Raw genomic sequence first — 113,260 nt, forward strand, 5'->3', positions numbered from 1 at the left:
TCTCCCCGTTCAAGATGGTAAAGAGGCTGAGGTTAAGATCACTGTGGACAAGCCAATAAAGGTCCGAATGATGAAAAAGGAAATCAAGCAGGCAGGCGTTGAGTTAAAACTGGATAAAGACAAAACGGGTGAAGATGGCAAACTCCAGGCCCCTGTTGAAAAAGGAGAGAAAATTGGAGAGCTGGTGCTAAAGAATGAGAAAGAGGCAGAATATATTTTAGACGGGCTCCAACGAGATCAGAAGGTGAATGTGTACGCTTCTTCCACTGTTGAAAAAGCGAATTGGTTTGTAAGAAGTGCCAGAAATATTGGTGAATTTCTCAAAGATATATTCGGATAAGCTGAATCTAACAAGCATCTATGAAGAAAACAGTTGCTTTCTGCCGTGAATCATGACAAGCTTACTAGGTCAGTATTTTATAAAGAAGGTGAAATAATGATTGAAGTCAAGATTTCCTCACTGAGTGACGGGGACCTGAATAGAGGCGTTTTCGCCAAGCGGGATATAACAAAAGGTGAGCTCGTACATGAGGCACCGGTACTCCCTTACCCAAACGAAGAACATGAACATATCGAAAAAACGTTCTTAGCAGATTATGTGTTTGAATATGGCATAAATCACACGGCTCTGTTGTTGGGCTACGGAATGCTGTTTAACCATTCGTATACGCCTAACACGATCTATGAAATAAATTTTGATCAGCATACATTTGATTTTTACGCATACAAGGACATCAAAGCCGGAGAAGAACTTCTAATCAATTATAACGGTGAAGTCGAAAATGATACACCGCTTTGGTTTGATAAAGATGATCAGTCTGAAGACTGAGTACTTTTAAGGGTGGAAGGGCTTTGAAAAGCCCTTCCACCCTCTTTGATTTATACATGTGCTTCTAGCTTTTCGAGAATACGCCGTTTTCTATAGAGCATCCGCCCGGCTTCCCCTATATCATGCATCATTGATTTATTAATAAAAGCGCCAAAAAGGATTCCAGCTATCGGGATCATTTGAAATAGTTTTTTCCACCCGAAATTATCCCTGAAGCTGGCCATTACTTCCCTCCAGCCTTGAAGCTGTGAAATTGTCTGGTCTTTCTTATTTGGTGAAGCCTGGTTGAATTCCGACAGCTCCTGTAGAATGGCCTGTTTACCAACGATGTCGGATGATACGAATTGAAGGCATTTAATGATAAATACCCTCTCACTCTGTTCATTGGGGTCGTAGCCATAACTGAGGGCGATTTCCTGGAGTGTTTTTAACGAGATTCCCAGAATGAAGGGGATATCGATGCTTAAGGTAAGAAATCCCCCGATTCCGGTAGTTGCACCTTGAGTCATGGCAACTTTCTTACGGGATACGACTATCGCTTGACTGACCTCATCCATTACCTGCAGAGGCAGCTCTTTCACCTCAGATATTCCCATTTCTTCATTTCCAGTCTGTTTCTCTATTCTTTTCAACACCTCTTTTTCGTTGGTAAGATAGCTCCCGCCTTTTTGAATGTAGCTCCCGATTTCATCCAGCGCCTGTCCCAATTTTTTATGCACCATCTTCGGCGTTATCCGATCCAGGATCATGAACGGCAGCTTTCCGATCTTCTCCCAGAACCACAGCCCTTTATGATCTTTCTCCCATTTTGCCACTGTTTTTAGTTCTTGAAGTAAATATTCTTTTGTTTCGTATTGAGTCATTTGTGTCTCCTTACTTCTTAAATATTATTGATGTTTATTTCCCATTATTGTCGGTGAGTTCATATGTAAACTAATTAGTTTCAAAAAAAGACGCATGTCTATTAACACATGCATCTCCTGTATCCTTACTGGCCTCCCCCGAACCAGCTGCTTGCTTTTATTCGTGCCTCTTCCTGGATCTGCCTTTCATTGGCAGTCGGGTCGTCTTGGAAGGTCGATGTCCTGCGTTTTATTAGTGAGCTTAAGATGCCAACCAATATGGCGATACCGATGATGAACCAAAGCATGTGAATCCCTCCCTTGGAACATTTTAACTTTCTTATTATTTATATACGGATGGAGGGTGGGAAAGTTTCATTTTATATGTCTCTATAGATTTTGGAACTAAACTTAAAACCCCAAAAGCCGAACAGATTTCATAGTAGGTTCTCAATGCCGCTATTGATTTCCGTGCAAAACTTCGCTTTCCGCGGGCGGTTGGTGAGCCTCCTCGGCTTCGCCTGCGGGGTCTCACCTAACTCGCTTTTCCCGCAGGAGTCTACGTTTTGCACTCCAATCAATCGCTGGATAAACTAAAACATTGATATCAGTAAAACTTAAAAAACCTGAACTAATTTACAACTTAGAAAGCAAATTAGTTCAGGTTTCTATTAAAATTTTTATTCCAACCTCTTTAATTAGACTAACAACTTGTATCTCAGTTCATATGTTACTCCGTTGCTTCATTAGTTTCTACATCCGCATTTTCCATTGTACGGACTTCTCCTTCGATGGAAGTATCCAGCAGGCCTTTTTCTTCGGCTTCTTTTTTGAGTTCGAAGTACTGGTCCATGATTCGTTTGGCGATGGTTTTATTTACTACTGGATCAATTTTTTGATGGGACCATGGTACGACTACTGAATAAGCGATTTCTGGGTTATCAAAAGGGGCATAGCCTATTAGGGTGGTATTATAAGTGTCCTTACCATTATAAAAAGATTCAGCCGTACCTGATTTAGCTGCCGCATTGTATGGGGCATTTCTAAATTGATCTCTTGCCGTGCCTCGTGATCCATGAGCAACTTGGTAGAAACCATTCTGAACCTGTTGAAGCTCCTTTTCTGAGACGTTTATTCTGTTTAATACCTTTGGTTTGTTCTCATAGACGATTGGCCCAATTCTATTCTCGGAATGATTAGGGTCGCGTATTTCTTTCATGATATGCGGTTCTATACGATATCCCCCGTTTGCGATAGCAGAAACATATTGCGCCAGTTGCATTGGAGTATATAAATCATATTGCCCGATTGCTAAATCCAGAAGTAAACCAGGTTTTCTTTCCGGTCCCTTGAGACCATAGGTTTCACCAGGCAAATCAATCCCGGTGTTGACACCTAGCCCGAATTGACTGTAATGGTTTCGCATAATGTCAAAAGCTTTCTCATCATAGCTGACAGTTGGTTGGTTATGAGAAGTAGATGCATTTGCTATTTTTAATGCGGTTTTAAACATGTAAACATTTGATGATATCTCCAAAGCTTGAATGTCATTTAAATATTTACTTCCTTGTGAAGCATTGAACCATGAACTTTTCTTCTCTCCCCCGAAGTTCATGGGAGCATCAAACTGAGTTTCCCCGATACTCAATTTACCTGTCATGTAACCTGTCAAAACCGTTGCACCCTTAACTGCAGAACCAGCTTCATAAGCTGAAGTGAATGTTCCTAGAGCATAATCCTGCATCTCAGTTTGACCATCTGCATTCTCAGCATATCTCTTCCCTACCATAGACATAATTTCTCCAGTATGCGGGTCCATCATTACAACGAATGCCCGATCCAGAAAAGGGGATTCCCAATATTTAGCTGCCTGCTTCCCCAGCTCCTCCTCAACGATCTTCTCAACTTCCTTCTGCAGCTTCATGTCGATTGTCAGGACGACATCTTTTCCGCTGTGCCCTTCTTTGACCAACTGTTGTTCGAGGACACTTCCTTTTTTCGTGATGTATTCAATTTCTTCTTTTTGTCCTTTTAATACATCCTCGTATTGGGACTCAACATAGCTTGTGCCCACCCGGTCATTGAGGGCGTAGCCTTTGGCAGTATACGAGTTTACAAGTTCACTGGGAAGGCCTTCTTTGGAGGATGATACTTTTCCAAGAATCGACCGGAGGGTGTCTCCCACTGCATAGGTTCGTTTCCAGTCAGTTGTGACATTGACACCTGGCATTTTAGCGAGATTCTCACTTACCCTTGCCATTTCCTCGGTGGTAACACCCTCATTTTTAATAATTTGAGGGGAAAGTGCATAGCCCGTGTTGAATTCCCTGAAGATCGCCAATACTTCAAGTTCGGCTTTGTTAAACGATTTGATATTCTCCTCGGTGATTCGATCCAGCTGCATTTGATAGACTTTTCTATTCACTTCATCCTTGCCTAAATCTTTGTTATCTTCCAAACTCTTAATCTCTTCTTTTGATACCAGTTTTTCGGCTTCATCCGGGTGGGTAAGGAGCCAGAAATCCTGTCTGTCACGATCGGTGATTTTTTCAGTATCCATCTTTATGAGCTGTGCCAGCTTCCTTGCAACTTTCAGCATCTCATCCGGTTTCGTCGATTGAGTCCTTGTATAGGTAATCGCATTCATAGGAACGTTGTCGACGATGACATTTCGGTAGCGGTCGTATATTTTTCCCCGCGGCGGACTGCCGTTATTCGCTTTTACATTTTCAGTGCGCTGAACCTCTTTCAGATAATCATTGCCATTTACAATTTGTACGATCCCGAGTCGCAATATCAATAATGTAAATAACACAAACACAGCAAAGAACAAAATGTTCATTCTGAAAGGCAGTGGATTTTTCTTTTTATCTTTTTGATTTTTCCCCTTCAATATGCAATCTCCTCTATGTATGAAGTATATAAACCCCTGCCTTCATTGTATCGAAAATCCCGCTTTATTTCTACCTTGTTTTTCCATTAATGGATTAAATAAAGTATAGATGTAAGGATAAGTAAGTGGTTTATGCATTTTTTGATTATAAAAAATTATCATAAAAATTCTACTATAATAGTCCGCAAAATTTGTCGACAAAGGGGTATAGACAGCACGTTTTCTTTCTCTTACAATAGGATTTGAATTTGAATTGATACAGAGATTAATGACGCCAAAACTCTCCAGGCAGAATTGGTAACTAGATGATTGAGAGGTTGAATTGCATTTATGTTTAGTAAACTGATGTGCAGATTCGGTATCGGATCAACAAAATTTGATTTGGTTTTGACTAAAAGAGATTACCGTCCCGGTGAAGTGATCCAAGGAGAATATGAAATTATCGGGGGCAGGATCCAACAAAAGCTGAAGCGTATCGAAACAGAGCTATTGCAGTTTGACCACAACAGTGAACGCTCATCAGTCCTTCACTACAATACCATTTTAAGTTCTTCCACCATGAAAGCGAATGAACTTAAAAGAATCAGTTTTTCATGCAGATTAGCGGATTCATATCCGCCCAGCAGCGAAGCAATCTCTTACAAGCTTGTCACCCGATTCGTTTTTGATGATGGGATTAATAAAGTCGACCACGATGATTTTAGAATAATAGCTTAGCAGTTTCAATCCTGCAGAAAAACCGTTCAGCATGCTGAACGGTTTCTTCGTTTATAATCTCTTGAACAAAGCTGCCATTAAATCTGATAAACCAAACACTTGCGAAGAGTTATCCTGATCGATCATATTCCTTATTTCTACAGGTTCAAGACATGAAAATATACGTTCTAATCTAGCTTTGTCATATCCAAGCCCTCCTTGAAGCGAGCCTGACCTGTAGACCTCCCAATCCGAAATGACAGCACCTCCAAATTTGCCGCCGGGACAAAAAGTGGTAAGGCCAAAGTGTCCGCCTGGTTTCAATGCTTTGGTGATTAGCCCTGTATAACTCAGTCTTCTGTGAGGCGCAATATGATGAAAACACCCTGAATCATAAACAAGGTCATAGGCTCCTTCGGCAATTTCCAAGTTGAAGATGTTATTATGTATAAAGTTGATGTGTATTCCGTTTTCAGCTGCTCGTTCCTCTCCCCACTGAAGGGATGTGGACGAGAGATCGACAGCATCCACTTCCCAGCCCATTTTAGCAAGATAAAGAGCATTTCTTCCCGGGCCGCACCCCAGTTCGAGTACTTTACCGGGCTTTATCAGTCTTTGAGTATGATAGGAAACCAGATTCTCATCAGGTGCGTTCTTGAAAAATGGGATACTCTTTTCGCGGTCCTGATAGAAATCGGTCCAGAACCCTTCTGGCTCTCTTAATAATGAATCAAGCATTTCATATAATTCCTCTTGATTATAAACAGTTTCTTCCATCAAATTCCTCCTCGCCGGTATAATTCCATTTTATCTCTAATGTTACATATTATGGTTACCTTCATTTTACAAATAGATTAATTAGAGGCATTCAACTTCTATGATGGTTGTAAAATTGCTTGTGAGAAGGACTTTGGTTTAGGCAATGCGAGGTATGGAGATGGAATGAATACTAATCCTTGTCAGTCCCTTCAAACTTCCCGTGCACCCTTATCAGGACAACTAGAGGTAAGTCTCTGTCTAATGAAAAGCTGAAATATTACAAATGTTTCAAAAATGATACAGCGAGCAATCACTCAAAAAAATTTACGGCAAGCACACTGAAAATACACCCAATAAGGACAAGTACTGTTGTCACGGTGATCACCTCTCATTCAAACAATTTTACTCTTTTTTACGGGAATGCTTCCCTAATGAAAATCCTTCGAACAACCTGCCTCCATATGGCTTCAATACTGAATCTGCAAGTGATATGACATACTCTTTTTCTCCTGTTTGATAAAATCTGGAGAAGCTCTCAACAAATTCTTCCGCAAAATCACGATTGTAAGCAGCCAACGCCCGAACAATCCATTTTGATGAACCAATCCAATGCCTGTTTGTCCTTAACACAAATTCGTGCAGGGATTCGGAAAGTGTTCCGGCAATGAAAATCGTTTCACCATGATTGGTGCTGCCGATAAAGTCATCAAGCAGATCTGTAAGGAAATATCTTTTTACCCTGATCATTGATGAATCCCATGCAGGAGGTCCCTCATTTAACAATCTCTCAGCTTGTTTTTTCAGGAGGCTGCTATAACCATTATCTGTGATTACAACTGCTTCAGCTACCATTCTTGGCAGTGATGGTCTTGCTCTTTCGCAATCGCTCTTGAAGAATTCAACCAGTGTTTTTTTATTATGGACAAATACTTCTATCGGCCAGCCGTATGCATAAAGTGACTCACGATAAGCAGAATATATGGTTTCATCTATGATTACGATATCCAGGTCTGAAGTATCTGTCGCTTCCCCTCTGATGACACTTCCACCTAATAAGACGATTTCACTAGTAGGAAAGTTTTCATCACTGAACAATTTTGCAGCTTTACATGGATCCATTCGATTTTTTTTCATTTATTCATCCCCCTCTCGGTTTATTCGGGTTAACTAATAGTCATTTTCTCTCAATCTCAATATTGAGCCAAACTCCCTCGTTTGTTTTTTCTTTTAATGGGAAAAATGGATGTAAACAACAAAGGAGGTCCCGCGATGAAAATCATCAAGCTGTTCAGCAGTCTATTGATTGTTGGTCTGTTACTTGGAGGATGCGGCGGAAACGATAGTGCCGAAGAAGTGAAAGAGGTTACCCCTGACAAAGAAGAATCCACCTCTGGTGCCGGTGATGAAAAAACGAATGATGAGAATACAAAAAAACTGACCGCAGGTGTGGAGGATACAACGGGCTCCCTGGAAGAATTATCGATGACACTGACGAATACTCCTGATGATGCAAAGAAATTAAATGAACAAGGTTCTAAAATTGAAGAAAAGTGGGACCAAATCGAAAAGCAGGTAGAAGATAACTTTCCTGACGATTATGAGAACATTGAGAAAAGCCTCTACCCTTTAATTGAAGAAGCAAAAAAAGATACACCTGATGCCGAAAATCTAAAGAACTTGACAGACGATACAATGAATAAAATGAATGAGTTTCATGAAAAAGTTAAAAATCAGTAATTGAATCATGCCGCAGCAAGGAATAAGATAATCTTGCTGCGTTTTTTTATTTTAGACACTCGATATCAAGAACTCTTTTCACTATGTAAGCAGGGTTAAAATCCAAAGGAGGTTTCAATTCATCAGGGTTTATCCATAATGTATCCATGCCTGCACGATTAGCCCCGCACATATCAGTATAATAATTATCACCTATAAAAAGAGTTCTCTCAGGCGTAATCCTGAACAGTTCAAGAGCATGTCGGAATATTTGAGGCTGTGGTTTGCTGTACCCTATTTCTTCAGACACTATGATTTGATCGTCTTTAAAAAAGTTATTTAATTCAAGCCGCTGTACTTTTTTATAAGCATTATAGCTTGTACCATTCGTCACAATTCCTACTTTGAATGAACCTTTAATCTGTTCTATAAGCTGCTTAATCTGAAGATCGGGAACAATACTCTTAAGATAATTTCCATGATAGATTTCATTGATGGTTTCTATCTCTTCATTTTCAGCTTTAACAGAAAATTGATTGAAGGTCATTCTTAATCTTTTTAAACTTAATTCTCTAAAACTTATTTTGTGAGACTGAAAATCTTTCCAAAGCTCCTGATTGATTTTCAAGAAAGTACTAATAAATAATTCTTCATCAACATGACCCAGACCGTTATGGCTTTTCACAATCTCTTTGATGGCTTTCTTGTAACAGCATGAATGATTAAATAATGTATCATCAAGATCAAATAACAAGGCATCGTATTTTTCCTTCAGCAAATGAACGTTTTCCTTAAAGATTTTTTCATATATTAATAATCCTTCTGTAATTTCGCCTTCATCACAAACCTGTTGGTTTTCACTTCGAAAAAGCCTTCTGACTGAATTGTTTCATGTATGGAATAAAGGGAATCTTTATAACGTTCGATTGAAAAATCCGGAACTTGCCAAGGGATTGCTTTTAAGTAGTAAACGAGTGCACCGATATCATAAAATCGCTGATATGGTTGTTCTTCCTTACAGTCAAAGACTTCGAACCCTTCCCGTCTCAGCCCATCACTTGCATATTCAAGATTCCAGTGGAGAAATTCCTCATTCACCGGGGCACCCAGTGCTTCGTTGATTCGAACGCAGTCAATGCCTCCCACCTGCTGAGTGACAAAAATCCCGTCGGAAGTAAGTACCCGTCTTACTTCACCTGGTGAATATTCTTCGTGTTTATTAATGATAAGGTCAAATGCCCCATCTCCAAATGGAAGCAGATTATCTTCTTTAACTTCTTTTACTGCCACCCCCAATGGTTCAAGAAGCTGTTTCGCTATAGGTAAATTCGGAGCATATCCTTCAGTTGCACAAGTTACAGAAGGCAGCGGCTGGAATTTTGTGAGCAATTCCCCTCCCCCTGTTCCCATATCCAACATAGATTTTGCATTTCGTATGTATGGGATGACGATACTGCCATACGACCAGTTCAGCATCCCGTTATCCATCCTTCCTGATTCTGTAATATAAGAAAAATCCCAACCTGAAAAATGTTTTTCTATATCTTTTATCTGATCCTCGAATAATAAATCTTTCAAACTCCTTGACCTCCTAAATTCTTCTATATTACCAGTATATCAGTAACATCTAAATAATGGATGAAAATCCCTTTATTTCAAAGATGAAATTCTAGTAAAAATTACTAGATGCTGATAAATAAGAAGTTCTCAGGTCATGGTAACAACTACCTGTTTAAACGATGCAGGTATTATATTTCAATAGAACTATGAAAACAATTAAACTATTCTTTATTCTTATGTTGTCCGTTACTCTGGTCACTGGTTTTTGGAAACAATCTGAAGTATCTGCAGCAGGTACATACACTGTAAAATATGGAGATACTCTGTGGAAGATTGCGTTGAAACATCAGGTCGGAGTATCCGAACTGATTAATTCAAATCCACAATTAAAAAATCCGGATGTCATTTATCCCGGGCAAAGTATCTCTATACCTGGCGGAGATCAAACAGCACAAACTTATACATACGAAGTGGTTAAATTAGTAAATGCAGAACGGGCAAAAGCCGGACTGCATCCACTTAAAGAAAATTGGGAGCTGTCAAGGGTCGCCAGTTATAAGTCCGAGGATATGATCGACAAGAACTATTTCAGTCATACTTCCCCGACTTATGGATCCCCTTTCCAAATGATGAAGGACTTCGGTATTTCTTACCAGGCTGCAGGTGAGAACATAGCAGCTGGACAAAGAACACCGGCTGAAGTAGTCGAAGCATGGATGAACAGTGAAGGGCACAGAAAGAACATACTTTCTCCGACTTATACCGAAATAGGGGTCGGATATGTGAAAGGCGGTTCTTACGGCCATTACTGGACCCAGATGTTCATTAAGAAATAAAAAATATCATTGCTGTCAGGAGGTCATTAAAAAGGGACAAGTCACGATAAAAGTGATTTGTCCCTTTTTACCTTTATACGATTTTTCGGCCTGCCTGTGCCAGGGCATAATGAATGCCATGCTGCAGTGTTTTAAAACATTCGAATCGTGAAAAATCAATTCCAGTGTGTGCGATATGAGCGCCAAGTCGAGCGGATATTCCTACCAGAATCGTATTTGTTCCGATCAATGCTGCAGCTGCACCGATTTTTTCAATCAAGCTGGCTGAAAGATCATCAATGTCTTCGTCCAATGCCGTGAGGTCCAGGATTAAATAATTGGCTTTATGTGAAGGAAGGTTGTGCAAAGTCTTGGTCACCAGCTCCTCTGCACGTTCACCATCATATTTACCGAGAAGCGGCACAACGACCACCCCTTCAAGAACGGGAATGATTGGCGAGGAAAGAGCCTTTACCAGTTCTTTTAAGTCTCTCGTTTTATCTTCCACCAAGGCTTCTAATTGCCTAATTTGTTCTGTCTCTTTTTTCCGTGCAAGTTCATGGATATTGTTATTAATTGTAATGGGAGAGGGATAGTATTCCACCTTTGAGTATTCGTATCCATTCAGCTGGTACTGAATGACGTTATACCAAATATTCGCTTTGAACAACCCGGTAAAGATACCTGCAAAGTGGGCAGGAAGAAATTTACCTCCCTCATTCTTTTCCTGTGCGACATTTATTTTATGTTCCCAGCTGTCTTTCATAATGATTGTTGCTGTTTTGTTTTCGATATCCAGCTGTTCAGAGGATATTTGTCCCCACCCGGCAGAAGCGTAAGTATGTCCAATCAGTTTAGCGGCTTCCTCTGCCCCGACATGTTTCAAGTTCTCAAAATATTCCCCAACCAAAAGACCCTGGCGGTAACCGGTCGTCTCTAGTACCAGGTTGGCAGCCTCTTCTCCAGAAACCTCTTCTATCGTATCAAAAAACATTTTCATCGCACTTGATATCCAGAAGAGTATTGCATCCTGTCCTTCGTATGAGAATTGCCCCGTGTCCATATTCCAATCAAAACTGATTCCTTCTACCTTAAAATTGGTCTGAGTTTGCACGACAGCCCCTCCTAAATAATGAAATAGCTCTGTAATACTTTATGTAATTGTTTAGGTGTATGCATTGTTAATACTATTCAACGAAATGCTGCAGAGCAGAAGCGTTAAAATATGATCTTCTCTTACTTCATCTTAGCACAGTTTTATTGTATAAATTGTTAAATACAACTATTTTACAAAAAAATACCTTTATAATTTGAAAATAAATCCATAAAGTATGGATTTATTCAATTAATAAGGCGTGATGATTCAATCATCACGCCTATACACTATATTTCTTTTACTGCTTCTTCTATTGGATTGTTTCCAGAAATAAGATCGAATCCTCGATTATACGTCTTTTTTTCGGTTAGAGAAGCAAAGATGGCTCTTGCTACGTCTTCACGAGGTATGGATCCCCTAGATAAATTTTCTGCCGCTGACACTTTTCCTGTTCCGGCTTCATTCAATAAGCCGCCCGGGCGGATGATAGTATAAGTCAACCCGCTTCTTTCGAGTTCCTTATCTGCATAATGTTTTGCTGCATAATAAGGCAGTAATGAATCATTCCAATTTTCACGGTGGTGTGCCTGCAGTGCACTGACAATGATAAAGCGATCAATGTCAATCTGTTTTGCAGCTTCCATCGTCTTGACGGCACCGTCTAAATCGACAAGCAGTGTCTTATCCGATCCGGTAGATCCACCCGATCCTGCTGTAAATACAACTGCATCAGCATCTTTCAATCCTTCTGCGATTTGCTCCACGCTTCCTTCTAAATCCACGAGAGATGCAGCTATACCTTCATCCTTAAAAGATTGAACCTGTTCTTCTTTCCGTACAATGGCCATAGGCTTATAATCCTCACTGTTATGAAGCAAATCAATCAAATGTTTACCTATCTGACCATTCGCTCCTACTACTGCTACTTTCATATCTCTCATCTCCTTATCCGATTGTATTGGTATGAATTAATGATTACATGTTTGTTCTGCCTTTACAAATAATCTGCATGAAATCCAAACGTATAAAAAGATGTCTATCCCAATAAACTCTTTCTTATCTATATGAGTTTTTGTTATATTATCCTTCTTTTACAATACCAATCACAAATCCATCATAACCTTTTGTTCCGACTGTTTGTATCGCTGTAGAATCAATTAAATCGCTGTCCGATAAAATATCTATGAATGCCCGTACACCCTTAATATTTTCATCAGAACTTCTTGAATCTGTTACCTTCCCCCCGCGTACCACATTATCCGTGATAATAACCGTACCAGGGAATGAAAGCTCAATTGCCCATTTTATATAGTGTGGGTTATTTCTTTTGTCAGCATCAATAAAGATAAAATCGAATTTTCGCCCTTTTAAGGAAGGGAGAGTATCCAGTGCGGCACCTGTCAGGATTTTCACTTTATCTTCCAATCCTGCTTTTCGAATATTTCCACGTGCCACTTCAGCATGCTTTTCGCTGTATTCTAAAGTAATTAAAGAACCATCCTCTGGGAGTGCCCTGGCCATCCATATACTGCTGTACCCTCCAAGTGTGCCGATTTCAAGGATTCGTTTTGCACCTTTCATCTTAACCAGCATATGCAGCATCTTTCCTTGCGAGGGAGATACATCAATCAAAGGCATTTCAGCTTTTTCGTTTGCTGTCATTACTTCATCCATCATTTGGTCTTTTTTATGTAATTTTGCAGTGAAATACTGATCTACTTCTTCCCAGGTTTTTTCATTCATTTTTTTCGCTCCTTAATATAATGGAAATTAAGTTTCTGAATAATATTACCATAATTTGTTAAAGGAGTCATTGAAAAGGACCGGCATTTCGCCGGTCCTTCATAATTAGAATGTATGTGCAAGATCTTTCGCCCGTGCGATGCCGTCTTCTTTGATTTCCTGTGCTTTATCAGGCATGGCCGCATGACCTTCAATGAACAGCCCTTCGAATGAAGGAACACCATAGAATTCCATCATGATGTCCAGATAGCGGTGGCCCATTTCCATTTGAGCTGCAGGACCTTCTGAGTAGATGCCTCCACGCGCTTGGATGTGAAGTGCTTTTTTGTCAGTCAATAGACCGATTGGTCCGTGTTCAGTGTACTTGAATGTCTTTCCTGCAACTGAAACTGCATCGATATAAGCTTTCATTACTGGAGGGAATGAGAAATTCCAGAACGGAGTGACAAATACATATTTATCAGCATCTACAAATTGATCGACGAGTTCAGTTAAGCGGCCGACTTTTGCTTTCTCGCTGTCTGATAGCTCTTCAAATCCTTTACCTGTCTGCAGCTTCCCCCATCCGCTGAATACATCAGCATCAATTTGCGGAATATCTTCATTGTATAAATCGATCGCCACAACCTCGTGTGACGGATTTACTTCCTTGTATTTTTCAATAAATGCCTTTCCAGCAGCCATGCTGAAAGATTGTGTATCATCGTGCGGATGAGCCGTGATGTATAATACCTTTGTCATTTCTTAAATCTTCCTTTCTTTATGTTTAAGTAATATATCATGATCACAACATATCTCAATTAGATATATTCTTAATTCGAGATTATTGTAAGACATGCAATAGATTTTATCAAGGAATATGCTCACAATCTTGCATATCGTCCTGAATAGAAAAAAGCTTTTTTAGATTAACTGATTCTGTTTTGAAGTGCAAAATTGCAATTCACACCGCAAAATGTGGTAGTAATGCAGATGCATTTACAGATCATCTTACCCGACAAAGTAATCAAAAGCGGAACCCCTCGAGCCAAATAAAAGAATCAATAACATTGGATTATTAAATAAGGGGAGAAACTTCCCTTAATGAAGAAATGGAACTGAAAACAGTTAGAATAAAGGGAAGTTTTACTTCTATTTACTTGAAAAACATTAAAAACGGGGATCTGTGCAAGATTAGATGGAAATCTCCCCCTTATTTACCCCCATCTAAGCGAGCATCAGCAGATTAACGGGAAATTTTCCCTTTATTTATATCTTTAGTTACTATTGAAGCGTTTCAGAAAGTTCTGTAACGCTTCAATTTTAGTGCAGATTAGGTAACAAGTTAATATACAAATTAGAACCCGAATTCCTTAAAAAGCTTGTTATATCCAATAAAAAAAGGGGTGCAAAATCATTACGATTTGCTTCCCTTTTTCAATGTTTTTTTATAGTTTGTACCTTAAAACAGAACCCATTACATTTAGACGGGCTTTTTCGACTTAGCTTTTACGATGAGAAAATGCGGATGTGTCATGAGATATCGATAGGATTTTTCTTTAATTGATTTCATTTTTTCTGTTGGTTGGGGCTCGACAAACCGTTCAAGATGAAAATAATGGGTGGTGTCATTAATGACTCTGCCCAATGGCTTCCTGAAGAAAGTGACATCGATCGTAATATGTGGCTTTTTCCATGTTTCTGTGATGGTTTCTGAGGTAAAATAGTCTTCGCATTTATTTCGAGTAAAGTCCATAAAAGGATGATGAATGGAATACAGGAAGGTACCGCCCGGTTTCAATACACGGTTAAATTCCTTAAAAGTGTCATCCCAGTTATCAAAATAGTGAAGCGTTAGAGAACTAACGATAAAATCAAAAGAATCGGCTTCAAAAGGAAGCGGTTTTTGAAGGTCTTGGCATAATACCTGTGCCGAGTCCCCCACTCTTACTTTGGCTGCTTTAACCATTTCTGGACTTATATCAATTCCTGTGACCTTTGCTCCCTGCGAGGCGAAATACTGTGTGTACCAGCCTGCAGCACAACCTGCATCCAAAATGGAATTCCCTTCTAACTTTCCGGGCAGCTCCGCAATCATAGCAGGACGCTCATAGTAAGCATTGTATGGACTTGCTTTATCAATATCATGTTGATAGGTTTCAGCTAACCGGTCATATGTATGTTGAATGGAGTCAGACAATTGAATACCCTTCCTTTCACTAACTTCAATTATGATTGTAGTTTACCATTGATTCCTATAAACTAGTAGAGTTCCCGTTTAAGTAAAAAAATGAAAATCATACAGATAATTATTTCATGGACCTAATCATTTAAGTAATAGATGATAGTAAAGTTATGATGAAATAGAAAACAGGAGGGAAAAATGGAAACAAAAATCAATTCCAAAGCAATATTGATCACCTTTATGATCGGGGCATTTTTTGCAATTCTGAATGAAACATTGCTGAATATAGCATTGACTGAATTAATGGAAGTATTCGGGGTGAATGCCCCAACAGTCCAGTGGCTTGCAACTGGCTTTATGCTTGTAATGGGAGTATTGATGCCAATATCTGCATTACTGATTCAATGGTTCACGACCAGACAAATGTTTATCGGTGTCATGACGATATTCTTGCTTGGAACGACAATCGCTGCATGTGCAATGAATTTCCCGATGCTCTTGGCAGGACGGATGATTCAAGCAGTGGGTACCGGGTTATTGATACCGGTCATTATGAACGCATTGTTACTAATCTATAAGCCGGAAGTACGCGGAAAAATCATGGGTACCTTTGGGCTCGTAATCATGTTTGCGCCTGCGATCGGCCCGACATTATCCGGAGTAATCGTTGATATGCTCGGGTGGAGATGGTTGTTTATCACAGTTATACCATTTTCAATTTTTTCTATCCTTTTTGCATGGAAATACTTGCAAAACGTAGGTGAAGTGACACGTCCCGGGGTGGATGTATGGTCAATCGTCCTTTCTTCTGTCGGGATTGCCGGTATCGTTTATGGTTTCAGCTCTGCCGGGGAAAATGGGGAAGGTTTTACTTCTTCCAAAATCATTTTAATCATACTGATCAGTGCAGTCAGCCTTGTCTGGTTTGTTTTAAGACAGTTAAAATTGGATGAGCCGCTGCTGGATGTCCGCGTATTCAAATACAAGAGCTACGCCCGGGGTGTCATTCTATTCATCATTGTGATCATGGCCATGTTCGCCTCTGAAATTGTCATGCCTATGTACCTGCAGGGTCCTCTTGGTTATTCTGCCAAGATTGCCGGACTGCTTCTGCTGCCCGGTGCCTTGTTGAATGGATTGATGTCACCGGTCATGGGCTCATTATTCGATAAATTCGGGCCTAGAAAATTGATCATTCCGGGTACTATTGTACTGACCGGAGTCATCTTTTTCTTCAGTAATATTAACGAAGCCACTCCTATTTGGCTTTTCATCGTCGTATATGTATTGTTGATGCTGTCGATCTCTGCGATCATGATGCCTGCACAAACGAATGCATTGAATGAGCTACCTAAAAACTTGTACCCACATGGTACAGCTATCGCAAATACATTGCAGCCTGTATCGGGGGCTTTGGGTGTTTCGATATTTGTGAGCATCATGACCCAAAGCAGGGAAAGCTTCATTGAGGAATATAACGGAAAAGTAACCCAGGATGTAATGAATGATGCGATGACATATGGTGTCCACCATGCATACTGGTTCGCCCTCGTACTGGCAATATCAGCTGTTTTCATCTCCCTGTTCATTAGAAAAGCCACCGCCCCTGATTTTAATGAGTGAATGAATTAAAAAACCTCGTCAAGTTATGACGAGGTTTTCTATTCTATTAACAAGAGGCTGATTCCTTTAGAAAGGAACAGGATTTTCTATAAACTTGTAGTTTTTACTCGCTTAGGACTCCTATCCTTTACAAAAAATGCAAGGAAAAGACCGATGATTGCTGAAATACCTGCAACAATGAATGAGACATTGACCCCATGAACCAGACCCTCCACTCCTCTGGCAGGCTGTGCAGCGGTAGTCATGACCGTCACGAGTAAAGCAGTACCGACAGCACCGGAAACCTGCCTCATCGTATTATTCATAGCCGTACCGTGCGGGATCAAATGATTTGGAAGCTGATTTAAACCTGCGGTGGTGACGGGCATCATCACCATTGCCACCCCCAGCATCCTGAAAGCATTGACGACAGTCAGATACATGAAGGAAGTCTGAGGTGTAAGATTCGAGAACATGAATGTTGTAACTGAAATCAGGATCAATCCCGTAACAGCAAGCCACTTTGCCCCGAATTTATCAAATATCCTTCCCGTGATCGGATTCATGAAGCCCATTATGAGAGCTCCGGGAAGCAGCATCAGACCCGATTCAAAGGCTGAATAGCCAAGCATGTTCTGCATCAATATCGGCAGGATGGTCGCTCCGCCGATCATGGCGATAAATACGAGCATTCCAAGTATCGTGGTGATCGTGAATAATTTTATCTTGAATACCCTGAACTCAAGGATAGGCTGTTTTAATTTGAACTGCCTTAATATGAACAGGGTTAGTGTGATTGAACCTATAATCATCGACACAATCACGTGAACACTGCTCCACCCCTCTGTTCCTGCAGTACTGAAACCATATAACAGTCCCCCGAAACCGAACGAAGACAAAATGATGGATAGGATATCCACTTTAGGGAACGTCTGCTTCGTAACATTGACGAGAATGAAATAGGCGACAATCAGGTCAATGAGGACGATTGGAAGGATGACATAGAATAAGCTCCTCCATGGGAACTGATCCACCAGCCACCCTGACAGAGTCGGACCGATGGCCGGAGCAAAGGAAATGACCAGACCGAACATTCCCATGGCACTGCCCCGTTTTTCCACCGGGTAAATCAGAAACAGAATCGTCTGCATCAGCGGCATAATGATACCCGCGCCGGACGCCTGAACGACCCTTCCCACCATCAGGATGCCGAAATTAGGTGCAACCGCACAGATAAGAGTCCCTGCTGCAAAAAGTCCCAGGGCCGTCAAGAAAAGTGATCGTGTTGTAAATCGTTCAATCAAGAATGCTGTAATGGGGATCATGACCCCGTTCACCAGCATGAAAATGGATGTCAGCCATTGAGCAGTACTTGCTTCCAGGTGAAGGTCTTCCATAATATGCGGGAGAGCAGTTGCAAGCAGCGTCTGATTCAATATGGCCGCAAACGCCCCTGAAATTAATACCAGCAATAATGGAAATTTATTAATGGAATCGGTTGATTGCGATACATCGTGTGATTTCGGCTTCATTTTCTCCCTTCTTTCTTTATATTTAAGATCTTTTTAATTAGTTTGTTTTAGTCAGGCCAGTTTGAAGAAGCTGTATTTCAACTTTATACTTGGTCAATGCTTCTTCAAACGTCAAATCGTTTGAAATACTGTGGACAAGATTATGGAATGTAGCCGCAGATAATATCTGCAGGATATGATAAACCTGATTTTCGTCCGAGATATTAAGACTGTCCCAATCCACCAGGTGAAATACTTCATCATATCTTTTGATCAATTCTTCTTTACTGATGAATTTGGTGAATGCTTTTTCAATCTTATAGTTCATATTTAAAAGGACATTTTTTATGAAATTGCTCTGACCTTCACTATGTGACCGTTTTAAAGTGTGGGAGAATAGTTCAATGAATGCTTGAAAAAGATCTCCTTGATATTTCTTTAAGTTGAATAAGAATTCTTCATGTCTTTCCTGTGTATGTTCATTCAGCAGATAAAAAAATGCATCCTCTTTATCGTCAAAGTACTGATAAAAGCTTCCTCTCGGTATCCCTGCTGATTTCAAGATATTTGAAATAGACGCTTCATAAAGAGATACACGGGAGAACTCCTTTTTTGCCGCCTCAATCAGGATATGCCTTTTTTCTTCATTTAAATTGAAAAAAGTCGGCTTTGGCATACTCATATCCCCCTTTCTAAGTGACACAGTGTCATTTTCAGGACCTTACTTACTATAGATGACACGATGTCATATGTCAACGAATTAACATAGATCGATGTGTTTTCTGTACATAAGAAAAACGCCCGATATCGAGCGCTTTTCAACACCTTTGAAAGATTCTTTCATTTATTATTCGTTTTTTGCAATCAATCGACAATCTTGTATATCTAGTGACCACAACCCGGAATTCATGACAACACCGGATTTCAACAGCTCTATCCGCTTATTGAATATGGGTCCATCTGTCACGAATGTATGATATTCACCCGCCTCACCCATCACACAGATCGCTTTCTGCCGAACTTCTTCATAAAACTGTGAATCAAGGATCCTGCCCGGGCATGTTTGATCGAAGTGTTCGCTTGAGGCCCTGCAAATGTATGCGGTGAAGCCGAGAGACAAGAATTCCTGCATGAGTTCATTCGAGTTTTCCGGAGATATCCAAGTTGGGAATAAAGGTTCGACTCCGGCTTTATGTGAAATTTCCTCATTCCATTTCCTGTCTTCTTTTGCATACAAACTTCCAAACGCCACTTGTTCTATACCCAGCTCGGCATTTAAACCCTTGAGTGCTGTCACGAGCGACTCTTCATAATTTCCTGCTGAATCAATCAGTACCAAAGGTATTCCCAACGCCTCCGCCTGGTAATTGAGAATCTTTAATTTAATTCCGTGTGCATGATTGCGTTCGTCTTTCCTGGAAATCATCGAAACAAGACATACGACTTCTTCATTCTCCTTCATGAGGCGGTACAATGCGAGACTGCAATCCTTTCCGCTGCTCCAGCAGACTGCGGTCTTCCGTTTCTTCCTTGTATCCATATCGTTCCCTGCCTTCCAACATACTTTCCCCGTTCTCTTCTCAATAGTAGCACAATAAAATTCTATTTGGGCTTGAATGAAGGGAATAAGAAGGGAAATTCAACAGATGATAATACAAAAACAGGAGGATCTTTATTTTGAAAAAATTAATGATGTGTATGATCCTGATTCCAATGATGACAATGCACGAGCCGGTAAGCGTTGCAAAGTACTTGGAAAGCATAGGCGTGACCATCCCTTCTTATGCGAAATGGGGCCGTCTTGCAATGGAAAAAACAAAGGAACGTTATCCCGAGGCACAGATCATCGACTATCTTCATATTGGCCGTGAAGAAAGTGGAGACACCAGCACAGAAAGATTCAAACTTTGGTTAAAAGGAAAAGATAGAGAATTCGGAGTGCTGGTAAACATCAGATTTGATTCTAAGACCGAACAGTTAAAGCAGATTTCATTTAGCGAGGTATCACGTTAATAACAAGCCAGCTGATTCATTAACCTGAGATTACTTCACCGGATACAGCAGAGTCTCCTTCAGGCAGGCCCATTTCTCCTGGTTTTAGTTTAGAAGTTTCCGGAAGAGAGCGGAGTGTTTTGTTTATAGTCCATACCAGGGCTATAAACAAAATCCCTCCTGAGCTTGATATATATACTGCTTCCGGGCCAAACTGGTTTGCAAGCATCCCTCCTAGGAGAGAGCCGAGCGGCATTGCCATCGCTCCCATTGATGCAGTTACAGAGAATATTCTGCCCAGTATCCGGGATGGAACCATTGACTGAATTGCAGCTCCAAATATGACATTGGTTGCGCCGATGGGTATCCACGAAACCCCGAATAACAGAATGCTTATACTGTTGCTGGAAATGAGACCCGAACCAAGCCACATCGTCCCTCCAATCATAAATAACAGAATGGTGAGCTTGCCGACCGGAAAGCGCCCTAACCAAGACGCGGAAAGCGCACCAATAAGAGCTCCCCCTGAAATGGCCGCCAAGTAAAGTCCGTAAAGCCCGGAACCAGCTCTGCCATCTGCAAAAGCAGGTAAAATTGCATAAACGGAGCCAATTGCAAAGTTTGCAACGATTGAACCCAGCAGGAATTTGGCCAGATGCGAATGAAAAACTATCGAGAAACCTTCAATAAGATCAGTCTTGTATTTGTGTATCGATTGTTTAACTTCTTGTTTTTCTTTGACTGATTCGTTTTCCGGAAGCTTTAACAGGCTGAAAAGTATGCACGCAGCAATAAAGGTAACCGCATCAATTAAATAGAGGGTAAGTGCTCCGATCATAGTCAGGAGAATACCGGCAATGGCATTGAAGGCCAAATCGACCCCTTGAAAAGCAAAAGAAAACAATGAGTTGCTTTTAACCAGTTGGTCTTTACGGACGATTCTGGGCAGCAGGGCAGCCTGACTTGGATAGACAAATTGATTAATCGCAGAAATGATCGGCATGATCACCAGGATGAAGGCCACAGTAAGAAACCCCATATAGTGTGCGATTGGAATTATCAATACAATCAGAGCCTGGATGATCTGAGTAAAGATTAAAACTTTCTTGATCTTCCATCTATCAACAAGCGGTCCAATCAAAAATTGCAGGGTCCCCGGAAGCAGCGTCAGAAATCCGGCCAGACCCGTGTAAAATGCATCGCCTCCCATTTCATAGACAAGCCACATTGCTGCAACATAGTAGATACTGTCACCCATGTTCGTGACCAATCTCCCTAAAAATAACCAAGCAAAATTTCTGTTATGAAATAATAATTCTTTCATGCTTTTCCCTCCATAATCAGTGTAATTATTTTATTCGGTAAAAATAATTTTACCAAAGCATTAAAAAAATACTTTTATTCAGTAAAAATTTTTTTACTGAATGTCTAAAAAAAAACCGATCACCGGTCTTTTTCTTTTTCCACATCCAACAGCCGTTCTGCAAATTTAGATTCTTCCACCTCGAAGCCCATACCGGTCATATAATAAACTTTTTGTTCTACGCCTTTTTCTTCTTTTGCTCTTTTTTGAAATTCACCGACAAGTTCGAAGTATTCTTTAACAAACCATTTAAAGTTATCCTCTGAACTTGTGGTTTCCCAGGATGTTGCAAGTATATTCCAATCAGATGGATCTTTGTCTCCAGCCTCTTCAAATGCTGAACTCGGGGCTTCAAGTATCCTGCTCATCGTCCTCTCGAGCATACCGTACATCATCAGCCTTTTCGTTTCACTTATTTCTTCTTTATGAGGCAAGAGGCTTGCATCAGGATAAAAACCGCTTGACACCGACTGAAAGAATTTCTGTATAATTCCGTTCTTTTCTTCGGTCTTAACGATTTCGATCAATCCCAGTTTCTCTAATTCCTTCAAGTGATAATGAATTCTTGCACGGGACATTTCAAACAACTCAGAAAGCTGCTGTCCTGTGTAGGGCTTTTCTACAAGGCGCATCATAAGCTTGATGCGAAACGGATCACTTAACGCTTTTAACTGATCATATTCCTTGATGATGAACATTGATTTCATTTAGACATCCCCTGTAATAAAATTAACTCGGTAAATTTTATTTTACCGCGTAACTGAATTTTAACATGCTGAATCACTTCAATACAATAGGCTCAAACCCTTTTTCTCTCGACAAACTTTGCGCACGGGAGGATTTCAATTGACAATTCGCTGCTGAGCTCGTACTATAGAGTCATAATTTCATATTCTCCTAAAGGGGAGTAGCTTTTACAATAAAGTCGTCATTACGGAGCCTAGGCTCTCGGCTTTATTGACAACATCGTTGTTAGCCAGACCTTTACCTTATGGTGAAGGTTGTTATATGCATAAAAAGGACCTTTACCTATCCGGTAAAGGTCTTTTTTGTATACTCAACCGTAAGATTGAAAGGGTGAAAACATTGCTTAAGAAAAGTCTACAACAATTGATTGAGGAAAATAAAGAAAACATCATGCGTGATAAAGCACAGTTGAAAAGGATTGAAAGGAATTTGGAACAAAAGCACACAGACTCACAAAAGGGGGATGCCTGAATGTTACTGAGAAAATATGCTTCCATGTTTGGTGTTGGTTCAGCCAAGATTGATTTAATCTTGCCAAAAACAGAATTCTCTCCCGGGGAGCTGCTTCACGGATATTTCATTTTAAAAGGCGGGATTGTAAAACAAAAAGTAAGAAGAATCGACTGTGATCTTATCATGGTAGATAAACAGGCGACAGAAAAGATCATTGACTCAACAACGATTTTAAAATCAGAAGATCTGGCACCTGACGAAACAAACAGGCTTAACTTTGTCTATAGAATTCCTAAGACGCTGCAAACAGGACAGAACGGAATACGTTACCTTTTCAAAACAAAGCTGACGTTTGATAAAGGTGTTGAAAGCCTGGATGAGGACTGGATCATAGTTGTCACCTAGCTAAAGATAAGAGGACACCTTGAAGACAAGGTTGTCCTCTTCTTATTTTTGAAAACTTGCTGTGTTCAATTTTCCCATTATGCTGCTGACTACTTCATTGATTTCTACATCATCCGTCTGAATATATTCACCGAAATCATATTCTTCATATGCTAGCAGGCATTTTTCAGTTTGCTGGAAGCACCAGTTCCCTTCTTCTTCCCCTCTATCCCTGAGTCTTTTAAATATTGTCTCCCGGCTGGCTTGCAGACAAAAGTGGTGTGTTTCATCATCGATTTCTTTAAAGCCATTGAAGATATATGTAAAGTATGCAGGGACTCTCAGCGTCATCGGGACAATGAGATGTTTACCATATTCATCTTTCAACCTCTTGGCTGTATCAATTGTCAATACTCTCCAAAGTTCATAATTTTGGAAGTCCCCGCTTTTAGACTCGTTACGTTTTATATCTTCCGGCAGCATGGCCCTTATCATATACCCGACTAATTCCGGGTCGAATAACATGCTATCATCAATTTTTTCTAATAAACACGCGGCAACGGTTGTCTTTCCTGCACCAAACGCACCATTTAGCATGATGATCAACTTCATTCCCCCTAATAATAAAAAAGACTGACTTTTAAAATAGAAATCTGCCTTTCCCTTTTACAATTGTACTATCATGGAATATATTCAATCGAAGTTTTTCTGACAGCATTCTCAATACTTGTCCGCCTGCTACACTGTTTCCTTTTTTATTTATGGAAGGACCGATGATCCCAACTCCCATTCTCCCTGGAACTGCCCCAACTATACTTCCTGATACTCCGCTTTTTAACGGGAATCCAACATCAACTGCATACGTGCCTGACTCATTATACATTCCCGATGTAAGCATGATTGCTTTCACTGTTCGGACATGTCTGGATTGTATCAGCTGAGAACCTGTTCCACTGATTTTTCCGTGATTAGCAAGGAAAAAACCAAGCTTTGCCAAGGCCAGTGAATTTACGTCGATTGAGTTCACCCTGTAATATAAATCCAGCGCTTCTTCGGCTTCTTTATTTGAAAGAACTCCGGTACTTTCCATAAAATAAGCAAGTGATCGATTCCTTGCACCGTTTTTAATTTCTGAGTGGTATACTTCTTCGTTAAGTTTTACTTTTTCATCATCCCCAGTAATCGTTTGCAGAAACGATAGTATCCTCTGAAAGCGCTCCTCAACCGTTGAGCCGTTGACAAGGCTCGCTGTTGCTATGGCTCCTGAATTAATGAATGGATTATACGGCCTGTGTCCTTCATAATTTTCAAGATTGGATATTGAATTGAAGAAATCATCGGTCGGTTCCATGTCAACTTTTTGAAAGACAACTTCCTTTCCGAAGTCCTCCAGTGCCATCAACAGGATAATGACTTTGGAAATGCTTTGAAGTGAAAAATTGCAATCATCCTCACCGGCTGAATAAACTTCTCCTTCTTTTGTAATGATGGTTACCCCGAGATCGGTTGCATGCGACTGATCCAGACCAGGGATATGGTCGATAACTTCTCCTTGCGCAGTATACGGTCTGCAAGCCTTCACAATTTCTTCCATAAATTCATTCGATAACTTCTCCAATGTCACTTCCCCATCCTTTGCTGTAAGGTTCAATATTGGTGTTGCGAATTGCATTAGTGTATCCGGAACTAAAAGATTTCAAGCAATTCCCCGAATGAATCAATCACATAATCATAATGGTCTACATTGCCGAAACCGTAGCTGGCGTATACAAAAGGTATGCCTGCGTGCATTGATGCATTCCTGTCCCCTTCGGTATCCCCCACATAAACGGGATGTTTCAAGTAATTGCGCTCAATGATCAATTTAATATTTTCTCCTTTTGAAAGACCTGTCCTTCCCGGATTTTCATAATCGATGAAGTGCTTTTCTAATTTGTGATAGTCATAAAATGCTTCAATATAACCATCCTGGCAATTACTTACGATATAGAGCTTGTAGGTCTTAGCGAGCTCTTCCAGAACTTCTTCCACCTTGTCATAAAGGATACCCCCTTTGTCACGCAGATGGCCGATTTCAACACCAGAGCAGGTCTTCATGAATCGGTCTCTTTCCTCTTCTTCGAGCTCGGGAAACAACTTCCTCCCTATTTCATGCATCTGCATTCCCATTGTTTCCTTCAATTGCTGTGAAGTTAGTTCATTGTCTACTTTATCATGTTCTTTAATAACCCTATTCCATGACTGAACCACCGTTTCGCGGGGGTCCCATAACGTTCCGTCCAAATCGAATATGATACTGTCCATTTTTTCATCCTCCAATTCACTTCAGCATCTTTTTGAATGTAGTAATTCGCAGCCCTTCTGTTATTTCCTGTTCTTCGACCTCTTTAAACCCGGCATTTTTATATAAATGAATGGCTGGTCTGTTTTTTGTACCGGTTGATACAACGATGGCATCCATTCCCTTGAACTCCCCTTCGAGATGATGAAGCAAGGCTTTTGAAATTCCCTTCCTGAAATGGCGGGGATGGACCATCAATCTGTGAATATCAACAATATTTTTCTCTAATTTGAAAGAGACGGCTCCGCATAACTGATCTTTCTCATAGAAACCAAAGAATCGTTCTCCGCTATTCTGCAGGGAAATCACGTCATCCTTAAGGGGAGGCAGTTCACCATATCCGATTATATCCGCTTCTACTTGGTAAGATTCATATTGAAGGGCGAGTACCTCATTTGCCAGCGAATGCAGGGTGATATCTATCTTGAAGATCATAAGTCTTTCTCTTTTCGCTTTTTAACATATATAATTTCGGGGTCTCCCTCGTCGAGGTTTTCGATCAACCCGCTCTTTTCATACCCGAGTAATAAGAATAAACGTTGCATGATATTGTGTGACTGATTTGCCGAAGAAAAGATTTTAATTTCATCTGCCATTTCTTCAAATGCAGTGAAAAGTCCACGGACGATTCCTCTCTTCCGGCAATCTGGATGGACAATGACCAATGAGACAAACCAATGAGAAAAAAATTGTTTATTGGATAAAAGAAACCCTGCAGGCCTTCCTTCTATTTTGCAAACAAAGCAGCAGCGGTCCTGAATGGATTTATCTATCAAAGCCGATCGATGATCATTCCCAATCACTGCTTGATCAATATGTATTAAATCAAGTAAATCACTTTTTTTAGCCAACTCTATATTCAAAGGGTCCCTCCTTGGTAATTTTGTAATTCAACTGGTTCATTTCATAGATCAGTAGACTTTTCATACACTTTAATAGAGTTTCCGCCGAGTCCATAGGCTTCTGATGAATGCAGCCAATCATATCTTTCATAATAACCATCATGATCTGTAGCCAGATAGAGTTTTTTGTAGCCTTTTCTGCCCGCTTCCTTTAAAGCATACTGAAGAAATCGGGCACCAAGTCCCCTGCCCCGCCACTCCGGTTCGACATATAAACAGGCAAGCCAAGGAGTTAAATCCTGACGGCTGTTGATATCATTGCGAAGGATAGCGAATGTACCTATTATTGTTTCTCCTTCCAGCGCAATATAAAACCTGGGAACCTCTTCATCTGTTCCACATGATCGATGCATGCAGTCTTTATAAAAAAGGTAGCTCTCTTCACTTCCCCACTGCTTCCAGAAAGCGTCTACAGCTTCTTCAAATAAATCTTTCCGTTTACTCAATTCAAAAATATGCACGCTTATTCCCTCACTTACCAAATCTACTATTTTTATAATTATCCAAGAATTTTCTCAATTTATATAGTAAAATTATACAATATTAACATATAGGGGTGAAGAAATGTTTTTATATAAGGTTGATGAAGAGCTGGCACTGAAATTGGTGGACATGAATGATGCCGAAGAGATGTTCCAGCTAGTGGACACAGGAAGAAATCATTTGAAGGAGTGGCTTGGCTGGTTGGATTATACAAAAAAAGTAGAGGATTCAAAGAATTTCATTCAAGGATGCATGCGCAGTTACGCAGATAATAAAAGTATGAACACCGTGATTCTCTATAAGGGTAAGATGGTAGGAACAGCAGGCTATAATTCAATTGATTGGGCGAGTAGAACTGCCTATATTGGCTATTGGCTCCACAAGGACTATCAAGGAAATGGAATCATGACTAGAGTTGCTAGAGCACTAACAGATTATGCTTTTGACTATCATAGGTTAAATAAAGTCGACATCAGAGCGGCTGCTGAAAATAAGAAAAGCAGAAGGATCCCCGAGCGATTGGGCTTTACAGAAGAAGGAACCATCAGACAGGCGGAATGGCTGTATGATCACTATGTCGATCATGTGGTATACGGGATGCTTAAAGATGAGTGGAAAGACATAAAATAATGTATGCGGTTCGAATATTCCCCCTTTAAAACGGGCGCTCGTCCATACCATTTGGACAAAGATACATAGAATGTATTAAGTCGGGGTATTACCTTGGGCAAATACATGGAGTTAGGGGGAAGTAATATGTGGTTTCAATATTCTCAGGGCTGTGTAAGAGATAGAAGAAAGCATAAATACTGCAATTTCTGGGACAATTTGATGTTCATTCATTGCTCATGCTATGAGGACAATTATGACCATGATGACTGTAGAGACTCCAGAAAAAAAGAAGCCGTGGAACAAAAATGTTTTAAAATCAAAGATGCTCATTCATGCAGCTGCCAAAAAAATAACGAACACCATGAATCCAGGAAATGCGGTTGTAAGAAAGAAAAACATCAAGTCAGCTGCGGCTGTATGAAGTCCCGTAAATGCAATTGCCATAAACACCGTGAACATCGCGGGAAAAAATGCGGCTGCGACAGATGATCAAAGAACCCATCCTGAACGGATGGGGTTTTTTTATGCTCTCTTTTTCGCCAAAGGTATCAATATATCAAAATGTGGATCATTCAAATCGCGATCGTGCGGGTATCGCTCATGCTTAATCGGCAAATCATCATAATACTTCGTCCCTGCCTCAACCCAGGGAGAGTAATCACCGTTCTCTTTCACCCACTGATAGATTCCTGAGTATGTATGACCAATGTCTTCGCCTTTTGGATGGTGGATACAAAAATATGTCATGGGACTTACCTTGATTTCTACCATCCCTTCTGGAACCTCCTGTTCATGACTCACTTCATACACAGAATAATGTACGAATCCATCCGGGCGCAAGTGAAAAGACAAACCTAATTGCTGCTGTGGATCAACCGCATATTCCAATTCCGTAACCCGTGTACTCATCATTTTGATCATTTCCTTCAAAGCAGCTACTTCCGAATACCCCCCTTCCCATTTTAACCCGATGGCTCTGTAGCCAGGCAAATCAGTCACTTTATAATCTGATTTCTCCATAATCCCCCTCCTTAAAAAGTGTCAATATTATAATTTCCACACTGTAAAGGTAAATCCTTTAATTGATTTCTTTAAATGCAATGAAACAATTTTCAATCTTTGATCGCTCATGCAATTATCACAAATAAATCCCATGGCTTTTGCCATGGGATTTATTAATCGGTGTGTTCATTCAATTTTTCCAATTCTTTTTTTGATTTATGTTTGAAAAAGAATACAACAAATAATGCAGGTACGGATAATATGACGTAACCCAATAGCAGATTTAGAATTTCCCTCGGCCTCCCCGGTACTTTTATAAATATTGTAACTCTTTCCGTCTACATTTCAAACAGGAAATTTTATGGACGGTGATATAACCATATTTCAGCAGCCTTATCGTAATTATAGACAAGTCCATTATCAGAAAATACAAGCAGTGTTCTAAATATTTATTGACAAAACCTTTCTAGAGACATACGATAAAGAAAAAGTTGCACAAAGGAAACAATCATAACCTTATAAAAAATATGTGAGGGAGCGGAAAAATAATGTCTGTACACAAATACAAATTATGTCATCTTCAAGTAGGCATGTCCGTACAGATCATATCTTTAGATCTGAACGGGATCATGAGAAGACGCCTGCTGGATTTAGGCTTTGTTCCCGGAAATGTTGTGACGGTTGTAAACAAGAGTCCATTGGGTGATCCGATTGCATTCAGGGTCAGCGGCACAGTAATAGCTCTGCGTAAAGAAGAGAGCTCGAATATATATGGGGAGATGGTATAGATGAACGGGAAAAAACACCGTATCGCATTGGCCGGAAATCCAAACACCGGAAAGTCGACATTATTCAATCAACTTACAGGACTTAGACAACATACAGGGAATTGGCCGGGGAAAACCGTGGCACAATCAAAGGGATATTTTGAACATAAAAAGGAAGAGTTTGAAATCATTGATTTGCCTGGTACGTATTCACTCATTGCCAACTCTATGGATGAAGAAATAGCCAGGAACTATATAGCCTTTGAGCAGCCTGATGTGACAGTCGTCGTTCTGGATGCCACTTCTTTAGAGAGAAACTTGAATATTGCCCTACAGGTGCTGGAAATAACAGATAAAGCAGTAGTATGTCTTAACCTCATTGATGAAGCTGCCAAAAAAGGAATTGAAATCAGCGAAGCGAAGCTGCAAAAAAAGCTTGGGGTGCCTGTTGTGAAAATCTCTGCACGAAACAAAGTCGGAATTAGCAGCTTATTAGATGCCGTTGTCAGTGTAGTTAAAGGCTTATTGCCTTTATCCCCATACAAACTTGAGTATAGCGTTGAAATTGAAGAGCGGATAACAGCACTTCTTCCGGACATTCAATCCATATATGGTTCTCAACTGCCTGCAAGGTGGATTGCATTGCGTTTACTGGAAGGTGATGAGCGGATCATCGATGAGTTAAATGCCAAACTGTTAAATGAAAATAAAGGGGGTTAAAGATATGAGTTCGCTGCCGGGGAATATTGATCGAAGTCAATTCTTAAGAAGAAAAGCAAATGATCTTTCCACTGCTTCACTGCAGGATGACATTATCACCAGTGCATTCTCTCATTCAAAGGCACTGTGCAATGAAGTTGTTTCTGTAAAAGATCAAAACAAGTTATTACACACTGAAAAGCTTGATAAAATATTCACATCTAAAATATGGGGATTCCCGATTATGCTTTCCATGCTTGCTGTCGTTATTTACTTAACGATAGCCGGGGCAAACATCCCTTCATCCATGCTGGCGTCTTTTTTTGGCTGGCTTGAAGGGTATCTGACACTTGGGTTTAACGCCATCCATGCACCGGATTGGCTGCATGGTATCTTAGTGCTCGGCCTTTACAGGGGAACTTCCTGGGTAATAAGCGTCATGCTTCCGCCAATGGCAATCTTCTTCCCTATGTTTGCTATTTTAGAGAATTACGGTTATTTGCCGAGGGTAGCGTTCAACATGGATCGGTTATTTAAGAAGTCCGGAGCTCATGGTAAACAATCCTTGACAATGGCGATGGGATTCGGATGTAATGCTGCCGCAATCATGTCAACAAGAATCATAGAATCCCCGCGTGAAAGAATGCTTGCGATTCTTACCAATAATTTTGTCCCATGCAACGGCAGGTGGCCCACGCTTATTCTTCTTGCATCGATTTTCATGGCTGCAGGATTTACGGGGGCAGCTGGTACGCTCGTAACAGCTGCAGTCGTTGTAAGCATGGTTGTTTTCGGCATCATAGTCACCCTTGCTGTTTCCTGGGTCCTGTCGAAAACAGCGTTGAAAGGAGTTCCTACTCATTATACGCTTGAACTCCCACCTTACCGGAGACCGGACTTCATTAATACAATCGTCAGGGCAACATTGGATAAATCGGTTTTCGTTCTAAAAAGGGCGATTGTGATCGCTGCCCCTGCAGGAGTGTTGACCTGGGTACTGGCAAACATCATAATTGGTGATACAAGTATGTTGATGCATATTGTCAATTTCTTAGATCCGTTTGCACAGCAGCTGGGGTTGGATGGTTTCATTTTGATGGCATTCATCCTTGGGTTGCCGGCCAATGAAATCGTCCTCCCCATTTTATTGATGGGTTACCTATCAACGGGGGCCATGATCGAAGTGGAAGACCTGGATTCTTTAAAACAAATCTTCATCGATCAAGGATGGACTTGGATCACTGCATTAAATATGATGCTATTTTCTCTGCTTCATTTCCCATGCGGTACGACACTTATCAACATATTCAAAGAAACGAAAAGCAAGAAGTGGACATTCCTGGCATTTGCCATCCCTACTGGTTTGGCGGTTGCCATTACCTTTACCATTGCCCAGCTGGCAAAAGTGTTAGGGTGGGGTTAACTGAAAGGGGGACAATTCACAGGCGTCCCCCCTTCTGCTTTGAAAGGAAGTGAAAAATGATATCCGCGATTGTATTATTCATCATTGCAGGGCTCGCTGAAATTGGCGGCGGTTACCTGGTCTGGCTGTGGCTTAGAGAGAATGCATCCCCATGGTATGGTGTATTTGGCAGTTTGATTCTGGTGCTCTACGGTGTAATACCCACACTTCAGAACTTCCCTGCTTTTGGCAGGGTGTATGCAGCCTATGGCGGGGTGTTCATCGTCCTTGCAATTCTATGGGGATGGTGGGTTGATAAAAATACCCCTGATATGTATGATTTCATAGGTGCTTCGATTTGCATGATCGGAGTATCCATCATTTTATGGGCTCCGCGATAAAGAAAAGCTGAAGTTTAGTAAACTTCAGCTTTTCTTTATTTTTTGGTATGCTGCCAGAATAACGTTAAAATCGTAATCAAAGTGAACGCAGTCATTGCAAGGAATGGTATTGTGATAAATCCAAGCCAATTAATATATTCCGAATTACACGGAACCCCGCTTGCACATGGCTTGATCCCGCCAAATCCGGGGATTTTCTGCTCCATATAATGAAAGACTGAAATGATTCCTCCAATGATTGACATCGGAAGTACAATCTGTTTTAAGGCTGCGTCATTTTTGAAAGTCGCTACCCCGAGTATCAAAGTTAACGGATACATAAAAATCCTCTGATACCAGCATAGTTCACACGGTATGAAACCCTTCACTTCACTGAAATATAGACTCCCTAAAGTCGCAATGATTGACACAAGCCAGGCAGCATACATAAAGAACTGGGTTTTATCAGTTTTATTCCTGTCCATTTACTCCTGACCTTCTTCGATAAGTGATTTGATACGTTCATAGTCATAGGGATCTTCCAGTTTAGTTCCATTTATAATGATTGTCGGGGTTTGTTCAATGTTAAATTCCTGTACCAGATTGGTATCAATCTTGAGCTGTTCTTCAGCTGCTTCATTTTCAATATTCTTTTTCAATTGTTCGATATCCATATTTGTTGTCTTTTCTGCAACCTCAACTAACTTGTCCACCGTTACCCACGCTGCATCGTGATTACCGCCCTCAGGCTGTTCTTTATACAATTCCTTCTGGAAATCCCAATAGGATTCAGGATCGTTTTTGAATACTGATTCTGCAGCTTGTGCAGCAAGTATCGATTCTTCCCCGTGAAATAGGACATTAACATAAGTTAAGTTGGCCTTGCCGGTATCAATGAAATCGCTTTTTACACGGGGGTAAATCTGATCGCCCCAAGCTTTGCAGGCAGGGCATTTAAAGTCACCGAACTCCACAATCGAAACGGGGGCGTCTTCATCTCCAAGCGTCGGCTGACCCTCAGTCGCCGGGTGAGACTCAAGAGCTTCATCCTTAGGCTGTGCCTTATTATTCAACATGACTATTGCTGCCAAAAGAACGGCAACCAATAAAGTAATGATAACTAAGTATTTCATTGGTGATGCTTTCTTGTTACTCATTGAATTCTCCTCCATTTGCATGATGCATTAACATACGACTATCATAACATGTTTCAAATAAGGGTGATGTAGAAAAACTTACAGAAATTCGACAATATAATCCAATTAGGACATCCAAGAAGAAGGCCCGTCTCCCCAAAATATGGGGACGGGCCTTCTTCTTGGATTCTAATATTCAATTTCATCATAATCTTTCGGCTGCGGTTGTGAAGCCTGCTGGATATCCTCGTTACTGGAAATATTTTCAATAGTCTGCATATCGCCTTTTTCTTTTAATGGCAGGTCTTTATTTTGCTTTTCTTCTTTCATGAGGGTACATCTCCTTTCCATTATACTAGGAATAATATGTGCAGTGCATCACAAAAACATCCCATTTTATATATATTATTTTATTGATTCTATACACCTTCTGTTCAAGCTATTCTTTACAGGTACGAAGGTATGAAACCCTACAGATTGGAAATCCTTAAACTAAGAAAAGCCCCGATGGAGGTGACACCGTGATCAAAAATAACTGCACATGCGAACGATGCAAATGTCAGACTAAAAAAGAATGTGACTGCCCATGCTGTTGTGAGAAATAAAAAATTCCCGGTCTACCCGGGAATTTTTTATTTTATACTTTGACGTTCATACCTATTATTTCTTCAAAGTATTTAAGTGATTTCATTTCTGAATCAAACCACTCATTCTTGTTCCACGTTTGCTCAATGAACACCTCTGCAATCATTCGCCTGCGTTCATCTCCGAATAGGGCTGCGTCTCCAAGGGCAACGACGCTTTCATAAACTTTAACCATCAGTTCAGCTATCCGTTTGCTATGATAGGTTTGGGTATCTTCGTCAGAACCGGCTACTTTAGCCAATAAATATTCCAAAACAGTCAACCCTTCAAGAACCTTTTCAATTGACTCACTGTGCTCCTCGGGAAGGCGGTCCAGCTCCTGCCTCATTTGGTTTACGAACAGTACATGTACACTGTGTTTCTTCATCAAGCGAAGCACTTCAAGGCCTAGTATGTTTGCAGTCCCCTCCCAGACGGTTAGCACCTGGGCGTCCCTCAACATGCGCGGAAGAACGAAATCTTCGATATAACCATTGCCTCCATGCATTTCAATAGCCTCATGAGAGAAGTGTACAGCCTGCTCGGCACTTTCCTTTTTCAAAATTGCAATGTAAAGCCTTGTTAGGGCAGCCTCATCATCTGTGGTCGGTATTTCTTCGTTTGAGATCCGGTCAAACATTTCAACCAGCCTGAATACTGCGCTTGTTTCAACTTGCTGTTTAGCGGCAAGATTTACAAGAGTCTCCCTGATCATTGGATAGTGGGAAAGTTTCTCCCCGAACGCTTCACGGTGAAATGCGTAATTTCTCGCTTCCATATAAGTCCTTCTCATGATTCCGATCGAAGCAATTGCATTGCAGATCCTTGATAGATTCAATGCTTCCATCATATAATAAATTCCTTTGTTTGCTTCCCCCACAAGATAGGCTTTTGCGCCATCGAATTCAATTTCAGCAGAAGGTACCGCACGAACCCCTAATTTATCTTTTAATCGGCGGACGTGGATACCATTCAAAGTTCCGTCCGTCTTCCTCCAAGGGACTGCGAATAAACTGAGTCCTTTGCTTCCGTTCGCTGCACCCTCTATCCTGGCAAGTACCATCGCAACCCCGCACATGCCCGAATTCGAAGCAAAATACTTTTCTCCAAACAGTTCATAATCAGTTCCACTTTTAACAGCCCGAACGACATTAGCTCCTACATCCGAGCCCCCCTGCCTCTCTGTCAAGAATGTCGCACCTTCATAAAGCTCCACTTCCCCGGTTGAAAGCACATGCTTCAGGAATATTCCTTTCACATTTTCAGAGGCATATTTATCAAGCAGAAGTGCCGTGGCCATCGTCAATGTGACTGGACAATAAAATCCCGGTTCTGATTGAGAAAGAAGATATCCCTGTGCGAATGAATAAAGATAATTCCCCCTTCTCCCGAGGGCAGGGATTTCTTTGTGGATATATCCGGCAATCCCTTTATTGTAAGTATCCTGAACTGTTTTTTTATACCCTTCATTTACCCAGATCTCAGATACTTCCTCACCAAAGCGATTATATTTGATGAGCCGGGGCTGTCCTTCACGGTCGGTATGAGTGGCACGTTCGTCGATATCACCTGCACACATTCCTCCGAATTCTGACAGCTCTTTTTCTGCCCATTGAAGGAAATCCCCTTTTAGATAGTGGCGGATCAATTGCTGGAGATGGAGATCTTCAAGATAAAAATTTTCGATCTTCTTCATGATTTCACCTCATTCCTCTCTTCGCTCATCAGCCCCATTAAGGACGCACCAGGATTTTCCGCTCTTTTTGAGGGGGGTTTTTTGTGGGAAATTGAATTGGAAGTCTTCATTTTCTTGTCTCCTATTCGCACTTATAGATTTTAGAATATTTAGATAGTTATATTTTATCATTTTCGATCGTGCAAAGTTCAATAATCTATTAAAAAGTTTCCGTTGCAAACTTCACGGTCTGACCGTTTTCTGGTTAAGGCACCGGACAATACTCTGCTTCCATATAATATGAAAAACTGTGGGGTGTCTCTTTATGAAGAAAAAAATCCTGCTTTTTGCAGATGTGGGCATCGATGACATAGTCGCCCTTATATATGGATACTTAAGTGATGATATCGAACTTGTCGGAGTGGTCGCAGATTATGGAAACGTGCCCCGAAAACGTGCCATCCAAACCGCAAACTATTTGATGACATATGTTCCCGAAGGTAAAAAGTTTCCTATAATAGGAGGAGCGGAAATACCTATGACGGCCCAGGAGCCGACTTATTACCCTGAAATCCATGGAGAGTACGGACTGGGTCCGATCATTCCTGACAAATTGATCGACACGACAGAAAACTTTTTTGAAATTGTGAACATCATTCAGCAGTATGATGGAGAGCTTACCATCGTAAGCATAGGCAGATTGACCTCACTTGCTACAATGTACATTTTATATCCTGGGCTTATGGACACAGTGAAGGATGTCTATGTGATGGGCGGAGCCTTCTGGGTGCCGGGGAATGTAACAGCTGTTTCTGAAGCAAACTTTTATTCGGACCCGGTAGCTGCAAGACTCGTCATGAATTATGGCAAAAACTTAACGATCATTCCTCTTAACGTGACCGATTATTCCATCGTGACACCAGAGATGGTTGATTATATCGATTCCAAAGGCCGGACAGAGCTTTTAAAACCTTTGCTGGATTATTACTACTCTTTCTACAAGAAACGGAATCCGGAGATCCAGGGCAGTCCGGTTCACGACGCGATCACCATGATGGCCCCTTTATTCGAAGACATGTTCACGTTCAGGGAACTGCCTGTATTCATCGTGACGACTGAAGGACGTATCAATCAAGGACAAAGCATCACAGACATAAGACCTTACACGAAATTCGGGGAAGATGCCAAAAAACATCGCATCGCATTTGGATTCGATTACAATAAATTTTACAGGCGGTTTATGTCTGTTATGACTGGCGAAGTGTTTGAATGATTCCTTTCTTCATTAAATGAGTTTCTTCCTCCTGACTGGAAGGGATATTTTCGGTGGATAAGGGGATCGGGACATGGACTGGAAAGGTATCGCAGTTCAAATTATTCAGGAGGGGGTATTCTTCCTTTTTCTCGAATTTCCGTGAATTTTTGGTTTGTATCACCTGAAATCAATAATTTGTGTTAGTTCATGAGGTGTAATCGGGGTATTAAGAGGCCATGGTAATTTTTATTATCAAAAACGGACCACTTATTATCAAAAACAAGGATATATTATCAAAATTAACTTTTTATTATCAAAAACAGAATTATATTATCAAAAACTCATTTCTAACACCCTCCATACCGTGTTAGGTATACAAACAACACGGCAGAAGACAAGGAAGACAAGGCAGGACAGGCATAAAAAAATCCACACTGCCCGGTTCACGTTGTTCATTATTTCCGATCCGGTTTTAGAGGCCATCAAAAACACCACCATAATAAATCTCCTAAAATAATGAGAGCAGTCTCTGAAAGGCCTTGCCTGAGGACCTTTCAGAAACTGCTCTTTACTTTTTATAAGTGTATTCTTCTCTCACAATACCAAATGTATTAATATCCTCAAATTTACCGGAAATAAGTCGGTCTTGCTTTAAAGTTCCTTCTTTCAACAACCCTGCTTTCTGCAATACAGCTATGGAGCCTTTATTTCTTGAAAGGACTGACGCCCAGACCTTATTTAATTCAAGATCCTGAAATCCAAACGCAATCATCCTCTTCACGGCTTCCGTTGCAAATCCTTTACCCCAATATAGCCTGCCTATCCAATAACCAAGCTCTCCCTTGGAATGTTCTTTATTCACCCTCAGAGTAATCGTTCCGACTAATTCATTTGACATTTTCTCTGTGATTGCAAGTGGATATTCAGTTCCAAGCTGAATCAACTCCGGCTGAATTTCAATCCATTCCAGGGCGTGTTTCAGCATATAAGGTTGAGGAAGCCCGATGATATCTGCAACCTCCTTATTATTGGCGAGATTTTGTATTTCTGCGGCATCAGCTTTTGAAAAGGCCCGTAACACCAGTCTTTCTGAATGAAGAATCTGCATCATCGATTATCCCCCTTTAAGCCTGTTACCAATACAAATATTATAGATTTTCAAAGAATAGTCGTATGACGTCCGCTCCGCCGATAAAGGTCCCCAATGAACTGCCGAGGTTAGCTAAAACAACAATCAATAACACCCGTGTCACTTTATTTGACCAGAATCCCTTTAGACTCAAGACATCTTCCGACAACCGGTCGAAATCCGCCACATTTGGGCGTTTGAAGTAAGCCTGAACCGCCCCTGCAAACCAGCCGGCTGCAAGCAATGGGTTCAAAGAAGTAATCGGTGCTGCGATAAAAGCGGTCAAGATAGCCAGCGGATGTCCGAGAGCAATAGCCACCCCGAGTGCAGAAAAACCGCCATTCCATAAAATCCAGCTGACCGATTGCTGCAATCCTGCTTCAGGATTTGAGATGAACGTGTACGCAATGAGTGCAAGGATAGATATTGGTATCCCCCAGCCAATGATTTTAGGGAGTTTGGATTTAGGCGGCCGTTCATTCAATTGATCCAGATTATGTTCTTTCTTGATTTCCTCTTTAATACCCGGGACATGAGCTGCCCCCAAAACCGCCACTATTTTCTTACCCTTCGCATCTTTAATCTTTTGGGAAAGGTATTGGTCGCGTTCATCAATTAATGGTTTCTTCAAACGGGGGAATGTTTCGGTAAATTCATTCAGCATCCCTTCCAGCATATCTTTCGATTTAAGCTTTTCAAGCTCTTCTTCTGAAATACTGTCATTGCTGAATATGCTGTATATGATCTGCATAAGTAATTTTGCTTTCCCGGTAAACCCGACGTTGCTCCATATCCGGGAGAAGGTCACTTGGATATTCCGGTCAGCAAGAACAAGTTCCGCCCCAGTCTTCTTGGCTGATTGGATTCCCTGGATCATTTCCTGCCCGGCTTGAATTCCCAGTTGCTTAGCCATCCTTTTCTGAAAAGATGATATTGCCAGATTCATTAATAAAAATGTCGCTTTCCGATCTTTAATCACTTTGAAAATATCTGTTTCTTTCCACTTTTCGCCTTCCATGATCGATTGGTATCTTTGCTCATCCAATTCTACACACACGGAATCGGGCCGTTCCCGCTCAATGACTTCCTTTACTTGTTCAGCACTCTTCTTTGATACGTGAGCTGTACCGATCAATATGTATTCTTTTCCATCAATGTACAATCTTGTAATATTCTTTTCCTCAACTTCCATAGCCATCGGGTCCCTTCTTTTACCTAATAATATATAATTATTTTACCATTTAAATATGTATGTGCCTGAAAACTTCAGAAATATTATTATGCTGCTGATTTCCGTGAAGGACTCCGCCTTCCGAAAAGGTATGTATCTACCACTTCAATCAACAGCTGAATCCTTCTCAAATCATTAAAATCTCTCTAATATCATGTTCACTGAGCATAATCCCCTTTTTCTCTGAAGGGTCGATTATCTCTTGAATTATGTCCCTCTTCTTGTCCTGTAATTCACTCATCTTTTCTTCGATTGTCCCCTTTGCAACCAATTTGATCACTTGGACCACATTTTCCTGCCCCATACGGTGAGCCCGGTCTGCAGCCTGCTCTTCAACTGCAGGATTCCACCAGGTATCATAAAGAATTACGGTGTCTGCACTGTGCAGGTTAAGTCCGGTCCCGCCTGCCTTTAATGAAACAAGGAAGATATCTCTTTCCCCCTTATTATAGCGATTGCACAGGTTAAGGCGTTCTTCTGATGGTGTTTCGCCGTCCAGATAAAAGAATGATGTGTTTTTTTCCACAAGTTTTCTGCCAATCAGTAGAAGCATCTTCGTAAATTGAGAAAAAATCAGCACCCTCCTGCCTGACACCTTGGATTCATCCAGTAATTCCATCAGCAGCTCCATTTTTGCAGAGCTTCCTTTATAATCCTCCACAAACAATGCAGGGTGGCAGCATATTTGCCTCAAACGTGTGATTCCGGACAGTATTTTAATCTTATTTTTTCTTATAGTATCCTTATCCAGATGTTTGAGAGTGTCATGACGGAGTTTAGCCAAGTATGCAGCATAAATTTTCTTCTGCTCAGGAAGCAGTTCGACCGTTTCTCTCGTTTCAATTTTTTTCGGCAGTTCATGCAGTACATCCTCTTTCATTCTGCGAAGCATGAAAGGCTGGATTCTTCGGGAAATTGTTTTATTGGTGAGCTGGCTGTAATCTTTCAACCCCAGGAAAAGCTGAGGAAAAACCACATGGCAGATGGACCACAGTTCTTCAATTGAGTTTTCGACCGGAGTACCCGTAAGGGCGAATCGATGAACTGCCTCGATTTTCTTAACGGCCCGAGCCGTTTGAGTCACAGGATTTTTGAAAGCTTGAGCTTCATCGAAAAATGCAACGGAAAATTTCCGCTCTTCAAACCACCGGATGTCCTTGCGCAGTATCGAATAGGAGGTTATGACAACATCCACCTCTTGGATGGTTGACTGCAATCTCTTTCGGTTGTTTTTACTGCCGTCTAAAACCAATGTATTCGTTTCGGGGGTGAATTTCGTCATCTCATTCAGCCAATTATATGTCAGCGATGAAGGGCATACGATCAGTGCAGGTGTTTCATCCTTTCTGGACTCTTCTAAAATCGATTGAATGAATGCAATGCTCTGAATCGTCTTCCCGAGACCCATATCGTCGGCAAGAATGCCTCCAAACCCAAAATGAGCAAGGGTTTTCATCCATTTATAGCCTTTCTTCTGGTAATCCCTGAGTACATCATTAAGGATTTCAGGTACTTCAAACTCCATGCTTCCAGATTTATGCAGAGTGTCAAGGAACTCACGGAATGAGTTCTCCATTCTGAATCCTTTACTTCCATCGACCGTATCAATCAGTTCAATGCACTGAGTCATGGGAAGTTCGAGACCGTCTGCCAATGAAGATGAAGCGACCTCAGGGTTCTCCATAAAACGCTGGATTTCCCGGGATTCTTTTGTGTCCAGGGACAATAATGCACCGCTCCGCAGGCGAAAGTATTTCCTTTTCTCTTCGAGGGCGGCAAGCAACTCACGGATATCTGTTTCGTTTATTCCGTCCATTTGAAATTTAAACTCAAGCCAGTTCGTGCGTTCTTTACTAACCCTTATCCTGATTTGCGGCTTCGCGTTTCCTCGGAAAATCCTGTTCCTGACAGCCGTAGTGGCATAGACACTCGCTATTTTTTGAAGCTTTGGAAGTTGATAGTGAAGGAAATCAAATTCCAATTCTTCATTTTGGATCAGATAACCTCCTTCCGTCTTTGCGAATGAACTGTCATCCATAATAGCCAAAATTTCATTTTCCTGTTCGGTATCCCGTATAACAAGTGAACCAGTTGCATTGTCTTTTTCTTCTAATGGATTAATACTGATGTTTTCATATTGAAATTCAAGTCCCGCAAGCATCTTATTATGTACCCTGTCAAGGTAAAGCTTTGCTGTCAGGGGAGTTCTAATATAATGTTCAGTTAAAGATTTCGAAATTCTTACTTGACCAAGATTTTTCAGATGCGGAGCCACTTTTTCCAAGAAAAAAGCGATCTTTACTCTCGGGATGATAATTTCATCTTTGCCGGACGCAATCAGCATACTTTGCAATTCAGAAATCCTTTTGAAATCAGTATCATCCAGTGCGTACAGTGTCCCCCCGTCAAGTACCGAATTGTATGGAGAGAATAAAATCATACCGTTAAGCCCTGAGATACTTAATGTGTATCGATTCCCCCCCGATACGTCAAAGTTAAAAGTCAAAGGGAGATGCGAGGAAGAAATTTGAAAATTGGAATACTCCTTTCCCTGAAGTTCCACTGCCACTGACACTTTTTCCAGTTCAGGAATAATATCCTCCCATGAGGAAGGAGGCAGGATCAATGTCTCTTTGACTGACTCTTCAGCTTCTGTTAATTTATCTGTATAGATCCGCTCATCATCAAGTATGTTGATTAATCCGCTTACCACAGCCTCTGTTTCTCTCCGCAGACAGTGGTTATGTGTTGAATAAGTAAAACTGTTATTTATCTTAAACGGGCGTCCTTCTTTCAAAGCTTTTAAAAATCCCCGGATGTACCCGACAGGATGTCCGTTCACTGCAATTTCAACACCAATCAGATTCTGTCCTCCCCTCATTGAAACAGGCCGAAGGACAAAATCTATATTTAATACCTCTCTAGTTTCAAAATGAAGCTGTTCAATACGTGGAGGACTTTTTTTTTGCATATTAAAGAGATGCAAAAAGTCTTCTGATAAATCCTCTGCGGATGTATCCCCCGCCCCCTGAATTGCGATTAAAACCGCAGCTGTGTGTTGACATGATAGATTATATGATGCAAGTTTCGGGCAGCTGCATTCCGTTATCAAGTGACCGCCTTCGTCTTTTATTATGTTTACTTCGAATGTTTCGGCACCTCTTACTAAAGCCTTGCAATGATCTGCGCCATGGTCTTCTATTGTAACCTTGTTAGACCGGACATAAGCTTCTCCGCTTTTATAGGACACAGTCCCGCACATATCCTGAATGATCTTGGGATTAAGCTCGAAATTCATAGTATTCTCCTTCTAACTGCTATTACGATTATAGGATAGGTTGATTGTATCATATTTGAGGAATAAGACAGTTATAAATAAGTGATTTCAAAATGAAAGAGCCAGCCTCCTTGATGACTGGAGAGTGGCTCTTTCAGGATTATGTATTTTTCTAGGCAGGTTAATTGTAAGGGTGACTATTAAAAAATCTTTAGTTTCGTTTACTTCTCTTCCCCGGTATAAATTTGGAAGGAAACTCCGAACTTGTCAATCACAGAACCATACAGCGGGCTGAAGAATGTTTTCTGCAGCGGCATCGTCACTTCGCCTTCTTGCTGCAATCCGTCAAATAGTTTTTGTGAAGCTTCGGCATCGCTTGTCGTAATACACAATGTCACCTGGCTTCCAGTTGAATGAGGCTGCCCTGGGAATGTATCACTGAACATAATTTCAGACTCCCCGATCTTGATTGTCGCATGCATAATGCGGTCTTTAGCTTCTTCTGGAAGAGGAAATTCAGGATCTTCAGGACTCTCTGCAAAAGTCTGGGAGTATAGAACCTCGGCACCCAATGCTTCTTTATAGAAATTGATTGCTTCCCCTGCGTTCCCATCCATCACTAAGTATGGAAAAACTTGTACACCCATTTAATCAGCTCCCAAAAATAAATTACTTTCAGTTCGTGGCATTAAACCCCGGGATTCTGTATACATTCGCGATATCACCCATTACAAATTAATTATACTTTCAAGAACAAGTGTTCGCAATATATTTTTGTGTATTTTTAATTTTTAAAAACTTCTTCATATATTGAAGTGTTCTATTAACAGACCATTCCAAATAGGTATGACTAAGGAATCATTACCAGGAGGTCAGGTTTATGTTTGGTGCTGTTGAAGTCATTCCAATAAATAATATGATCAGCTTTGAGGATGTACACAGGCATCCTCAATCTTCCTGTTATTTAAGGGCAGGAAAAGTAATTAAAGTCTGTTTTCATTTAAATAAGCATTCCTCTGCCATTACTTATGACATTGACGGAGGATTTAAGAAATATGTAAATGTTGAGGATTGTTCTTCCCTTATATCCACAAAAAGGCAGAATTTATTTTATGATACTATGTTTGAAATAGGAAATGTCGTCCAGATAGAAATAGCAGGAGTGAAGCGGCACGCTGAAGTTGATTCAATCGAAGTCAAGTGGATTGGCAATCCCTGCATTGTCAGTTATGGCGTAAGGGACAGGACGGAAACTGTTTATTACGGAATTTCCGAAAAAGAATTAAAAAAATGGAATTCAGTGGAATTGTAAAGAGCTGCAAAATTAAATCTGCACTGATAAAAAAGGCTCGCTAAAGACTAAATCAACATTTTATGTTACCATATTTTAAAAAGCCGGCAGGGGGAATGCTTGTTGTCTGTAAATATAGAGAATACAAAAATGAATGATATCGCTCAATCTATCATTAAACTTAAAGATGAAATGGCAGATCAGAGAGCGTTTGATAATAAGGATAATTACTCAAATGCAATAAGTGGGGAATTAAAAGAATGGCGCCATAACCTGATTAATATTTATGCCCAATCAATAACTGAATCACTTGATACATCATACGATCATATTAATAAATGGGGAGAACAGGCAGTAAATCTTCTGATAGATTTAGATCTCCCATTAGATATCGCAATAGAAGAAATCAGGAATTACAGAGATAAAATCGGAAAAATCATAAGCGAAGAAGCTGAAGCACAGCAGCTTACGTATATTGAATTTTATAATGTACTTTCCCGATTTAATTCTGTAGTCGACCGGGCAGTTCACTGGCTCAGTATTTCTTATAGTAAAAAATACTATTCAAGAATTTATGCTGCCGAATCAGTTGCATTGGAACTCTCGGTGCCTGTTATCAAAGTCACCGATACTATCGGGATTCTTCCTTTAGTCGGTGATATTGATACAAAACGGGCTCATGAATTAATGGACAAAGCGCTCATAAAAGGGTCCGAGCTTGGACTTGATCATATCATCCTGGATTTATCAGGTGTTCCTATCATCGATACGATGGTTGCAGACCGGATTTTCAAAGTAATCGACGCCCTGGGTCTTTCCGGTATCCATGCCATTTTGACAGGCATTCGTCCAGAAATTGCCCAAACCATGATCAATCTGGGAATCAACATTTCAACGATCCCTATCTATTCAAGTCTTCACATCGCAATGAAGGCATTGCAGGAATAGTGACTGATTAAAAGGGGGAGAACCAGCAGATTGGTTCTCCCCCTTTTATTAATCATAATACTTTACAATCTCAAACACGACTGCAAGCATTGGAAGTGGCAGCTCGCCCTCTTTTGCGTCGATAAAAACCTTTCGTGGTGGAAGCTTTCGTTGGAAAGTGATTAAAGCACTCTCTCTGTTTCCACTATGAAACTTTATCACCCCATATTTAAGGTCACTTGAAACTTCGATTATTCCACCTTTAAAAGGGAATGACAAGTCAATGTACCTTCGTTTTTCTGAATAACTATTTATTTTAAAACTATCCTTGATTTCACCTTCTCTGACTTCAACTTCCCAGCTGCTATGAAGGAATTTTTCTTTACCTTTTATATTTTTGACGGTGATTACCAGACTCTCATCATGATTCTTGCCAATCAGCTTAATATGATTACGCGGCGAAAAGAAAGCAAATATCTGCTCTAGTCTGGTGATGAAGATCCGTTGTACGGATCCTGCATAATTCGTCTTTACGTCAATGATTTCAGCAGGTTTTTCTGAAATCCTAAAACGGTTCTCATAGAAGATGGCTTTGTCCGCAATCTTTCCGTCCCCTCCTGTTTGTAAATTCTTCTCAGCCCTTGTCACCCAATATCCTACCCCCACAAACAATATAAATACGATGATGACCATGATGTAAAACCATGATGGAACAATTCCTGATGAGTACATTGCTGCTGCCTCCCTCTCTTATTTCATGTTGACCCTCGTTACAGCTTTAAAACTTTATAGTGCCTGAGGGAAGTATTAAATTGGTATCTATTTGAACTTTTTTAATACGTCGTTTACGTTAAGTCTCCAAATCATATGATGGTTTCCTTCACCCCAATAATTTTTCAGACAATAAAGCGGAGTTCCAAACTTTCTTTTCCAGATATTTTGAGATTGACGAAACCCGCTGTCCAGGCAAACCTCCGTTATTCCTTTATTAAGAAGAAGCAGGAACATTTCTTGCATCATTAAATTCCCTATCCCCTTTTGTTGATAAGCTGGATCAACGAATACAGTACCTACTTCATATTGATATCTGAAGGTTTTATCTGTACCATTAATGATGAGCTGACTCGGCGGACCATATTCAATGGTACCTATGATTCTTTGTCCATTAATCGCAATAAGGAAATAACGTTCTATTCCCCCACTTTGCAAATCGGCTTCTAAGTAAGATTTCTTCGTATTGATTTCCTGTTCCAGATCATCAGCGTTAGCCTCAATTTGCTCTTTTAGAAAAGTATCTGTAATCACTATTTTGAAAAAACGGTGTAAATAATCAATATCACTGTACTCAGGTCTTCTAATCTCTATATTCAACATAGGATCTCCTTCGCATATTGCATATTGAGGCAGAACTGCCATCTATTTAATATTCATACCTATTAAAATAATTCTCATATAAAATAATCATATACTATTTATGTAAGGAGCGAGAAACGTGAACTTGACTTATGAAGTCTTGCCTGAGGATAAAGTTGACTGCCTGCGGGATAGCTGCAATGAGCTGATGAAATTCCAACAATCAGCCGCTTCAATAAGACCTGAGCTTTTCGATGATATGAGCTTTGAGACAAGATTGATACCATCTATTGAAAAAGCCATACAAAATTTCATCGTAGTCGTTAAAGACGCTGACCGTATTGTGGGGTATGTTTATTCGAATATCTCTCCAAAGGAAACTTACTCAAATGATTTTGCCACTTTTTTTGACATGGCAACTGTCAGAAAACCTTATGTAGGATGTCTCTCACAGTTTTATATTAAAGAAGGGTATAGAAAATATGGAATCGGCTCGAGGCTTTTTGGAATGTCGATGGATTGGCTGAACCATTTCAATGAAGTTGATGACGTCTTCATCTTTGTTTCAAACGGAAATATGGCTGCGCTTGAATTTTATAAGAGAAAAGGATTTACAGTCAGTCACGAGATCCTTGGCGGATTCATTACAGTTTTAAGAAACTAAACTTCCTTGTTTAAAGTGGGCTTGAAGCTGACTGCATAAGAAAAGGAGTCTTAATAGGCAGACTCCCAATTCTAAAAATGCGGCAGATTGTTAAGGTTGTTTTCTTCTATTCCATCCGGTTCACTGCGGATAATGTCCCTTCCGTATCTGTGAAAGACATCTACATGCGCCAGCTTCCCTTTTTTTGCTTCCTCAAGAGCTGTCAGGTAATCAAGTTCCCGTCCGCTTTCTGTCTTAAAAGCGATAATATCATCGTCCCCATTCTTGCGGATGGCCACGATTTTTTCTGCAGCTGAATCAGCAGATTCTGCCGGTTCCTGTTGAAGATGATGTGCAGCTTCCTGTTTGTATTGTTCATAAATTTGTTCAAAATTCTTGTTTTCCAAAATTACACCTCCCGAACATATGTTTAGTATGGGCGGGAGGCGTTGCTTTTATGATTGGATTAACAAAAAACAACGAACTCGGTTTACATAATAAAGTTATGATATATTATAAAAACAAAAATCTATTTACCAGGTTCAAGTACCAGATACTCCCTTAACGTCTGCTGTAATGTACCTTTGATCAGCCCTTCCTTATGAAAACTGACGCCTGAATGAATCATCTTTTTTACCAGATCAGCGCGCAATCCGGTCATGACAGCTTCGCACCCCATCATATTGATGCCTCCTAATAACCTTTTAAGATGGACGATAATGTCAATTTCCATCTCTGCTACCCCTGACATATCAATGATCAAGGTCTGAATTTTCAATGAAGCAATATTCATTAATATTTTTTCTTCAATCGTTTGTATCCTATAGGAATCAATCGTTCCAATCAGTGGAAGTACGGCTATCATAGAACTGATAGGGATGATAGGAACCGATAAATGTTCAACGAGCTTTCTTTGAGATAAGAGCTGCCGGTCCTTATAGTCTGAATAGCTTATAAAAAAGTTGTTCAAGAAGCGGTCGACATTATCATTGATCCTTTTTTCTAATTCGTAGAACTGTTCCCGTTCTGATAGAGCTTCATGCTTTTTGTCGAATTTATAAAGAAAGTGCCATAAAGTACGTCTTATCGCCTGCACCCATTCAAGCTTAAAGGAAAGGGTAAGTGAATGCTCTGCCCAGGCAACGCCTTCGATTTTAGCAAATTCCTCCAATTCTTTTTCATGGCTCTCGGCGATATAAACCACGAGTTTTTCTGCATTCTTAAGAAGATCAATATTCCCTTTTTTTAAAATATCATTGATCTTACTTCCAACGTTTACAGCTTCAGATAGCAGTTTTTCCTGAAAATTTTTCCGATTTGCCACTATGAATGCTGAAATTTCCTTCTTGTTCTCGAAAGTGGTACCCATAGAAAAACTCCCCTTTGAAATAGATTGTACATGGTATATATTCGCTCTAGATGAAAGAAAATCCTTCCTGAGACAAAGTCCACAATTGAAAGAGGCCAATGACTTATACAAATGAGGATAAACATTCAATCTTTATTCCCCTGGAAGCTTATAATTAAATGCATTAGTATTATCTGAAGCTAAATGGTCATTATTCATGGATCTTTCAATAAAAAGAAGAAGCATAAGCAAATTCGCTATACTTCTTCATACCTGCTGACTTGCTATTGGAGCTTGCGTACAAGCTACTTTGAGTAGTTCAGTCTTTTCTTCTTCTCGCTGTTTATCAATTCAGGAAACTGCTTTTCCACCAGTAAAGTCGTTTCATCGATTAAATCAGTAAGAGCCGCTACACTGTTCTCCGGTTTGCCCGATAGAATTTCAGTTAATCTTTCATATAGATTATCAGGTCTAAACTCCATTAGCGCAATACTATTCTGCATCCACTTAAATGCCGGATGGTGAACATACATTTTATTCAAGCCGAATAAAACACCAAGAAGTTTCTTCGCTGCATCACATATTACACTATACAACATAAGCCAGTCCTGCCGATTCAATAGCGCTTTTCGATTATGCCACCGGTTACCAAAGTCCAAATTTTCAAGAATCATTTCTTTAGCTAACTTCTCCGGATATGTATGGAGAATATTCTTCAATTGAGTGATTTTCTCTTCCCCAAATAACGACTGACCATAATAAACCGAGGATGCAATACATTGTTTATCGTAATCAGTCTCACTCCGGCTTACTACATCTTCAATCATCTTTTCGACGGATGAAGTTAGATAACTGCTGATTTCGAATTTCACACCTTCTCTTGTCACATATGCTTCTGACCATTCTTCATCTTCGTAAGGATGATAGGAAAGAATTTTACCGTTTACTTTGTTTATTGGGGAGAGCCGATCATCGTCGGTCGGAGGATCATTCCAGAAAATATGCAATTCGATATCCGAATGCTCATCTTGCCAGCCCCGTGACACAGAACCAGCAAGAAGGATGGATTCCACCTTTGGGTTTTGCTGATAAATCTTTGCCCTTTCAACTGATTGTTTTTTAAAAATGTCCATTATGACTTTTCCTCACTCCAACGTTTTATAAATTCATTTCATATCACTTGGTCTTGTTGCTTCCCCCTTATACGTATATATCCAGGTAACAATCGTGGTACTGTCCCTCACCCCATTTAATTCGATTCTGTTCATCAGCTTATACACTCCCTCTTCTAACGAAGCATCACAGAATTCAGCTTGAATACGTTCAGGGGCTTCATATACTTTACCAGGGCATTCCGTCAGTCCGTCAGTAGTCAAGAATATATGATTATCACCTGGCCTCAGCTCTTTCACTCCTGTACTGTAGCTTGGTACAAGTTTATTATAAGTACTGTTATTTCCAACCCATTCAAAGAAACTTCGATGATTCTGTTGATATTCACCCAGCGCGGTCAATTCTGGATGGAATATATGCAGAATACAATCACCAATGGAAAACCACCATATAAAATTTTCTTTTCTCAAAACGAATAAACAAGCAGTTTCACCTTGTACCTTGCTTGATTGCATTATGAAATCATCACTGAGGAATGTGTGCATTAAAAAGTTCTGCAAATCAATGAAGGATTCAGGAAGCTGCTTATTTATCATTTCATGGATACTCTCTTGATTGCTTTCAATAGTGTTAAGTACGAGTTCAACACTTTCAGCTGAATCATGACCATCGAGAATGGCAGCAAACTCCCATTCTCCTGGAGAACACCATACAAGGCAGCCATCTTCATTTTTGTACTGACCTGCAGATGAATTCCCTCCAAACTGCCCAATTACTACTTTATTGATGGATTGTATAAAAATTTCATCGACATAGTTGTTATAGCTGCCAACCCAGCTATATTTCTCCATAAGTATTCTCCTTTATTGTCCTCAGCCATTTAAAAGTTTAGACATATAATATTCATCATGGAAATCACCGTTTATATTCAAAGAATTCCTTTTTGTGCCTTCTACTTCAAAGCCGCGCTTTTTGTAGAGTCCGATTCCAAGGGTGTTGCCGGTAACAGCTGTCAGCTCTAACCTTGAAATCCCGTGTTTCCCTGCCCATTCTTCGACAGCCTCAAATAGTGATGTCCCCGCTCCCTGTCCTCTGAACTCCTTTAATATGCCAACTGCGAGATATGCAGAATGTCTGGTCCTTTTCGCAGAGCCCCCAAGCGCAAAAAGGTATCCTATCATGATGCCGTCTTTCTCGGCAGTTAATATTACTGCATTTTCCTGCGATTCAAACCTTTCAATCATCTTTATTTGTTTCTCCAGGGTCATTTGACGTTCACCTGGTTCCATCAGCATGAATTCGGACTGATTCTCAACATTCTTGATTAAATGCATTAATTTTTCTGCTTCTTCTTTTTTTACTGCTCTAATAATGATCATAAGTACACTCCATCTATTTTTCTATCAATTATTACCTACCAATTTACTACCGGTTTATCTAATTGAGGCTTAAACCCAAGTTCTTTTGAAGCAGCCATAATAAACTCTTTGCGGAAATAATAACTGCGGTGATAGACAATTTTATCATTCTCGATCTCATGATATTGGATGTCGTGAATTTCAGGTACCTCGCCATTATCATTAAATACAACAATGACCTCCTTATCCCAAAGCAATTGCCTCTCAGCACGGTAGCCTGGCAGGCCGTACTTCAATGAACCTGAACGCATCTCTGACTTGGTGAATTCCTGAAAACCCAAGCCCGCTTCATTATGTGCCGTATCACTGAGCAGCTCTAGGATCCCTTCTACGTTTCCTTCATTTAGGGCGGTTAAATAAACCTCTATCACCTGGCTCTTATCAATTGGTTGACCTTTTTTTCGAAATTCATCCCGCGGCGGATGTTCTTTTATTTCCTTTTTCATTCTCCTTACTGTGGCATATACCGCTCCCCTTGTAGTGTGAACCATCCCTGCTGTTTCTTCGGCAGTAAACGAAAATACCTCTTTATAAAATCCTCCTATTTTCGTTCTCATTTATATAACGAATAAGAAGCGTGAAATTGTACTTGATTCACGAAATGATTTTTCATAAAGGGTCCTTTCCCTTTTAAGTTATTTCTTGATCATCATTTCTTTAAAAGCCGGGCTCAACTCACTCCAGACATCAAACGTGTTACCATCCGGGTCTGTAAATATAAAATTCCTGCCTGCATGACCCCTGTTCTCTATTTCCCCAACAGTCACCCCTTTTTGAATAAATTCATCATGAAGCGAATTCAGTGCTTCCATGCCTTCTACTTCAAAGGTTACCGAAAATCTCATACGCCCATTATGGTCCTTAAAGTTGGCCGTTTCCCCTTCCTTAGATTTAACAAGGAACAAGCTGTGATTTGCCAAATCAAGAATCGCTTTCTCTTCGTCTCTATATTTCAAGACAGCATCCAGGTTCACTGAATACCAGGAAACAGCTTTTTCCACTTCACTTACGGGAATATAGGTAGTACCCACTCTCAATAAGGTGTGTCCCATTACATTAACCCCTCTCAACAAATTTGTATTTATTGAATTTTCCATTATCAGAAGAATACCTTAAGATATTCCGGTCTTCAGGTACGCCCTCAAAATAAGCTCCTATTCCTCCTGTGGTGCACTTGTGGCCGGATAAAAGAATATTCACTCCTTGGTCAGGATGCTTTCTCTGTAGCTCCGCCATAAAACTAAAAATTCTCTTTAAAAAGTCCTGGATATCCTCCATTCCGCTATATACATTTCTGTCAGGCAGGATTCCATCTAACATGACTTCTTGCTTTCTTAACCCATCTGCTTCCCCTAAATCAAATACATCCAGTCGCTGCTCAATGATCGGCTTCATACCTGTTGAAATCTCAGCAGTCTGAATGGCTCTTTCCTGCGGTGAAGAAAAAACATAGTCGAATGCAGTATCTGTGAAAACTTCTCTTAATGCTTCTGCCTGCTTAATACCATCTTGGTTTAATGACTTTCCATTCCTGCCCTGCAGCCGTCCTTCTTTGTTTAAATCAGTCTGTCCGTGCCTGACAACATAAAGCAAGGTCATTCCTCCTCCATCTTACGAAATGAATAGATTGAATAATTTCCATATTAGTATAAAATAGTTCATATGGAAAATAAAGGCGATTATTGAACCGGAGTTATAATGGAATTGGAGAGCAAAATTTATGATTAATCTATTTTCATATAATTGGCAAGTCCGGGAAGAGTGGTTCAAATGGTTTAAGTCATTGCCTGAAGAAGAATTAATAAAGCCGCGAATCGGAGGTATGGGCTGTATACTGCATAACCTGCTGCATGTGATTAATTGCGAAAGGATATGGATCAGCCAAATATCCGGGTCTCCGTGTGCGCCATAAGAATATAATGATTCTCAAACTCTGGAAGTAATTAATGATTATTCTAATAGAACTAAAATAAACACCATAAATTTATTGAAGATAGGTAAGCCCTGAATGAAAAGACATTGTCGGTTACGATACGGAATGGCAATACTTATGACTTTCCTTTAAAAAAAGTTCTTTTCCATATTGTTACACATGAAGTCCATCATATTGGACAGCTTTCTGTATGGTCCCGGGAAACCGGCAGATTATTTTTGCATTATATAAAGGCACATCTGTTATTTTGATTTACAGGGATGAATTACCCCCATACTCACTCTTCAATACACTAAAAACAGCAGAATCCCGCCAACCGCTTTTGATCAAGAGGTTTTCACGCAGGATCCCTTCCTTTTTCATGCCTATCTTCTCTAATACTTTGTAAGAAGCTTTATTATTGGGATCACAGGTAGCTTGTATACGGTGTAAATTAAAGTGATTAAATCCTATGCTGATCACCTGTTCAGCCGCCTCCGTGGCCATGCCTTTACCCCAGTAATCAGGATGAATGATGTACCCAATCTCACCATTTCGATGGTGAAAATCGTGTATTTTCAGTTCCGCGGCTCCTGCCAAGCGGCCATCTATCTTATTCACAAGAGCAAGCATGTACCTGGTCCGCGGATGTTTATTATTGTCAGTCAGTACTTCACTAACGAACGCCATCGTGTCCTCGGCAGTATTCGGTCCCCAGGGCTGATATCTGCAAACCTCTTCTTGTGATGCGTATTCATGGACCCCTTTCCAGTCACTTTCCATCAATTCACGAAATATCAGGCGCTTTGTTGTCAGTAAATGATCAGGAATTGTCATGATTCATTCCTCCTCTAAAATTGAATTCACTAAATTACCGAACTGCTTGATATCTCTTAGATAATCGTATCCGGGTGGATTTCCACGCTTATTATACATACGTACAGCGACCGCGTCGTATTTAGGGATGACCAGGCATGTACAACCTGATGCACCAAGAATTTGATAAGAACCGGAAGGTAATTCCTCCCCCAGCTCACTTTTTTCAAGTCCATTCTCATTGCGGAACCAAAAAAACCCATTCTGAGGAACATCTTTTAGTTGTGATGGGGTTTGAATCGAAGTCGTAATATTAAAAAGCGCTTCGGGAAGAACTTGTTGGTTTCCAATTCGTCCTTTTTTCAAATGAAAATATCCCCAATGAGCGAGCTCTCTGGAACTGACAAACAAATTTCTTTCAAATCCAGATTGCTCTTCAAGCCGGATACTTGGTTGATTTTGTTCGTTCACATCGGCCGTGAGGTGCGGGCCGGGTTCCGATTCCCATCCGGTTTCTCTTAACTGGAGAGGAGTAAACACATATTCCTTGAGTATTTCACTTACCGTGGAACCTGATACTTTCAAAATGATTTTATATAGCAGAGACAGACCAGCACCATTGTAGTCCCAAACTGTCCCCGGTGGAGCTGAGTTAAGAACTTCCGTTAGATCGTCATTCAGGCCATGTGTATGGGTGACAAGGTGACGGATCGTTATACCGTCCCAAAGTTCATTCTCACCCAGATAAGAAGATACCGGTATATCTATATCATCTATTTTACCTTCATGAATCAAAATGGCCGTTGCAAGGCCGATGTAGCTTTTACGTACGGAAAAAACATTGAAACGGGTATATTCATCTATTAATCTATATGAATATGGATCCCTTCCTTCATACCATTCCCCTATCACTTCACCTCCCTGGATTATGTATACGGAGCTTGCGGAAGCTGAAATCTGATTTTTTACCTGTTTGACATAACTGTATAGTCTCTGCATTTCTTTACGTTCATTAATTGTCAGTTGCTGTTGGATTTTATTCATACTTTCTTATCACCAGATGAATTATTTTTCTTACCCCTATTGGCTGCCGCAATCCCTGCAATGATAGGGATGCAAATAATGATCCAAGTCGAGTAACTCATGATAACCTCTCCTATGTATATACATTGTCATTCATGTCCCAACTAAATTTTACCATACAAATGCACGAAATTCTCTGATTACTGCACTAACTCACGGTGTCTTATTCACAATATGTTTCGAGATCAATTGAATATAAACTTAAATTTTCAAAAAAATTAAAATATTTTAACTTCAAAGTGTAATAACTTGAAAAAACATGCTTATAATGATTATAATAATCTTAATCAATAATCAAGGAGTGGATGGATTGAATGGACACCCACAGGAGTAAAAAAATTTCTAAACTTTACAGAAAGATGATTACTTCTGAAAAGACGAAGGCCTTCCTGATCTATAAAGGCCTCGATAAGAAAACAAAAGAGGAATTGCATACGTTCATGAAAGATATGAATTCACCTCATTATGAAATGCTCATAGATAAAACCATCTGATAATATTCATTTACAACCACATAAATTATTCAGGAAATGCAAAAAGACTTGAGTCATTCAAGTCTTTTTTGCTGTCATTTAATTCTTTTTACATCTAAATAATGAATATGATGACCATCGCCTTCATGTACCGAAAACAAAAAGCCGTTATCTGTTTTGATCTCATTATTCTGTTGAGTCATACATTCCTCAAGATACCATCCTCCTATCGTATCGATGCTGACATGATAGATATCCGTGTCAAGCAGTTCATTCACTTCGTGAAGAAGCAGCTTTGCGTCGATGATGTAATGGTTTTCATCTATTTTCTGAATTTCAGGGATTTCATCCTCGTCAAATTCATCCCTTATCTCACCTACAATTTCTTCAATGATATCCTCAACCGTCACCAAACCTGAAGTACCGCCATATTCATCCAGGAGAAGCGCAATATGAACTCGTTCTTTTTGCATTTTGACCAACAGGTCATGGATGGGTATGGTTTCAATCACCCTTATGATAGGATTGATGAATGGTTCAAGACTGTCTTCTTCAAAATTCTTCATCATGTTTGCAGTTAAGAATTCCTTCACATTGATAAACCCGTGTACATGATCTTTGTCCCCATCCTCTACTACGGGGTAACGGGTGTAATGCTCGGAAGATATAATACGCTTGACTTCTTCAAATGCCGCATCTTTAGAGATGGTCACCATCTCGGTCCTCGGTACCATAATTTCACGTGCAATGCGTTCATCAAATTCAAAAATGTTATTTACATATTTAAGTTCGGATTTATTGATTTCTCCACTCTCGTAGCTTTCTGACAGCAGGATCCGAAGTTCCTCTTCAGAATGGGCCAATTCATGTTCAGATGCCTGTTCTATGCCAAATACTCTTACAACCATTCTTGCTGAACCATTCAACAGCCAGATAAATGGAAACATCATTTTATAAAAGAGGATGATCGGACCCGAAAAAATGAGGGTGATCGCTTCTGCTTTTTGTATGGCTACAGTCTTCGGTGCAAGTTCACCTATAACTACATGCAAAAATGTAACCAGGGAAAATGCTATCCCGAATGATAAGATTTCAGTCAATGACTCGTTTAACTGAAAATATTCAAAAATAGGATGCAGCAATGCCTCAATTGTGGGTTCACCCAGCCAGCCAAGTCCCAAAGCGGTGACAGTGATCCCCAGTTGACAAGCAGAAAGGTATTCATCAAGATGCGAGACTACCTTCTTAGCGGAGATTGCGCCTTTCTTTCCTTCAGTTATGAGCTGGTCAATTTTCGATGTCCTTACTTTTACAATTGCAAATTCTGTCGCAACAAAGAATGCAGTCAGTGCTATTAGTAATATAAGCAGAAATAGATTCAGTGCCATTATGAAAAGTCCGCCTCCATGTATATAAATATAAGATAATTGCCGGCCACCCGCACTTATTCATTCCACTAAACTTGTGCTTTAATACCATTCCTTGTCACCGGACTTGTAATCAAATGGAATTAATTAGCCAAGGTGCATGTGTATGAATTAAGGTCCGCGGCCAAATACTTTGTTTGTAAATTAAATTTATCAGAGGTGGCAGCATGGACGTCAAATCTAAGGAAATGAACAAAGTCAGTAATTGGTGTGTTTTCAGTATGGCTTCCATCCCATTAGTCATGACACTGGGCAATTCAATGCTAATTCCTGTACTGCCCATATTTGAAAAGAAAGTGGGTATTTCTTCCTTCCAAACAAGTATGATCATTACTTCTTATTCAATCGCTTCCATCTTCCTCATACCAGTGGCCGGTTATTTATCCGATCGCTACGGAAGAAAAATAGTGATTTTACCAAGTTTGATATTTGCATTAATCGGGGGGCTTATTGCCGGATATGCCTCTTGGAAGATGAATGAACCCTTTACCTGGATCATCATCGGACGTGTACTTCAGGGAATCGGCGCTGCAGGTGCTGCACCTATCATCCTTCCTCTAGTCGGGGATCTCTATAAAGATGATGACGAAAAAACGAGTTCATGCCTTGGAATCATCGAAACGTCGAATACTTTCGGGAAAGTGCTCAGTCCCATACTCGGGGCGGCATTTGCCGCTTTCTTATGGTATCTGCCATTTTTTTCAATTTCCCTATTCAGTCTGATTTCCATCTTACTCGTTCTTTTTTTCATTAAAATACCTAAGAAAAAAGAAGAACCTCCTCTATTAAAAGAGTTTATAAAAAACACAAAAATAATCTTCAAAAATGAAGGCAAATGGATATTTACCATTTTTGTAATCGGGATCTTCGTTATGTATGTACTTTTTGCCGTTTTGTTTTACCTGTCTGACATACTTGAAAAGACACATAGTTTGTATGGGGTAAAAAAGGGATTTGTCCTTGCCATCCCGCTCCTCGCCTTATGTATTTCCTCATTCATTACAGGACGGAAAATCAAAGGGGATCTTCAAATAATGAAAAAAATCATGATGGTGAGCCTGACTGCCATAGCACTAAGTGTTTCTTTTGTTGGTTTTGCAGAAAGCCGCCTGATCATTCTACTTGCCGTCACAAGCTTCCTTGGTCTTGCAATAGGATCACTTCTTCCTGTACTAGATGCAATCATCACGGAGAATATTGAAAAAGAAGAACGCGGCACCATTTCTTCCTTCTATAGTTCATCACGCTTTATCGGTGTAGCTGCCGGCCCTCCATTGATGTCGATTTTTATGAAGGGTTTTCTTAATGGAAGTTTCATCGGAGCAGGTATCATATCACTTGCAGTTGCTGTATTGGTTTACTTTTTCATCAAGACAGAAGAAAAACCCCGTTTAAAGGAAGCGACTGTTTAACAATTTTGAAAGGAGAACACTGATGGCAGAGCGTTCTGGAAAAAGCAAAAAAGAAGATAATGCTGTGACTCCAGGCACCGGCAGTATGAGCTGGTGGCATCTTACGCTGGTCGGTGCCGGCTGTACAATAGGGACCGGATATTTTCTCGGTTCTGCGATCGGAATAAGATATGCGGGACCCTCTTTTGTCTTCTCATTCATCGCAGCAGCTGCCTGCACGTATATTGTTTATTATCATCTGGCTGCGATGACTGCAGTAGATCCTCAGGAAGGGTCATTTTGCTATTATGCTGCCAAAGCGTTTGGTAAATGGGCAGGATATTGCTGCGGCTGGGTGTATTGGTGGTCAAATATACTTATCATGGGCAGTCAGCTTACAGCACTGGCTCTTCTCTCTCAATATTGGTTCCCATTGACTCCTCTTTGGGTGTTTGCAGGTGGTTACGGTGCATTTTCACTGTTGATCGTGCTGTTGGGAACCAATAGTTTTGATAAAGCGGAAAATTTATTTGCAGTGATTAAAACTTCTGCCATCTTTATGTTCATTGTTATGGCAGCCCTTGCTCTCTTTGGTGTTATCAAGGGGAATGGGGAGATTCCAGATATAACACTTCAAAGATCGGCCATACTTCCAGGGGGATTAAAGGGTTTATGGGCCTCATTGATTTATGCTTTATATGCTTATGGAGGGATTGAAGTCATAGGGTTGATGGCTCTTCAGCTGAAGAGAAGGAATGATATCAAAAAAGCAGGGAATGTCATGTTGATCATTTTGACATTCATGTATGTAACATCTTTGGCTTTGGCCTTTTTACTTATCGCTTCGGATGCATTCAATGAGAAAGAAAGTCCTTTCGTTTCCGCATTGAGTCCGTATGACCTTCCTTTTTTTCCGCATATTTTTAACGGAGCGATCATTATTGCCGGATTCTCAGCTCTAACCGCGGCTCTCTTCGCTGTGACGAATCTGTTAGTGTCACTTGCCAAGGATGGAGATGCTCCTGACATTTTCAAAAAGAAAATTAAGAATTTCAATAACCTCCCCCTCCCTTCTTTATTACTGGCGACTGCGGGACTTATAGCTTCAGTGGTCACAGCGCTGCTATTACCTGGAAAGGTATATGAATATCTCACAACGGCCGCAGGAATACTGCTACTTTACAATTGGGCATTCATCATACTATCCGCTTTCAGGATATTACATCAAAAGATTCTTGTGAAATCGACCGGTATTCTGGGCTTATGCATTCTATTTATTGCGGTTACCGGAACGATAGTGGAAAAGAGTATTAGAACCGGATTTCACTTATCTCTGATAGTGGTTTTTTTAATTGCAATTGCTGCCTTCATTAAGAATAAGAGGTGGAAAAGGGAAGAGTCAGTTTGAAAAACCAATGATGAATGGAATATCTCAATAAGAGTATGATAAAGAATAAAAAGAATGAATGCCTTTAAGGAGGGTTTCCATGAAAGAAATACAATTGAATTGTCTTAATGAATTTTCTCCTCTACAAGAAGTGATTTTGTGCGAGCCGACATTCATGAAGATACAAGATGTCATTAATGAAACTCAAAGACGTTACCATAAGGAGAACATCGACGTAGAAAAAGCTGTCTTACAGCACAATAAGTTTCTTGAGGTATTAGGAAAAAATAAAATCAAGACCCACCTCCTCTCTCCCAAATCCACATTCCCCGAACAAGTCTTCACCAGGGATATCGGGTTTACGGTAGGCAGGACTTTATTCATTTCAGATATGAAAATGCCCGTCAGGCAAGGGGAAGAAATTGAATTGAAAAACTGGCTGTCAGCCCGGGGAATGTCATACATAGATTTAGTTGAAGATGAAACGGAGGGCGGCGATGTTCTGGTACACGGCAATAAGGTATTTATCGGTCTAAGTGACAGGACGACTCCAGAAGCAGTTGAAAGGATTCAGTCTTCTCTTCCTCACTGCGATGTCATACCTTTGCCGATACATGAAGATATTTTACATCTTGATTGTATATTCAATATTGTTTCAGACAACGAGGCACTTATTTATCGGGAAGGACTTCGGAAAGAGGACATCACTCGCCTATCATCGCACTTTGAGTTGATTGATGTCAGCCGTGAAGAACAATTTACCATGGGGGTGAATGTACTTTCAATAGGGAATAAGAAAGTCATCAGCCTTCCCATTAACAAAGGAGTCAATCGAAAACTTCGTGACCGCGGATTTGAAGTGATCGAAGTGGATTTTGATGAAATAATTAAATCAGGCGGTTCATTCAGATGCTGTACTCTTCCACTTCTTCGCGGATAGAAACTGCAGATAAAGCGAAGTCTTTTTCTTAAAGAATTCAAATGTGTCCAAGAATGAATAATTTTGCATATTATTAAAACGCACTGGAATATCTATTTGATATCCAGTGCGTTCCTAATTATTCCTTGTCCCTGTTTCTCAAGTGAAACTCATCGGTGAGCTTGGTCGGAAACTCTGGATGAATCTGTTCTGATGCCTCTGTTTGATAACGAAGATTTGTCGGGGCTCTCCTTGCTTTTCTCCGTTTCGGCAAAACGTTCTGAATGATATAGTGATGGAAAAACACTTCAAATACCATAATTGCCAGTGCGGCTAGAATCGACCTTGTTAAGTATGGACCTCCGTCAGACATGCCACCGCTCATAAAGTAAATGAGGATGAAAGCCAGCCCCAGATCGGCAAGTGACGCTACAGTGTTGCTTGTTCTCGGAAGCAGAAACAAATCTCCAAGCAAGTAGGCGGCAGCACCCAATACTAAAGACATCAAGAATACGTCTCCGAAGGTGATGCCTTGAACACCTCCAAGGACTAAATATAAAAGGACAAACGTTGCCGTGAATTTTATGGCAAATGCTTTTACATGTTTCATGCGTAATCCCTCCTGTCCTTAGGTTTCTCTATTTAGGAGGGATTATGCTTAGTGAATTCAGGGTGTTTATCAACTTATCGATCAGGAGATTTTCTTTCGGCCGAATGAAAAATTCAGCTTCAACTTTACAGGGATCCAGGCCTTCGTTCAATTATCCTGTGATTTCTTGAAAAATGGCTTCTGCAGTTTGTTTTCCATTCTTAATGCAGGCACCGATCCCCACTCCAAAGTAAGATGCTCCCGCCAGCCGCACATTTGGGTAGTTTTCCCGTATTGTTTTCTGCAGGGCCTCCACTGCATCGCTGTGCTGCAAATGATAGTTCGGCATAAGCCCCTGCCAATCCGTAACCACTACAGAGACTGGACTTGCCTGGATCCCGAGGCTCTTCGAAATATCTTCCAGGGCGGTCTTTGTAAAACTCTCTTCAGATAGTTCTTTTAAAACTTCATAATGAGGATTTGAACTTTTGTAAAATAATCTTACCAGGAGTTCATGATCGTCCGATGTGTGTTCCCATTTTCGGCTCGTCCAAGTACAGGCATCACACAGGACGTCGCTTCCATGCGAAGTGATGAACCCTGTCCCATCTGCAGGAAGGAGATCATCCTTTACATTGAATCCAATATAAATGCTGGTAAGGGAAGAATTCTTTAATTGATTGAAATGAAAATCCAATTGGGGATCACTTATTATTTTTTGTGTAACATCATGGGAAGTTGAAAACACCACATAATCTGACTTTATTTTTTCCCCGTCTGCTAAAGTCAGCTCATACTGATCTTCAAGATGTTTCAGATCAATAAGTTCAGCTCCCTTAAGGATGTCAGCTTCCATAATTACATCTTCCATCCGATCTATCAGGGCAGATAAGCCATTTTTAAACGAGATGAATTTTCCCTTTGAGGCACTTTCGAACTTATGCCTATTTTCTCCGAGACCTTTTATAATACTTCCGTACTGATTTTTATATTCAAGAAGATATGGAAGTGTGGTGGCCATCGTCAAGGAATACAGATTTCCCGAATAGACACCCGACAGTACAGGAGCGATTTGATTCTCCACAAGCTCCTTTCCGAAAAAAGCTTCCAGAAATTCACCTATCGAGCTGTCTTCAGTGAAAGTAGTATTGGGAATGTCCAAATCCTTCAGTGCTGTTCGCTTTCCCTCCTCTGATATAAGGGTACTCTCCATCAGTGACTCCACACTCATGGGAATGCCGAAAATCGTATCCTGAGGTATTTTGTGCAGTTTTCCATATGTATAGATATAAGAAGTACCTGTCTTGTTATAAACAAGCTCCTCTTGAAGTTCCAATTCCTCAACGAAAGGTAGGACCCCTTCATTCCGTGCTACAATTGAATCAGCCCCGGTCTCCATGACGAATGGATGATCCTTCACTGTCTGTATTTTACCGCCGAGCTCCTTATCACGCTCGATCAATGTCAACTCAATATCCATATTCCGTTCTCTTTTTAGTTTATCTAAATGATATAATGCTGTCAGCCCGGTGACTCCCCCGCCAACTATAACAACCTTCTTCATAATCCTTCACCCCATATGCAGCTTTATACCATTAGCCTACCATTTTTTATTGGGAAATCATAAACAAATAGGTAAATTATTGTGACTTTTTATTGAAGATTTTATGTATTGAGTAATGAAGTTAACATTATATATAAGCCCATCCTGCCGTACGGGAATATAAAGAAGGATGGGCATTGCTGCATTTAGCAGAGGTTATGCGATTTTCCTGCACTCATCAGCGCATTTGAAGCAGGCATCCGCGCATTTTTGACAGTGATTGTGATCATGCTTTTTGCATTCGCTTCCGCAAGCTTCGCAAATACTTGCGCAAACTGCAGCAAGTTCCGATGCAAAAGGGGTCCCTCTTACAAGAGCTTGTTCCAAAAATCCGCACATGTCAGAACATTCCCGGTCCAAGCGGATGCAATCCGCCATCATTTTAACATCATCTTCTCCAAGACAAGCATCGTAACAATGGTTACACGCTTCCATACATTCATGTAATGTTTGTACTAACGATTGATACTTTTCATGTGACATTTCCAATTCCTCCTTTAATATTTTGCGTTCATTCTTCTTTATCCGGGTTTTGCCTCAACTAAACAAATTTACCATATTCAAAAGAATTACTTGCTTGTTGACCCGGATAAAATATGGTTTCCCTGACTTATTGCAGAAATTATGCAAATACCTTCAAAACAAAAAAGAAGTGCCAAATCAATTTAATTTGGCACTTCTTTTGATATGTGATTTTAATGCCTGGGTACTTCAGCTTTTTTTCATATTATCCGTTTACTTCAACTACATCCTGCTTATAATATTTTGCAAAAATTTCAGCAAATGCTTCCGTGGAATTGTAAAGTTCAATTAAGTTGTTTTCCACTCCGCCAAATTCGAGGAGCATGGCTCTTTCTGTCAGATCCTGATTGTAAACTCCATTCCCCTCAGCTTTTGTTTTAACAAATACGCCCCGGCTGATCCCCGGATATTTCTCTTCAAGGGCGCTATTCAATTCTTTAGCGATTGCCAGGTTTTTTTCAAAATTTTTATTTTCTTTTCCGACTATAAAAAACAATCGTGCGTACTGTTTTCCGTTGATTGTCTTGGTCGTAATGTCACGGGGCTGGGAATCCCGGTGAATATCAATCAGGTAATTGAGGTCCCCGTTACCGGCCAGGGCTTCCTGGACCTGTTCTCTGGATAATTTATACGATTCATAATATGTCCAATTTTTATCTTTTAATGCCTGTGTAGCATCTGTTTTATCCTGTACAGCCCCTATCCCTCTTTTGGCGAGTTCTTGCTGAAGCTTCGAGCCGATGGCTAACACATTTACTTTTTCATTTGTACTTGCAGGATCCTTTGATTGGTTGTTTTTTATCAGGGGACTGAAGGCTTCCCAACTGTGCGAATGATAAATGAAGACAGACTTTTTATCGACTTCTTTGATATCGCCGCCGTTTTCGCCGTTTGCCCGGTCGATCTGGTGCTGATCGATTTCCTGATTCTTTAATTGATCATCGGTAGGTGCAGGTGATTCTACTGGAAGATTTGTAATATCCGTCCCTTTCCCCGCCACCGCAATTTGTGTGTGATAATTTTCAATCCCGGGTATTTCTCTTCCGAATAAACTCCGGGGATCAAACAACGAGACGTTCGTCACGCTTTCCAGCCAATCAAAATCAGACTCCAATTCTTCTTCATTCATTACCCTTAACGGGGTAATTTCTTCCGAGATAAGTTTTAAGAGTGTTTCTTTAGGAACCATATCAGATACTGTTGTGTAAAACAGCGTGTCCACTTTCAATTTAATCGCCGTGGCGGATATAAGCCAGACAGAAACATACAGGAGGATGATCCCGAGAACGATCATTCTTGCCAGTGATTTAACAGTCACGAATACTAGTAAGGGTAAGGTGCCATCTTTTCTGGATTTGTACGCCATGAATGAACTCCTATGCTTATAAGATTTACTAATTCACTATATGCGCAATCCAGGGAATATAGAATGTAAAAGGGAGGATTCATGCTTTATACAATTTCTTAAAGAGAAGGTAATATGGAAGAGGCGAGCCCGCAGGTATTGAAATATATATTCAATACTACTAAACAGGTATCTAAATAATCTATTTTATGATATAATGAATACTTAATCAAGAATAAATTATTTTGGGTCTACGAGACTGTGTTTAGTCAATCCCTCTATAATGTAGAAGGGAGACGTTTTATGTCATTCGATACGATTGTACGAATGCTGAAAACTCAAGTGGACTTCAAAGAGAGTGAGATCATTCATACGTTCCACTCCACAACCAAGACGCCGATACTGTCTGTTATTTACCACTTTGACTCTGAAACGTTCTTGCTGACTTATTTGGATACACAACAAGTAGAGAATTTTACAGATATAAATGAGTTGGCAGGCAGCATAGAACGATATCTTAAAAATCAGCCATTAGAAGTAAGATCATAAATTTAAACCGCCGCATTGCAAACAGCAATGCGGCGGTTTTCAGTTAGGACAACTTTGTAATGAACATATTTGCTATACCAAAATACACAAGAAGGGAAAAGATATCATTTATCGTTGTAATAAGGGGTCCCGAAGCAACCGCGGGATCTATATTGAACTTGTATAGGACAAGCGGAATGATTATTCCTGCAAGTGTACCGATTATTAGGGTGATTAACAGTGAACTGCCCACGACAATCCCAAGGATCAAGCTGCCCTGCCATATAAACGCAATGACAGAGATTAAAATAGCACAAGTAAGCCCTATGATGATACCTACCCATAATTCACGTAATATAAGCTTCACCACTTGCTTTATATCCAGATCTTGAACCACTAACCCCCTTACCACTACTGCAAGCGACTGCGTTCCTGTATTTCCTGTCATCCCCGCGATCATAGGCATAAAAAATGCAAGCGCGACGGCTGACTGCAACGTTGTGGAAAAGCCGTCTATTATGCTGCCTGATACAAGCCCGATTAATAGCAGCAGAATGAGCCATGGCAGTCTTCTGTAGGCAGCAACAAGCGGTTTTGTATTAAAATCAATCGCTTTTCCGGAAGCTGAGAGTTTTTCGATATCTTCGTTGGCTTCCTGGATCACGACGTCGATGATATCATCGACGGTAATGACACCCATCAATTTATCATTGTCTTCAATCACGGGAATCGATACGAAATCATAGCGGCTGATCAACTTTGCGACTTCCTCCTGATCCGTAAGGACATCAACCTTAACCACCCTTGTAAACATTATATCTTCTATTTTGTCCTGCATTTCTCCAAGAAGCAGATCTTTGTATGATACAACTCCCACCAGCTTCTTTCCTTCATCTATGACGTAAAGGTAGTTCAAATATTCTGCAAGCTCGGCGAAATCTTTTAATTTATCAACCGCATCTCTAACCGTATAATGCTTAGAAATCCATACGAATCGGTTATTCATCAGGCGCCCCGCTGATTCAGCCGGATATTTCATCATGTGCTGAACCATATCCGATTCTTCTTTTTTCATCTCTGACATCAGTTCTTCAATCTGTGCTGGATCAAGGTCGGCTAAAAGTGTGGTCAAGTCATCATTTTCCATTAGATCAAGGACTTTTGTCGACTTCTCAATCCCCAATTTCTGAAGGACTTCGAGCTGATCTTCTTTCGTCAGTTCCTCCATCAGCTCTTTAAGTTTAGGCAAGGTCAAATATAATAGGAATTTATTCCGATGCTTTGCTGGCAGATGTTGATAATGCTGTGCCATATCATATGGCTGCAGCTCATCTATGACATCCAGAAAAACCCTTCTTTTTCCGTCTTTCAAGCTTTGAATGATCTCCAGCGTCAATTCGTTTTCTGAAAGCGGAGCCTGCATTTTATTTCACCTCACTCTGCATGTATTGTCTTTTTATATTACCCATAATTGCTGGGGTTGAACAAATCTGGACAATGCAAAAATGGCAAAAGAGCTCCTGACAGTGCAGAAACTCTTTTGCCTAACGAACAAATAAGGAGGTACTCTTGTCTATACGGCGGAAGTATATAGACGAGAAAACTTGTTCATGGGTAAAAACGAATGAGGCTTTCTTTTCACGGTGACTAAAGGATTTTATGAAAGCCGCTTTTCGGAAGAGCCGCATTTCATTTTTACCGATTTGTTTGTTTCTCTACTTCACTATATGTACAACCCTCCCCGGGTGTGCAGACAAGCATATTCTTTTTTAAAAAATAGTCATTTCCCCACATTTCGGCCAATAATCCTGGAGAAGAAATCTTCCGCAGCAACTTAGAATGAACTTCTTATTTTAGTAAAGAATAAAATTAAATACAGATTAGGAGTGGATAAAAGTGAAAAAGTACCTCATTGTTTTAATTGCTATTCTTTTAAGTTTAACGTTGTCCCCCAACCTCCCTAAAACTCAGGCTGTCAATAAAGAGTGTGTGAGCCCCGGTGCTCAAAAGCTGAAAGAGGATATGCGTCTCCTTTGGAACGACCACGTCATTTGGACCCATAACTATATTGTCAGTGCCGTTGACGGTTTGGGAGATAAAGATAAAGTACTTGAAAGACTCCTTCAAAACCAAAAGGAAATCGGTAATGCCATCAAACCGCTCTATGGGGAGAAAGCTGGCAATCAGCTGGCTGATTTATTGACGGAACATATTGTCATTGCCGGAAAGATCGTAGAAGCTGCAAAAGCAGGAAACCAAAAAGAAGTTGAAAGACTAAATAAAGAATGGTATCGAAATGCAGATGACATCACCGCACTCTTGATATCTGTAAACCCTGAGTGGTCTCAAAAAGAGTTAAAGGAACTTCTTTATATGCACCTTGGTTTCGTCACAAAAGAAGCAGTAGCCCGTATCCAGAAAGATTGGGTGCAAAATATCGATTCCTTTGATAAAGGCAGGGCCCATATTTTTCACTTGGCTGATGCATTATCTGAAGGGATAATTAAACAGTTCCCGGATAAATTTTGAAAAAATAATAAAACGCTGAATGACTTGTTCAGCGTTTTTTATCGTTTAAATTGGTTTATCTTTATCAATATAGATCATCCTGATTCCGCTATCCCCAAGAGAAATCCCTCTGAATCTACTCTCTTTTCAGCAGGCACCTTCCTATACTTCCTTATACAATTTATCTGCCCTTCTGACATTGAACGATAATAGAACGAAAGATATTACAATGGCGGCTACCCAAAATTGGTTGTCATTCAAAGCGAGTATTATGGATGCAATACTTAACAGGAAAGCTGTAATAAACCCTGTAATGGTCCTTATGTCTGTTAACACTTTTTTATTCATCTAGCTACCTCCTATAAATCAACAGGTTCCATAACCCAATATTAACACAAATTACCATTAAGAGGCGCTTTATTCGTGCATTTTATATTGAGATTCATTCAAGGAACCATCACTTCTATGTGATTTGGAATCACTTTCAATTCGATGGGGAGCTTCTGTCCTTCCTCTCCATCCACATTCGTAACCAGTTCATCCGGAGAAGATAATTTGACAGCCTTCGCCTGGAAGTATGTAACATCTTTATTCTCCTTCAACTTTCCAGTCAGGATGGAAGACATGACTGCTGGCAGCTTTAGAACATTAATGTCATCTATTATATAGCAATGCAGCATACCGTCATCCACCTCAGCATCAGGAGCGATCTTCTCAAATCCTCCAATCGAGTTGGTCAAGGCTGCGAGGAATAATAATGAATTTCCCTCCCATTTCTTTCCGTCATAATCTATAGTCAGAGGGTAAGTGGGGTTTGATGCCAATGTTTTCATTCCTTCAAGGACGTACGCAAATGGCCCCATCTTAGTCTTTTCCTCTGGAGAAACCTCATATACTGCTTCTGCAATTGCCCCTGCAGCAACAATATTCACAAAATAATCCTCATTGATTTTTCCAATGTCAACCTTTCGGATCTTGTGATGCCGGATTAGCTCAATTGCTTTCTTGGGGTCCAAGGGAATATTCAGTGCTCTTGCAAAATCGTTCACGGTACCCATCGGGATGATTCCGAGCTTCGGCCTATGATGTTCATCTATCAGACCATTGATCGTCTCATGTAAAGTGCCGTCTCCCCCTATTGAAATGATAAGATCATATTCATCTTTACATGCATTTTGACAAAATTTTGTTGCATCGAGCTCTTTCTCTGTTTGACTGATTTTTACCTCATAACCTTGCTGACTTAATATCATTTCTATTTCTTCAACATAATCGACTGCTTCTTCCTTACCCGAAGAAGGATTAACGATCATCATTGCTTTTTCCATCTTCTTCCCTCCCAGTTGTCCCAGATATACGTATATATACCTCAAACTGGATAACAAAAAACCAGCAGGGGATTTTATCGTTCAGATGGAAAAGATGTTTATCTCCTCTATTTTAAGGATAAACCCTATACAATTCCTTTTTTAAGACTAGGAGGTTCATCCTTATGAAACCATGTGATCAACATCAAATAAATGAACATAACAAACGAGAGCGGAAGAGCACAAAATCCCGTGACCAAGACTATCATAACCTTATCTTATCCACCCTCCAGACGTGTGAGTCACTTTCAATCAAGCCAACCATTTCCATGCTGGTTGATTTCTCCGGGCTGTCAGAGGAAAAGATACTGGAAATCATGGAGGACTACTATAAAAAAAGCTCCTCTTTGGACAGACTGAAATCCATGGATGATAATTCTTCTTCTTGAATTCAAAAAAAGAGTGTATACCTTCAAAGGCACACACTCTCTTCCGGATCATTTGTCCACTGATTAATCTTCCAATAATCCATTTTCCACTAGCCAATCGTGGGCAACAACCGAAACACTGTTCCCTTCGATATCTACTTTGTAATTAAGTTCACGCATGATATCACTGTTCAGTTTATCAGCCAGACGGGCAGTGATTTCTTTTATTTCAGGATATTTTTCATAGGTTTCTTCATTGATACTTACAGCAGCACGATATGGCGGGAAGAAATGCTTATCGTCCTCTAAAGTGACAAGTCCGTATTCCCTGATCGTGGCATCCGTTTCAAAAGCAACGGATACATCGACCTGATTGTTATCCAGGGCTCTCTGTGTCAGACCTATGTCCATTTGTTTGATGTTTTCTGCTCCGAAATTGAAGCCATATTTCTTTTCGACCCCTGGAAGTCCATCAGGACGGTTTGCAAATTCCGCATCGGAAGCAATCGTCAGCTTTCCTGGGTTCTCCTTGATATATGATGCAAGATCACTGATCGACTTAATACCCAGTTCCTTCGACTTTTCCTTAGTCATCGCAAGGGCATATGTGTTATTGACCTCAGACATATTCATCCAAAGAATCCCGTTTTTAGCATCAATCGCTTTGACTTTTTGGAACGTTTCTTCCGGATCTGATATCGGCTCTTTCCCCATATATGTTATAAGAGCAGTACCAGTATATTCCCACATAAGATCCACCTGCTCATTTTCCAGGGCCTTTCTTACGACCGTACTACCCAGGTTGTTCATCTCCTTGACTTCGAAACCTTCCTCTTTGAGCAAAAATGCCGTCATCTCAGAAAGCAGGTACTGTTCCGTAAAATTCTTTCCTCCTACTGACACTTGCTTCCCTCCTACACCTACACTTGAACAAGAAGAAAGAAAAAGTGTAAAAGCCACTGCAATCACCAGAGTCAGTTGTTTATTCAACATACAATCACCTCCGTTTCTTGTTGCATTCAACCTTGCCTGATCCCTTCAGATACAATTGCGCGTTCGAGCAGTCTAAGAAGATAATCCACTGATATAGCCAGCAGTGTGACCGGGATCGCCCCTGAAATCAAATAACCGTTATCGAATAATTGAATACCTGTAAAAATCCATACACCCAATCCTCCGCCTCCGACTACATAGGCAAGTGCAGCTGTTCCGATATTCAATACGACAGCTGTCCGAATCCCCGCTAAAATGGAATAAGCCGCATTTGGCAATTCGATTTTAAAAAGGATTTGAGATGGTGTCATACCCATCCCCCTTGCTGCATCGATTAAATTTTCATCAAGGGAATCGATACCTGCTACTGTATTTCTGTATATCGGGAGAAGCGAATAAATAAAGAGCGCAAACACTGCCGTTTTAAAGCCAATACCAAGTATACTGATCATAAGGGCAAGAACAGCGAGACTCGGAATGGTCTGACCAAAATTTACAGTATTCGAAACAACCCACTCAGCCCTTCTGAACGATTTGCGTGTAATCAGGATCCCTATAGGCACTGCAGCTGCTATCGCTAAGAGGGATGATACCAGGACCAGCTGAAAGTGTTGTTTTAACAACAGGAAAAACGTACTGGTTTCACTGAAGATATAATTGAAATATTGATTTTTTACCGCCCAGGCCATAAAGATCATGACCAGTGCATATACAAAATAACGAACAAGCCGGCTGATCAGTTTTTTCTTATTCATGAAATCACCCTTCCACAGCCGGGGAGGTTTTGCCCTTTATTTCATAATGAAGATATTTTTGGACACGATCAATCGTAATCGCCCCAAGTTTATCCCCGGAATGATTCAAAACAATGACCTGCTCCGCTTCCTGGTTTAATAGCATGGAAAGAGTATTCCTCAAATCATGATGCACGCTTATCGTTTTGGTATCCTCTACGCTTTCATCTATATCAACAAGTCCGATAATTTCTTTTAAATCAGAAATGGTATGCAGACTTAAACTCTTTATTGCCCTGTCTTTCCCGAAAAATTCATACACAAAGTCATTTTTTGGCCGTACGAGCATTTCGGAGGGTGAATCATATTGCATGATTTCCCCGCCACGCAGCAAAACGATTTTATCTGCCATCTTGATTGCTTCATCGATATCGTGACTGACAAAAAGAATGGTTTTCTTCACTTCTTTTTGAATCTGCAAAAACTCATCCTGTATTTTTTCCCGGATGATCGGATCGAGAGCACCAAATGGTTCGTCCATTAACATGACGGGCGGATCAGCTGCGAGTGCCCGGATTACGCCGATCCGCTGTTGTTGACCGCCCGACAATTCATGCGGATATCGTTTTCTATATTTGTCGGGACTCAAGCCGATCATACCCATCAATGAATCAAATCGTTCTCTTTTCTGTTTTTTATCCCATCCCAGCATATCAGGGACAATCATTACATTTTGCTCGATTGTCATATTGGGAAATAATCCGTTACTTTGGATGACATATCCGACTTTTCTTCTTAATTCTATTTCATTCAATTGCATGGAATCCTGTCCATCAATGATGATTTTGCCCTCTGAAATGGATTCAAGCCTGTTCACCATGCGAAGCAGGGTTGTCTTTCCACAGCCTGAAGGACCGAGAAGGACAACTATGTCACCCTTTTCCACGGTGAAATCAACTTTGTTGACGGCTGTCACTCCGCCTTCATACGTTTTTGTTGTTTGATCAAACGTTATCATCTTTTCACCTCTTTAGTTAGATATACTTTTCGGTGTGAAGCGTTTTTGGATCCACATAAGGATGCCATCCGCAATCATCGCAAGTATTGCAACGGCAACAGATCCACTGATAATTAAATAATTATCCCCCCGGGAGATTCCCTGTGTGATAAGGACGCCCAGCCCTCCAGCACCTATATAAGCTGCAATGACCCCTATCCCTATATTAAGCACCACCGCTGTCCGGATACCGGCCATGATCGACGGAAAAGCATTTGGAATCTCCACACGGAACAAACGTTGGTGTGTTTTCATCCCGAGCCCCTTTGCCGCATCCCTCATTTCAGGACTGACATTCTTGATTGCTGTATATGTATTCCGAATAATGGGCAGCTGGGAATAAAGTACAAGTGCTACAAATGCGGGGACAAAGCCGATTCCCTGATTGATGATCGAGAAAATCGGGATCATGACTCCGAATAATGCTATGCTTGGGATTGTGAGCATTACCGATGCAATCTGCAAAACAGTCTCCGCCAGATAATCATTCGTAGTCAAATAAATTCCAAGCGGGATACCGATCAAAAGTGCAACGAAAATCGCCAACCCGACAAGTACAGCGTGTTCAATCGTCATATCCAAGATTCTCGGAGCATTGACTTCAAGGAATTTCATCCATTTATCCAATCGAAACCCTCCTTCTAATAAGTTTTGGGCCAAAAAAAAATCGAGCAGGCTAATAGCCCAGTCGATTGTTAGTATACCCTTCAAGAAGCTTAACATTCTTTCGACAAACTGTCTAAAACTACGCCTTTCCCCGTAATGGATATTCATTAATTAACAATTTCCAGGATGTTCCCATCAGGGTCACACAGATGTATACGCCTGGTACCTGAGTCTCTTCCTATCTTAAAATGTCTTGACTCCAGAAGCCGGAAAAGGGTAAAAAGCGAGGCGGGGCGGCTGTGCTTGATCGCCCATGTCAGTTCGGAAATCAACTCATGATCTCGAGGCGAGCGCCTGATCTGAGGTGTGTAATCCCTCATACTCTTTAATCGCGACCTTGAACGCGATAACGCCGTCTTTACTGATTCATCTGAAATTCTGAGCATCTCTGCGATTTCTTGGGAGCGGTAACTGAAAACATCTTTTAAAGTAATAAGAACTGCCTGCCGGATCGGCAATTTCATCATCAGCTCTTCAACCAACCCTTCGCATGTAATAAAGTCTTCTTCAAACTGGTAAAGCTCTTCCCTGAAACCGGTGACGGCTTTTTTCTTTTTCAATTCATCGATAAAGAGGTTTTTTGCCACTTTGCACAGAAAACTAATAGTGAACTCTCTTTCAGGATCAATCGTTTTTAGCGAGTATACCTTTGTCAACGTCTCTTGAACCAGATCTTCAGCTGCCCATGGTGATCCTGTCTGCTTTAAACAAAAACGGTAGAGTTGGGACATGATTTTGTCTATATTATCGAATATCACGGCAATCCTCCATTTTTCAAAAAATGTGTAACTTTTCATTCTTTTCATTCGTTATCAGGGTGATTTTAAATATGCTAGGAGTGGTCTAATGTTCAAAGTAGGAAGCGTATTCATACCGGTGACAGATTTAAAGAAATCCCAGAAGTGGTATCAAGATCTATTAGGTGTCAAATTAATTGATGAATGGGACGGCGGAGCCGGGTTTTACTTCCCTGACTGCCCGACTCAACTCGGTTTGGTGCAAGTAGAAAAACCACAGCCATCAGAGTTTTCAATCACTAAAAACAAGAAAAATTCTTATTACAACTTTCTCGTTGAGGATATTGACGAGGCTTATTCTTATTTTAACAGAAATGGTGTCAAAGCTTCAGAGATAGATGAGTGGGATGGGATGAAATTCTTCGATTTTATAGATCCGGACGGAAATCCTTTCAGTGTTGTCAATGAAGTGGAAGGATCTCCTTTTCACAGGGAAGAAGTTAAGAAAATGCAGGAAGATGACTAATACTTGATTAACATAATGAGGAAACAAGGAGCGGGAATATGACAGTCATTAAGGAATTGAAGTTCGAGACAGACTGGCTTGAGGCATACCCATTGATGAAGCAGCTAAGGACACATCTGGATAGGGACCAATATCTTGAATTAATAAAAGATGCTGCTGCTTCAGACGGATATCAACTGGCGGCTTTATACAATAAGGAAAAGATCGTCTCTGTCACCGGGTTCATGCCTATGATAACACTATATAATGGAAAGTTCATTTGGGTATGCGATTTAGTCACTGATGCTAATGAGCGCTCACAAGGTCACGGGCAAGAATTACTTTTGTATGTCGAGAAGTGGGCAAGGAGTCATGGTTATGAGCGCATCTCTCTCTCATCAGGACTTCAGCGCATTGATGCACATCGATTTTATGAAGAAAAAATGGATTATCAGAAAAAAAGCTTTGTTTTCCTGAAGGATTTATAAAGGGCAGATGATAAAAATTTCAAAGGTGGATTTACCATTAAAAAATGCCTGCGCATGCCCGTCATGCAGCAGGCCACCTTTTTTAAAATGCCCGGAAAATGATTGTTGAAATGCTGCGAACATGAAGATTGTAAAAACACCGGCCGCCCTTGAGAATATGAATAGTTTATATAGACTGAAGAATCCCCATAACAAAATAGTGGCAAGAAACTACTTAGCTTTAAGGGGATTATTCCGGTATATAGATAAAAATACAGCCTCCATCATTCTTTGTGTTGGTTATATAATCGGCACTTTCTTCAGGCTTTACATTCATTAAGTAATAGTCCTCGGCCTTCCAATACCGTTTCTCGAACTTTTCCAAATGGGTCTGTGTCAGTTCTCTCTCCCTTTTGAACCGTGTCTCCCTGTCACAGTTTAAATAGATGACATAATCAAAATAGTCCTTCCATTCTTTTCGTTGAAGAAATACCCCTTCAATCAGGATACATCCGGTTGATGGGATGATTACATCCTTCGAAATTTGAACATCCTTCTCCCTATTATAGAATTGAAGATGCAGTAAGGTTGAGCTCCTCAGCCCGGTAAACAAGTCTTCTTTCAACTTTTCCACATTCCATTGTAAAAAATAATACTCCTCCCATTCTTCATAACCAGTATTATATCTTTTAGAACGGGGCTCGATAAAATCATCCAAATGAAGACATACATGATCGATATGATTCTCCACCAAGAATTTTTCGACTTTATTCACATACGTTGTTTTTCCTGATCGGCTCAATCCATCAACACCAATTACGATAAGCTTACTTTCATTATCATGTAAAATTTTTTTGAACACACTGCAGTCCATCATCGGTATCCCCTTAAATTATTTTCTCCGGGCAAAAGTGCGAGGTGTTTTCCTAAGTATATTCCGCTTGCTGCAGCCTGGGAGAGAGAATGAGTGACTCCCGAGCAGTCACCGATCAAATATATCCCTTTCACTTCACTTTCAAGGAATTTGTCAGTAAATAACTTCGGTTCATAGAATTTGGCATCCAGTCCGTAAATAAGTGTATCTCCATGAATCTCTTCACCAAGCAGATTTTCCAGTGCAAAAAGAAAGTCGAGCAGGGCTTGACTATAGAGTTTAGGTATTTCTTTCCTGACGTTTCCGATATCCGCATTTAAGGAAGGTACCACTTCATTGCCGACAAGAGCTTCAGTTCGTATGCCACGCTTAAAATCTGTAAGTCTCTGGACAACAACCCTGTCCTTTCCCCTGTTGATACTGCCAATGATCTCTACTGCCCGGTTCATTGCATCTTCATAGGAAGAAAAATACTGCGGCACAAATAGCGTGAAATTCAAGTTGGCGCTTGGAGTTTCTTTTTCATAAACGTTTTGTCCATCAGGCATAACCAGCCCGTGCTGATGCTTCCTTATGATGCGCCCCCGGGGATTCATGCAATATGTCGTGCCTTCATAATTGCGGCACTGTATTTTTAATTTTGTCTCAAAGGTGTCTTGAAGGATCGCCTTTAGCTGATTTTCTTTCATTTCCACCCGGCATCCCATATCAAGACGCGTTTCTCCAGGATAGACACTTAAAGACTCCATCATCTTCTTCAACCAGATACTCCCGCTCATTCCCGTTCCGACCACAATAGTGTTTGTGTGGACTTTTTCCTGATTGGTATGGAGTTCAAATCCCTTTTCATTCTTTCGAATAGTTTCAACTTTAGTTTCAAACGAAAAAGTCATCCTGTCCTGCATGAACTCATACATATTTTGAAAGATCTTCTGCGACAGATCGGTTCCCAGGTGACGTACTTCAGTGGATAGTGCATGAAGGCCATGCCGTCTTGCTTTTTTGGAAAGAGCTTCGTTCTTAGTGCTGTATTTCTCCCTGACACTGCCACCGAATTTACAGAGAATTGCATCCACTTCCTCCATCAGTCGAAGCGCACGTTCTTTTCCTATCTTCCTATGAAGTTCTCCTCCGAAATCATTTGTATAATTGAATTTCCCTTCAGATTTCCCAAGTCCTGAAAAGCCCGTATACTTGCTGCATGTATCTCCGCAAGTACATTCTTTTCCTTCATCTATCCCGCAGTGCCTGTTTTCCAGTTCTTTACCAACATCTATCATATGTATACTGATATCCGGATTCTCATTGATCAGCGTATACGCGAAGAAAATACTGCTTACCCCTGCACCAATGATGGTGATATCATGATGATTCACTTCCAAAATAGCACCTCTTTACCTGCAACGAATTTATATCTATAGAATTACTAACCAATCATTCTATTCTTATTTTAACATACCATACTCCATGCCAAAGGCCCGTCCCCTGCTTGAGAGAGACGGGCCTTGCAATTAGTATTTTTGTATGATGGTCCCAATCAGCTTCTTATCAATGAAACTGAACTCAATATTAATGTTGTGCTGTTTATCAAAGTATCCAATGATATCTGTTCCTGTATCCGTTCTTTCATAGTAATTGGGACCATATGCATCTATTACTTTTTCGGCTTCATCCCCTGCACGTATCCCTTTGGCAGTCCGGTAATCGCCTCTGAAGAAGTAACGGAAAACTTTCTTATCTTTTATACCGAATTCAACATCATCATAAACAAGGTATTTAGTATGTGTTTCAGGTATTTCATTCACTTCAAAAGGGGCTTTCAAGTTCGTTAACACAGTTTCTTCTGCAGTATCCAAGGAAATTCTCTTTACGTTTTCAAGAGAAAGATCTGTATGTTCAATGGTTTCATAGAATTTCTCTCGATTAATTAAATCCTGCCCATACCCTGTCAGCAGTATCAACGAAACTATAAGTACCATACCTATCGTCAACTGGCTCTTTTTCACCCGCCTTGCCCCCACTATGTTAAGACTTGATTTTATTAGAGCGACCAACGGCCTCAATAAATTGATTTAATTCGATTAAATCCTCGATAACTATATCAGCCTGCTTCAGTTCATGCTCTTGAGAAAAATCAAAGCGGCACCCAACTGCCAGCAGTCCATTATCTTTTGCAGCGGTTATATCCGAGAGCCGGTCTCCGACCACGGCACCACTCTTAATACCATGTTTCCTGCAAATCATGTGCACCAAGTCTGATTTAATCAGGGAATCCACATGCTCAATGCTGTAAGCGGCATCCAGCCAGCGGTCCAGATTATAATACTTTACGATTGATTCCAAATAAGCAGGAAGTCCGTTACTGGCAATGAATAATTTCATTCCATGCTTCTTTAATTCTTCCAAAGTTTCTTTTACATGGGGATATAATTCACCCTTCCCGCTTTGAATGTTATCAACCAGCACTTCAAGGAAGTGTTCATCCACACTCTCCCTTACTTCTTCTGAGTGAAGAGGTAATAATGTTTCCCAGACTTTCGGCAGGGGAATACCCATGATTTCCCGGTATTTATCAATTGGGGGAGCCCCTTCCCACAATCCTTCCTTCTCTAAGCATGCGAAAGTGTCTTTAAGGGATAGCTCTAAAATTCGATCTGTTTGAAATAGTGTTCCGTCCATATCAAAAATGACAGCATCAATTTTCATTTTCTCACCTCATACGGTTAATTCATTATCCGGGTTCAAATCGAGTGCATGCCTAAGCATTTCATGCAATACTGCTGCAAATACAGAAATTGTCATAGATGCATTTACAATCACCAATCCTGCTGCTGCAATTCCGGGGTGAAGTGCACCCTGCATGAGCAAAAATAATGCACCTATGATAAAATTCCTGAAATGATCCATGCACATTTCTTGACCATTCTTAACGTATTTGCGGCCTCTACTGTAAACGCCGTACCGGACTCAATGTACTCTATCAATCGATAAGCCTGGTAAAGTGCAAGAAAAAGGAATCTCTGTCGTATACAGCCCCTGGAGGACCGGCAGCTTCAAATACGCAAATTCAGGATTTTTCATTGCTGAAAATGCAGCCAGCTCGGGAAGACCATACATACTAAGCCCTGCAACAGCCAATCCGGTTAAGATAACGGCTGATTTCAAGAAGAAAGTTGAAGTTTTTTCCACAACACCCTCCCCTTCCATATTTTTCATTATAAAAGGGTGTTTATTGATTTTCAATAAATAATTATCAAAATTCATGATTTGAATTAAAATTGCAAAAATCATATTTGAAGCGCTCGTTACATAACCAATTTCAAAATCACTGTAAAAAAACACGAATTCCAAATAGAAATTCGTGTTTTTCATTCATAATGATCAGGATTTAGCCTTTTCTTTATCTTTTTTAATTTGCTTACTTCTCAATTGGCCGCATGCAGCATCAATGTCCGTCCCTTGTTCGACTCGGACACCGCAATTGATGCCGTGATCGAGAAGAGTGCCGTAGAATCCGACAATAGCGTCTTTCGTACTCCGTTGATACTGATTGTGTTCGTCAACCGGGTTATATGGAATCAGGTTGACGTAGGATAAATGACGTTTGTCTTTTAACAATTTTGCCAACTGCAGTGCTTCTTCTTTATGATCATTCACATCGTGAAGAAGAATGTATTCGAACGTGATCCTTCGATTCGTTTTTTCCAGATAATAATCTATTGCCGGCATCAATTTTTCCAGCGGATAAGCACGATTGATTTTCATGATCTTCGTACGGAGTTCATTGTTCGGTGCATGCAATGATACAGCCAGATTAATTTGAATGTTCTCGTCAGCAAATTGATAGATCTTATCCGCCAATCCGCTTGTCGACACCGTGATGTGACGGGCCCCGATGGAAAGACCTTTCTGATCGTTTACGACCCTGAAGAAATCCATCATATTATCATAGTTATCAAAAGGTTCGCCGATTCCCATCACAACAATATGACTTACACGCTCATCTTTGCCTTGTGCATCCAGATGATGCTGGACATTCATGATCTGTTCAACAATTTCACCACTGGAAAGATCGCGGTTCTTCTTCAACAACCCGCTTGCACAGAAAGTACAACCTATATTACAGCCTACCTGGGTCGTTACACATACACTCAAGCCATAATTAAAACGCATTAAGACAGTCTCGATCAGGTTGCCATCCTGAAGTTTAAATAAAAACTTGATCGTTCCATCTTTTGATTCCTGTTTGATTTCCTGCTGCAGTGTCTGGATATGAAAATGTTCATCCAATAACTGGATGCAATCACTATTTACATTTTTCATCTCTGAAAAATCAGTTACTCTCTTTTTATATAACCAATCCCACACCTGGGCAGCACGGAATTTTTTCTGACCATGCTCAACCAGCCATGAGGTAAGTTGATCTAATGTTAATCCATATATGGATGTCTTCTCCATTTAAAACCCTCATTTCGAAACTATACAAATTTTCTACTTATCTATACTACTTAAAGTACAGCCATGTTTCAAGGGAATTATCAAGTTTACACAATATTGGAATTCCGTAATCTAATGCTTGATGCCGAAATTCATGCTAATTAACCGCAAAAAAAGACCGGTTTCATTCCCGGTCTTATTATTGCTTCACTCTCTCAATAAAATCATCTAGCTTGTCTAAATCCTTTAATTTACCATTGCATTCCATACTATCCCGGCATATATAGTTCCCTTTTTTAACAAATGTGCCGTGAGAAGATTTCTTGGATTGTGATACAAATAAGCCAACTTCTGAAAACGAATGGCAAATTGTACAAAGCCCTTTTATACTGCTGTTTTTAAATGTCCCCTTAAGCCCTATAAGCCTTCCGTCAACCTCAGCTACGATGTACTTGCTTTCCTGTCCGAAGTCATTCCATCCAAGATATGATATAGCTTTGAAATCGAATTCTTTCAGGTCGGGGATCCTTAGCTTCTTCACTTTGGGAAACATCTTTTTCAATGCCGTTTCATTTACAGTCTGAAAAGGTATTACATACTCTCTCAATGCTTCCAGGAAGTCTTCTGCATGATCTGAATCCTTGATATCTGTTATTTTCTCAATCATATCCTGCTCTTGAGTTCCCAGCTCTTCGAACAAATCCATGACTTTATCTCTTACAAGTGCTCTTAAGGCTTGCAGCACCCCGGGATCATTTACAGTTGCATAGCCGTTTATCAATACCTGAGTCTGGTAACTGATGAAATTATATTGATCGTTTCGAATGAATGCATCCATCTTTATCGCTCCTATATTTAATGCTCTAGTGATTTACTTCAATTCCACACTAATACATCCATGGATAAAAATAAATATATATAATGACTCAGAATTAAACAATACATACCGTCTGCCTATTGAATGAAAAAACCGGGAGCATGCAGCTTCCCGGTGAAGTGAATGGGTTATTTCCGATAAACGATTTTCTTGATTGTTTCACAAGACAAATGATGCTCCAATGCCAGTTGATCGATCTTTTCTCCGTTTTTGAATGCATGCTGAATTCGTGCATTCCGTTCATCAATCAACGCTCTCGCACCTGATTGACTTCCCCACTTTTTATAGGTATTTCTGGGTTTAGGGATATATATCGTCTCTCCCTGGACATAATTTTGAATTTCCTTTAATAATTTTTCCGGCAGTAAACCGTCTGCGTTCACATATTTCAACGAGCTCATCCCCTTATTATCAATAAAAAGTAAATAAGGTACAAAGCCCATCATTGGAAATACACGAAACATGTACGGGCGATCAGATTGTTGTCCACCCCATGCAAAGTATCGCCATTCCAGTAACAGGCTTTGCATGAGACGCTCCGGACTCTGGTAATATCATTACCATGTTACCACCTCCTGCTTCGTTTTCTGATATTTATTATAAACGAATTCAGAAAAAACTGTTACCCCGAATTCTATTAAGTGGTATAATTTTCTAAATTTCAAAAAGGGGTGAAAACTTTGTTTTCATTTAAAGTGAATGAAGATATTTCATTGGAATTATTCCAGCAGCATCATAAAGAGGAATTATATGAATTGATTGATAGCAACAGGGCTCATTTGCGTGCGCGGCTCCAATGGGTGGACAAGCGTCAATCCCCTGATGATTTAACACCGATCATCCCAATCTGGATCCGCAATTATGCCGATAATAATGGGTTTGATGCGGGAATTCGTTATCGAGGGGAATTAGTTGGGATGGTCGGCCTTCATTATATTGATTGGAAGACGAAATCAACAAGTATCGGTTACTTTTTATCAGAACAGGCACAAGGAAAAGGAATTGTTACCACCACGATTAAGGCACTATTAAACTATATTTTTTCTGAATTAAAGCTGAATCGCGTTGAGATTCAGTGTGCTGTTACAAATTCCAAAAGCTTTCAAATCCCTGAGAGGCTGGGTTTTAAAAAGGAAGGAATTACGCGGGATGGACAGTGGCTGCATGATCACTATGAAGATATTGTTACTTACAGCATGCTGGCAAAAGAATGGACTAAGGAACAGTCTCATACATAAGCCAGTCGTATTAGGCATAAGCTGCTAACAGTGCTTTCATAAAGGTGCTGCTGCAGTAAATATTACAATGATAGCAGTCTGATATATTTTACCTAACCTTCCCATAAATGCAGGTATCAGTGACCCGGGTCCCGTCCCTGGACAAATCATCGTTCCTTAAGATTCCTTCTAACTCATACCCAAGCTGTTCTGGAATTTTTCTGCTTCTGAGGTTGTCACTTTCACAGCGAATTTCAACCCTTCTGCCGTCAAGTTCATTTATTGCAAGCTCAGTCAGTCTTCCAACTGCTTCTCCCATATATCCTTTGCCGGTCATTCTGGTATCGATCCAGTATCCGATTTCAAACTTAGGTATATTCCAATCAATATTGTGAAATCCTGTCGATCCAATGAAACGGTTGGTCTCTTTACAAAATATCAGGTACCTGAGAGCTTTACGGGTTATGAATTTCGCATGCGCTTCCCTCGTATTAGCTTCTGTTTCATCAACATCAGGCAGGACCTGAGCGAAACCAAGCCACGGTTTTAGTTCTGCATGCGACGCTTTGATCGCTGCATTCACTGCCTTCCCGTCACCCGGCATCGGCATTCTTAAGATCAGCCTCTCTGTCTCGATGATATCTGGTACTTCCTTTAATATGTGATCCACACTCATCAACCCTCTTCTCCGCTATCATATTTATTTACTTTTTCAAGTTTGTAAAGTATGTATGCAAAATAACTCCCGCATACAATCATCAGAACCGCTAATGAATTTATAAATATAAAATCCATCACGTATTTCCCGGCTGATTAACTGCCTGCCATTGCTGTCTGGCAGGCTGCCTTACCGATCATAGGCATCATGATATTAACGATACCTGTAATAAACAAAACAGAAACACTCAGAATGACACTCAGACAAGCAAAGAAAAACAGAATATTTTCCATCTGGCCACTATGCCTCCTTTTCTCTTTTCACCTGCAGAAGTTAATTTCTTTTTTCTCCCGCACAGTGCCGCTGTTTTTATTAATGACAATTTCATAGCCCTCACACTTGGAGGAATCTCTTTCGTCGACTAATTCAACGCTGATTTCCTCTCTCATTATATGAACGTCTTTCATCTCATAAGGTGTAGATTCAAGCTTAGAAAAGGGTTTCCACCAACCCGCCAAATACCTTTGGGATATCTCGACAGCAAGCGTTCTGTTTACCGGTAAATCAGATTGTTCGATATGTAATGTCCGGGCGTCGTTCACGAGGAAAATGCCGATCATGATCAGTATACCGACCCCGGGGAGTATCAATAATTTCAAATTCACTTTTTCACCTTTCCTCCCTCATCATCCAGTTGGATCACATCACTCTTTCCATTCAATTACTTTACCTATATTCACTTCCAAAATCCCATTTTCGTCAGAAGTAATAGCAGGTTTATTGCCAATCACAGTCAGGCAGTTTCCTGCTACAGCTAATCCAGTTTCTTCTGATAGAGCAATTACAGGCTTTTTCCATTTTATTGTAAGCGATTTGATGAATTCTTCCTGACCTTTTTCGTCGTGACACAGGATGGCATAACCACCAATGCACCCGAGCCCCGAATAATCCGTCAAACCTGTAGTGTTATCATCACTGAGTGCACAGGTTTCAAGATGGCTGCCAAGAATGATCGCTCCTGCACTGCCTCCATATACGATGCCCCCCTCCGCAATATAAAGTTCCAGCATCTCTAAAAAAGGTGTATCTTTCAACTTTCCCCAAAGGTGAAAGGTGTTTCCTCCTCCAATATAAACTGCTGAGAAAACATTTAAATCATCTATTCTCTTATCATCTAAATCAGTCCACATCTCAATACAGGAAACACCGAGTGGGTGAAATACCTCAGTGAACCATTCATAGCATTCTCTATAATTTTCAGCAGGCGGATCCATAGCGACAGGAATGTATAAAAGCGGCAGATCGGGACTCAGCATAGAAACGAAATACTCATCTATGATTCTGGTCTGCTTTTCATCCCCTCCGCCTGATAGTATCAATTTCTTCAATTTCTTTCCCCCTTCCTACATTGTCATTCTACCATTTAACTGTAAAAAATCTCCATGCTATCCTCCAAAAGAAACTCTTTTAAGAAAAAGTTTAGATTCAAGGTTGAGAAAAGACATGACCGATTTCCTAGATATAATAACGCTAAAACAGAAGATTTGAGGAAATTTTTCTTGAAATACCGGATAAATTTTCTTTTTACCAATTTATTTTACATTAATATCCAAATGTATCCACTATTCGGGTATTCTGTATTTTCAGATAGTTTGCTAGAATCCTATTTAGCGAGATGCAATACATAACATACAAGATCTGTCTTCAAAAACATCTCCATATCTATCGAAAGGAGGACCCGGTAAGGAAACGAAAGAAAACTATTTGTCGTTACGGAATTGTCTCACTCTAAAAAAAGAAAATGGAGGAATACGTACATGAAATTCAAAAAGATTGCTGCATTATCATTAGCTGCATCCCTCGCCATCTTCCCTAGTTTCGGAGGAAGTGCATTTGCGAAGGATTCTACCTCTTTGGATCTCGCTTCAAAAAATACCACAGTAAATAAAAGCCTTGATAAAAGCGAATATGTTAAGGGTGAAGTAATAGTAAAATTTAAGGATTCTGCATCAAAATCAGCCAAAGACAATGTACTTGAAAGTATGAAAGCCTCTGAGGTTGAGGACAAAGATGCAGTTGAATCACCTTTTAAAGTTCTTAAGGTGGGCAATGTAGAGGCAGTTGTCAAAGCTCTTAATAATAATCCGAACGTGGAATATGCCGAGCCGAACTACAAATTGGCTGCAACATGGACACCAAATGACACCTATTACCAAGGCTATCAATACGGACCTCAAAATACTTACACCAATTATGCATGGGATTATACCCGCGGCAGCAGCGGTCAGGAAATTGCAGTTCTTGATACTGGTGTTGATTACAATCACCCTGACCTCGATGGAAAAACAATACGCGGATATGATTTCGTTGATAACGATTATTACCCTATGGACTTAAATGGACATGGAACTCACGTGGCAGGTACTGCTGCTGCAGAAACAAATAATGGAACTGGTGTCGCGGGCATGGCGCCAAATACTAAAATCCTCGCAGTTCGTGTACTCGATGCAAATGGAAGCGGTTCTTTAGCGGACATAGCTGATGGTATCCGTTACGCTGCAGACCAGGGCGCAGAAGTCATCAATATGTCATTAGGCTGCGACTGTTCAACTCCGACTTTAGAAAGCGCAGTCAATTATGCTTGGAATAAAGGAAGTGTCATTGTGGCTGCTGCAGGGAATGATGGAATCTCAACTACATTCGAACCGGCATCCTATGCTAATGTCATCGCCGTTGGTGCTGTTGACAGCTACGATCGTAAAGCTTCTTTCTCTAATTATGGTACTTGGGTGGATGTAACTGCACCAGGTGTAGACATTGCTTCAACCGTACCTAATAACGGATACTCCTACATGTCCGGTACATCAATGGCTTCCCCGCACGTCGCCGGTCTTGCAGGATTGCTGGCATCTCAGGGACGCAGCAACGTCCAAATCCGTCAGGCAATCGAGCAGACTGCCGATCCGATCAGCGGTACAGGGTCTTACTTTGAACATGGACGCATCAACTCTTATGACGCTGTAAGATATTAATCTATCAACAAGCCCCCTCTGACATTTATTACCTCATGAATACTGTGTATCTTACTTCTTCATCTACTTTCAGTCAGGCGAAGGCGGCAGCTGTACAGGCGGCATTGGACCTTTATGGAAGCGGTTCAGCAGAGGTGAATGCTGTGAAGCTTTCCTTTGATGCAGTCGGTATCTATAAAACATTTAAAAAACCAGCAGAGATTCTTCTCTGCTGGTTTTCTGTTATTAATGATTTACAACCTTATCAAGACCACCCGGCTTATTATGAACTGCCAGTTTATCCATCAATTTATTACTTTCTGAATTAAGCCCTGCCAAGTTGACCTTAACACCATTCTGGTGGTATTTCAACACGATTTTATCAATTGCACCTACGGCTGAATCATCCCATAAATGTGCATTTGTCAGATCCAAAGTAACTTCCTTCACATCTTCAGTAAAATCGAAGCTTTCAACAAAATCTGTAACGGACGCAAAGAATAGTTGTCCTGACACCCGGTATACTTTCTTATGGGTTTGTTCAGATGCCATAGTCGTAATCTCCACTTTTGAAATCTTAGAAGCAAAGAATATAGCACTTAATATGATTCCTACCAGTACTCCTTTTGATAAATCATGCGTCAACAGTACTGTAATTACAGTAGCTAGCATAACAATTGTATCGGTAATCGGTGTTTTATGCAGGTTCATAACTGATCCCCAGTCGAATGTCCCGATCGATACCATGATCATGACACCTACTAGTGCAGCCATTGGAATCTGAACAAGGAAATCATTCAAAAGCAGGATCAGGATCATCAAGAATGTCCCTGCAACAAAAGCAGATAGTCTGCCCCTGCCGCCGGATTTAACATTGATGACTGATTGTCCAATCATTGCACATCCTGCCATTCCGCCGAAAAAACCTGAAACGATGTTAGCCATACCCTGTCCCTTCGCTTCTTTATTCTTATCACTTGCAGTGTCTGTCATGTCATCGACAATCGAAGCAGTCAGTAATGACTCGACCAATCCGACAATCGCAATCGATAAAGAATACGGGAAAATTATTTGCAGCGTCTCAAAGGTAAATGGAATATCAGGGATTAAGAATACTGGCAATGTTTGCGTCAATTCACCCATATCTCCGACTGTTCTTACCCCTGTGCCAGCCAAGACAGAAAAAATTGTAACAGCGATGATTGCTACAAGCGGTGAAGGTACTGCTTTCGTAAAACGCGGCAGTATATAAATAATGGCCAGAGCAGCAGCCACCATAGCGTACATAATCCATTCTTCTCCTGCAAAATGCGGTAATTGAGCTGTAAAAATCAAGATGGCCAGTGCATTGACGAAGCCAATCATGACTGAACGTGGAACAAATTTCATTAAACGCCCTAATTTAAGGACCCCCATGAGAATTTGAATCACCCCTGTCAGGATAGTAGCAGCAAGCAAATATTTCAACCCATGCTCAGCCACCAAAGTTGTCATCAATAATGCGGTCGCTCCTGTCGCTGCAGAAATCATCCCTGGACGTCCACCTACAAACGCAATGACAACTGCAATACAGAATGAGGCATACAGTCCGACCATTGGATCGACACCGGCGATGATCGAAAATGCAATTGCTTCAGGGATCAATGCCATCGCTACGACCATCCCTGCCAGGACGTCTCCGCGGATGTTTCCAAACCACTCATATTTAATTTTTGAAGATAAATTCATAATGCACCCCTTTTGTTTTTTTTGTCGTGACTTTCAACTCTCATGAAAGTCGGGCCGTTTTACACAAAGGACATTATATAATGGAAGAAGTTTTTTGTGAACTCAGCATGAAAGCGCAAACATATTTAATTATCTTCTGATTGTTACATTTTTCTTCATTTAACTCTAAAACTTAAAAAATATATAATTTGTACATTTTTTTCACTGAAAAAAGTGTAAAATAGATTATATTCAGAAGGTTCAACCGGTTAGGGGGCGTTTCTATGTTTAAAAAGTTATTGCTCGCTACAGATGGATCCGAGCATTCTATCAGAGCAGCTGAAAAAGCAATATCCTTAGCTTCACTGCAGAACGGGACAGAACTCACGATTGTGTATGTGATTGACCCGAAGCAATCAAAAGATGATGTACTAAAACATTGGGGAACGGACGCCTCAGATAAAAGGAAATATAAGCTGCAATTAATTGAACAGAAAGCCAAACATGCGGAAGTTAAGTTCGAAACCATCATTCTTCAAGGCGAACCCGGTCCCGCAATTGTTGAATTTGCAAATGGGCAGCATTTTGATGCTTTGGTAATCGGCAGCCGAGGTTTGAATACATTCCAGGAGATGGTCCTTGGCAGTGTAAGCCACAAAGTCGCCAAAAGAGCCAAGTGTCCCGTTATGATTGTAAAATAAAAAAGCTTGAGACAACCTCAAGCTTTTTAAACTAGATTATTTAACCAATTCTTTTATGGCTTTACTTGTATAAAAATCCGAATATCTGGGGAACTCGCTCTATCCAAGCCAACTCATTATGAACTGCACCCTCCACTATTTCAAATCGGCAATCCTGAACCTTTTCCTTTAGTAAGTGATAAATACGCCTGTTTGAATTTATGTATGTAAGATCATTAATGCTTTCTGTATTTTCCTTGGTTCCAATATCCAAGTAGAAACGTTCAACTTTTGAAAGATCACTTACTTGTATCAGTTCTTCAATCTCCTTCTGATTGAACCAATATGCGGATGAGATAGAAGCCGCCCTTTTAAAAACATGGGGATACACGCAAACTGCGTATGTTGAAATAAGTCCGCCCATCGAAATGCCTGCCATACTGGTTTCATCCTGCAATGTCCGATACTTTTCATCAATCATAGGCTTTAATTCATGAACGATAAATTCGATATACTCTTTTCCTTCCCCTCCGATTGACTGCCGGCCTGCAGAGAACACCTCAGTCATTTCATTGCTTTTCCAGGGGCAACACTCATCTAACCTCATTAATCCTTCATTACAGTCGATTCCGACTACAATCAGGTCCAATTCATTTTGATCGAGATAATCCCCTATTCTCCAGGACCTCCCATACCCCGCATCTTCATCCTTATAAAGGTTCTGTCCATCATGCATATACAATACCTGGTAGCGTCTTGTCACGTCTTCCTCGTATTTATTTGGCAGGTAAATACGTATCTGTCTCGTTCTCGTGAGAGGCGTGATTTTCACTTCGAAATTCTGGTACATTCTTTGCCCCCTTTTCAGTGCATTCGAATAGTTTACCATGATAATATTGTGCATGATTATATATTAGTGAAATTATTGATAATAGAAAAGAGCGGTCAAAAGGCACCGCTCTGCGTTCTTTTATTCATGTTCGCTTTTATTATAGGAACTTTCAGGCAGGGTATCCCAGAAAGAAGTATCTGCTTCATTAATAGAACCATCTGCAATGGCTTTTGCAGTAGCCTCCATTCCGATGACTGCTTGCTTGATTAGATATCCATTACTCTTCTGTCCAAGTACGTAATCTTCCCTATAATGATCTGCCATTCCCCTCATTTCAAAAAGCAGAGTTGCAATTCCATACTCGACAGCCAAACCATTTCTTGAAATGGTTTGAGCAGAACCTCCGATATATTTAGATAGTGTCCCAAACCCTCTGCTTTCGACAGTATTATATAACACAGCCCCGAGCTGCTTGGATTTTTCAACGACTTCAGGGTCTACTTCTTCATTAGTCGGGTATAAAATCGATCCGGATACAAGTTCATCTGTGTCTCCCAATGTAGTCTCTGCTCCTTGATGATGAAGATCAATCATATAATCAGGTGAATATCTTTGTAGAACATTTTCATGCAGCGACTGAGTTTCAGGCTGTTCACGAGCTACATGATCCCGGTTCAGGTCAACTTCATTTGCATTATAACGTGTATGCGTGCCCGATACATAATCATCTAGTGAGAAGTTAACGTCCCCCTCGGCACCATCCACATTTAAACGGGGAGCAACCAGTATATTTACATTCTCCAGCATTTCTTTTACTTCCTTGGAATTGGAAGTGAGGTGCTGAATAAATTTCAGAGCACCTTCTGTTGTTAAAGTTTCATTGCCATGCTGCTGGGTCAAGTATAATACCGTGGGATTACTTTCGTTATTTCCGAATTTCGCCAGATATAAGTCCCGGCCTTTTACGGACTGACCGTAGACTTCCAGTGAAAGAGCTTCTGACTTAGTATCAAGACGTTCAAGCAGCTTTACCATTTCTTCATAACTATGTAAACGTTCATTCTTGATTGTTTCATTTCCATTATAGAAGGGTCCATCTGCCGAAACAGGAGAAGTTGGTACTGTCATTGAAATTCCGGAAGCAATCAATAATCCAGATACTGTGCATTTAATCCATTTCTTATTCTTATTCATTGTTTTCCTCCTTTAATTTTTTCCATTCTTTAAACATATTTGATTTAGACAGCATGAAACCCTTTTCTTTACGGAAATATGAAACAAAAGAACCTGGTTCCGTAATTACGAATGGTGAATATTGACTAAAAATGATGTAGAATATCGCCTCAAACTGATTCTTTGTTCCAGGGACTAATTAATCTAATAAGTTGTCCGATTTTTTAACAAGGGGATCTTGTTGAAATTGATATGAAATGTTTCAGTTTAAAAGTAAAACCCGAATCAATTTGAATCTGGGGGGTTCAAGTTGATTCGGGTTTATTAGTATTAGTATTGAGAATACATTTGCCCTTTTTCATCCACATATACGGATGTTAGAATTGTCCTCTTAAATTTCTGATTATTCTTATTACCATTTACATCTACTGTTAGATTGTACACTCCTTCTCCAAGCTCAGGCAGCTTGAATGTATGATCTTTGATTTTTATTTTGCTTTTTTTCAGCTTCCCATTTTGATAGTATTCAATTGAAATATCTGTTTTGAACTTGACTTTGCTGTTTTTTTCTGTCAATTTGATTGAATTTGAGCTTATTTGCACATCGACTGAGTCATTAAATTCACTATCGTATTTTACATTCATTAAGTAAGCTTCCTTTTCAGGGGACCGGGCGTGTACTTTCCACTCTCCTGCTTTAGGTAATTGAATGGTCAAACTGTGATGGAATGCACCTTGGAAAAGCCCATTTTCATCTGTTGTTGATTCTAAAGCATGAGTTTCCTTCCCGTCAGGATCTATTAGAATCAACGAGGTACCTTTATGACTGCTTATCCAGTCAATCGTAATTTCCTCAGTGCCCTCCTCCACTGTAAAAAGTTCTTGTTTAGTGCCAGAATACTCTCCTCCCCTGATATATGAAGAAGCTGTTTCAATTCCGGGCTCGATTTCTACTGCGTTTAAACCGGCACTGGAGGGAACGCTTTCATTTAGATAGTTCTTAAACAAATCGAAAGTGGAGTTACCTTCCTTTATTTGTGAGTGGTTCCATGAACCTGTTCCCAAATGGGATGCGTAAGGCAGACGTGAACTGTTCTCGGTCACCGCACCATCATTCCTTCCATATGAGCTGAGGTACAATCCGCCCCAGTAAAGTGAACTGCCAAAACTCCCCCACTTAGTGCCTGCGACAGTATAAAAAGGTACTCTGCCAACATTTGTGTGTGTATCCGTTTGTTCCCGGAAGTAGCTCATATACCCTGTTTGGAGAGAGTATGTTGCATCATTTTTACTGCCGAGGATCCCTGCAAGCCACCCAGCCCAGCTGCTGTATGCAAGGTCTGCGAGCTCTGAGCCATTATGCGGTGAAGATAGTGTGATTACACGTGCAACATATGGATAAGCGCCGTAATGAACAAGGGCAGATTGGGTATCTACACCTCCTTTACTATGTGCTACAATGACAACTTTTTCACCGAAATAATGATAGATATCATGTATTTTACCCGCCAAAAGTGCTCCATTGTCCCACATAGTTTTAGTTGGATAAAGATCAATAAAGGCTGTTTCGTAACCATTCTGGTAGGCCGTATCATACATATCATTTTCATTCCACCATGTATTGGAGGAAGAATTCAACCCATGTACGAATAATACTGGATACTTAGACGGGGCAGAGTTTGAAGGAGTGGTTCCCACATACCACTGACCGGGAACACCTGAGGGATCATCTTTTCCGAAATCCCCTGCCATACTTAAAGTTGGAAACATCAGTACAAGAGCAACAATAAGAAATCCCAGTTTCTTTACCATAACATCTCCCCATTTCCATAATAATGAAACCTGTAAATTATATCGGCGAACAGCTTTTCATATTACGGGGCATCTTAATTTGATAGAAATGAACTATGTCCCATTCATTTACTTGTTTTTCATTCTATACGTATGTGTGTAACATTTTTCATGTATACTCTTCACTTCATACGTAAGAATAAATAGTATCAAATGGAATGGGAGTTTTTTTATGACAATGAGGTTCATTCTTTTTATCGGGTTCCTTTTACCATGGTTGACCCTGTTCTTTGCCAAACCTGATACGATCAAGCGATTTATGCCTGTCACCATTTTTACGTGTTTACTGATGACCATTGTCTTTCAAATCGCCTATACCTATGATTGGTGGGTGATTCATGAATACATCGTTCCATGGGGGTATATGATTGATGTCAGTTTTGCCTATGGAGTATTCGCAGTAGGTACGTTTTGGATCTTCCGATTCACATATCACAGTTTTCCAAAATTCATCGCGACCAATTTCATCATGGATGCGTTCATGTGTTTCGCAGTTCTTCCTCTGCTCGATGTATTGGGGATAGCTAACTATAAAAACATAACACCATGGCAGTATCTTCTGGTGATTTTCGGTATATCATTCGTCATTTATTTCTACCATAAATGGCAGGAAAAAATATTTGTTGATAATGGGAACTAAAAAAAGCGCTGGAATGCCCAACGCTTTTCATTCGTTCTTCCCTCTTTTAATGAAACGCCACGCCAAGTAAGCAAAATAAAGCGGAGCAGCAATATAAATCAAGTAAGGGAATTGTTCATATGTGCCTTTAAATATTACATACAAAAGGGCGCCGATGAATACTGTAACGATGGTTCCGTATTTCGGAAGCGGTATTTCTTTGAAACTTGGGATACGGATCCTGCTTACCATCAAAAAACACATCGCCGTAAAAATGACAGAGGTCACTATATTAGGGATACGGTCTCCAAATAATGTCAGGATGGCCAGAATCCCGCCTGCTGCGGTAATCGGCACCCCGATAAAATACTGCAGGGAAGACTTGGGCGGACTGGTATTGAATCGCGCCAAACGGTAAGCTCCGAACAAGGGCAGCAAACCGGCAACAAAAAATCCAAGCAAGCCGAATTGGTAAAACGAAGTATAGTAAACAAGGAAAGACGGCGCTACACCGAAAGTGACGATATCCGCGAGTGAGTCCAGTTCCTTTCCAAGGGTGCTGTCAGCATCGAGCATCCTGGCTAACCTGCCATCCATGCTGTCCAGCATCATTCCAATGATGATTAGTACTGCAGCATTCTTGAATTGCCCATTTGCAGCAAAGCCGATTGATAAGAATCCGCAGTATAAGTTGCCAAGTGTCAAGGCATTAGGTATTTTCTTTGTCAATTTCATTTGTCTTCTCCAGTCTGAGCTAATCATACTTATAGAATACCATTTTTTTGACGAAGATGAAGGAGTATATACAAAATTCCTTCCCAAATGTACGTGCTTTTTCATATGATAAAGTACATTTTATAAAAAAACGTTTACATTTACACTCATTCATAATAAGATTCTCAGTAGATTATGTATATAGTTGGTGAATCATGTTCAAAAAATATGCCAGAACTTTAAAGTGTCTGACTCTGAAGTTGTTAAGAATAAAAGATAATTCACATAAAATATCCCTTGGCTTCACTCTGGGATTAATGGTCAATTTTGTGCCTTCGTTTGGGATGGGTCCCGTATTATCAACGTTAATCGCTAAGATATTCAAAGGAAACGCTTACGCAGGGCTAGTCGGGGGAGTCTTTCTGATCTGGGCGTTCCCATTGTGCTTCTATTTTAATTACCTTGTAGGAAACCTGTTAATCCCAGTAGAAGTCACCCATGCAAGCACAGTAGTCAATGCAGTACATTCAGTCCATCAATCGGCAATTGAAATTGGCAGGGCATTTATTATCGGCATGTTGGTCAATATCATTTTCTTTGGAATGATTGTTTATAAACTTGTGCATACGCTTCTCTCCAGGCACCGGCGCAGTTTATTGACCTTTGTCCATAAAAATTGGAATGTTTAAGCAATACTATAAGTTATTATATGTACTAGTCCCCTCGCATTTGTTATAATTTTACTATTAAGTATTATTTATGAACGATTCAGTGAAACAAGGAGGCAAAGAAATGACTGGGACGATAGCAGTTATCATGATTTTCTCCATACCTATCATTGCCATCTTCACCGACCATATCCAGAAACAATCAAAGACTAAACAAAAGATGATTGAAGATCAATTAAAACTTGAGCAATTAAAGCATGAAAACTTCGTAATTGAAACTGAAAAAATGAAGCTGGAACTTAAGCAAATGACACTTAACGAACCTAAGAAGGACAGTAAAATATTATAAGAAAAAAATGAACCCGCTGAATAGCGGGTTCATTTTTTTCAGGAATATAGATTAATATTTTTTGGATGAAAACCGCAAAAACAAGAATGGAAATCAAATAATATATTGAAAAGACACGAATAAACATGTACAATGCGGAAAAGGAGGAATATTATGGTATATCGAGTGCGCACCTATGACATCGATCCTGATGTCTTTGAAAGATTCAATTCTTTTTTCCATGAATTTTTACTTCCAAATCAACTTCGATTTGGTTCAAAACTCATAGGAAGATGGAGCAATGAAAACAAAACGAAAATCACGGCCATTTGGGAGTATGCTGACAAGCAGCAATACATGCAGATTGAAGAAAAGATCAAAAAAACAAAATTGCATAAACAAGCACAAAACAGAAAATTGGAACTTGGTTCATTATATTTATCCACGTCCCAGGAATTTTGGGATATGACCGGAAATTATCAATTATAGGGGGAAGACAATGAAACCAATCATTAAAAAAGAAATTGATATGCCTCAGCTTAGTCCTGCACAAATTGATTACATAACAGAACTAACTTTTGGACAGATCAAAAAGACCAAGCCCTGTGATGCAATCTTCGTCTTTGCAGGCACCCATCCCGGACATTGGGAGAAAGCAATCAAGGCCTACAAAATGAATCTTGCCCCAAAGGTCATAGTGACCGGGGGAAGAAGCCTCACGGGAGAATCCCACCCTGACTGGAAAGGCAGAACGGCTTCCGTGGAAACAGAGGCTTCTATTATTATCTCTTATTTGGTAAAGGCGGGTATTCCTGAAGAGGTTATTACTTTTGAAGACCAATCTTCGAATTCATTGGAAAATGTATTGTATGCGAAAGACATTATTGATTTTACAAAAATCACTTCTCTGCTGGTGGTATGTAAAAGCCACGCGGCCGGGCGGCAGATCAGGACGCTGCAGAAGCACTTTCCGGAAGCGATGTCATTCATCCCTTTTTCATTCGATACAATCTATCAAAATACTACAGTAGGCCGCCTTAATTGGATGAACTCAGATCTGGGAAGGAAAAGAGTCTGGGGCGAATACAAAAGGATCATCCACTACGGTCAGCTGGGCCACCTCGTCCCTCCCACTGAAAAATTATAAAATTCATGAAAAACATACTGACAGATCAATGTCGGTGTGTTTTTCTTTCTTGCCTTAAGACATCGAGAATTCATCATTATTTTCAGAAAATAGTATACTATTTTATTGTAAAAGTTTAATATATTAGACAATAACTGTATGAAAAGAGTGATCATCTTGAAAGAAATGATGTTGGGAGTGACGGCTTCCATGTTCTTCGCAGTGACATTTATTTTAAACAGATCGATGGAACTTTCAGGTGGAAGCTGGCTTTGGAGCTCATCGTTAAGATTTTTATTTATGGTGCCATTTCTTGTGTTGATCGTATTGTTAAGAAAAAACATGAAGCAAGTGCTTTTGGAAGTATGGAAGAATCCGCTCCCTTGGTTGTTATGGAGCTTTGTCGGTTTCGTTTTATTTTACGCTCCGATCACATATGCCGCTGCTTACGGTCCGGGATGGCTTATAGCAGGTACGTGGCAGCTCACCATTGTCTCCGGAACCCTGCTCGGTCCATTATTCGTCAGAGAAGTCATGACAAGTTCAGGTCCTGTAAAAGTGCGGCACAAAATACCCCTGCGTTCTCTTTTAATCTCTTTATTCATTTTGTGCGGGGTTATCCTTATCCAACTCCCCCATGCAGAAGGGTTCTCTTTAAAGATGATATTGAGCGGCATCGTTCCAGTAGTGATAGCTTCATTTTGTTATCCTCTTGGCAACAGAAAGATGATGGAAGTGGTCGATGGGAGATTAGATACTTTTCAACGCGTATTCGGCATGACAATTGCCACAGTCCCTGTTTGGCTGATCATTGCTTCAGCAGGCTTTATTGAATCAGGACTTCCTCCGGCTGGCCAGGTCATTCAATCCCTTATAGTTGCATTCAGTTCCGGCATCGTTGCCACCATTTTATTTTTCATTGCAACAGATATGGTCAGGGATCATCATGGCAAGCTCGCTTCCGTAGAAGCCACTCAATCGACGCAGGTGTTATTCGTAATGGTTGGAGAGGTATTGATATTCTCCGCCCCCTTCCCTGAAGCCTCTGCACTTTTCGGACTCGGTGTCATAGTTATCGGGATGGTGCTTCACAGCTTGAACCAGGCGGGCTTGGGTAAACATAGGAGTCCAAGTGCTGCTGCAGGAAATGGTGATCCACGTCAGAGTCTGCCTATTCAAAAGTGATTTCGTGTCTTTGGTATCTTGCTTATTTATTTCTTCACGGCAATTAAGGTACTTTTTTACTTGTAATCTTGAACAAAATTTGGTATCTTATGAAGGTTTGAGATTACACTATGGGTAATATCTTATGGAGGCATACATTTGATCACACTTATAAAGACATTATTAGTCAATATCACGATTCTCTTATCTTTGACATATAACGCGAATATATTTTTTCCTTTCAAAGTAAAGCAGATGCTATTTTTAAAGCATAAAATCACATATGGACTCATCGGTGCATTCGGAGCGTTTTTATGTATGCTGTATCCCATCGAGACATTGGGTAAAACCCATTTTGACTTGAGGATGATCGCTATTTTGGTAGTCACCCTTTATGCTGGATGGATTTCGGGTTCGCTGGTACTATTACTCGTACTGATTTACAGATCTATAATCGGAGGGCCTTTTGTATCTACAGGATTAATAGTTTCCATTCTTGCATACCTGGTGGCACTCGCATTCCGCCGGCTGTTTCTGTCATCAAACACAAAATTCATTTCGAGCACAGTCATTTTCATCATCTATATGATTGTTTATTTTATAAATATTTTCATTTACGTCCCGTTTTTACATACCGGATTTTATTTCATTTATTTCGGGGTTTTTTATCTTACATTTATTTCAATCGTCTTTATAGTAGAATATTTGATACGGACAAATAAACAAATCGAAGAGATGATGTACCTTGATAAGTTGAATATGGCTGGCCAGATGGCTGCATCCATTGCCCACGAAATCCGAAATCCGCTGGCAACGGTGAGAGGTTTCATTCAGCATCTGGCCGAGGGTACGGATGACAAACAGCTGAAGAAATATTCGCCTCTGATAATAAATGAACTTGATCGTACAAATAAGATCATCACTGATTATCTGAACGTATCAAGACCTGGGAAGTTTGAACTTTCCTTACTGAATGTCGACAGTGTCCTCCGTGATTGTGTTGAACTTTTAAGGCCCTTTGCTTCGTATTCGAATGTTACGATTTCTTATTGTAAATCTCCCCTGCATTTAATTAAAGGGGATGAACAGCATTTAAAACAGGCAATCATGAACGTTATTAAAAACGGGATTGAATCGATTGATGGACAAGGGGAAGTCCGGATTGAAACAAAGGAAATACCTGCATCCAATAAGCTCGCTGTATCAATTACGGATGACGGAAAGGGGATGAGCCATGAAGAACTAAAAAAAATTGGTCTTCCCTTTTATACAACTAAAACAAAAGGTACTGGACTGGGAAGCATGGTTACGAATAAAATCATCCGTGAGATGGACGGAATGATCGAATACGAAAGTGAGCCGGGCAGAGGAACAAAAGTCAATATTTTGTTCCATTTGGCGCATAAACAGCCTAAATAACAAAAAGCTCAGGTGAATTCATCACCTGAGCTTTTTCTAGATACATACAAAAATAGTGCAGAAACTGACTTATTCCAGAAACCTCAGCAGATCTCCGTATATGATATCATCGGACATCCCCAATTCTTTTCTGGCGATCTCTTTATAGGAATCACACTGATGATCCATAAGCGGCTCACCGTTCTTTCTCCTGTAACACATATTATCTTTGAAAATATACTTTTCTGTTACAAATCCCCCATCACGAAAAATGACTGGATGATTTTTCACCCTTGTAAATAAATTATGGCCAAAAGAAAGATTTTCCCTGGATTCAATCCCAAGTAAATGAAGAATGGTAGGGCGGATATCGACTTCCCCTCCAATTGTAGTAATCGTCTTTCCTTCAGTACCTGGGATGTGAATAATAAGAGGTACCTGCTGCAGTTGTACGTGATTAAGAGTAGTGTTTTCCATACCAAGCAATTCCATGACTCCAGGCTCATATTTTTCGGAGATTCCGTAATGATCTCCATAGAGTACGAAAATTGATTCTTCATAAATGCCCGTTTCCTTCATTTTTTCAAAAAATTGTTTGATTGCTTCATCTTCATACCGGACGGTCGTCACATACCGATTGACTACATCTACTTTTGTTGAAGCCTGCGGTATGAACTGATCCCCCTCATCCAGTAAAAACGGGAAATGGTTGGTCAGGGTTATAAAACGCGAATAGAAAGGTTTTGGCAGGTCCTGAAGATAGGGTATGGACTGATTAAAAAACGGAATATCTTTTATCCCATAATTCACTGAATTTTCCTCAGTCACCTGATAGTCTTTCTTTGAGAAAAAGCGGTCATACCCCAGGGAATCATACATCCTGTTCCGATTCCAAAAGTCGGCATCATTCCCGTGAAAAACTGCTGAATAGTATCCCCCTCTATCCTTTAGGATGTGGGGCATCCCCTTGAACACATTATCAGGATTACGCACAAACACTGATCCGCTCGCGAGCGGGTACAGACCGGTATCGATCATGAATTCCGAATCTGATGTTTTCCCCTGTGCGGTCTGATCATATATCTGATTGAAATAAAAGCTGTCTTCCACGAGTGAATTAAGAAATGGAGTGATTTCTTCACCTTCGATTTTCTTATTGATGACGAAATTCTGAGTCGATTCCATACTGATCAGAATAACATTTTTACCTTTCGCAACTCCATACAAATCGGACTGGTCACTTTCCTTGGAATTCGTATATTTAAGGGGTGAACTTGTGTCGTTCCTCGAGGCGGTTAACGGATTAAGATTCACACCCAAAGCATACCCTGTGTCGTAAAGATGATAATTATAAGGACCGATAGCTGTGACCATTTGTTCCCGGTCATATACTTCCTCGAACAGGTAAGGACTTTTAATCAAACCAAGTATGATTGTCAAGATAATTACCGCTGTGCTTGTAAACAAATAAGTCGACTTTTCTTTTGGCTTGATGGCAGGCATACGCCTCCGTTTTTTCAAATACCAGCCAGCCCAGAGGATATCTATGAAAAGAAGTACATCCCATGGACTCATCAATTCAAATGTGCTGGGACCGATTCCACCGACATTTTTAAATTGAAACAAAATCGGAAGGGTTACATAATCAGAATAAAATCGGAAATATAGTAAGTCTGCATATAAAATCCCTGTAATGATGACCATCATCAGGAATAATATGAAAGCATGAATTTTTTTTCTGAAATAAAAGCTGAAGCCTAGCAAAATCATTAAAGAACCTATTGAATTAATAAGAAGCAAACAAATATCCATAAATGAATGAATAGTAATATTAAAACCTGTGACCATGACGATCAATGTCTTTATCCAAAGAAGAAGTAATATGACACCAATCAGTTTGAATTTTTTCAGATGTAAAAGAACCGGTTTCAGTTTTGACATTATATATACCCTATTTCCTTTACCGGGGCGATTATATCCTTAATTGAAGCTACTGCTTTCAATACCTTTTCCTCATTATGATACCCCATCAATGCCACCTGAACCCAATTCCTGTTTAGGAGATAATCACTTTCATAGCTGAGCAATACCCCTATCTCTTTACACCTGTCCCCTATCTGCCTGCTTGATAACCCGGGTGGCACTTTAATGGTGATAATTCCTGACGAATAGCTGTTATCTCCCATTATCTCAATCCCCCATTCCCTCAGGCTTTCCCTGACAGTGCTGGCTAACCGTTGATTAAGGTGAAGATCGACATTCTTTAATGCTTCTTTTAATGCGGTTATTAGATTGGAAGAATGGGTGAATGGAATGCTCCCTTTTTCTGCATACAAGCCAAGGTCCAAATATCTCGGTATCGTTGGATGGGAAAAAAACTCATCTCTATGGAACACAATTCCAAGACCCGGGTAGGACCCTAATCCCTTCCCGCTCACTGTAGTAGCAAGATAGATTTCTTTAAGATCCACCGGTACAATTCCTACAGAGCTGCAGGCGTCCACGCACAATTCAACCTGGTATTTTAGGGATAACCCCAATATAGCTTCCAGATCATATAAATAACCGGTTGACGTCTCGCAGTGTACGGTCCATAGCCAATCAGGAGAGTAAAGTTTCAATGCCGATTCAATTTCTTTAAGTGACACATCTTCTCCCCATTGCTTTTCCAGTATTCGGAAAGATAGTCCGCTTCTCTTGGCGTGATCGATCAGCCTGGACCCAAACTCACCATTGGAAAGTATCAATCCCTCACCTGCAAATTGCTTCAGCTGCTGAGCTGCCATGTCATTGGTCAGGGTACCTGTGCCCACTACTATTTCAACACGATTGGCATGGGTCAACCTGCATAAACTTAATTTAATTTCTTCCGCTTCCTGAATAAAAGATGCACTTCGGTGAGAAATTGATGTCCTTTCCAGAGCCCGTTTCACGGCAGGGTGAACAGGAACCGGGCCCGGAAGGAATGAATGGGCTGCATTATTTTCAATACGAACTGACGCTTTCTCCATTAACTTTTGAAAAGCTTTTGTAGATTTTTCAAAGCTCGCCTTCGTGATGTACATTGGCTGAAACCGGGCATTTTCATCTCCAACAAGCGAGGCAAACGGGATGAACCCGATTCTCTTATACAACTTAAGCTGACGGACTGTCCCTGAAATCAAAGCCAGGTCATACCCTTTTTCAAGGCATAATTGAACAAGCCTTTTACATAATCCGTAAAATACTCTTGTACTCCTGTATTCATCTTTGACCGAAAGAAGACGTACTTCACAAGGTATACTCCCTGATGGAATATATTGATCCAAATCCTGGAGTTTATGATCAAGGGAAAACGGACGCTTTGCACGAAGGGCAATCATTCCGACAATTTCTTCATGGTTTTTTGCGATAATATATGTATTTTCATCATGAAATTTATCCACAAGCAGCTTTTCTTCATTCTCCTCATGCTGAGGGATTTCATTCACAAAGGTTTTATAATTCAATTGATTGACCTGCTGAAGTTCGTTTGGATCGTCTGCAATTTTAAATATCAAGGATTGATCACCCATATATGTACCTCCTCGTGATGAAGTGAAAAATCTTGTTCTATTAACTTTTAGTGGATAAGCGATTATTTATTGTGAGCAAGAACCACTGTGATGAACAAGAGTAAAAGACCACAGGGCAAGGTGAATGAATCTTCAATCAAAAAAGCGGTTACTGGTATCGACGTCATAGCAAGGAAGCCTGCCGTTTTATAACGATGAAGCAGCAAGTAAGCTGCGCCCATCACAACTGCGGCAGCTCCAATTGTCAAAGGTGATAGAAACAATGCAGAAGCCAGATAAACGACCACTCCTTTGCCGCCGTGAAACTTGAGCTGTATCGGGAATAAATGGCCGATGCAAAGGAATATTGAACTGAGTACCAGTGCATATTCATTGTCCGAAAGCCCTTCTTTTACCAGAAACAACGTAATAAACACCTTTACGGCATCAATCAGCAAGGTAAGGAGAAACCCTTTTTTGCCAAGTAACCGTCCGGCATTTGTTGCGCCGACATTTCCGCTTCCCATTTTTCTGATGTCCTGGCCTGTCTTCCATTTAATTATATAGAATGCTCCTGTCATGGTACCGGCCAGATAGGATACCACCGCAATCACTATATACACTATTATATTCCCCACCGCATTGCACCTGACTTTACTAATAGATAATACAAAAATGGTAACCAAAGTTCATTTATACAGAAAGAGCCTAATTAATAGACGAATATAATTAGAAAAAGTTTCATTTTTTTACATTTTTCTTAAGGTGAAAAGGGAGATATAACAAATAGAACAGGATCAGGGAGATTGCTTCCAATGACAACAAGTACCAAGGGTAGTCCCCTAAATAATCGATTACACTCGGATTGTAAGGCTTATGATCAAGGAACATATAATTCCCTCCAAAAACCATATTCAGAACATACGCCGCCGCTGCAAAAAGATTTAACCCAATAAATGACTTGAATGGTGACAGGACAGTCACCGTGAACCCTTCAACCCATTTCATATAAAAACAAGAAAGGACAATGGCTGCATGCACGATAAAAAATTGAAAAAACCTGATGTGAGGGTATCCAAAAAATAATTCCGGCGTAATCATGGCAATGAAAGCACCTGTGAGACTTGCAAAAAAAGCAACTTCAAAAATCAATTTATTTCTGGATAACAGCATGATGATACATAAATATAGTGATAAGGAACATAATTGGAACGGAAGATTTACAGCAGGAGACCATAACCCATTGATTGCATACCAAAATTGAAAAAATAACTCTCCTGCCGCAAGTGTTGCTATGAGTGTCCATCTTATCGCTTTCGTTCCGTTATTACTTAGATTGTTTCTAGATTTGTATAATAGGACAATGAGAATGAGCATAAGAATGACGGCAATAATATGTGAAGCAGAATAAATTTCAAACGGAAATTCTTTATAGCGGAAATTAAACAGATCCTTCATTCTAATCCTCCTCTCCTTTATATTCTTTCTGCACGCTTCATTTTCCTTTTTTAGTCATCAAGCAAAAATTCAAGAAATAAAAAAACCATTTTACGGTATGTAAAATGGTTCAGCTTTTGTTTATTGGACTCTTTTAAGCCGGCACCCTGCCTGCCGGGAAAGGAATCTCAAGGCATGATCATTGAACTCCTTAGGCTTCTCAACATTACATACGTGTCCGCAGTCATCCAGAAATACAATCTCTGCGGAGGGATCCCCCTGTATATCTTCTTCAAGGGCTTTTACAAATAAGTGATCCTCCCTCCCCGAAATATACATTTTCGGTATATGTGAAGCCTTTGTCTGGACAAGCTGATAAGTGGATTTTACAAACGGAGTCAGTCTGTACCAACTTAAGAAACATTCCCTGTTCATTTTTTTTGCTTCTCGTATGAAAAGCTTGCGTGAAACGGCATGATTATTCTTTGGCATCATAATGTATGCAAATATTCTATACAGCCATAAAAATGGCATAAGCGATTTAATTCCGTCTCCCAACTTTAAAAGTATGGCGGCAAAAGGTGAAAACCGTGTGATACATCCGGCTAGAACAGCGCTCTTCACCCGGTGGGGATATCGCTGCATCAGTGCATGAATGAAGATGGATCCCAGTGATACACCAACAAAATGAGCACGATCTATGTTCAAGTGATCCATAACTTTTAATACTTCACGGAGATTCAATTCAATTGAGAATCTTTCATCATAGCTTTTTACACTCGGGGACTTGCCATGACCAGGCAGGTGTATGGTTATGACATTATACTGTTTTTTAAATTCATTGAGCTGCTTTCCAAAAACAGTTGAATTGCCTCCGATGCCATGAAGGAATATTACATATTCCTCAAATTCTTCTTGATGTACTTTATATTCCAGCATGAATTCGCTCCTTAAAACCTGTAAATTTCGTGTAAAACAAATGATCACTGAAAGACTAAATCTTTCATCCGACATGAATACTATTGTATCTTAATCCCCATTGCATTGATATACTATAAATGCAGTAAATTCGACTATTCTGTGAGTATCTGCGTTTTTCTATATTTTTCACATCCATAAAAAAAGCCGCCGGAAAGGCAGCCTCGGTTATCTGATTGTATGGATGTATGACCTGAAGTTCAAGTACTTGGTATTCATCCAATATTGTACCTGCCTCCTGAATGCCGCCGCTTTAAAAAGGCTGAACATCAGGAACAGAAACATCCCTGTCAGATTAGTAAGTACAATTAACCCTCTATTCATTAAATCCCTCCTTTTCGTATAGTTTTTTCTGGTCCGGTGCCTGAGGAGGCTGCTCCATCCATCCCCTTTTAATGAGTAAGCTAAGACCTTCAGTCGAATATCTCATGATTTCTGTAATAAATAATCCGTAGTGCACACCAAGATCCTTTCTCATCGACATCGTCGCGGCATGACTTAATGTTGTCAATCCCACGGTGTTGGAAGCAGAAATAAAAAAAAGCATGAGTTTTTCGGAAAATGGCGGGGCAGTCGTATCATTCACTTCCATCGCTACCGGATATGTTGGAAATTGCTCATCTTTTGTTAACAATTTATTAAAAGCAGTGATCTGTTTTTCGCTTAATTTCTTACCCTGCTTAAGATATTCTTTTACTTCTTTATCTTTTGATACTTGAAGAAAGCCTTTCAGCATGACAATCCCGATACAGTTTCGCTCAATCGTAAAGAAGATTTCACTTAATTCGAACGCATTTAATGGTCTCGACTCTCCAAGCCAAGCTTCAAATAAAGACGGCTGACGTTCAATGAAGTGAATCGAACCCGGGTACGCCATTTTAGGCGGCCGGTCATAGATGCCCTTTGACAACATAAGATTTAATGACTTTTTGTATAAATCGCTGGTATTCTTCAGCTTTGTGTGAAAAAAGGATACGATATCCTCCCTTGCGACTTTGGCTAAATAAGTCGCGTAATGGGAAACGATGATTTGACCGGCGCGGTAAATAAAACTGAGGGCAAATACATCCGTGAACAGCGGCGGTACAGTCAAATCTATATCCCTGTCGGAAAAACCCTGGGGTACAGGAAAGTTTTCTTCTTCAAACATGGAGGTTACACTTTTAATTGTATCCTCACAAGTCCCCAAAACTTCTTCCAGGATATGTTTTATCTCATCATCTTTAAGGTGATGCTGAAAATATTTATAGAAGCAAATGGTTGCAGAGCAATTCATGTATGTAATCCATAATGCAGTGATTTCGGCTGTCGTTAAAGGTATTTTTGACTTAGGCATTTGTCCGCTCCTTTAATTGATTATTATATATTGTTATTGTTTTCATATCGGTCTGTAATATTCGTGTAGGACATAAAAAGGGACTGCCGATAATGGCAGTCCCTTTTACATATTTTAAGATTAAGATTTCACTTCATATTTTACGAAGAAAGGAAGTACAAGTGAAATGAAGAAAGCCATCATTACGATGATCCCGAATGTCACGGGTTTGGACAGTCCCATATCCGGAGCTATAAGCAGGCCGAAAATGACGGCGGGTACAATGATTAAAAAAGACACTAAAAACTTCGAAGCAAAACTGATCGAATGCTTCTTTCCACATTCCCCGCACTCAATAGGCTTATATGAACTCCAAATAGAAATCAGCAGCTCTTTCCATCCGAACTTCCTTTTACAGAATTTACAATTTTGCAAAACAGTTCCCCCTATGAATTACATCTCTGGCTACTATCATATCACAAAACGATTGGGAGACATCTAAGAGCTTTTCATTTACCATAAATCGTAAGAACAGCAGGTGGATGTATATGATAAAATGGTTTTATAATCAAATTTTACTTGCTGGTGGTCATTGTGTCGGAAGCTTATTTTATCCTCTTGTTAACAGGATGCCTTACTTATTATTTTTATAAAAAAAGAATTTATATTCAGACATCTTCCCTGGCCATTGTCATGGCTTTGGGGATTTTTACGCAAGGTGTTTTTCATTATTATCTGGGAATGGATTATTTTACAGGGTTCACCGGAAAGCTGCTAAGCGGAATCGTTCTTTCCCTGTGGATGTCCTTTATTTTATCTATCGCGGCGTCAATTAAAAATAGGAAGTTCAGAGAGCTTCATCTACTGAACCCTATTAACCGATTTGGCATCGGTACGTGGATTGCAAGCAGCTCACTATGCGGAATCATCATTTACGAACAATTCAGCCAGATGGCTGTACCTGTAGTGATTCTTATCGTTAATTTTACGGTTTGGGTATTCTATATTGGCGTGATCATCCCATTTTTTATAAAGCAGAACAATCAAGAAGTAAATGGGATCATCCTTTTATCGACTGTCAGTACACAGTCTCTAGTACTTCTCAGTCATGCTGTTTATCAAGGATCTAACAAGATCCTTTTCTTTTGTCTGATTGCAGGTGGTATCATTTTTTATATAATATGCCTGCTTTTTATCTTAAAAAGGTATCTATTTACAAATTGGTCAGTTGTTCATGATTGGAAGAACACGAACTGCATTTTACACGGTGCGCTTTCTATTACTGGAGTTGCATCCGTTTCAACTGCCTCCATGCCTCTATTAATGATGAAATTGTTATGGGTGGCTGCTACACTGATGTTCATCTTTGTTGAATCGCTTGAAATTGCACGTATGGTAAAACGATTGCGCATATTGGGGTTCCGTGAAGGTATATGGACATACCATGTCTCACAATGGAGCAGAATTTTCACTTTTGCCATGTACTTTACTTTTACACTATTATTTGAACCAAAGGGCATAATTCTGGAAGCCGCACGGAATCTTGCGGCGGCCGCAGGCATTTGGGTGGTTATTTCCGTAACATTCCTGCAGACTGCAATTTGGTTCACTTCATTCTGGTACGTCGCAAGGTCATATCAACACAAGGAAAAATCCAGAATCGCTTAATTATCCAGCTTACAGGCTCTGTTTAAGAAACAGAGCCTGATCTTTATGGATAACTGAAAGACTTATAACTCTCATATTTCATATATAGGAATATTGTGAGTTAATTGAAAGGGAATGACGTTTTGATAAAAACATTCAAGTTAGTGAGGAAGATCCCCGGTCAGAAAATGCACGTTTATATCACAATCGTCGGTGATACACTGGTTGATACGGGGCCATATAGTTTACATAAACAAGTAAAAAACATTGTGAAGGAACATCAAATCCGGAATGTCATCCACACCCATCATCATGAGGATCATACAGGTAACAGTCCTTGGATCGAAGAACATCTAATGGTTCCACAATGGATACACAAGGACGGCGTGACGAAATGCATGAATAATACAAAGCTGCCTTTTTACCGTTCTGTATTCTGGAATAATAGGAAATCCTTTAACCCGATGAAGTTTGAAAGCAGCGAGTTTCATACAAAGGAGCATACTTTTAAGATTCTTCATACTCCAGGTCATTCCGATGACCATGTCATTTTCATCGACGAGGAGAAGGGTATCTGCCTCTCAGGGGACTTATACTTATACCACTCACCCACATCTCATTTTTCATTTGAGTCCGTCCCTGAACTGATACACTCCCTGAATAAAGCATTGAATTATAACTTTCAGGAAATCTACTGTTCACACGGCGGGTATCTTCCAAATGGGCGGAGGTTAATGGAAAGAAAGCGGGATTATCTGTTGAACCTTCAGGAAAAAGTTTTGACCCACTTTCAAAAAGGGATGTCACCTGCAGAGATCAGGGAAATGCTGCTGCCGAAAAATAAAGCTTTTCAGTATCTTTCAGGATTTGAAAATTCCCCCATGCACACGATACGTTCCATCATAGAACACACATAAAGGCCCGCCCTCAATGTTTGCAGCATTGAAGACGGGCCTTATTTCACATTTCTTTTTCAAGCATGGGAATCCTCTGCCTAAATTCAAACTTATAAACCTTATCAAGTATTCTCGTACCTATGAACTGGCAGATGAGCGCATATAGAATGACTTTTAGATCAACGACCATTCCAGTCAGTAATAACAAGCTTCCATTTATGAAGAAGAGCGTGCGGCCGGGTGATTTGCCCCTCAGTTTTGAAATAATGAGGGCAAGTATATCCATCCCGCCGGATGAAGCACCCATTCTGAAGAGGATCCCGATGCCAATCCCGAATAGAACGGCTCCGATACCCATGTCCGTTATGACATTCGTTAATGGGTAGCTCATATGGGGGCTGATCAAATTAACAGTAAAGGATGTTACAGTCACACAAAATAACGTCCATAATGCATTCGATTTCCCAAGCCACTTGACAGCAGCAATCAACAGGCCGGCATTCAATACCCAGAGAGTGATTGAAAAAGGTACCTGAAACAGATAATTCAGCAGAACACTGACGCTCGCTGCTCCGCCTGAAGGGATAAAATGAGGAAAAAGGAAGATTGCCATTGCACTGCCTTGAATTACTGATGCTATTAATAGGATGACTGACTTCAGCAAATGATTCATTTTCAATAACTCCTGCTCATTAAATGTATATATTCTAGTTTAGTAGTCTTTAAGAAACGGTGCAATGTGTAAATATGCTCAACCATCTTGAGCGGTGGACAACCTCCCCAGAAGTGCTAAGTTCATAAAAAGAAGGAGATTTGCATTCAAAAAGCTAATCTAGTAAAGTGAAACTTTTATAAATTGGGGGAATGATATATGATGCTCACCCGGGATAAATGGAACGCTGCGAGGACTTTTATTTTTTCGCATGCCCGTCCCCTGGAACAAAAGCTTTTCAATTACCATTTCGAAAATGGGAGCAAAGAAGATGCTGTGAACGAGCTGACATTGTTTCAAAATAATGACGGCGGTTTCGGAAAATGCCTGGAACCCGATTTCCGTCTGGAGATTTCGTCCCCTATGGCTACGACTGTGGGCCTGCAGATTGCAGCAGACCTGCAATTGGAAAAGGATCATCCGGTCATTTCGAAAGCAATGAGTTACCTCGAATCTGTTTATGAAGACCAGGAAGAAACGTGGCATGCTGTCCCACCCGAAATCAATGAGGTTCCACATGCACCGTGGTGGCACTTTGATCATGAAAAAGGGTATTGCGGAGTACAAACGACATGGGCGAACCCAAATGCAGAGATTGTAGGTTACTATCAGTTATTCAATCAGGAAGAACCCTTATTGGAAAAATGGACAAAGAGGTCCCGCGAAGAACTTTCGAAGCTGCCCCGCCCCTTAGGCAAACATGATTTCCTCTGCTACTCAAGGCTGCTTCAAACTCTTTCAGTGTGTGAGGAGACTAAACAGTATATCGATTCAGCATTGTCACAGGCGGTCCATGAGACGGTCTGCAAAGACCTTTCAAGATGGGATGAATATGTGGCCAAACCCCTGGATGCAGCTCCTGAGCCCTCTTCCCCTTTTTACGAACATCTGAAGAAAGAAATTAATCTTCAATTAGATTACGAAATAAAGAGTCAGGATGTAAATGGATATTGGCAGCCTGCCTGGTCTTGGTTTGGCCAATACGAAGAGACCTGGAAAAAAGCTGAGGTTGAATGGCGGGGTATCATCACCCTCTCTACGCTCCGTTCACTTGCTGCTTACGAAAGAATCGAATGGAAAGATTAGTCCGGCAATGAAACTGATTACTTGGAGGAAGAACTATGGAAGTGAAATCAATGACATCTGAGGAATTCGAGGTCTTTTTGAAAAAGTCCATCATCAGCTACGCAAAAGAAAAAACCCGCTCTGGCAACTGGACCGAAGAAGAATCGATCGAAAAGGCAAAAGCAGATTATCAAAGACTATTGCCCCAAGGTGAAAAAACTGAAAACCATCATCTATTTTCACTTTATCAAGACAATTCCCTGTTCGGCTCTTTTTGGCTGGCAGCCATGCCAAACAGAACAGTTTATATTTATAATGTCGAAATTGAAGAAAAGTACAGGGGACAAGGCTATGGCAAACTGGCGATGAAGGAAATTGAAGACAAGGCAAAAGAATTAAATGCAAATAAAATAGAGCTGCACGTATTTGCCCACAATACAACAGCAAGAAAACTTTATGAAAAGGTCGGATATGAAGTAACAAACGTCATCATGGCCAAGAAAATATGATACTATATGAAAACCCGGGGCGGGTGCCCCGGGTACTATCTTTTATCCTTGGGAAAATTGGATTTAAACCATTCAGCTGCTGCGTCCACTTCTTCTCTCCTCAATTCATGACCGCCATCCGTCCAGTATTCGGTTACATGGGACTTCGCCTCTCTTAGATCCCTGATCAATTCTGAGGTTTCTTCCATTGGAATCAACGGATCTTTCTTTCCTGCCCCGATGAATACAGGTGAATCACTTAAATCCGGAATCGACACTCCCCTCCGGGGGACCATTGCATGGAATAAAATTCCGCCTTTTAGTGCATGTTCATGATGATACATAAGGCTTGCAGCAATATTAGCACCGTTGGAATAGCCCAGTGCCACTATATTTGAACGATCAAAACAATATTCCCTTGCGCTATCATCAAGGAAAGCATTTAATTCTGTGGTACGGAAGATTAAATCTTCCTCGTCAAAGACCCCTTCCCGAAGACGGGCAAAGAATCGGGCCATCCCGTTCTCATTCACATTCCCCTTAACACTTAAAACAGATGCTTCAGGCGCAATCATCGCAGCATGCGGCAGCAAGTCCCGTTCATCACCACCGGTCCCATGCAGAAGTAATAAGACAGGCAATTGCTCATTCGTTCCTTTGTTAAAAATATGCTTCAATTTCATTCCTCCCTTTTTATTCTTTTGTATCCAACGGTTTTAACCTGGATTCAATGGATTCTCTCTGCGCTTCAAAATATGGCGGCAACGATAGATTTTCACCTAAGCTGTCGAAGTCTTCATCTGTTTCAAAACCGGGACCGTCTGTAGCCAATTCAAAAAGAATGCCATTGGGTTCCCGAAAATAAAGAGAACGGAAATAATAACGTTCTACAAATCCGGAATTCGGCAGACGTGACTGGGTGATCCAATCAACCCACTTCTGCAGCTGCTTTTTATCCTCCACTCTGAACGCCACATGGTGAACACTCCCTCGTCCAGGTCTTTCCTGCGGCAAATCATTCCGTTCTTCCAGATGAAGCTCAGCCCCTGTACCTCCCTCTCCTGTTTCAAACACACGGATGGAAGGCTGTCCTTTTTCATAAGCAGGAATCGTTCCCGTTTCGCGGTAGCCCAATACTTCAGTCAATACCTTGGCGGTCAGCTCCCCCCTTGCTACTGTAAGGGTAACCGGACCAAGTCCGACGATCCCATACTCGACTGGCACAGGACTCTTTTCCCAAGGTTTCCCTCCCGCTACTCCTGCATTGTTCTCATCCGATATAAGCGTTAACCGTTGTCCTTCAAAATCCCGGAAACCCAGTGCAGCCCTTCCTGTATGATGAGATATCTCGTCGTGCTCAACTCCGGACTCTTCAAAGCGCTTCTTCCAATACGCCAGGGCATCATCACTTTTCACTCTCAGGGAAGTCAGAGAAATACTGTTAGTTCCCTTATACGTATGTCCTGCATTCGGTATTTCAAAAAAAGTGAGATCTGTTCCCGGATTCCCTCTTTCATCAGCATAAAAAAGATGATAAACAGAAGTATCGTCCTGGTTGATTGACTTCTTCACAAGACGAAGACCAAGTGTTTTAGTGTAAAATTCATAGTTCTTCTTAGCATTGGCTGTTATGGCAGATACGTGGTGCTGCCCTTTTAAAGGTTTTAAGTTCATTCCTTATTCACTCCCAATCAAATATGGTATTTAATTATTTTCTACTAATAGCTTACAATATATTTATCTTTAATTCAAGATATTTTAATTCGAAGTTTAACTGAAGAAAAAAACCGCCTATAGTCAGGCGGATTCGTTGTTTAAATATGTTCATTACTTTTAACTGTGATAGCCTGGGCTAGAGTAGACGTAATCGTCAGTCTGTCAAATTTCAATCCCAGCTGAACGGCAGTCTGTGCAATTTCAGGACGCAGACCCGAAAGGATGGGCTTCACACCGATAAGTTCAAGCGCATCAACCAGCTGGAATAACTGATGTGCAACCATTGTATCAATCATCACAACGCCTGAAAGATCGATGAACAAATAGGACACTTCTTTTTGGACACATTGCTCTAATGTATTTTCCAGAATCAATTTAGCTCGGTCAGGGTCAATATTCCCAATGAGAGGCACAAGCGCAGTATCTTCATTCAAAGAGATGAGTGGAGTACTGAGTTCATGGATAATCTGTTCCTGCGATTTCAGCTGTCTTTCTACTACTTCGTTTTGCAGTTCCATGAACCTGAGAATCACTCTGTCAAAGGATTCGATGACGGTATCCTCCCAAATCCTGAGCAGATCCGACCTGTTGGGATCCTCACTTTCCTTAGCAAATTCATTCAAAAAGTCAAGATATTGATTCCGGACCCGCATGAACTCCTGGATGATATGATGGGTAGGTGTTTCCAAGTGATGTTTATCTTCTGCAATGGAAAGTACCCAATCATCCAGCCTCTTATTAAAGGTTTCTTTTTCAATTGTGAAAACTTCACAAAATAATTGATGAAACTCAAAATTTTGTTTTTTTAAATTTTCGACAGTTTTTGGGTCATTGGATGAATAAACTCCGCTAACTTTGCTCTTATCGATAGATTCATACCAGGAGTCCGTTAATTGACGTGCTTTGCTTAGAAGATATGTATGTAAATTTTTGCTGCGATGCATATAGTGAGTGTTCCTCCCCTTGTTTAATAGAACTGTAAACCAATGCTTATGACTTTATCTTGTTTTCTAAATGATTCCTTCCATTCTATTATAATATAGTAATCAGCCTGACACCAATTTTTAATGAGCCATATCAATGTGGCAGCAGCATTCCGTCATCCAATAATTTTGTATTTTTGTAAAAACATTCAATATAATGAATATTAATAAAAAAGTCCCTAGCAAATGTCACTTTTGTCTCGCATCCACACTTGTTAGGGTATATAATAAGAGAAAGATATCTGAATATTATGTCGATTATGAATGAAAAATGCAGAAAAAACTACTCTTCTGGGACTCACAATTTGATCCAAAAGGTTTTTGATAACTTTTTCCTGCCACCGGCCAATTAATTGGGGAGTTGATGAAGGTGAAACGAAAACTTTCTAGATTATCAATTGAAGTCCTTTCCATAAGGAGTGCTTGTGAATTCTGCAGAAATATGGGATTAACACCCAGTATAGCGAATATATCAATGATTACCGGCTTTTCCGAAGAAAAGATCTTGGAAAGAATCGACATGGACTTTCAAGTTTGCAGAGATGAATTGATGGCATATACGGCTTCAGCCCGCGAGTAATTTATAGGTGAATCACTAAAATATGCACCCTGTCAAAACTTAGACAGGGTGCATACTATTTTTATTAAATCTAAAGTACATTGAAATATCTGGCTTCAGGATGTGCAAACATCATGGCTGTTACTGAGGCTTCCGGTTCCATCATACAACCGTCTGTCAATTCAATGCCTATTCTCTCTGGTTTGAGGAGATTGAAAAGTTTTTTCTGGTCCTCAAGATCAGGACATGCAGGATATCCAAAAGAATATCGCTGGCCCTGATATTTCGTACGGAAACGCTCCTGCATCGTGAAATCGACCGGGTCCGGAAATCCCCAACGGCTTCTCATCATTTCATGTATCCTTTCAGCAAGCCCTTCAGCAGTCTCCAGTGCCAATGCCTGAATAGCATGGCTCTCAAGGAATTTCCCTTGCTCCTTTAATGATGCTGCCCATTCTCTGATTCGCCGGCCGGCCGTAACTGCAAAGAAACCGACATAATCGATTTCTCCGCTTCCGGCCGGGCGCAGATAATCCGCCAAACAAAGATGGTCGTTCCGACTCTGTCGCGGAAAATGAAAACGCTCAATTTCAACTGTTTCATCTTCTGGATGGAAAATAACGATATCGTCTCCATCTGACTGAGCAGGGAAAAATTGATAGATCGCCGATGCATGAATGAGTCCTTCCATTGCTGCTTTGTTGAATAATTCATCCGTCAATTGCTTTATTCTTAATGTCCGTTCATCTTTTTCTTCGAGGAGCCGGGATACTTTACCCTTTATTCCGAGATGATGTCCAAGCAGCATCTGCTGATTGATATAAGGGTGAATTTGATTCAACGAAAATTCCTTGATGATATGCGGCTTCAAATCAGGCGGTGTATAAATCTTAACGTCCCTGGATACTTTTGAACGAACCTTTACAGCTACAGATGAATCAATGTTTGTTTCCATCGAGGGCTTGCTGTCCATTTCAAATAACTTCTGCCGGCTTTCTTCTTCCCACTTCTTTCTGGTGCCTTTATC

133 protein-coding genes and 1 pseudogene (2 of these 134 only partly in view) are annotated in these 113,260 nt (G+C 40.4%); 45 read left to right on the forward strand and 89 right to left on the reverse strand.

What is annotated here, in order from left to right; all coding sequences use genetic code 11:
• Together BHE18_RS05590 and BHE18_RS05595 are read left to right on the forward strand one after the other, a co-directional pair.
• Nucleotides 1-340, forward strand: partial view of a D-alanyl-D-alanine carboxypeptidase family protein gene (locus BHE18_RS05590; RefSeq protein WP_071617620.1) — the 3' portion only. 971 nt of this gene lie to the left of the window's left edge; 340 of the gene's 1,311 nt are visible here — the last part of the coding sequence; its start codon lies off the left edge, out of view; it ends in the stop codon at nt 338-340.
• Between the two features lie 96 nt (nt 341-436).
• Complete coding sequence (locus tag BHE18_RS05595; RefSeq protein ID WP_071617621.1) at nt 437-829, forward strand: SET domain-containing protein; 393 nt, start codon at nt 437-439, stop codon at nt 827-829.
• Between the two features lie 50 nt (nt 830-879).
• On the opposite strand, the gene BHE18_RS05600 is transcribed toward BHE18_RS05595, so the two are convergent.
• The 3 genes from BHE18_RS05600 to BHE18_RS05605 form a co-directional block, all read right to left on the reverse strand.
• Nucleotides 880-1,692 carry an EcsC family protein gene (locus BHE18_RS05600; protein WP_071617622.1) on the reverse strand — a complete coding sequence of 271 codons (813 nt, stop codon included), beginning with the start codon at nt 1,690-1,692 and terminating at the stop codon, nt 880-882.
• Between the two features lie 125 nt (nt 1,693-1,817).
• Entirely contained in the window at nt 1,818-1,979 is a 162-nt protein-coding gene (locus BHE18_RS23145; RefSeq protein WP_171910660.1) for a hypothetical protein, read from the reverse strand.
• 422 nt (nt 1,980-2,401) lie between these two features.
• On the reverse strand, nt 2,402-4,513 hold the full coding sequence (locus BHE18_RS05605) for a peptidoglycan D,D-transpeptidase FtsI family protein (protein ID WP_083573676.1): 2,112 nt from the start codon (nt 4,511-4,513) through the stop codon (nt 2,402-2,404).
• Between the two features lie 381 nt (nt 4,514-4,894).
• Here BHE18_RS05605 and BHE18_RS05610 point away from each other — a divergent pair, with 381 nt between their 5' ends.
• Entirely contained in the window at nt 4,895-5,281 is a 387-nt protein-coding gene (locus BHE18_RS05610; protein WP_071617624.1) for a sporulation protein, read from the forward strand.
• Nucleotides 5,282-5,332: 51 nt separating this feature from the next.
• On the opposite strand, the gene BHE18_RS05615 is transcribed toward BHE18_RS05610, so the two are convergent.
• Entirely contained in the window at nt 5,333-6,037 is a 705-nt protein-coding gene (locus BHE18_RS05615; protein ID WP_071617625.1) for a class I SAM-dependent methyltransferase, read from the reverse strand.
• Nucleotides 6,038-6,421: 384 nt separating this feature from the next.
• A complete protein-coding gene (locus tag BHE18_RS05620) occupies nt 6,422-7,153 on the reverse strand; it encodes a nucleotidyltransferase domain-containing protein (protein WP_083573633.1) in 732 nt (243 codons plus the stop codon).
• Between the two features lie 135 nt (nt 7,154-7,288).
• Here BHE18_RS05620 and BHE18_RS05625 point away from each other — a divergent pair, with 135 nt between their 5' ends.
• Nucleotides 7,289-7,756, forward strand: a complete 468-nt coding sequence (locus BHE18_RS05625) for a hypothetical protein (protein WP_071617626.1) — start codon at nt 7,289-7,291, stop codon at nt 7,754-7,756.
• Between the two features lie 46 nt (nt 7,757-7,802).
• On the opposite strand, the gene BHE18_RS05630 is transcribed toward BHE18_RS05625, so the two are convergent.
• Nucleotides 7,803-8,513 carry an HAD family hydrolase gene (locus BHE18_RS05630; protein WP_071617627.1) on the reverse strand — a complete coding sequence of 237 codons (711 nt, stop codon included), beginning with the start codon at nt 8,511-8,513 and terminating at the stop codon, nt 7,803-7,805.
• A gap of 32 nt (nt 8,514-8,545) precedes the next feature.
• Nucleotides 8,546-9,313, reverse strand: a complete 768-nt coding sequence (locus BHE18_RS05635) for a class I SAM-dependent methyltransferase (RefSeq protein ID WP_071617628.1) — start codon at nt 9,311-9,313, stop codon at nt 8,546-8,548.
• A gap of 188 nt (nt 9,314-9,501) precedes the next feature.
• Here BHE18_RS05635 and safA point away from each other — a divergent pair, with 188 nt between their 5' ends.
• Nucleotides 9,502-10,131: a SafA/ExsA family spore coat assembly protein gene (safA, locus tag BHE18_RS05640; protein WP_083573677.1), complete on the forward strand. Its 630-nt coding sequence runs from the start codon at nt 9,502-9,504 to the stop codon at nt 10,129-10,131.
• A gap of 73 nt (nt 10,132-10,204) precedes the next feature.
• Here the strand turns inward: safA and BHE18_RS05645 are convergent, their stop codons facing one another.
• The 5 genes from BHE18_RS05645 to BHE18_RS05665 form a co-directional block, all read right to left on the reverse strand.
• Nucleotides 10,205-11,224 carry an STAS domain-containing protein gene (locus BHE18_RS05645; RefSeq protein ID WP_440480377.1) on the reverse strand — a complete coding sequence of 340 codons (1,020 nt, stop codon included), beginning with the start codon at nt 11,222-11,224 and terminating at the stop codon, nt 10,205-10,207.
• Nucleotides 11,225-11,493: 269 nt separating this feature from the next.
• A complete protein-coding gene (locus BHE18_RS05650; RefSeq protein ID WP_071617629.1) occupies nt 11,494-12,138 on the reverse strand; it encodes an SDR family oxidoreductase in 645 nt (214 codons plus the stop codon).
• A 148-nt stretch (nt 12,139-12,286) separates the two neighbouring features.
• Entirely contained in the window at nt 12,287-12,949 is a 663-nt protein-coding gene (locus BHE18_RS05655) for an O-methyltransferase (protein WP_071617630.1), read from the reverse strand.
• A gap of 105 nt (nt 12,950-13,054) precedes the next feature.
• On the reverse strand, nt 13,055-13,690 hold the full coding sequence (locus BHE18_RS05660) for an FMN-dependent NADH-azoreductase (protein ID WP_071617631.1): 636 nt from the start codon (nt 13,688-13,690) through the stop codon (nt 13,055-13,057).
• A gap of 721 nt (nt 13,691-14,411) precedes the next feature.
• Complete coding sequence (locus BHE18_RS05665; RefSeq protein ID WP_071617632.1) at nt 14,412-15,128, reverse strand: class I SAM-dependent methyltransferase; 717 nt, start codon at nt 15,126-15,128, stop codon at nt 14,412-14,414.
• A 183-nt stretch (nt 15,129-15,311) separates the two neighbouring features.
• Between BHE18_RS05665 and BHE18_RS05670 the strand changes: the two genes are divergently transcribed.
• Nucleotides 15,312-16,736 carry an MDR family MFS transporter gene (locus tag BHE18_RS05670; protein WP_071617633.1) on the forward strand — a complete coding sequence of 475 codons (1,425 nt, stop codon included), beginning with the start codon at nt 15,312-15,314 and terminating at the stop codon, nt 16,734-16,736.
• A gap of 86 nt (nt 16,737-16,822) precedes the next feature.
• On the opposite strand, the gene BHE18_RS05675 is transcribed toward BHE18_RS05670, so the two are convergent.
• The 3 genes from BHE18_RS05675 to BHE18_RS05685 form a co-directional block, all read right to left on the reverse strand.
• Complete coding sequence (locus tag BHE18_RS05675) at nt 16,823-18,247, reverse strand: MDR family MFS transporter (RefSeq protein WP_071617634.1); 1,425 nt, start codon at nt 18,245-18,247, stop codon at nt 16,823-16,825.
• A 37-nt stretch (nt 18,248-18,284) separates the two neighbouring features.
• Nucleotides 18,285-18,902, reverse strand: a complete 618-nt coding sequence (locus tag BHE18_RS05680; protein ID WP_071617635.1) for a TetR/AcrR family transcriptional regulator — start codon at nt 18,900-18,902, stop codon at nt 18,285-18,287.
• A gap of 171 nt (nt 18,903-19,073) precedes the next feature.
• Complete coding sequence (locus BHE18_RS05685; protein ID WP_071617636.1) at nt 19,074-19,766, reverse strand: diphthine--ammonia ligase; 693 nt, start codon at nt 19,764-19,766, stop codon at nt 19,074-19,076.
• Nucleotides 19,767-19,903: 137 nt separating this feature from the next.
• Here BHE18_RS05685 and BHE18_RS05690 point away from each other — a divergent pair, with 137 nt between their 5' ends.
• A complete protein-coding gene (locus BHE18_RS05690; protein ID WP_235860258.1) occupies nt 19,904-20,239 on the forward strand; it encodes a YqzG/YhdC family protein in 336 nt (111 codons plus the stop codon).
• Nucleotides 20,240-20,258: 19 nt separating this feature from the next.
• Here BHE18_RS05690 and BHE18_RS05695 read toward each other — a convergent pair whose 3' ends face one another.
• On the reverse strand, nt 20,259-21,542 hold the full coding sequence (locus tag BHE18_RS05695; RefSeq protein ID WP_071617637.1) for an MFS transporter: 1,284 nt from the start codon (nt 21,540-21,542) through the stop codon (nt 20,259-20,261).
• Between the two features lie 119 nt (nt 21,543-21,661).
• Nucleotides 21,662-22,288 (reverse strand): ArsR/SmtB family transcription factor, encoded by a 627-nt coding sequence (locus BHE18_RS05700; protein ID WP_071617638.1) that lies wholly within the window; start codon nt 22,286-22,288, stop codon nt 21,662-21,664.
• A gap of 301 nt (nt 22,289-22,589) precedes the next feature.
• Here BHE18_RS05700 and BHE18_RS23930 point away from each other — a divergent pair, with 301 nt between their 5' ends.
• Nucleotides 22,590-22,799 carry an FbpB family small basic protein gene (locus BHE18_RS23930; protein WP_071617639.1) on the forward strand — a complete coding sequence of 70 codons (210 nt, stop codon included), beginning with the start codon at nt 22,590-22,592 and terminating at the stop codon, nt 22,797-22,799.
• A complete protein-coding gene (locus BHE18_RS05710; protein ID WP_071617640.1) occupies nt 22,800-23,186 on the forward strand; it encodes a sporulation protein in 387 nt (128 codons plus the stop codon). It abuts the gene before it with no gap.
• Between the two features lie 42 nt (nt 23,187-23,228).
• Here the strand turns inward: BHE18_RS05710 and BHE18_RS05715 are convergent, their stop codons facing one another.
• The 6 genes from BHE18_RS05715 to BHE18_RS05740 are packed head-to-tail and all read right to left on the reverse strand — an operon-like array spanning nt 23,229 to nt 26,869.
• Complete coding sequence (locus tag BHE18_RS05715) at nt 23,229-23,762, reverse strand: AAA family ATPase (RefSeq protein WP_235860274.1); 534 nt, start codon at nt 23,760-23,762, stop codon at nt 23,229-23,231.
• 43 nt (nt 23,763-23,805) lie between these two features.
• Nucleotides 23,806-24,837: a glutaminase A gene (gene glsA / locus BHE18_RS05720; protein WP_235860259.1), complete on the reverse strand. Its 1,032-nt coding sequence runs from the start codon at nt 24,835-24,837 to the stop codon at nt 23,806-23,808.
• Between the two features lie 14 nt (nt 24,838-24,851).
• Entirely contained in the window at nt 24,852-25,469 is a 618-nt protein-coding gene (locus BHE18_RS05725; protein ID WP_071617642.1) for an HAD family hydrolase, read from the reverse strand.
• 16 nt (nt 25,470-25,485) lie between these two features.
• Nucleotides 25,486-25,941 (reverse strand): GNAT family N-acetyltransferase, encoded by a 456-nt coding sequence (locus tag BHE18_RS05730; RefSeq protein ID WP_071617643.1) that lies wholly within the window; start codon nt 25,939-25,941, stop codon nt 25,486-25,488.
• Nucleotides 25,938-26,369: a GNAT family N-acetyltransferase gene (locus BHE18_RS05735; RefSeq protein ID WP_071617644.1), complete on the reverse strand. Its 432-nt coding sequence runs from the start codon at nt 26,367-26,369 to the stop codon at nt 25,938-25,940. Before BHE18_RS05735 ends, BHE18_RS05730 begins: the two co-directional genes overlap by 4 nt.
• 41 nt (nt 26,370-26,410) lie before the next feature.
• Nucleotides 26,411-26,869, reverse strand: coding sequence for a GNAT family N-acetyltransferase (locus tag BHE18_RS05740; RefSeq protein WP_071617645.1), 459 nt, complete (start codon nt 26,867-26,869; stop codon nt 26,411-26,413).
• Nucleotides 26,870-26,972: 103 nt separating this feature from the next.
• Between BHE18_RS05740 and BHE18_RS05745 the strand changes: the two genes are divergently transcribed.
• Together BHE18_RS05745 and BHE18_RS23155 are read left to right on the forward strand one after the other, a co-directional pair.
• Nucleotides 26,973-27,521, forward strand: coding sequence for a GNAT family N-acetyltransferase (locus BHE18_RS05745; RefSeq protein WP_071617646.1), 549 nt, complete (start codon nt 26,973-26,975; stop codon nt 27,519-27,521).
• 235 nt (nt 27,522-27,756) lie between these two features.
• Nucleotides 27,757-27,924: a hypothetical protein gene (locus BHE18_RS23155; RefSeq protein WP_171910662.1), complete on the forward strand. Its 168-nt coding sequence runs from the start codon at nt 27,757-27,759 to the stop codon at nt 27,922-27,924.
• 101 nt (nt 27,925-28,025) lie between these two features.
• On the opposite strand, the gene BHE18_RS05750 is transcribed toward BHE18_RS23155, so the two are convergent.
• Complete coding sequence (locus tag BHE18_RS05750; RefSeq protein WP_071617647.1) at nt 28,026-28,523, reverse strand: GyrI-like domain-containing protein; 498 nt, start codon at nt 28,521-28,523, stop codon at nt 28,026-28,028.
• A gap of 530 nt (nt 28,524-29,053) precedes the next feature.
• Here BHE18_RS05750 and BHE18_RS05755 point away from each other — a divergent pair.
• The 4 genes from BHE18_RS05755 to BHE18_RS05770 are packed head-to-tail and all read left to right on the forward strand — an operon-like array spanning nt 29,054 to nt 31,774.
• A complete protein-coding gene (locus BHE18_RS05755) occupies nt 29,054-29,293 on the forward strand; it encodes a FeoA family protein (protein ID WP_071617648.1) in 240 nt (79 codons plus the stop codon).
• A complete protein-coding gene (locus BHE18_RS05760) occupies nt 29,294-29,992 on the forward strand; it encodes a FeoB small GTPase domain-containing protein (protein ID WP_071617649.1) in 699 nt (232 codons plus the stop codon).
• A gap of 4 nt (nt 29,993-29,996) precedes the next feature.
• On the forward strand, nt 29,997-31,394 hold the full coding sequence (locus tag BHE18_RS05765) for a nucleoside recognition domain-containing protein (RefSeq protein WP_071617650.1): 1,398 nt from the start codon (nt 29,997-29,999) through the stop codon (nt 31,392-31,394).
• Between the two features lie 56 nt (nt 31,395-31,450).
• Entirely contained in the window at nt 31,451-31,774 is a 324-nt protein-coding gene (locus BHE18_RS05770; RefSeq protein WP_071617651.1) for a YnfA family protein, read from the forward strand.
• 35 nt (nt 31,775-31,809) lie between these two features.
• On the opposite strand, the gene BHE18_RS05775 is transcribed toward BHE18_RS05770, so the two are convergent.
• The 4 genes from BHE18_RS05775 to BHE18_RS05785 all read right to left on the reverse strand — a co-directional run bounded on the left by BHE18_RS05775 (nt 31,810) and on the right by BHE18_RS05785 (nt 35,209).
• Entirely contained in the window at nt 31,810-32,238 is a 429-nt protein-coding gene (locus BHE18_RS05775) for a disulfide oxidoreductase (RefSeq protein ID WP_071617652.1), read from the reverse strand.
• Nucleotides 32,239-32,910: a DsbA family protein gene (locus BHE18_RS05780; RefSeq protein WP_071617653.1), complete on the reverse strand. Its 672-nt coding sequence runs from the start codon at nt 32,908-32,910 to the stop codon at nt 32,239-32,241.
• Between the two features lie 168 nt (nt 32,911-33,078).
• A complete protein-coding gene (locus BHE18_RS23160; protein WP_171910663.1) occupies nt 33,079-33,219 on the reverse strand; it encodes a hypothetical protein in 141 nt (46 codons plus the stop codon).
• Nucleotides 33,220-33,526: 307 nt separating this feature from the next.
• On the reverse strand, nt 33,527-35,209 hold the full coding sequence (locus tag BHE18_RS05785) for an acyl-CoA dehydrogenase family protein (protein ID WP_071617654.1): 1,683 nt from the start codon (nt 35,207-35,209) through the stop codon (nt 33,527-33,529).
• A 304-nt stretch (nt 35,210-35,513) separates the two neighbouring features.
• Here BHE18_RS05785 and BHE18_RS05790 point away from each other — a divergent pair, with 304 nt between their 5' ends.
• Nucleotides 35,514-36,461, forward strand: coding sequence for a nucleoside hydrolase (locus BHE18_RS05790; protein WP_071617655.1), 948 nt, complete (start codon nt 35,514-35,516; stop codon nt 36,459-36,461).
• Nucleotides 36,462-37,011: 550 nt separating this feature from the next.
• Here BHE18_RS05790 and BHE18_RS05795 read toward each other — a convergent pair.
• The 4 genes from BHE18_RS05795 to BHE18_RS05810 all read right to left on the reverse strand — a co-directional run bounded on the left by BHE18_RS05795 (nt 37,012) and on the right by BHE18_RS05810 (nt 42,727).
• Nucleotides 37,012-37,554: a GNAT family N-acetyltransferase gene (locus BHE18_RS05795; RefSeq protein WP_071617656.1), complete on the reverse strand. Its 543-nt coding sequence runs from the start codon at nt 37,552-37,554 to the stop codon at nt 37,012-37,014.
• 37 nt (nt 37,555-37,591) lie between these two features.
• Nucleotides 37,592-38,764: a TraB/GumN family protein gene (locus tag BHE18_RS05800; RefSeq protein WP_071618256.1), complete on the reverse strand. Its 1,173-nt coding sequence runs from the start codon at nt 38,762-38,764 to the stop codon at nt 37,592-37,594.
• Nucleotides 38,765-38,930: 166 nt separating this feature from the next.
• Nucleotides 38,931-42,101, reverse strand: coding sequence for a DEAD/DEAH box helicase (locus tag BHE18_RS05805; RefSeq protein WP_071617657.1), 3,171 nt, complete (start codon nt 42,099-42,101; stop codon nt 38,931-38,933).
• A gap of 200 nt (nt 42,102-42,301) precedes the next feature.
• Nucleotides 42,302-42,727 carry a VOC family protein gene (locus BHE18_RS05810; protein WP_071617658.1) on the reverse strand — a complete coding sequence of 142 codons (426 nt, stop codon included), beginning with the start codon at nt 42,725-42,727 and terminating at the stop codon, nt 42,302-42,304.
• A gap of 233 nt (nt 42,728-42,960) precedes the next feature.
• Here BHE18_RS05810 and BHE18_RS05815 point away from each other — a divergent pair, with 233 nt between their 5' ends.
• Both BHE18_RS05815 and BHE18_RS05820 read left to right on the forward strand, forming a co-directional pair.
• On the forward strand, nt 42,961-43,392 hold the full coding sequence (locus BHE18_RS05815; protein ID WP_071617659.1) for a hypothetical protein: 432 nt from the start codon (nt 42,961-42,963) through the stop codon (nt 43,390-43,392).
• A 102-nt stretch (nt 43,393-43,494) separates the two neighbouring features.
• Nucleotides 43,495-44,319 (forward strand): STAS domain-containing protein, encoded by an 825-nt coding sequence (locus tag BHE18_RS05820; RefSeq protein ID WP_083573636.1) that lies wholly within the window; start codon nt 43,495-43,497, stop codon nt 44,317-44,319.
• Nucleotides 44,320-44,367: 48 nt separating this feature from the next.
• Here BHE18_RS05820 and BHE18_RS05825 read toward each other — a convergent pair whose 3' ends face one another.
• Nucleotides 44,368-45,030, reverse strand: a complete 663-nt coding sequence (locus BHE18_RS05825) for a tubby C-terminal domain-like protein (RefSeq protein WP_071617660.1) — start codon at nt 45,028-45,030, stop codon at nt 44,368-44,370.
• Nucleotides 45,031-45,117: 87 nt separating this feature from the next.
• Nucleotides 45,118-45,672, reverse strand: a complete 555-nt coding sequence (locus tag BHE18_RS05830; protein WP_071617661.1) for a GNAT family N-acetyltransferase — start codon at nt 45,670-45,672, stop codon at nt 45,118-45,120.
• Between the two features lie 118 nt (nt 45,673-45,790).
• Between BHE18_RS05830 and BHE18_RS05835 the strand changes: the two genes are divergently transcribed.
• Nucleotides 45,791-46,315 (forward strand): GNAT family N-acetyltransferase, encoded by a 525-nt coding sequence (locus BHE18_RS05835; protein ID WP_071617662.1) that lies wholly within the window; start codon nt 45,791-45,793, stop codon nt 46,313-46,315.
• 71 nt (nt 46,316-46,386) lie between these two features.
• Here the strand turns inward: BHE18_RS05835 and BHE18_RS05840 are convergent, their stop codons facing one another.
• The 8 genes from BHE18_RS05840 to BHE18_RS05875 all read right to left on the reverse strand — a co-directional run bounded on the left by BHE18_RS05840 (nt 46,387) and on the right by BHE18_RS05875 (nt 51,766).
• Nucleotides 46,387-46,701, reverse strand: a complete 315-nt coding sequence (locus BHE18_RS05840; RefSeq protein WP_071617663.1) for a DUF3892 domain-containing protein — start codon at nt 46,699-46,701, stop codon at nt 46,387-46,389.
• A gap of 122 nt (nt 46,702-46,823) precedes the next feature.
• Entirely contained in the window at nt 46,824-47,663 is an 840-nt protein-coding gene (locus BHE18_RS05845) for an STAS domain-containing protein (RefSeq protein ID WP_071617664.1), read from the reverse strand.
• Between the two features lie 284 nt (nt 47,664-47,947).
• Nucleotides 47,948-48,775, reverse strand: a complete 828-nt coding sequence (locus BHE18_RS22850; RefSeq protein ID WP_071617665.1) for a DUF4037 domain-containing protein — start codon at nt 48,773-48,775, stop codon at nt 47,948-47,950.
• A 33-nt stretch (nt 48,776-48,808) separates the two neighbouring features.
• A complete protein-coding gene (locus tag BHE18_RS22855) occupies nt 48,809-49,606 on the reverse strand; it encodes a protein phosphatase 2C domain-containing protein (protein WP_171910664.1) in 798 nt (265 codons plus the stop codon).
• Nucleotides 49,607-49,627: 21 nt separating this feature from the next.
• Nucleotides 49,628-50,134 carry a GNAT family N-acetyltransferase gene (locus BHE18_RS05860; RefSeq protein ID WP_328585871.1) on the reverse strand — a complete coding sequence of 169 codons (507 nt, stop codon included), beginning with the start codon at nt 50,132-50,134 and terminating at the stop codon, nt 49,628-49,630.
• 35 nt (nt 50,135-50,169) lie between these two features.
• Nucleotides 50,170-50,619 carry a hypothetical protein gene (locus BHE18_RS05865; protein ID WP_071617667.1) on the reverse strand — a complete coding sequence of 150 codons (450 nt, stop codon included), beginning with the start codon at nt 50,617-50,619 and terminating at the stop codon, nt 50,170-50,172.
• A gap of 189 nt (nt 50,620-50,808) precedes the next feature.
• A complete protein-coding gene (locus tag BHE18_RS05870; RefSeq protein WP_071617668.1) occupies nt 50,809-51,225 on the reverse strand; it encodes a VOC family protein in 417 nt (138 codons plus the stop codon).
• 4 nt (nt 51,226-51,229) lie between these two features.
• Nucleotides 51,230-51,766: a histidine phosphatase family protein gene (locus BHE18_RS05875; protein ID WP_071617669.1), complete on the reverse strand. Its 537-nt coding sequence runs from the start codon at nt 51,764-51,766 to the stop codon at nt 51,230-51,232.
• Nucleotides 51,767-51,893: 127 nt separating this feature from the next.
• On the opposite strand from BHE18_RS05875, the gene BHE18_RS23935 reads away from it, so the two are divergent.
• A complete protein-coding gene (locus tag BHE18_RS23935) occupies nt 51,894-52,085 on the forward strand; it encodes a DinB family protein (protein WP_083573637.1) in 192 nt (63 codons plus the stop codon).
• 107 nt (nt 52,086-52,192) lie between these two features.
• Nucleotides 52,193-52,357, forward strand: coding sequence for a DinB family protein (locus BHE18_RS23940; RefSeq protein ID WP_171910665.1), 165 nt, complete (start codon nt 52,193-52,195; stop codon nt 52,355-52,357).
• Nucleotide 52,358: 1 nt separating this feature from the next.
• On the opposite strand, the gene BHE18_RS05885 is transcribed toward BHE18_RS23940, so the two are convergent.
• Nucleotides 52,359-52,922 (reverse strand): GNAT family N-acetyltransferase, encoded by a 564-nt coding sequence (locus tag BHE18_RS05885; RefSeq protein ID WP_071617670.1) that lies wholly within the window; start codon nt 52,920-52,922, stop codon nt 52,359-52,361.
• A gap of 3 nt (nt 52,923-52,925) precedes the next feature.
• A complete protein-coding gene (locus BHE18_RS05890) occupies nt 52,926-53,945 on the reverse strand; it encodes a serine hydrolase domain-containing protein (RefSeq protein ID WP_071617671.1) in 1,020 nt (339 codons plus the stop codon).
• A gap of 353 nt (nt 53,946-54,298) precedes the next feature.
• On the opposite strand from BHE18_RS05890, the gene BHE18_RS05895 reads away from it, so the two are divergent.
• Nucleotides 54,299-54,478, forward strand: a complete 180-nt coding sequence (locus BHE18_RS05895) for a hypothetical protein (protein ID WP_071617672.1) — start codon at nt 54,299-54,301, stop codon at nt 54,476-54,478.
• Nucleotides 54,479-54,552: 74 nt separating this feature from the next.
• Here the strand turns inward: BHE18_RS05895 and BHE18_RS05900 are convergent, their stop codons facing one another.
• Nucleotides 54,553-55,848 carry a hemolysin family protein gene (locus BHE18_RS05900; protein WP_141771814.1) on the reverse strand — a complete coding sequence of 432 codons (1,296 nt, stop codon included), beginning with the start codon at nt 55,846-55,848 and terminating at the stop codon, nt 54,553-54,555.
• Nucleotides 55,849-56,051: 203 nt separating this feature from the next.
• Here BHE18_RS05900 and BHE18_RS05905 point away from each other — a divergent pair, with 203 nt between their 5' ends.
• From BHE18_RS05905 to BHE18_RS05915, 3 genes are all read left to right on the forward strand, one after another.
• On the forward strand, nt 56,052-57,296 hold the full coding sequence (locus BHE18_RS05905) for an MFS transporter (protein ID WP_071617674.1): 1,245 nt from the start codon (nt 56,052-56,054) through the stop codon (nt 57,294-57,296).
• Nucleotides 57,297-57,318: 22 nt separating this feature from the next.
• Entirely contained in the window at nt 57,319-58,683 is a 1,365-nt protein-coding gene (locus tag BHE18_RS05910; RefSeq protein WP_071617675.1) for an amino acid permease, read from the forward strand.
• Between the two features lie 79 nt (nt 58,684-58,762).
• Nucleotides 58,763-59,602, forward strand: a complete 840-nt coding sequence (locus tag BHE18_RS05915; RefSeq protein WP_141771815.1) for a dimethylarginine dimethylaminohydrolase family protein — start codon at nt 58,763-58,765, stop codon at nt 59,600-59,602.
• Between the two features lie 118 nt (nt 59,603-59,720).
• Here the strand turns inward: BHE18_RS05915 and BHE18_RS05920 are convergent, their stop codons facing one another.
• From BHE18_RS05920 to spoIIP, 4 genes are all read right to left on the reverse strand, one after another.
• Nucleotides 59,721-60,191, reverse strand: a complete 471-nt coding sequence (locus BHE18_RS05920) for a YndM family protein (protein WP_071617677.1) — start codon at nt 60,189-60,191, stop codon at nt 59,721-59,723.
• Nucleotides 60,192-60,342: 151 nt separating this feature from the next.
• On the reverse strand, nt 60,343-61,734 hold the full coding sequence (locus BHE18_RS05925; RefSeq protein ID WP_071617678.1) for a protoporphyrinogen oxidase: 1,392 nt from the start codon (nt 61,732-61,734) through the stop codon (nt 60,343-60,345).
• Nucleotides 61,735-61,929: 195 nt separating this feature from the next.
• Entirely contained in the window at nt 61,930-62,256 is a 327-nt protein-coding gene (locus BHE18_RS05930) for a four-helix bundle copper-binding protein (RefSeq protein WP_071617679.1), read from the reverse strand.
• Between the two features lie 244 nt (nt 62,257-62,500).
• Nucleotides 62,501-63,661 carry a stage II sporulation protein P gene (gene spoIIP, locus BHE18_RS05935; RefSeq protein ID WP_071617680.1) on the reverse strand — a complete coding sequence of 387 codons (1,161 nt, stop codon included), beginning with the start codon at nt 63,659-63,661 and terminating at the stop codon, nt 62,501-62,503.
• A gap of 282 nt (nt 63,662-63,943) precedes the next feature.
• On the opposite strand from spoIIP, the gene BHE18_RS05940 reads away from it, so the two are divergent.
• Nucleotides 63,944-64,189 carry a hypothetical protein gene (locus tag BHE18_RS05940; protein ID WP_071617681.1) on the forward strand — a complete coding sequence of 82 codons (246 nt, stop codon included), beginning with the start codon at nt 63,944-63,946 and terminating at the stop codon, nt 64,187-64,189.
• 43 nt (nt 64,190-64,232) lie between these two features.
• Here BHE18_RS05940 and mgtE read toward each other — a convergent pair whose 3' ends face one another.
• Nucleotides 64,233-65,591 carry a magnesium transporter gene (gene mgtE / locus BHE18_RS05945; protein WP_071617682.1) on the reverse strand — a complete coding sequence of 453 codons (1,359 nt, stop codon included), beginning with the start codon at nt 65,589-65,591 and terminating at the stop codon, nt 64,233-64,235.
• Nucleotides 65,592-66,064: 473 nt separating this feature from the next.
• On the opposite strand from mgtE, the gene BHE18_RS05950 reads away from it, so the two are divergent.
• On the forward strand, nt 66,065-66,697 hold the full coding sequence (locus tag BHE18_RS05950) for a glycosyltransferase (protein ID WP_328585872.1): 633 nt from the start codon (nt 66,065-66,067) through the stop codon (nt 66,695-66,697).
• 141 nt (nt 66,698-66,838) lie between these two features.
• Here the strand turns inward: BHE18_RS05950 and BHE18_RS05955 are convergent, their stop codons facing one another.
• Nucleotides 66,839-67,024 carry a hypothetical protein gene (locus tag BHE18_RS05955; protein ID WP_071617684.1) on the reverse strand — a complete coding sequence of 62 codons (186 nt, stop codon included), beginning with the start codon at nt 67,022-67,024 and terminating at the stop codon, nt 66,839-66,841.
• A gap of 98 nt (nt 67,025-67,122) precedes the next feature.
• Nucleotides 67,123-68,004 carry a diacylglycerol/lipid kinase family protein gene (locus tag BHE18_RS05960; RefSeq protein ID WP_071617685.1) on the reverse strand — a complete coding sequence of 294 codons (882 nt, stop codon included), beginning with the start codon at nt 68,002-68,004 and terminating at the stop codon, nt 67,123-67,125.
• A gap of 164 nt (nt 68,005-68,168) precedes the next feature.
• Here BHE18_RS05960 and BHE18_RS05965 point away from each other — a divergent pair, with 164 nt between their 5' ends.
• Nucleotides 68,169-68,432: a hypothetical protein gene (locus BHE18_RS05965; RefSeq protein WP_071617686.1), complete on the forward strand. Its 264-nt coding sequence runs from the start codon at nt 68,169-68,171 to the stop codon at nt 68,430-68,432.
• 63 nt (nt 68,433-68,495) lie between these two features.
• Here the strand turns inward: BHE18_RS05965 and BHE18_RS05970 are convergent, their stop codons facing one another.
• The 5 genes from BHE18_RS05970 to BHE18_RS05990 all read right to left on the reverse strand — a co-directional run bounded on the left by BHE18_RS05970 (nt 68,496) and on the right by BHE18_RS05990 (nt 72,619).
• Entirely contained in the window at nt 68,496-69,404 is a 909-nt protein-coding gene (locus tag BHE18_RS05970; protein ID WP_071617687.1) for a glycine betaine ABC transporter substrate-binding protein, read from the reverse strand.
• 26 nt (nt 69,405-69,430) lie between these two features.
• Nucleotides 69,431-70,159, reverse strand: a complete 729-nt coding sequence (locus BHE18_RS05975; protein ID WP_071617688.1) for an ABC transporter permease — start codon at nt 70,157-70,159, stop codon at nt 69,431-69,433.
• Between the two features lie 4 nt (nt 70,160-70,163).
• Complete coding sequence (locus BHE18_RS05980; RefSeq protein WP_071617689.1) at nt 70,164-71,156, reverse strand: ABC transporter ATP-binding protein; 993 nt, start codon at nt 71,154-71,156, stop codon at nt 70,164-70,166.
• 12 nt (nt 71,157-71,168) lie between these two features.
• Nucleotides 71,169-71,822 (reverse strand): ABC transporter permease, encoded by a 654-nt coding sequence (locus BHE18_RS05985; protein WP_083573639.1) that lies wholly within the window; start codon nt 71,820-71,822, stop codon nt 71,169-71,171.
• A 146-nt stretch (nt 71,823-71,968) separates the two neighbouring features.
• The gene (locus BHE18_RS05990; RefSeq protein WP_071617690.1) at nt 71,969-72,619 is read right to left on the reverse strand and encodes an RNA polymerase sigma factor; all 651 of its coding nucleotides are present in this window, start codon (nt 72,617-72,619) and stop codon (nt 71,969-71,971) included.
• Between the two features lie 88 nt (nt 72,620-72,707).
• Here BHE18_RS05990 and BHE18_RS05995 point away from each other — a divergent pair, with 88 nt between their 5' ends.
• Complete coding sequence (locus BHE18_RS05995; protein ID WP_071617691.1) at nt 72,708-73,124, forward strand: VOC family protein; 417 nt, start codon at nt 72,708-72,710, stop codon at nt 73,122-73,124.
• Nucleotides 73,125-73,162: 38 nt separating this feature from the next.
• Nucleotides 73,163-73,591, forward strand: coding sequence for a GNAT family N-acetyltransferase (locus BHE18_RS06000; protein WP_071617692.1), 429 nt, complete (start codon nt 73,163-73,165; stop codon nt 73,589-73,591).
• A 229-nt stretch (nt 73,592-73,820) separates the two neighbouring features.
• Here BHE18_RS06000 and BHE18_RS06005 read toward each other — a convergent pair whose 3' ends face one another.
• The 10 genes from BHE18_RS06005 to BHE18_RS06040 form a co-directional block, all read right to left on the reverse strand.
• Nucleotides 73,821-74,444, reverse strand: coding sequence for a kinase (locus BHE18_RS06005; protein ID WP_071617693.1), 624 nt, complete (start codon nt 74,442-74,444; stop codon nt 73,821-73,823).
• Nucleotides 74,444-75,820: an NAD(P)/FAD-dependent oxidoreductase gene (locus tag BHE18_RS06010; RefSeq protein WP_071618260.1), complete on the reverse strand. Its 1,377-nt coding sequence runs from the start codon at nt 75,818-75,820 to the stop codon at nt 74,444-74,446. Before BHE18_RS06010 ends, BHE18_RS06005 begins: the two co-directional genes overlap by 1 nt.
• Before the next feature lie 135 nt (nt 75,821-75,955).
• The gene (locus BHE18_RS06015; RefSeq protein ID WP_083573642.1) at nt 75,956-76,450 is read right to left on the reverse strand and encodes a hypothetical protein; all 495 of its coding nucleotides are present in this window, start codon (nt 76,448-76,450) and stop codon (nt 75,956-75,958) included.
• Nucleotides 76,451-76,469: 19 nt separating this feature from the next.
• A complete protein-coding gene (locus tag BHE18_RS06020) occupies nt 76,470-77,150 on the reverse strand; it encodes an HAD hydrolase-like protein (RefSeq protein ID WP_071617694.1) in 681 nt (226 codons plus the stop codon).
• Between the two features lie 9 nt (nt 77,151-77,159).
• Nucleotides 77,160-77,357: a DUF2975 domain-containing protein gene (locus BHE18_RS22690; protein ID WP_083573643.1), complete on the reverse strand. Its 198-nt coding sequence runs from the start codon at nt 77,355-77,357 to the stop codon at nt 77,160-77,162.
• Complete coding sequence (locus BHE18_RS23945; RefSeq protein ID WP_171910667.1) at nt 77,324-77,428, reverse strand: hypothetical protein; 105 nt, start codon at nt 77,426-77,428, stop codon at nt 77,324-77,326. The genes BHE18_RS22690 and BHE18_RS23945 overlap by 34 nt, the downstream gene beginning before the upstream one ends.
• The gene (locus tag BHE18_RS22695; protein WP_141771816.1) at nt 77,412-77,735 is read right to left on the reverse strand and encodes a hypothetical protein; all 324 of its coding nucleotides are present in this window, start codon (nt 77,733-77,735) and stop codon (nt 77,412-77,414) included. The genes BHE18_RS23945 and BHE18_RS22695 overlap by 17 nt, the downstream gene beginning before the upstream one ends.
• Before the next feature lie 90 nt (nt 77,736-77,825).
• Entirely contained in the window at nt 77,826-78,902 is a 1,077-nt protein-coding gene (rlmN, locus tag BHE18_RS06030; RefSeq protein ID WP_071617695.1) for a 23S rRNA (adenine(2503)-C(2))-methyltransferase RlmN, read from the reverse strand.
• Between the two features lie 178 nt (nt 78,903-79,080).
• On the reverse strand, nt 79,081-79,719 hold the full coding sequence (locus BHE18_RS06035) for a FusB/FusC family EF-G-binding protein (protein ID WP_071617696.1): 639 nt from the start codon (nt 79,717-79,719) through the stop codon (nt 79,081-79,083).
• A gap of 167 nt (nt 79,720-79,886) precedes the next feature.
• A complete protein-coding gene (locus BHE18_RS06040) occupies nt 79,887-80,150 on the reverse strand; it encodes a CD3324 family protein (protein WP_071617697.1) in 264 nt (87 codons plus the stop codon).
• 288 nt (nt 80,151-80,438) lie between these two features.
• Here BHE18_RS06040 and BHE18_RS06045 point away from each other — a divergent pair, with 288 nt between their 5' ends.
• Nucleotides 80,439-80,996 (forward strand): GNAT family N-acetyltransferase, encoded by a 558-nt coding sequence (locus BHE18_RS06045; protein ID WP_071617698.1) that lies wholly within the window; start codon nt 80,439-80,441, stop codon nt 80,994-80,996.
• A gap of 88 nt (nt 80,997-81,084) precedes the next feature.
• Here the strand turns inward: BHE18_RS06045 and BHE18_RS06050 are convergent, their stop codons facing one another.
• From BHE18_RS06050 to BHE18_RS06060, 4 genes are all read right to left on the reverse strand, one after another.
• Complete coding sequence (locus BHE18_RS06050) at nt 81,085-81,645, reverse strand: GNAT family N-acetyltransferase (protein WP_071618262.1); 561 nt, start codon at nt 81,643-81,645, stop codon at nt 81,085-81,087.
• A 143-nt stretch (nt 81,646-81,788) separates the two neighbouring features.
• A complete protein-coding gene (locus BHE18_RS23165; protein ID WP_171910668.1) occupies nt 81,789-81,926 on the reverse strand; it encodes a hypothetical protein in 138 nt (45 codons plus the stop codon).
• 27 nt (nt 81,927-81,953) lie between these two features.
• Nucleotides 81,954-82,298 (reverse strand): hypothetical protein, encoded by a 345-nt coding sequence (locus BHE18_RS06055; protein WP_071617699.1) that lies wholly within the window; start codon nt 82,296-82,298, stop codon nt 81,954-81,956.
• A gap of 39 nt (nt 82,299-82,337) precedes the next feature.
• A complete protein-coding gene (locus tag BHE18_RS06060) occupies nt 82,338-83,021 on the reverse strand; it encodes a Type 1 glutamine amidotransferase-like domain-containing protein (RefSeq protein ID WP_071617700.1) in 684 nt (227 codons plus the stop codon).
• 429 nt (nt 83,022-83,450) lie between these two features.
• On the opposite strand from BHE18_RS06060, the gene BHE18_RS06065 reads away from it, so the two are divergent.
• Nucleotides 83,451-84,665: a S8 family peptidase gene (locus tag BHE18_RS06065; protein ID WP_071617701.1), complete on the forward strand. Its 1,215-nt coding sequence runs from the start codon at nt 83,451-83,453 to the stop codon at nt 84,663-84,665.
• A 23-nt stretch (nt 84,666-84,688) separates the two neighbouring features.
• A pseudogene (locus tag BHE18_RS23595) lies at nt 84,689-84,838 on the forward strand (M4 family metallopeptidase); the annotation flags it as partial.
• Between the two features lie 52 nt (nt 84,839-84,890).
• On the opposite strand, the gene BHE18_RS06075 reads toward BHE18_RS23595, so the two are convergent.
• A complete protein-coding gene (locus BHE18_RS06075; protein ID WP_071617702.1) occupies nt 84,891-86,372 on the reverse strand; it encodes a SulP family inorganic anion transporter in 1,482 nt (493 codons plus the stop codon).
• A gap of 263 nt (nt 86,373-86,635) precedes the next feature.
• Here BHE18_RS06075 and BHE18_RS06080 point away from each other — a divergent pair, with 263 nt between their 5' ends.
• On the forward strand, nt 86,636-87,052 hold the full coding sequence (locus BHE18_RS06080; RefSeq protein WP_071617703.1) for a universal stress protein: 417 nt from the start codon (nt 86,636-86,638) through the stop codon (nt 87,050-87,052).
• A gap of 61 nt (nt 87,053-87,113) precedes the next feature.
• Here BHE18_RS06080 and BHE18_RS06085 read toward each other — a convergent pair whose 3' ends face one another.
• From BHE18_RS06085 to BHE18_RS06095, 3 genes are all read right to left on the reverse strand, one after another.
• Entirely contained in the window at nt 87,114-87,881 is a 768-nt protein-coding gene (locus BHE18_RS06085; protein WP_071617704.1) for an alpha/beta hydrolase, read from the reverse strand.
• Between the two features lie 120 nt (nt 87,882-88,001).
• Entirely contained in the window at nt 88,002-89,057 is a 1,056-nt protein-coding gene (locus BHE18_RS06090) for a M14 family metallopeptidase (protein WP_071617705.1), read from the reverse strand.
• 309 nt (nt 89,058-89,366) lie between these two features.
• Entirely contained in the window at nt 89,367-90,848 is a 1,482-nt protein-coding gene (locus BHE18_RS06095) for a hypothetical protein (RefSeq protein WP_071617706.1), read from the reverse strand.
• A gap of 211 nt (nt 90,849-91,059) precedes the next feature.
• On the opposite strand from BHE18_RS06095, the gene BHE18_RS06100 reads away from it, so the two are divergent.
• Nucleotides 91,060-91,527: a hypothetical protein gene (locus BHE18_RS06100; RefSeq protein ID WP_071617707.1), complete on the forward strand. Its 468-nt coding sequence runs from the start codon at nt 91,060-91,062 to the stop codon at nt 91,525-91,527.
• 27 nt (nt 91,528-91,554) lie between these two features.
• On the opposite strand, the gene pssA is transcribed toward BHE18_RS06100, so the two are convergent.
• Nucleotides 91,555-92,241, reverse strand: a complete 687-nt coding sequence (gene pssA, locus BHE18_RS06105; RefSeq protein ID WP_071617708.1) for a CDP-diacylglycerol--serine O-phosphatidyltransferase — start codon at nt 92,239-92,241, stop codon at nt 91,555-91,557.
• A 194-nt stretch (nt 92,242-92,435) separates the two neighbouring features.
• On the opposite strand from pssA, the gene BHE18_RS23950 reads away from it, so the two are divergent.
• The 6 genes from BHE18_RS23950 (at nt 92,436) to BHE18_RS06135 (ending at nt 96,925) form a co-directional block, all read left to right on the forward strand.
• Complete coding sequence (locus BHE18_RS23950) at nt 92,436-92,909, forward strand: DUF2062 domain-containing protein (protein ID WP_071617709.1); 474 nt, start codon at nt 92,436-92,438, stop codon at nt 92,907-92,909.
• Nucleotides 92,910-93,012: 103 nt separating this feature from the next.
• Nucleotides 93,013-93,237 carry a hypothetical protein gene (locus BHE18_RS06115; protein ID WP_071617710.1) on the forward strand — a complete coding sequence of 75 codons (225 nt, stop codon included), beginning with the start codon at nt 93,013-93,015 and terminating at the stop codon, nt 93,235-93,237.
• Nucleotides 93,238-93,390: 153 nt separating this feature from the next.
• Complete coding sequence (locus tag BHE18_RS06120) at nt 93,391-93,705, forward strand: NIPSNAP family protein (RefSeq protein WP_071617711.1); 315 nt, start codon at nt 93,391-93,393, stop codon at nt 93,703-93,705.
• Nucleotides 93,706-93,715: 10 nt separating this feature from the next.
• The gene (locus tag BHE18_RS06125) at nt 93,716-94,363 is read left to right on the forward strand and encodes a YdcF family protein (protein WP_071617712.1); all 648 of its coding nucleotides are present in this window, start codon (nt 93,716-93,718) and stop codon (nt 94,361-94,363) included.
• A 156-nt stretch (nt 94,364-94,519) separates the two neighbouring features.
• Nucleotides 94,520-95,527 (forward strand): DMT family transporter, encoded by a 1,008-nt coding sequence (locus tag BHE18_RS06130; protein WP_083573647.1) that lies wholly within the window; start codon nt 94,520-94,522, stop codon nt 95,525-95,527.
• A 138-nt stretch (nt 95,528-95,665) separates the two neighbouring features.
• The gene (locus BHE18_RS06135; protein WP_071617714.1) at nt 95,666-96,925 is read left to right on the forward strand and encodes an ATP-binding protein; all 1,260 of its coding nucleotides are present in this window, start codon (nt 95,666-95,668) and stop codon (nt 96,923-96,925) included.
• 69 nt (nt 96,926-96,994) lie between these two features.
• Here the strand turns inward: BHE18_RS06135 and BHE18_RS06140 are convergent, their stop codons facing one another.
• From BHE18_RS06140 to BHE18_RS06170, 8 genes are all read right to left on the reverse strand, one after another.
• A complete protein-coding gene (locus BHE18_RS06140; protein ID WP_141771817.1) occupies nt 96,995-98,845 on the reverse strand; it encodes an LTA synthase family protein in 1,851 nt (616 codons plus the stop codon).
• A complete protein-coding gene (locus BHE18_RS06145; protein ID WP_071617715.1) occupies nt 98,845-100,458 on the reverse strand; it encodes an aminotransferase class V-fold PLP-dependent enzyme in 1,614 nt (537 codons plus the stop codon). The genes BHE18_RS06140 and BHE18_RS06145 overlap by 1 nt, the downstream gene beginning before the upstream one ends.
• Before the next feature lie 62 nt (nt 100,459-100,520).
• Complete coding sequence (locus BHE18_RS06150; RefSeq protein ID WP_235860260.1) at nt 100,521-101,060, reverse strand: glycerol-3-phosphate acyltransferase; 540 nt, start codon at nt 101,058-101,060, stop codon at nt 100,521-100,523.
• A 118-nt stretch (nt 101,061-101,178) separates the two neighbouring features.
• Entirely contained in the window at nt 101,179-101,895 is a 717-nt protein-coding gene (locus BHE18_RS06155; protein ID WP_071617716.1) for a YwaF family protein, read from the reverse strand.
• A 120-nt stretch (nt 101,896-102,015) separates the two neighbouring features.
• Nucleotides 102,016-102,813: an alpha/beta fold hydrolase gene (locus tag BHE18_RS06160; protein ID WP_071617717.1), complete on the reverse strand. Its 798-nt coding sequence runs from the start codon at nt 102,811-102,813 to the stop codon at nt 102,016-102,018.
• Nucleotides 102,814-103,020: 207 nt separating this feature from the next.
• Nucleotides 103,021-103,176, reverse strand: a complete 156-nt coding sequence (locus BHE18_RS23170; RefSeq protein WP_171910669.1) for a hypothetical protein — start codon at nt 103,174-103,176, stop codon at nt 103,021-103,023.
• Complete coding sequence (locus BHE18_RS06165) at nt 103,169-104,188, reverse strand: DUF3231 family protein (RefSeq protein ID WP_071617718.1); 1,020 nt, start codon at nt 104,186-104,188, stop codon at nt 103,169-103,171. Before BHE18_RS06165 ends, BHE18_RS23170 begins: the two co-directional genes overlap by 8 nt.
• 120 nt (nt 104,189-104,308) lie before the next feature.
• The gene (locus BHE18_RS06170; protein ID WP_071617719.1) at nt 104,309-104,602 is read right to left on the reverse strand and encodes a TIGR04104 family putative zinc finger protein; all 294 of its coding nucleotides are present in this window, start codon (nt 104,600-104,602) and stop codon (nt 104,309-104,311) included.
• 159 nt (nt 104,603-104,761) lie between these two features.
• Here BHE18_RS06170 and BHE18_RS06175 point away from each other — a divergent pair, with 159 nt between their 5' ends.
• On the forward strand, nt 104,762-105,835 hold the full coding sequence (locus BHE18_RS06175) for a hypothetical protein (RefSeq protein WP_071617720.1): 1,074 nt from the start codon (nt 104,762-104,764) through the stop codon (nt 105,833-105,835).
• 122 nt (nt 105,836-105,957) lie between these two features.
• Entirely contained in the window at nt 105,958-106,731 is a 774-nt protein-coding gene (locus BHE18_RS06180; protein ID WP_141771818.1) for an MBL fold metallo-hydrolase, read from the forward strand.
• Between the two features lie 43 nt (nt 106,732-106,774).
• Here the strand turns inward: BHE18_RS06180 and BHE18_RS06185 are convergent, their stop codons facing one another.
• Nucleotides 106,775-107,383: a YitT family protein gene (locus BHE18_RS06185; RefSeq protein ID WP_071617722.1), complete on the reverse strand. Its 609-nt coding sequence runs from the start codon at nt 107,381-107,383 to the stop codon at nt 106,775-106,777.
• A gap of 198 nt (nt 107,384-107,581) precedes the next feature.
• Between BHE18_RS06185 and BHE18_RS06190 the strand changes: the two genes are divergently transcribed.
• On the forward strand, nt 107,582-108,508 hold the full coding sequence (locus BHE18_RS06190) for a hypothetical protein (protein ID WP_071617723.1): 927 nt from the start codon (nt 107,582-107,584) through the stop codon (nt 108,506-108,508).
• Nucleotides 108,509-108,543: 35 nt separating this feature from the next.
• A complete protein-coding gene (locus tag BHE18_RS06195; RefSeq protein WP_071617724.1) occupies nt 108,544-108,996 on the forward strand; it encodes a GNAT family N-acetyltransferase in 453 nt (150 codons plus the stop codon).
• 35 nt (nt 108,997-109,031) lie between these two features.
• On the opposite strand, the gene BHE18_RS06200 is transcribed toward BHE18_RS06195, so the two are convergent.
• From BHE18_RS06200 to metH, 4 genes are all read right to left on the reverse strand, one after another.
• Nucleotides 109,032-109,652 (reverse strand): alpha/beta hydrolase, encoded by a 621-nt coding sequence (locus BHE18_RS06200; protein WP_071617725.1) that lies wholly within the window; start codon nt 109,650-109,652, stop codon nt 109,032-109,034.
• 16 nt (nt 109,653-109,668) lie between these two features.
• Nucleotides 109,669-110,649: a ring-cleaving dioxygenase gene (locus BHE18_RS06205; RefSeq protein ID WP_071617726.1), complete on the reverse strand. Its 981-nt coding sequence runs from the start codon at nt 110,647-110,649 to the stop codon at nt 109,669-109,671.
• A gap of 140 nt (nt 110,650-110,789) precedes the next feature.
• Nucleotides 110,790-111,635 (reverse strand): STAS domain-containing protein, encoded by an 846-nt coding sequence (locus BHE18_RS06210; RefSeq protein ID WP_071617727.1) that lies wholly within the window; start codon nt 111,633-111,635, stop codon nt 110,790-110,792.
• A 689-nt stretch (nt 111,636-112,324) separates the two neighbouring features.
• A protein-coding gene (metH, locus tag BHE18_RS06215) for a methionine synthase (protein ID WP_071617728.1) crosses the window boundary here: on the reverse strand, nt 112,325-113,260 show its 3' end. 2,514 nt of this gene lie beyond the right edge of the window; the window shows 936 of its 3,450 coding nt (coding positions 2,515-3,450); its start codon lies off the right edge, out of view — the gene reads right to left on this strand; its stop codon occupies nt 112,325-112,327.

This window comes from Rossellomorea aquimaris, assembly GCF_001877785.1.
GTDB lineage: Bacteria > Bacillota > Bacilli > Bacillales > Bacillaceae_B > Rossellomorea > Rossellomorea aquimaris_A.

What these genes read in the sequence shown, in the direction of transcription:
- BHE18_RS05595 (WP_071617621.1), top strand. Translation starts at nt 437, where the DNA reads ATGATTGAAGTCAAGATTTCCTCACTGAGTGACGGGGACCTGAATAGA.
- spoIIP (WP_071617680.1), bottom strand. Translation starts at nt 63,661, where the DNA reads ATGGCGTACAAATCCAGAAAAGATGGCACCTTACCCTTACTAGTATTC.
- BHE18_RS06185 (WP_071617722.1), bottom strand. Translation starts at nt 107,383, where the DNA reads ATGAATCATTTGCTGAAGTCAGTCATCCTATTAATAGCATCAGTAATT.
- BHE18_RS05750 (WP_071617647.1), bottom strand. Translation starts at nt 28,523, where the DNA reads ATGGAGAAATCAGATTATAAAGTGACTGATTTGCCTGGCTACAGAGCC.
- BHE18_RS22855 (WP_171910664.1), bottom strand. Translation starts at nt 49,606, where the DNA reads ATGGAGAAATATAGCTGGGTTGGCAGCTATAACAACTATGTCGATGAA.
- BHE18_RS05700 (WP_071617638.1), bottom strand. Translation starts at nt 22,288, where the DNA reads ATGAAATCAATGTTCATCATCAAGGAATATGATCAGTTAAAAGCGTTA.
- BHE18_RS05615 (WP_071617625.1), bottom strand. Translation starts at nt 6,037, where the DNA reads ATGGAAGAAACTGTTTATAATCAAGAGGAATTATATGAAATGCTTGAT.
- BHE18_RS05695 (WP_071617637.1), bottom strand. Translation starts at nt 21,542, where the DNA reads ATGAAAGAATTATTATTTCATAACAGAAATTTTGCTTGGTTATTTTTA.
- BHE18_RS05960 (WP_071617685.1), bottom strand. Translation starts at nt 68,004, where the DNA reads ATGGAAAAAGCAATGATGATCGTTAATCCTTCTTCGGGTAAGGAAGAA.
- BHE18_RS06115 (WP_071617710.1), top strand. Translation starts at nt 93,013, where the DNA reads ATGACTGGGACGATAGCAGTTATCATGATTTTCTCCATACCTATCATT.
- BHE18_RS05940 (WP_071617681.1), top strand. Translation starts at nt 63,944, where the DNA reads ATGTCATTCGATACGATTGTACGAATGCTGAAAACTCAAGTGGACTTC.
- safA (WP_083573677.1), top strand. Translation starts at nt 9,502, where the DNA reads ATGAAAACAATTAAACTATTCTTTATTCTTATGTTGTCCGTTACTCTG.
- BHE18_RS23160 (WP_171910663.1), bottom strand. Translation starts at nt 33,219, where the DNA reads ATGAAAGAAGAAAAGCAAAATAAAGACCTGCCATTAAAAGAAAAAGGC.
- BHE18_RS06160 (WP_071617717.1), bottom strand. Translation starts at nt 102,813, where the DNA reads ATGCTGGAATATAAAGTACATCAAGAAGAATTTGAGGAATATGTAATA.
- BHE18_RS05845 (WP_071617664.1), bottom strand. Translation starts at nt 47,663, where the DNA reads ATGGGTACCACTTTCGAGAACAAGAAGGAAATTTCAGCATTCATAGTG.
- BHE18_RS05650 (WP_071617629.1), bottom strand. Translation starts at nt 12,138, where the DNA reads ATGAAAGTAGCAGTAGTAGGAGCGAATGGTCAGATAGGTAAACATTTG.
- BHE18_RS05790 (WP_071617655.1), top strand. Translation starts at nt 35,514, where the DNA reads ATGAAGAAAAAAATCCTGCTTTTTGCAGATGTGGGCATCGATGACATA.
- BHE18_RS06145 (WP_071617715.1), bottom strand. Translation starts at nt 100,458, where the DNA reads ATGGGTGATCAATCCTTGATATTTAAAATTGCAGACGATCCAAACGAA.
- BHE18_RS05920 (WP_071617677.1), bottom strand. Translation starts at nt 60,191, where the DNA reads ATGAAACATGTAAAAGCATTTGCCATAAAATTCACGGCAACGTTTGTC.
- BHE18_RS05815 (WP_071617659.1), top strand. Translation starts at nt 42,961, where the DNA reads ATGTTTGGTGCTGTTGAAGTCATTCCAATAAATAATATGATCAGCTTT.
- BHE18_RS05715 (WP_235860274.1), bottom strand. Translation starts at nt 23,762, where the DNA reads ATGCTAAATGGTGCGTTTGGTGCAGGAAAGACAACCGTTGCCGCGTGT.
- BHE18_RS05765 (WP_071617650.1), top strand. Translation starts at nt 29,997, where the DNA reads ATGAGTTCGCTGCCGGGGAATATTGATCGAAGTCAATTCTTAAGAAGA.
- BHE18_RS05680 (WP_071617635.1), bottom strand. Translation starts at nt 18,902, where the DNA reads ATGCCAAAGCCGACTTTTTTCAATTTAAATGAAGAAAAAAGGCATATC.
- pssA (WP_071617708.1), bottom strand. Translation starts at nt 92,241, where the DNA reads ATGAAATTGACAAAGAAAATACCTAATGCCTTGACACTTGGCAACTTA.
- BHE18_RS06035 (WP_071617696.1), bottom strand. Translation starts at nt 79,719, where the DNA reads ATGGATGCATTCATTCGAAACGATCAATATAATTTCATCAGTTACCAG.
- BHE18_RS06195 (WP_071617724.1), top strand. Translation starts at nt 108,544, where the DNA reads ATGGAAGTGAAATCAATGACATCTGAGGAATTCGAGGTCTTTTTGAAA.
- BHE18_RS05925 (WP_071617678.1), bottom strand. Translation starts at nt 61,734, where the DNA reads ATGAAGAAGGTTGTTATAGTTGGCGGGGGAGTCACCGGGCTGACAGCA.
- BHE18_RS05970 (WP_071617687.1), bottom strand. Translation starts at nt 69,404, where the DNA reads ATGTTGAATAAACAACTGACTCTGGTGATTGCAGTGGCTTTTACACTT.
- BHE18_RS06125 (WP_071617712.1), top strand. Translation starts at nt 93,716, where the DNA reads ATGAAACCAATCATTAAAAAAGAAATTGATATGCCTCAGCTTAGTCCT.
- BHE18_RS22850 (WP_071617665.1), bottom strand. Translation starts at nt 48,775, where the DNA reads ATGGACATTTTTAAAAAACAATCAGTTGAAAGGGCAAAGATTTATCAG.
- BHE18_RS05670 (WP_071617633.1), top strand. Translation starts at nt 15,312, where the DNA reads ATGGAAACAAAAATCAATTCCAAAGCAATATTGATCACCTTTATGATC.
- BHE18_RS06065 (WP_071617701.1), top strand. Translation starts at nt 83,451, where the DNA reads ATGAAATTCAAAAAGATTGCTGCATTATCATTAGCTGCATCCCTCGCC.
- BHE18_RS05910 (WP_071617675.1), top strand. Translation starts at nt 57,319, where the DNA reads ATGGCAGAGCGTTCTGGAAAAAGCAAAAAAGAAGATAATGCTGTGACT.
- BHE18_RS23950 (WP_071617709.1), top strand. Translation starts at nt 92,436, where the DNA reads ATGTTCAAAAAATATGCCAGAACTTTAAAGTGTCTGACTCTGAAGTTG.
- BHE18_RS05860 (WP_328585871.1), bottom strand. Translation starts at nt 50,134, where the DNA reads ATGATCATTATTAGAGCAGTAAAAAAAGAAGAAGCAGAAAAATTAATG.
- BHE18_RS22695 (WP_141771816.1), bottom strand. Translation starts at nt 77,735, where the DNA reads ATGATTTTTGCAATTTTAATTCAAATCATGAATTTTGATAATTATTTA.
- BHE18_RS05805 (WP_071617657.1), bottom strand. Translation starts at nt 42,101, where the DNA reads ATGAATTTCGAGCTTAATCCCAAGATCATTCAGGATATGTGCGGGACT.
- BHE18_RS23145 (WP_171910660.1), bottom strand. Translation starts at nt 1,979, where the DNA reads ATGCTTTGGTTCATCATCGGTATCGCCATATTGGTTGGCATCTTAAGC.
- BHE18_RS06165 (WP_071617718.1), bottom strand. Translation starts at nt 104,188, where the DNA reads ATGCCTAAGTCAAAAATACCTTTAACGACAGCCGAAATCACTGCATTA.
- BHE18_RS06155 (WP_071617716.1), bottom strand. Translation starts at nt 101,895, where the DNA reads ATGAAGGATCTGTTTAATTTCCGCTATAAAGAATTTCCGTTTGAAATT.
- BHE18_RS05655 (WP_071617630.1), bottom strand. Translation starts at nt 12,949, where the DNA reads ATGAATGAAAAAACCTGGGAAGAAGTAGATCAGTATTTCACTGCAAAA.
- BHE18_RS05675 (WP_071617634.1), bottom strand. Translation starts at nt 18,247, where the DNA reads ATGAAGCCGAAATCACACGATGTATCGCAATCAACCGATTCCATTAAT.
- BHE18_RS06085 (WP_071617704.1), bottom strand. Translation starts at nt 87,881, where the DNA reads ATGTACCAGAATTTCGAAGTGAAAATCACGCCTCTCACGAGAACGAGA.
- BHE18_RS05955 (WP_071617684.1), bottom strand. Translation starts at nt 67,024, where the DNA reads ATGAATAAAAAAGTGTTAACAGACATAAGGACCATTACAGGGTTTATT.
- BHE18_RS05770 (WP_071617651.1), top strand. Translation starts at nt 31,451, where the DNA reads ATGATATCCGCGATTGTATTATTCATCATTGCAGGGCTCGCTGAAATT.
- BHE18_RS05870 (WP_071617668.1), bottom strand. Translation starts at nt 51,225, where the DNA reads ATGGGACACACCTTATTGAGAGTGGGTACTACCTATATTCCCGTAAGT.
- BHE18_RS05915 (WP_141771815.1), top strand. Translation starts at nt 58,763, where the DNA reads ATGAAAGAAATACAATTGAATTGTCTTAATGAATTTTCTCCTCTACAA.
- BHE18_RS06090 (WP_071617705.1), bottom strand. Translation starts at nt 89,057, where the DNA reads ATGAATAAGAATAAGAAATGGATTAAATGCACAGTATCTGGATTATTG.
- rlmN (WP_071617695.1), bottom strand. Translation starts at nt 78,902, where the DNA reads ATGGAGAAGACATCCATATATGGATTAACATTAGATCAACTTACCTCA.
- BHE18_RS06120 (WP_071617711.1), top strand. Translation starts at nt 93,391, where the DNA reads ATGGTATATCGAGTGCGCACCTATGACATCGATCCTGATGTCTTTGAA.
- BHE18_RS05810 (WP_071617658.1), bottom strand. Translation starts at nt 42,727, where the DNA reads ATGGGTGTACAAGTTTTTCCATACTTAGTGATGGATGGGAACGCAGGG.
- BHE18_RS05905 (WP_071617674.1), top strand. Translation starts at nt 56,052, where the DNA reads ATGGACGTCAAATCTAAGGAAATGAACAAAGTCAGTAATTGGTGTGTT.
- BHE18_RS05600 (WP_071617622.1), bottom strand. Translation starts at nt 1,692, where the DNA reads ATGACTCAATACGAAACAAAAGAATATTTACTTCAAGAACTAAAAACA.
- glsA (WP_235860259.1), bottom strand. Translation starts at nt 24,837, where the DNA reads ATGCAATTCGCAACACCAATATTGAACCTTACAGCAAAGGATGGGGAA.
- BHE18_RS05710 (WP_071617640.1), top strand. Translation starts at nt 22,800, where the DNA reads ATGTTACTGAGAAAATATGCTTCCATGTTTGGTGTTGGTTCAGCCAAG.
- BHE18_RS05930 (WP_071617679.1), bottom strand. Translation starts at nt 62,256, where the DNA reads ATGTCACATGAAAAGTATCAATCGTTAGTACAAACATTACATGAATGT.
- BHE18_RS06100 (WP_071617707.1), top strand. Translation starts at nt 91,060, where the DNA reads ATGACAATGAGGTTCATTCTTTTTATCGGGTTCCTTTTACCATGGTTG.
- BHE18_RS05610 (WP_071617624.1), top strand. Translation starts at nt 4,895, where the DNA reads ATGTTTAGTAAACTGATGTGCAGATTCGGTATCGGATCAACAAAATTT.
- BHE18_RS06005 (WP_071617693.1), bottom strand. Translation starts at nt 74,444, where the DNA reads ATGGACTGCAGTGTGTTCAAAAAAATTTTACATGATAATGAAAGTAAG.
- BHE18_RS05660 (WP_071617631.1), bottom strand. Translation starts at nt 13,690, where the DNA reads ATGACAAAGGTATTATACATCACGGCTCATCCGCACGATGATACACAA.
- BHE18_RS05980 (WP_071617689.1), bottom strand. Translation starts at nt 71,156, where the DNA reads ATGATAACGTTTGATCAAACAACAAAAACGTATGAAGGCGGAGTGACA.
- BHE18_RS23930 (WP_071617639.1), top strand. Translation starts at nt 22,590, where the DNA reads ATGCATAAAAAGGACCTTTACCTATCCGGTAAAGGTCTTTTTTGTATA.
- BHE18_RS05975 (WP_071617688.1), bottom strand. Translation starts at nt 70,159, where the DNA reads ATGAATAAGAAAAAACTGATCAGCCGGCTTGTTCGTTATTTTGTATAT.
- mgtE (WP_071617682.1), bottom strand. Translation starts at nt 65,591, where the DNA reads ATGCAGGCTCCGCTTTCAGAAAACGAATTGACGCTGGAGATCATTCAA.
- BHE18_RS05625 (WP_071617626.1), top strand. Translation starts at nt 7,289, where the DNA reads ATGAAAATCATCAAGCTGTTCAGCAGTCTATTGATTGTTGGTCTGTTA.
- BHE18_RS05755 (WP_071617648.1), top strand. Translation starts at nt 29,054, where the DNA reads ATGTCTGTACACAAATACAAATTATGTCATCTTCAAGTAGGCATGTCC.
- BHE18_RS05795 (WP_071617656.1), bottom strand. Translation starts at nt 37,554, where the DNA reads ATGATGCAGATTCTTCATTCAGAAAGACTGGTGTTACGGGCCTTTTCA.
- BHE18_RS05965 (WP_071617686.1), top strand. Translation starts at nt 68,169, where the DNA reads ATGAAACCATGTGATCAACATCAAATAAATGAACATAACAAACGAGAG.
- BHE18_RS06000 (WP_071617692.1), top strand. Translation starts at nt 73,163, where the DNA reads ATGACAGTCATTAAGGAATTGAAGTTCGAGACAGACTGGCTTGAGGCA.
- BHE18_RS06190 (WP_071617723.1), top strand. Translation starts at nt 107,582, where the DNA reads ATGATGCTCACCCGGGATAAATGGAACGCTGCGAGGACTTTTATTTTT.
- BHE18_RS06095 (WP_071617706.1), bottom strand. Translation starts at nt 90,848, where the DNA reads ATGGTAAAGAAACTGGGATTTCTTATTGTTGCTCTTGTACTGATGTTT.
- BHE18_RS06080 (WP_071617703.1), top strand. Translation starts at nt 86,636, where the DNA reads ATGTTTAAAAAGTTATTGCTCGCTACAGATGGATCCGAGCATTCTATC.
- BHE18_RS23165 (WP_171910668.1), bottom strand. Translation starts at nt 81,926, where the DNA reads ATGGAAAATATTCTGTTTTTCTTTGCTTGTCTGAGTGTCATTCTGAGT.
- BHE18_RS05885 (WP_071617670.1), bottom strand. Translation starts at nt 52,922, where the DNA reads ATGACAATTCCTGATCATTTACTGACAACAAAGCGCCTGATATTTCGT.
- BHE18_RS22690 (WP_083573643.1), bottom strand. Translation starts at nt 77,357, where the DNA reads ATGTGCATGGATCATTTCAGGAATTTTATCATAGGTGCATTATTTTTG.
- BHE18_RS05760 (WP_071617649.1), top strand. Translation starts at nt 29,294, where the DNA reads ATGAACGGGAAAAAACACCGTATCGCATTGGCCGGAAATCCAAACACC.
- BHE18_RS05895 (WP_071617672.1), top strand. Translation starts at nt 54,299, where the DNA reads ATGGACACCCACAGGAGTAAAAAAATTTCTAAACTTTACAGAAAGATG.
- BHE18_RS05730 (WP_071617643.1), bottom strand. Translation starts at nt 25,941, where the DNA reads ATGATCTTCAAGATAGATATCACCCTGCATTCGCTGGCAAATGAGGTA.
- BHE18_RS23155 (WP_171910662.1), top strand. Translation starts at nt 27,757, where the DNA reads ATGACCATGATGACTGTAGAGACTCCAGAAAAAAAGAAGCCGTGGAAC.
- BHE18_RS06210 (WP_071617727.1), bottom strand. Translation starts at nt 111,635, where the DNA reads ATGCATCGCAGCAAAAATTTACATACATATCTTCTAAGCAAAGCACGT.
- BHE18_RS23170 (WP_171910669.1), bottom strand. Translation starts at nt 103,176, where the DNA reads ATGAATAGAGGGTTAATTGTACTTACTAATCTGACAGGGATGTTTCTG.
- BHE18_RS05995 (WP_071617691.1), top strand. Translation starts at nt 72,708, where the DNA reads ATGTTCAAAGTAGGAAGCGTATTCATACCGGTGACAGATTTAAAGAAA.
- BHE18_RS05800 (WP_071618256.1), bottom strand. Translation starts at nt 38,764, where the DNA reads ATGGAAGTTGAGGAAAAGAATATTACAAGATTGTACATTGATGGAAAA.
- BHE18_RS05685 (WP_071617636.1), bottom strand. Translation starts at nt 19,766, where the DNA reads ATGGATACAAGGAAGAAACGGAAGACCGCAGTCTGCTGGAGCAGCGGA.
- BHE18_RS05890 (WP_071617671.1), bottom strand. Translation starts at nt 53,945, where the DNA reads ATGAATAAAATCCAACAGCAACTGACAATTAATGAACGTAAAGAAATG.
- BHE18_RS06075 (WP_071617702.1), bottom strand. Translation starts at nt 86,372, where the DNA reads ATGAATTTATCTTCAAAAATTAAATATGAGTGGTTTGGAAACATCCGC.
- BHE18_RS05775 (WP_071617652.1), bottom strand. Translation starts at nt 32,238, where the DNA reads ATGGACAGGAATAAAACTGATAAAACCCAGTTCTTTATGTATGCTGCC.
- BHE18_RS05620 (WP_083573633.1), bottom strand. Translation starts at nt 7,153, where the DNA reads ATGAAAAAAAATCGAATGGATCCATGTAAAGCTGCAAAATTGTTCAGT.
- BHE18_RS06140 (WP_141771817.1), bottom strand. Translation starts at nt 98,845, where the DNA reads ATGTCAAAACTGAAACCGGTTCTTTTACATCTGAAAAAATTCAAACTG.
- BHE18_RS05725 (WP_071617642.1), bottom strand. Translation starts at nt 25,469, where the DNA reads ATGGACAGTATCATATTCGATTTGGACGGAACGTTATGGGACCCCCGC.
- BHE18_RS05605 (WP_083573676.1), bottom strand. Translation starts at nt 4,513, where the DNA reads ATGAACATTTTGTTCTTTGCTGTGTTTGTGTTATTTACATTATTGATA.
- BHE18_RS05780 (WP_071617653.1), bottom strand. Translation starts at nt 32,910, where the DNA reads ATGAGTAACAAGAAAGCATCACCAATGAAATACTTAGTTATCATTACT.
- BHE18_RS06020 (WP_071617694.1), bottom strand. Translation starts at nt 77,150, where the DNA reads ATGAAAATTGATGCTGTCATTTTTGATATGGACGGAACACTATTTCAA.
- BHE18_RS05785 (WP_071617654.1), bottom strand. Translation starts at nt 35,209, where the DNA reads ATGAAGAAGATCGAAAATTTTTATCTTGAAGATCTCCATCTCCAGCAA.
- BHE18_RS06205 (WP_071617726.1), bottom strand. Translation starts at nt 110,649, where the DNA reads ATGAACTTAAAACCTTTAAAAGGGCAGCACCACGTATCTGCCATAACA.
- BHE18_RS05865 (WP_071617667.1), bottom strand. Translation starts at nt 50,619, where the DNA reads ATGAAAAAGGAAATAAAAGAACATCCGCCGCGGGATGAATTTCGAAAA.
- BHE18_RS23935 (WP_083573637.1), top strand. Translation starts at nt 51,894, where the DNA reads ATGATTAATCTATTTTCATATAATTGGCAAGTCCGGGAAGAGTGGTTC.
- BHE18_RS05745 (WP_071617646.1), top strand. Translation starts at nt 26,973, where the DNA reads ATGTTTTTATATAAGGTTGATGAAGAGCTGGCACTGAAATTGGTGGAC.
- BHE18_RS05825 (WP_071617660.1), bottom strand. Translation starts at nt 45,030, where the DNA reads ATGTACTCATCAGGAATTGTTCCATCATGGTTTTACATCATGGTCATC.
- BHE18_RS05830 (WP_071617661.1), bottom strand. Translation starts at nt 45,672, where the DNA reads ATGTTGAATATAGAGATTAGAAGACCTGAGTACAGTGATATTGATTAT.